Origin of the sequence: Clostridium sp. Marseille-P3244 (genome assembly GCF_900120155.1) — a bacterium.
Lineage (GTDB): Bacteria > Bacillota > Clostridia > Lachnospirales > Lachnospiraceae > Mediterraneibacter.
Map to the genome: position 1 here is coordinate 344,230 of NZ_LT635549.1, position 115,343 is coordinate 459,572.

General features: G+C 48.7%; 97 protein-coding genes, 8 tRNA genes, 3 rRNA genes and 3 pseudogenes (1 of these 111 running past the window's edge). 36 read left to right on the forward strand and 75 right to left on the reverse strand.

The genetic code is table 11. The annotated features are described in order from the left end of the window. Position 1: 1 nt before the first annotated feature. Positions 2 to 1,750: an IS1634 family transposase gene (locus BQ7367_RS03410; RefSeq protein ID WP_072524224.1), complete on the reverse strand. Its 1,749-nt coding sequence runs from the start codon at positions 1,748 to 1,750 to the stop codon at positions 2 to 4. A 580-nt stretch (positions 1,751 to 2,330) separates the two neighbouring features. On the opposite strand from BQ7367_RS03410, the gene tet(O) reads away from it, so the two are divergent. From tet(O) to BQ7367_RS03475, 11 genes and pseudogenes are all read left to right on the forward strand, one after another. Beyond that, entirely contained in the window at positions 2,331 to 4,250 is a 1,920-nt protein-coding gene (gene tet(O), locus BQ7367_RS03415; RefSeq protein WP_005357924.1) for a tetracycline resistance ribosomal protection protein Tet(O), read from the forward strand. A gap of 51 nt (positions 4,251 to 4,301) precedes the next feature. Next, positions 4,302 to 4,491, forward strand: a pseudogene (locus tag BQ7367_RS03420) (cysteine-rich KTR domain-containing protein). A gap of 471 nt (positions 4,492 to 4,962) precedes the next feature. Beyond that, positions 4,963 to 5,475 (forward strand): sigma-70 family RNA polymerase sigma factor, encoded by a 513-nt coding sequence (locus BQ7367_RS03435; protein ID WP_000241709.1) that lies wholly within the window; start codon positions 4,963 to 4,965, stop codon positions 5,473 to 5,475. Between the two features lie 94 nt (positions 5,476 to 5,569). After that, positions 5,570 to 5,995 (forward strand): RNA polymerase sigma factor, encoded by a 426-nt coding sequence (locus BQ7367_RS03440; protein ID WP_000323895.1) that lies wholly within the window; start codon positions 5,570 to 5,572, stop codon positions 5,993 to 5,995. A gap of 83 nt (positions 5,996 to 6,078) precedes the next feature. Next, positions 6,079 to 6,249, forward strand: coding sequence for a hypothetical protein (locus BQ7367_RS14985; protein ID WP_000331638.1), 171 nt, complete (start codon positions 6,079 to 6,081; stop codon positions 6,247 to 6,249). 458 nt (positions 6,250 to 6,707) lie between these two features. After that, positions 6,708 to 7,733, forward strand: coding sequence for an AAA family ATPase (locus BQ7367_RS03450; RefSeq protein WP_001170964.1), 1,026 nt, complete (start codon positions 6,708 to 6,710; stop codon positions 7,731 to 7,733). A gap of 524 nt (positions 7,734 to 8,257) precedes the next feature. Further along, the gene (gene mobV / locus BQ7367_RS03455) at positions 8,258 to 9,223 is read left to right on the forward strand and encodes a MobV family relaxase (RefSeq protein ID WP_001820668.1); all 966 of its coding nucleotides are present in this window, start codon (positions 8,258 to 8,260) and stop codon (positions 9,221 to 9,223) included. 8 nt (positions 9,224 to 9,231) lie between these two features. Next, entirely contained in the window at positions 9,232 to 10,086 is an 855-nt protein-coding gene (locus tag BQ7367_RS03460; RefSeq protein ID WP_000743700.1) for a ParB/RepB/Spo0J family partition protein, read from the forward strand. A 45-nt stretch (positions 10,087 to 10,131) separates the two neighbouring features. Next, positions 10,132 to 10,362, forward strand: a complete 231-nt coding sequence (locus tag BQ7367_RS03465; protein WP_001206986.1) for a YdbC family protein — start codon at positions 10,132 to 10,134, stop codon at positions 10,360 to 10,362. A gap of 71 nt (positions 10,363 to 10,433) precedes the next feature. Continuing rightward, on the forward strand, positions 10,434 to 10,625 hold the full coding sequence (locus BQ7367_RS03470; protein WP_001820669.1) for a hypothetical protein: 192 nt from the start codon (positions 10,434 to 10,436) through the stop codon (positions 10,623 to 10,625). A gap of 54 nt (positions 10,626 to 10,679) precedes the next feature. Next, positions 10,680 to 12,260 (forward strand): annotated as a pseudogene (locus tag BQ7367_RS03475) (recombinase family protein); the annotation flags it as partial. A gap of 35 nt (positions 12,261 to 12,295) precedes the next feature. Here BQ7367_RS03475 and BQ7367_RS03480 read toward each other — a convergent pair. Next, the gene (locus BQ7367_RS03480) at positions 12,296 to 13,219 is read right to left on the reverse strand and encodes an aldo/keto reductase (protein ID WP_442855342.1); all 924 of its coding nucleotides are present in this window, start codon (positions 13,217 to 13,219) and stop codon (positions 12,296 to 12,298) included. A 13-nt stretch (positions 13,220 to 13,232) separates the two neighbouring features. Further along, positions 13,233 to 13,601, reverse strand: coding sequence for an MGMT family protein (locus tag BQ7367_RS03485; protein ID WP_442855343.1), 369 nt, complete (start codon positions 13,599 to 13,601; stop codon positions 13,233 to 13,235). A gap of 136 nt (positions 13,602 to 13,737) precedes the next feature. On the opposite strand from BQ7367_RS03485, the gene BQ7367_RS03490 reads away from it, so the two are divergent. Both BQ7367_RS03490 and BQ7367_RS03495 read left to right on the forward strand, forming a co-directional pair. Beyond that, positions 13,738 to 14,601 (forward strand): DegV family protein, encoded by an 864-nt coding sequence (locus BQ7367_RS03490; protein WP_072524225.1) that lies wholly within the window; start codon positions 13,738 to 13,740, stop codon positions 14,599 to 14,601. Between the two features lie 47 nt (positions 14,602 to 14,648). Continuing rightward, positions 14,649 to 15,740, forward strand: a complete 1,092-nt coding sequence (locus BQ7367_RS03495) for a pyridoxal phosphate-dependent aminotransferase (protein ID WP_072524226.1) — start codon at positions 14,649 to 14,651, stop codon at positions 15,738 to 15,740. Positions 15,741 to 15,755: 15 nt separating this feature from the next. Here BQ7367_RS03495 and metG read toward each other — a convergent pair whose 3' ends face one another. Beyond that, positions 15,756 to 17,672, reverse strand: coding sequence for a methionine--tRNA ligase (gene metG, locus BQ7367_RS03500; protein ID WP_072524227.1), 1,917 nt, complete (start codon positions 17,670 to 17,672; stop codon positions 15,756 to 15,758). A 662-nt stretch (positions 17,673 to 18,334) separates the two neighbouring features. On the opposite strand from metG, the gene BQ7367_RS03505 reads away from it, so the two are divergent. Continuing rightward, on the forward strand, positions 18,335 to 19,108 hold the full coding sequence (locus BQ7367_RS03505; RefSeq protein ID WP_072526049.1) for a protein-ADP-ribose hydrolase: 774 nt from the start codon (positions 18,335 to 18,337) through the stop codon (positions 19,106 to 19,108). Continuing rightward, a complete protein-coding gene (locus BQ7367_RS03510; RefSeq protein WP_072524228.1) occupies positions 19,059 to 19,925 on the forward strand; it encodes an SIR2 family NAD-dependent protein deacylase in 867 nt (288 codons plus the stop codon). The genes BQ7367_RS03505 and BQ7367_RS03510 overlap by 50 nt, the downstream gene beginning before the upstream one ends. A 92-nt stretch (positions 19,926 to 20,017) precedes the next feature. Here the strand turns inward: BQ7367_RS03510 and BQ7367_RS03515 are convergent, their stop codons facing one another. From BQ7367_RS03515 to BQ7367_RS03540, 6 genes and pseudogenes are all read right to left on the reverse strand, one after another. Then, on the reverse strand, positions 20,018 to 21,922 hold the full coding sequence (locus BQ7367_RS03515) for an extracellular solute-binding protein (RefSeq protein ID WP_235837531.1): 1,905 nt from the start codon (positions 21,920 to 21,922) through the stop codon (positions 20,018 to 20,020). Between the two features lie 4 nt (positions 21,923 to 21,926). Next, the gene (locus BQ7367_RS03520) at positions 21,927 to 22,763 is read right to left on the reverse strand and encodes an ABC transporter permease (protein ID WP_072524229.1); all 837 of its coding nucleotides are present in this window, start codon (positions 22,761 to 22,763) and stop codon (positions 21,927 to 21,929) included. Between the two features lie 648 nt (positions 22,764 to 23,411). Then, positions 23,412 to 24,344: pseudogene (locus BQ7367_RS14725) on the reverse strand (ABC transporter ATP-binding protein); the annotation flags it as partial. A 441-nt stretch (positions 24,345 to 24,785) separates the two neighbouring features. Further along, positions 24,786 to 27,302, reverse strand: coding sequence for a sensor histidine kinase (locus BQ7367_RS03530; RefSeq protein WP_072524230.1), 2,517 nt, complete (start codon positions 27,300 to 27,302; stop codon positions 24,786 to 24,788). 21 nt (positions 27,303 to 27,323) lie between these two features. Next, positions 27,324 to 28,019: a response regulator transcription factor gene (locus BQ7367_RS03535; protein ID WP_083588861.1), complete on the reverse strand. Its 696-nt coding sequence runs from the start codon at positions 28,017 to 28,019 to the stop codon at positions 27,324 to 27,326. Between the two features lie 91 nt (positions 28,020 to 28,110). Further along, positions 28,111 to 29,010: a class C sortase gene (locus BQ7367_RS03540; protein ID WP_072524232.1), complete on the reverse strand. Its 900-nt coding sequence runs from the start codon at positions 29,008 to 29,010 to the stop codon at positions 28,111 to 28,113. A gap of 193 nt (positions 29,011 to 29,203) precedes the next feature. Between BQ7367_RS03540 and rpoN the strand changes: the two genes are divergently transcribed. Then, positions 29,204 to 30,541, forward strand: a complete 1,338-nt coding sequence (gene rpoN / locus BQ7367_RS03545; protein WP_072524233.1) for an RNA polymerase factor sigma-54 — start codon at positions 29,204 to 29,206, stop codon at positions 30,539 to 30,541. An 11-nt stretch (positions 30,542 to 30,552) separates the two neighbouring features. Further along, entirely contained in the window at positions 30,553 to 30,963 is a 411-nt protein-coding gene (locus BQ7367_RS03550; protein ID WP_072524234.1) for a PTS sugar transporter subunit IIA, read from the forward strand. On the opposite strand, the gene BQ7367_RS03555 is transcribed toward BQ7367_RS03550, so the two are convergent. From BQ7367_RS03555 to BQ7367_RS03625, 15 genes are all read right to left on the reverse strand, one after another. Next, positions 30,958 to 31,443, reverse strand: a complete 486-nt coding sequence (locus BQ7367_RS03555) for a PTS sugar transporter subunit IIB (RefSeq protein WP_072524235.1) — start codon at positions 31,441 to 31,443, stop codon at positions 30,958 to 30,960. The genes BQ7367_RS03550 and BQ7367_RS03555 overlap by 6 nt on opposite strands. Further along, positions 31,431 to 34,196, reverse strand: coding sequence for a sigma-54-dependent transcriptional regulator (locus BQ7367_RS03560; protein ID WP_072526052.1), 2,766 nt, complete (start codon positions 34,194 to 34,196; stop codon positions 31,431 to 31,433). Before BQ7367_RS03560 ends, BQ7367_RS03555 begins: the two co-directional genes overlap by 13 nt. A gap of 127 nt (positions 34,197 to 34,323) precedes the next feature. Then, complete coding sequence (locus tag BQ7367_RS03565) at positions 34,324 to 35,481, reverse strand: iron-containing alcohol dehydrogenase (RefSeq protein WP_072524236.1); 1,158 nt, start codon at positions 35,479 to 35,481, stop codon at positions 34,324 to 34,326. Positions 35,482 to 35,483: 2 nt separating this feature from the next. Beyond that, positions 35,484 to 36,782 carry an MFS transporter gene (locus BQ7367_RS03570; RefSeq protein ID WP_072524237.1) on the reverse strand — a complete coding sequence of 433 codons (1,299 nt, stop codon included), beginning with the start codon at positions 36,780 to 36,782 and terminating at the stop codon, positions 35,484 to 35,486. A gap of 55 nt (positions 36,783 to 36,837) precedes the next feature. Next, positions 36,838 to 37,488, reverse strand: coding sequence for a ribulose-phosphate 3-epimerase (locus BQ7367_RS03575; protein ID WP_072524238.1), 651 nt, complete (start codon positions 37,486 to 37,488; stop codon positions 36,838 to 36,840). A 24-nt stretch (positions 37,489 to 37,512) separates the two neighbouring features. Further along, complete coding sequence (locus BQ7367_RS03580) at positions 37,513 to 38,277, reverse strand: SDR family NAD(P)-dependent oxidoreductase (protein ID WP_072524239.1); 765 nt, start codon at positions 38,275 to 38,277, stop codon at positions 37,513 to 37,515. Positions 38,278 to 38,323: 46 nt separating this feature from the next. Next, complete coding sequence (locus BQ7367_RS03585) at positions 38,324 to 38,842, reverse strand: hypothetical protein (protein ID WP_072524240.1); 519 nt, start codon at positions 38,840 to 38,842, stop codon at positions 38,324 to 38,326. 33 nt (positions 38,843 to 38,875) lie between these two features. After that, positions 38,876 to 39,283: a PTS sugar transporter subunit IIA gene (locus BQ7367_RS03590; protein ID WP_072524241.1), complete on the reverse strand. Its 408-nt coding sequence runs from the start codon at positions 39,281 to 39,283 to the stop codon at positions 38,876 to 38,878. A gap of 72 nt (positions 39,284 to 39,355) precedes the next feature. Next, positions 39,356 to 40,981, reverse strand: coding sequence for a PTS sugar transporter subunit IIC (locus tag BQ7367_RS03595; RefSeq protein ID WP_072524242.1), 1,626 nt, complete (start codon positions 40,979 to 40,981; stop codon positions 39,356 to 39,358). A gap of 26 nt (positions 40,982 to 41,007) precedes the next feature. Then, positions 41,008 to 42,069, reverse strand: coding sequence for a 2-hydroxyacid dehydrogenase (locus tag BQ7367_RS03600; RefSeq protein WP_072524243.1), 1,062 nt, complete (start codon positions 42,067 to 42,069; stop codon positions 41,008 to 41,010). Positions 42,070 to 42,091: 22 nt separating this feature from the next. Then, positions 42,092 to 42,577: a PTS sugar transporter subunit IIB gene (locus BQ7367_RS03605; RefSeq protein ID WP_072524244.1), complete on the reverse strand. Its 486-nt coding sequence runs from the start codon at positions 42,575 to 42,577 to the stop codon at positions 42,092 to 42,094. 34 nt (positions 42,578 to 42,611) lie between these two features. After that, positions 42,612 to 43,508 (reverse strand): class II fructose-bisphosphate aldolase, encoded by an 897-nt coding sequence (locus BQ7367_RS03610; RefSeq protein WP_072524245.1) that lies wholly within the window; start codon positions 43,506 to 43,508, stop codon positions 42,612 to 42,614. 207 nt (positions 43,509 to 43,715) lie between these two features. Beyond that, entirely contained in the window at positions 43,716 to 45,425 is a 1,710-nt protein-coding gene (locus BQ7367_RS03615) for a [FeFe] hydrogenase, group A (RefSeq protein WP_072524246.1), read from the reverse strand. A 12-nt stretch (positions 45,426 to 45,437) separates the two neighbouring features. Further along, positions 45,438 to 47,351, reverse strand: coding sequence for an NADH-quinone oxidoreductase subunit NuoF (locus BQ7367_RS03620; RefSeq protein WP_072524247.1), 1,914 nt, complete (start codon positions 47,349 to 47,351; stop codon positions 45,438 to 45,440). Between the two features lie 5 nt (positions 47,352 to 47,356). After that, positions 47,357 to 47,830 (reverse strand): complex I 24 kDa subunit family protein, encoded by a 474-nt coding sequence (locus tag BQ7367_RS03625; RefSeq protein WP_072526053.1) that lies wholly within the window; start codon positions 47,828 to 47,830, stop codon positions 47,357 to 47,359. 234 nt (positions 47,831 to 48,064) lie between these two features. Between BQ7367_RS03625 and BQ7367_RS03630 the strand changes: the two genes are divergently transcribed. Together BQ7367_RS03630 and BQ7367_RS03635 are read left to right on the forward strand one after the other, a co-directional pair. Continuing rightward, positions 48,065 to 49,039: a LysM peptidoglycan-binding domain-containing protein gene (locus tag BQ7367_RS03630; RefSeq protein WP_072524248.1), complete on the forward strand. Its 975-nt coding sequence runs from the start codon at positions 48,065 to 48,067 to the stop codon at positions 49,037 to 49,039. 638 nt (positions 49,040 to 49,677) lie between these two features. Continuing rightward, positions 49,678 to 50,463, forward strand: coding sequence for an LptM family lipoprotein (locus BQ7367_RS03635; RefSeq protein ID WP_072524249.1), 786 nt, complete (start codon positions 49,678 to 49,680; stop codon positions 50,461 to 50,463). A gap of 284 nt (positions 50,464 to 50,747) precedes the next feature. Here BQ7367_RS03635 and BQ7367_RS03640 read toward each other — a convergent pair whose 3' ends face one another. The 8 genes from BQ7367_RS03640 to BQ7367_RS03675 form a co-directional block, all read right to left on the reverse strand. Further along, positions 50,748 to 51,680: an alpha/beta fold hydrolase gene (locus BQ7367_RS03640; RefSeq protein ID WP_072524250.1), complete on the reverse strand. Its 933-nt coding sequence runs from the start codon at positions 51,678 to 51,680 to the stop codon at positions 50,748 to 50,750. A 10-nt stretch (positions 51,681 to 51,690) separates the two neighbouring features. Beyond that, complete coding sequence (locus BQ7367_RS03645) at positions 51,691 to 53,061, reverse strand: citrate/2-methylcitrate synthase (RefSeq protein ID WP_072524251.1); 1,371 nt, start codon at positions 53,059 to 53,061, stop codon at positions 51,691 to 51,693. Between the two features lie 147 nt (positions 53,062 to 53,208). Next, a complete protein-coding gene (gene rsmA / locus BQ7367_RS03650; RefSeq protein ID WP_072524252.1) occupies positions 53,209 to 54,087 on the reverse strand; it encodes a 16S rRNA (adenine(1518)-N(6)/adenine(1519)-N(6))-dimethyltransferase RsmA in 879 nt (292 codons plus the stop codon). Between the two features lie 81 nt (positions 54,088 to 54,168). Next, complete coding sequence (locus BQ7367_RS03655; RefSeq protein ID WP_072524253.1) at positions 54,169 to 54,930, reverse strand: TatD family hydrolase; 762 nt, start codon at positions 54,928 to 54,930, stop codon at positions 54,169 to 54,171. A 17-nt stretch (positions 54,931 to 54,947) separates the two neighbouring features. Beyond that, a complete protein-coding gene (gene asnB, locus BQ7367_RS03660; protein ID WP_072524254.1) occupies positions 54,948 to 56,486 on the reverse strand; it encodes an asparagine synthase (glutamine-hydrolyzing) in 1,539 nt (512 codons plus the stop codon). Positions 56,487 to 56,665: 179 nt separating this feature from the next. Next, complete coding sequence (locus BQ7367_RS03665) at positions 56,666 to 58,555, reverse strand: ABC transporter ATP-binding protein (protein ID WP_072524255.1); 1,890 nt, start codon at positions 58,553 to 58,555, stop codon at positions 56,666 to 56,668. Beyond that, entirely contained in the window at positions 58,548 to 60,281 is a 1,734-nt protein-coding gene (locus BQ7367_RS03670) for an ABC transporter ATP-binding protein (protein ID WP_072524256.1), read from the reverse strand. Before BQ7367_RS03670 ends, BQ7367_RS03665 begins: the two co-directional genes overlap by 8 nt. Beyond that, positions 60,278 to 60,763: a MarR family winged helix-turn-helix transcriptional regulator gene (locus tag BQ7367_RS03675; protein ID WP_072524257.1), complete on the reverse strand. Its 486-nt coding sequence runs from the start codon at positions 60,761 to 60,763 to the stop codon at positions 60,278 to 60,280. The genes BQ7367_RS03670 and BQ7367_RS03675 overlap by 4 nt, the downstream gene beginning before the upstream one ends. Positions 60,764 to 61,020: 257 nt before the next feature. Between BQ7367_RS03675 and BQ7367_RS03680 the strand changes: the two genes are divergently transcribed. After that, positions 61,021 to 62,160 (forward strand): glucose-1-phosphate adenylyltransferase, encoded by a 1,140-nt coding sequence (locus tag BQ7367_RS03680; RefSeq protein ID WP_072524258.1) that lies wholly within the window; start codon positions 61,021 to 61,023, stop codon positions 62,158 to 62,160. A gap of 1 nt (position 62,161) precedes the next feature. Then, positions 62,162 to 63,277, forward strand: coding sequence for a glucose-1-phosphate adenylyltransferase subunit GlgD (gene glgD, locus BQ7367_RS03685; RefSeq protein ID WP_072524259.1), 1,116 nt, complete (start codon positions 62,162 to 62,164; stop codon positions 63,275 to 63,277). Positions 63,278 to 63,865: 588 nt separating this feature from the next. Here the strand turns inward: glgD and BQ7367_RS03690 are convergent. The 3 genes from BQ7367_RS03690 to coaBC form a co-directional block, all read right to left on the reverse strand. Beyond that, positions 63,866 to 64,633 (reverse strand): type III pantothenate kinase, encoded by a 768-nt coding sequence (locus tag BQ7367_RS03690; RefSeq protein WP_072524260.1) that lies wholly within the window; start codon positions 64,631 to 64,633, stop codon positions 63,866 to 63,868. A 1-nt stretch (position 64,634) separates the two neighbouring features. Next, a complete protein-coding gene (locus BQ7367_RS03695) occupies positions 64,635 to 65,345 on the reverse strand; it encodes an ECF transporter S component (RefSeq protein ID WP_083588865.1) in 711 nt (236 codons plus the stop codon). 73 nt (positions 65,346 to 65,418) lie between these two features. Next, complete coding sequence (gene coaBC, locus BQ7367_RS03700) at positions 65,419 to 66,624, reverse strand: bifunctional phosphopantothenoylcysteine decarboxylase/phosphopantothenate--cysteine ligase CoaBC (protein ID WP_072524261.1); 1,206 nt, start codon at positions 66,622 to 66,624, stop codon at positions 65,419 to 65,421. 205 nt (positions 66,625 to 66,829) lie between these two features. Between coaBC and BQ7367_RS03705 the strand changes: the two genes are divergently transcribed. From BQ7367_RS03705 to csm6, 7 genes are all read left to right on the forward strand, one after another. Next, positions 66,830 to 67,525: a 3'-5' exonuclease gene (locus BQ7367_RS03705; RefSeq protein WP_072524262.1), complete on the forward strand. Its 696-nt coding sequence runs from the start codon at positions 66,830 to 66,832 to the stop codon at positions 67,523 to 67,525. A 107-nt stretch (positions 67,526 to 67,632) separates the two neighbouring features. Continuing rightward, a complete protein-coding gene (gene cas6 / locus BQ7367_RS03710) occupies positions 67,633 to 68,373 on the forward strand; it encodes a CRISPR-associated endoribonuclease Cas6 (RefSeq protein WP_072524263.1) in 741 nt (246 codons plus the stop codon). Beyond that, a complete protein-coding gene (gene cas10, locus BQ7367_RS03715; protein ID WP_072524264.1) occupies positions 68,370 to 69,977 on the forward strand; it encodes a type III-A CRISPR-associated protein Cas10/Csm1 in 1,608 nt (535 codons plus the stop codon). The genes cas6 and cas10 overlap by 4 nt, the downstream gene beginning before the upstream one ends. Next, a complete protein-coding gene (locus tag BQ7367_RS03720; RefSeq protein ID WP_442855392.1) occupies positions 69,953 to 70,714 on the forward strand; it encodes a Cas10/Cmr2 second palm domain-containing protein in 762 nt (253 codons plus the stop codon). Before cas10 ends, BQ7367_RS03720 begins: the two co-directional genes overlap by 25 nt. Continuing rightward, positions 70,681 to 71,463, forward strand: coding sequence for a type III-A CRISPR-associated RAMP protein Csm3 (gene csm3, locus BQ7367_RS03725; RefSeq protein WP_072524266.1), 783 nt, complete (start codon positions 70,681 to 70,683; stop codon positions 71,461 to 71,463). Before BQ7367_RS03720 ends, csm3 begins: the two co-directional genes overlap by 34 nt. Positions 71,464 to 71,483: 20 nt before the next feature. Next, a complete protein-coding gene (gene csm4, locus BQ7367_RS03730) occupies positions 71,484 to 72,404 on the forward strand; it encodes a type III-A CRISPR-associated RAMP protein Csm4 (RefSeq protein ID WP_072524267.1) in 921 nt (306 codons plus the stop codon). A 130-nt stretch (positions 72,405 to 72,534) separates the two neighbouring features. Further along, the gene (gene csm6, locus BQ7367_RS03735; RefSeq protein WP_072524268.1) at positions 72,535 to 73,857 is read left to right on the forward strand and encodes a type III-A CRISPR-associated CARF protein Csm6; all 1,323 of its coding nucleotides are present in this window, start codon (positions 72,535 to 72,537) and stop codon (positions 73,855 to 73,857) included. Positions 73,858 to 73,890: 33 nt separating this feature from the next. On the opposite strand, the gene BQ7367_RS03740 is transcribed toward csm6, so the two are convergent. The 3 genes from BQ7367_RS03740 to BQ7367_RS03750 are packed head-to-tail and all read right to left on the reverse strand — an operon-like array spanning position 73,891 to position 76,907. Then, complete coding sequence (locus BQ7367_RS03740; protein ID WP_072524269.1) at positions 73,891 to 74,709, reverse strand: ATP-binding cassette domain-containing protein; 819 nt, start codon at positions 74,707 to 74,709, stop codon at positions 73,891 to 73,893. 21 nt (positions 74,710 to 74,730) lie between these two features. Further along, the gene (locus tag BQ7367_RS03745; protein WP_072524270.1) at positions 74,731 to 76,299 is read right to left on the reverse strand and encodes an ABC transporter permease/substrate-binding protein; all 1,569 of its coding nucleotides are present in this window, start codon (positions 76,297 to 76,299) and stop codon (positions 74,731 to 74,733) included. Continuing rightward, positions 76,296 to 76,907: a pyridoxamine 5'-phosphate oxidase family protein gene (locus BQ7367_RS03750; RefSeq protein WP_072524271.1), complete on the reverse strand. Its 612-nt coding sequence runs from the start codon at positions 76,905 to 76,907 to the stop codon at positions 76,296 to 76,298. The genes BQ7367_RS03745 and BQ7367_RS03750 overlap by 4 nt, the downstream gene beginning before the upstream one ends. 193 nt (positions 76,908 to 77,100) lie before the next feature. Between BQ7367_RS03750 and BQ7367_RS03755 the strand changes: the two genes are divergently transcribed. After that, positions 77,101 to 77,424: a winged helix-turn-helix transcriptional regulator gene (locus BQ7367_RS03755; protein WP_072524272.1), complete on the forward strand. Its 324-nt coding sequence runs from the start codon at positions 77,101 to 77,103 to the stop codon at positions 77,422 to 77,424. A 253-nt stretch (positions 77,425 to 77,677) separates the two neighbouring features. On the opposite strand, the gene BQ7367_RS14535 is transcribed toward BQ7367_RS03755, so the two are convergent. Beyond that, positions 77,678 to 78,598 (reverse strand): IS3 family transposase, encoded by a 921-nt coding sequence (locus BQ7367_RS14535; protein WP_328586534.1) that lies wholly within the window; start codon positions 78,596 to 78,598, stop codon positions 77,678 to 77,680. Continuing rightward, a complete protein-coding gene (locus BQ7367_RS14540; RefSeq protein ID WP_072524274.1) occupies positions 78,571 to 79,257 on the reverse strand; it encodes a helix-turn-helix domain-containing protein in 687 nt (228 codons plus the stop codon). Before BQ7367_RS14540 ends, BQ7367_RS14535 begins: the two co-directional genes overlap by 28 nt. 472 nt (positions 79,258 to 79,729) lie before the next feature. Here BQ7367_RS14540 and BQ7367_RS03770 point away from each other — a divergent pair, with 472 nt between their 5' ends. Both BQ7367_RS03770 and BQ7367_RS03775 read left to right on the forward strand, forming a co-directional pair. Continuing rightward, complete coding sequence (locus BQ7367_RS03770) at positions 79,730 to 80,062, forward strand: transposase (protein WP_072524275.1); 333 nt, start codon at positions 79,730 to 79,732, stop codon at positions 80,060 to 80,062. Further along, on the forward strand, positions 80,059 to 80,967 hold the full coding sequence (locus tag BQ7367_RS03775; RefSeq protein WP_072524276.1) for an IS3 family transposase: 909 nt from the start codon (positions 80,059 to 80,061) through the stop codon (positions 80,965 to 80,967). The genes BQ7367_RS03770 and BQ7367_RS03775 overlap by 4 nt, the downstream gene beginning before the upstream one ends. Positions 80,968 to 81,031: 64 nt before the next feature. On the opposite strand, the gene BQ7367_RS03780 is transcribed toward BQ7367_RS03775, so the two are convergent. Continuing rightward, positions 81,032 to 82,381 carry an ISNCY family transposase gene (locus BQ7367_RS03780; RefSeq protein WP_072524277.1) on the reverse strand — a complete coding sequence of 450 codons (1,350 nt, stop codon included), beginning with the start codon at positions 82,379 to 82,381 and terminating at the stop codon, positions 81,032 to 81,034. A 227-nt stretch (positions 82,382 to 82,608) separates the two neighbouring features. Beyond that, on the reverse strand, positions 82,609 to 82,716 hold the full coding sequence (locus BQ7367_RS14935; protein WP_328586519.1) for a putative holin-like toxin: 108 nt from the start codon (positions 82,714 to 82,716) through the stop codon (positions 82,609 to 82,611). A gap of 298 nt (positions 82,717 to 83,014) precedes the next feature. On the opposite strand from BQ7367_RS14935, the gene BQ7367_RS03785 reads away from it, so the two are divergent. Further along, positions 83,015 to 83,524 (forward strand): QueT transporter family protein, encoded by a 510-nt coding sequence (locus BQ7367_RS03785; RefSeq protein ID WP_072524278.1) that lies wholly within the window; start codon positions 83,015 to 83,017, stop codon positions 83,522 to 83,524. A 105-nt stretch (positions 83,525 to 83,629) separates the two neighbouring features. Here the strand turns inward: BQ7367_RS03785 and BQ7367_RS03790 are convergent, their stop codons facing one another. From BQ7367_RS03790 to BQ7367_RS03815, 6 genes are all read right to left on the reverse strand, one after another. Next, the gene (locus tag BQ7367_RS03790; protein ID WP_072524279.1) at positions 83,630 to 86,071 is read right to left on the reverse strand and encodes a C39 family peptidase; all 2,442 of its coding nucleotides are present in this window, start codon (positions 86,069 to 86,071) and stop codon (positions 83,630 to 83,632) included. Then, entirely contained in the window at positions 86,068 to 87,270 is a 1,203-nt protein-coding gene (locus BQ7367_RS03795; RefSeq protein WP_143142955.1) for a class I SAM-dependent methyltransferase, read from the reverse strand. The genes BQ7367_RS03790 and BQ7367_RS03795 overlap by 4 nt, the downstream gene beginning before the upstream one ends. A 23-nt stretch (positions 87,271 to 87,293) precedes the next feature. Beyond that, positions 87,294 to 88,277 carry an NYN domain-containing protein gene (locus BQ7367_RS03800; protein WP_072524281.1) on the reverse strand — a complete coding sequence of 328 codons (984 nt, stop codon included), beginning with the start codon at positions 88,275 to 88,277 and terminating at the stop codon, positions 87,294 to 87,296. Next, positions 88,253 to 88,846, reverse strand: a complete 594-nt coding sequence (gene yfcE / locus BQ7367_RS03805; RefSeq protein WP_072524282.1) for a phosphodiesterase — start codon at positions 88,844 to 88,846, stop codon at positions 88,253 to 88,255. The genes BQ7367_RS03800 and yfcE overlap by 25 nt, the downstream gene beginning before the upstream one ends. 202 nt (positions 88,847 to 89,048) lie before the next feature. Further along, positions 89,049 to 89,666: a nucleoside recognition domain-containing protein gene (locus BQ7367_RS03810; RefSeq protein WP_072524283.1), complete on the reverse strand. Its 618-nt coding sequence runs from the start codon at positions 89,664 to 89,666 to the stop codon at positions 89,049 to 89,051. A gap of 3 nt (positions 89,667 to 89,669) precedes the next feature. Continuing rightward, positions 89,670 to 91,361 (reverse strand): DUF885 domain-containing protein, encoded by a 1,692-nt coding sequence (locus BQ7367_RS03815; RefSeq protein WP_442855345.1) that lies wholly within the window; start codon positions 91,359 to 91,361, stop codon positions 89,670 to 89,672. A 230-nt stretch (positions 91,362 to 91,591) separates the two neighbouring features. On the opposite strand from BQ7367_RS03815, the gene BQ7367_RS03820 reads away from it, so the two are divergent. After that, positions 91,592 to 92,122, forward strand: coding sequence for a spore maturation protein (locus BQ7367_RS03820; protein ID WP_072524284.1), 531 nt, complete (start codon positions 91,592 to 91,594; stop codon positions 92,120 to 92,122). A 44-nt stretch (positions 92,123 to 92,166) separates the two neighbouring features. Continuing rightward, entirely contained in the window at positions 92,167 to 92,847 is a 681-nt protein-coding gene (locus tag BQ7367_RS03825) for an ABC transporter ATP-binding protein (RefSeq protein WP_442855346.1), read from the forward strand. Between the two features lie 12 nt (positions 92,848 to 92,859). Here BQ7367_RS03825 and rsmI read toward each other — a convergent pair whose 3' ends face one another. The 7 genes from rsmI to BQ7367_RS03860 form a co-directional block, all read right to left on the reverse strand. Then, positions 92,860 to 93,723, reverse strand: coding sequence for a 16S rRNA (cytidine(1402)-2'-O)-methyltransferase (gene rsmI / locus BQ7367_RS03830; protein WP_072524286.1), 864 nt, complete (start codon positions 93,721 to 93,723; stop codon positions 92,860 to 92,862). An 11-nt stretch (positions 93,724 to 93,734) separates the two neighbouring features. After that, the gene (locus tag BQ7367_RS03835; RefSeq protein ID WP_072524287.1) at positions 93,735 to 94,448 is read right to left on the reverse strand and encodes a tRNA1(Val) (adenine(37)-N6)-methyltransferase; all 714 of its coding nucleotides are present in this window, start codon (positions 94,446 to 94,448) and stop codon (positions 93,735 to 93,737) included. Continuing rightward, a complete protein-coding gene (locus tag BQ7367_RS03840) occupies positions 94,438 to 95,343 on the reverse strand; it encodes a PSP1 domain-containing protein (RefSeq protein WP_072524288.1) in 906 nt (301 codons plus the stop codon). The genes BQ7367_RS03835 and BQ7367_RS03840 overlap by 11 nt, the downstream gene beginning before the upstream one ends. A 33-nt stretch (positions 95,344 to 95,376) precedes the next feature. Further along, positions 95,377 to 96,372: a DNA polymerase III subunit delta' gene (holB, locus tag BQ7367_RS03845; protein ID WP_072524289.1), complete on the reverse strand. Its 996-nt coding sequence runs from the start codon at positions 96,370 to 96,372 to the stop codon at positions 95,377 to 95,379. Between the two features lie 121 nt (positions 96,373 to 96,493). Beyond that, on the reverse strand, positions 96,494 to 96,904 hold the full coding sequence (locus BQ7367_RS03850; RefSeq protein ID WP_072524290.1) for a site-specific integrase: 411 nt from the start codon (positions 96,902 to 96,904) through the stop codon (positions 96,494 to 96,496). A 158-nt stretch (positions 96,905 to 97,062) separates the two neighbouring features. Further along, the gene (locus BQ7367_RS03855; RefSeq protein WP_072524291.1) at positions 97,063 to 97,650 is read right to left on the reverse strand and encodes a nucleoside/nucleotide kinase family protein; all 588 of its coding nucleotides are present in this window, start codon (positions 97,648 to 97,650) and stop codon (positions 97,063 to 97,065) included. Continuing rightward, positions 97,643 to 99,097, reverse strand: coding sequence for an aminotransferase class I/II-fold pyridoxal phosphate-dependent enzyme (locus BQ7367_RS03860; RefSeq protein ID WP_072524292.1), 1,455 nt, complete (start codon positions 99,095 to 99,097; stop codon positions 97,643 to 97,645). The genes BQ7367_RS03855 and BQ7367_RS03860 overlap by 8 nt, the downstream gene beginning before the upstream one ends. Positions 99,098 to 99,449: 352 nt before the next feature. On the opposite strand from BQ7367_RS03860, the gene BQ7367_RS03865 reads away from it, so the two are divergent. After that, positions 99,450 to 99,629 (forward strand): hypothetical protein, encoded by a 180-nt coding sequence (locus BQ7367_RS03865; RefSeq protein ID WP_072524293.1) that lies wholly within the window; start codon positions 99,450 to 99,452, stop codon positions 99,627 to 99,629. Positions 99,630 to 99,658: 29 nt separating this feature from the next. Here the strand turns inward: BQ7367_RS03865 and BQ7367_RS03870 are convergent, their stop codons facing one another. The 19 genes from BQ7367_RS03870 to BQ7367_RS03960 form a co-directional block, all read right to left on the reverse strand. Continuing rightward, a complete protein-coding gene (locus tag BQ7367_RS03870) occupies positions 99,659 to 100,732 on the reverse strand; it encodes a serine hydrolase (RefSeq protein WP_072524294.1) in 1,074 nt (357 codons plus the stop codon). A 163-nt stretch (positions 100,733 to 100,895) separates the two neighbouring features. After that, positions 100,896 to 100,968, reverse strand: a tRNA-Lys gene (locus tag BQ7367_RS03875). A 48-nt stretch (positions 100,969 to 101,016) separates the two neighbouring features. Next, positions 101,017 to 101,089: transfer RNA gene (locus BQ7367_RS03880), tRNA-Phe, on the reverse strand. A gap of 148 nt (positions 101,090 to 101,237) precedes the next feature. Next, positions 101,238 to 101,311 (reverse strand) — tRNA-Met (locus BQ7367_RS03885). Positions 101,312 to 101,342: 31 nt separating this feature from the next. Next, positions 101,343 to 101,415: transfer RNA gene (locus BQ7367_RS03890), tRNA-Thr, on the reverse strand. A gap of 76 nt (positions 101,416 to 101,491) precedes the next feature. Next, positions 101,492 to 101,573, reverse strand: a tRNA-Tyr gene (locus tag BQ7367_RS03895). A 14-nt stretch (positions 101,574 to 101,587) separates the two neighbouring features. Continuing rightward, positions 101,588 to 101,660 (reverse strand) — tRNA-Val (locus tag BQ7367_RS03900). Positions 101,661 to 101,665: 5 nt separating this feature from the next. Next, positions 101,666 to 101,739, reverse strand: a tRNA-Asp gene (locus BQ7367_RS03905). Positions 101,740 to 101,812: 73 nt separating this feature from the next. Continuing rightward, a 23S ribosomal RNA gene (locus BQ7367_RS03910) occupies positions 101,813 to 104,702 on the reverse strand. A gap of 393 nt (positions 104,703 to 105,095) precedes the next feature. Next, positions 105,096 to 105,213 (reverse strand): 5S ribosomal RNA (gene rrf, locus BQ7367_RS03915). A 185-nt stretch (positions 105,214 to 105,398) separates the two neighbouring features. Further along, positions 105,399 to 106,931: ribosomal RNA gene (locus BQ7367_RS03920) — 16S ribosomal RNA — on the reverse strand. Together the 16S, 23S and 5S rRNA genes with 7 tRNA genes alongside form the textbook arrangement of a ribosomal RNA operon. A gap of 540 nt (positions 106,932 to 107,471) precedes the next feature. After that, positions 107,472 to 107,559 (reverse strand) — tRNA-Ser (locus tag BQ7367_RS03925). A 179-nt stretch (positions 107,560 to 107,738) separates the two neighbouring features. Beyond that, positions 107,739 to 108,464, reverse strand: a complete 726-nt coding sequence (locus BQ7367_RS03930; protein ID WP_072524295.1) for a lysophospholipid acyltransferase family protein — start codon at positions 108,462 to 108,464, stop codon at positions 107,739 to 107,741. 85 nt (positions 108,465 to 108,549) lie between these two features. Beyond that, positions 108,550 to 109,038, reverse strand: coding sequence for a deoxycytidylate deaminase (locus BQ7367_RS03935; protein ID WP_072524296.1), 489 nt, complete (start codon positions 109,036 to 109,038; stop codon positions 108,550 to 108,552). A 65-nt stretch (positions 109,039 to 109,103) separates the two neighbouring features. After that, positions 109,104 to 109,736 (reverse strand): uracil phosphoribosyltransferase, encoded by a 633-nt coding sequence (gene upp, locus BQ7367_RS03940; protein ID WP_072524297.1) that lies wholly within the window; start codon positions 109,734 to 109,736, stop codon positions 109,104 to 109,106. After that, on the reverse strand, positions 109,733 to 111,259 hold the full coding sequence (locus BQ7367_RS03945) for an L-threonylcarbamoyladenylate synthase (RefSeq protein ID WP_072524298.1): 1,527 nt from the start codon (positions 111,257 to 111,259) through the stop codon (positions 109,733 to 109,735). The genes upp and BQ7367_RS03945 overlap by 4 nt, the downstream gene beginning before the upstream one ends. Positions 111,260 to 111,300: 41 nt before the next feature. Continuing rightward, positions 111,301 to 112,035 carry an N-acetylmuramoyl-L-alanine amidase gene (locus BQ7367_RS03950; protein WP_072524299.1) on the reverse strand — a complete coding sequence of 245 codons (735 nt, stop codon included), beginning with the start codon at positions 112,033 to 112,035 and terminating at the stop codon, positions 111,301 to 111,303. A gap of 79 nt (positions 112,036 to 112,114) precedes the next feature. Beyond that, the gene (locus tag BQ7367_RS03955) at positions 112,115 to 114,148 is read right to left on the reverse strand and encodes a glycosyl hydrolase family 18 protein (RefSeq protein WP_072524300.1); all 2,034 of its coding nucleotides are present in this window, start codon (positions 114,146 to 114,148) and stop codon (positions 112,115 to 112,117) included. A gap of 100 nt (positions 114,149 to 114,248) precedes the next feature. After that, positions 114,249 to 114,503: a hypothetical protein gene (locus tag BQ7367_RS03960; RefSeq protein ID WP_235837532.1), complete on the reverse strand. Its 255-nt coding sequence runs from the start codon at positions 114,501 to 114,503 to the stop codon at positions 114,249 to 114,251. A gap of 394 nt (positions 114,504 to 114,897) precedes the next feature. On the opposite strand from BQ7367_RS03960, the gene BQ7367_RS03970 reads away from it, so the two are divergent. Then, positions 114,898 to 115,343, forward strand: partial view of an adaptor protein MecA gene (locus BQ7367_RS03970; protein WP_072524303.1) — the 5' portion only. It continues 271 nt past the right edge of the window; only the first 446 of its 717 coding nucleotides appear in the window; its start codon is at positions 114,898 to 114,900; the stop codon falls past the right edge of the window.

Sequence of the window (115,343 nt, forward strand, 5' to 3'; positions counted from 1 at the left end):
GCTATATTTTGTCTCTTTCCAAAACTTTTGTATTTTTAATGAGAGTGCGCATGGAGGTTTTGGTAATGATCTCATAATCCGTACGGAAACCAAAAACCTGGTGCAGGGTATCTGTAAGTTCTGTACGGGTGTAAGAGGGGATATAACCGCCGGCAGAAGATAAAAGGGTCATCTTCATGGAACGCAGGGTTTGGATGAGTTGATTACACGTATAGTCCTCTCCAACAGCCTTTTCCAACAGCCGATACACGGTCAGGCTGAGATAGCAGGTCATGAAATGGGCTTTGATGTGGTCTTCTGTACGGACAAAGGCTGGGCGGGAGCCGAGATCCTCTTTCATGATGCGGAAGTTTTCTTCGATCTGCCAACGCTGCCGGTTGATCCGGATGATCTCACTTACCTCTCCCTCTAGATTGGTCACTACGGCATAAAACCCATCATACATCGCTTCTTTCTCGATCTGTTCCCGGTCAAGGGCATAGATTGTTTTTTCAGCGATCTCCCCATCCGCCGTAACCGTAGTGGCTTTTATAAAACGCATAGGATCATTCGGGTTTTTGCTCTTTCGTTTCTTCCCCGCGGAGGAGAAAAGTTTTTGCGCCCGTTCAATCTGGCCTTCCCGGATCCTTCTTTGGTAAGCGGCGTATTTCGGGGAATAGGTAACGATCAGAGTCTCATCCATATCTGCTGTCACAAGAGGGTATTCCTTATAATAAACAGAGTTGTAGGTCTCTTCATCCGTTTCATCCAGTGTGCGAAGGTCAATAAACTTTTTGGAACCTATCTTGCGGAACTGCGTGGGATCCATCGCGATCCTCCGTTCATCCTCTTTCATTTTTTTCAGAGAATGTGTGATCACATAGGCTCTGTTAGCGAAACTGTTGAAGCGGCGGTTATTCAGAGAACCCAGCCCGCTATCCGAACAGAAAATAAATTCGCTGCAGTTGAAATCCCGGATGATCTTCTGCTCTAATGGCTTCAAAGTTGTCTGTTCATTCTGGTTCCCGGGGAAAATATCGAAAGACAAAGGGATCCCGTCCGCATCCATGAACAAACCCATGGTCACGATCGGATTGGGACGATGTTCCTTGCTTTTGCCGTATCTGCGCAGTTCGTCCTCCTGTTCGATCTCAAAATAAAAGTTTGTGCAGTCGTAGTACAGGATTTTTTTGTTCCTGGGAAGGACAAAGTTGGAATTCTGGTAGAGTTCACTCTGTATAAAATCGGATTCCTCAGCAAGGACGGAAAGGGCACGGTAAACATCCTGTAAGGAGTATTTTGGCGGTTCCAGCAGGGTCTTGCAGTACGCATAGCTTTCCCGCTTGCTGGAGGGATGGAGAATACGGGCATAGATCAGGTCTGTTAAAATGGCGTGGAGATCATACAGATATTTATGGCGGCCTTTGATGGAACGGCAGATCTTATCCAGGCGAAGTTGGGTAACAAGGGACTGGAGAAAGAGATATCCGATGTTAAAAAGGCGCTGCTCATTTGGGGCGATACGTGCTCCCTGAGAAAAATCTATAGAAACTTTCCCGTTTTTCTGATTATAGAGTTCTGTTTCTTTTCGTGCTTCGTTTTTAGCCCATGCCAGCATCATATCTTTGTCTCCGTCAAACTGAGCGATGAGATCGTTAAATTTTCCGAGTTTTTTATAGATACGGGAAGATGATTTTCCATCCTCTTTCCGAAACGATTGATAAATATATACATCTTTATTATTTTTACTGCCTGTAATAGCGATATACATGATAAAAAACGCCTCTCTTTTCTTTTTATTATAACACACTATTACAAACAAGTACAGAGAAAAACATAAAATTTGACAAAAAAATGCAGGCTTTATGCGGCCTGCAAGGTATTTTTGATTTATTCAACTGTAAAACTCCCGCAGCTTAATTTTACATCAAAAAGGGACAGGATTCCTTATATTTTGGCCATTTTTTGAAAGTTGTGGATAACAAAACGCAGCAGATTTGTCTGAGGGAATAATTCTGCGGAAACTCAAGTAGTTTGTCAGCTTGACAAATAAAGGGTTAAGGAATATAATTAGATTCAGTATTATACAAGGAGTTAATAAATATGCGGCAAGGTATTCTTAAATAAACTGTCAATTTGATAGTGGGAACAAAAAGTAGCAGTCCCGTTTCACTTTTAATATGGGGCTTAGTTTTTTGTACCCAGTTTAAGAATACTTTTATCATGTAATTTTATATGCCCGAAAACATATAAGTGTTTTGGGGCTATTGGAGTTATTTACCCAGTGATAGGAGTATTTATCACTGGGTATTTTTATGCCCTTTTTTGGGTGTTGATAGGAGGAAAATCACATGAAAATAATTAACTTAGGCATTCTGGCTCACGTTGACGCAGGAAAGACAACATTAACGGAAAGTTTATTGTATACCAGTGGTGCAATTGCAGAACTAGGGAGCGTAGATGAAGGCACAACAAGGACAGATACAATGAATTTGGAGCGTCAAAGGGGAATCACTATCCAGACAGCAGTGACATCTTTTCAGTGGGAGGATGTAAAAGTCAACATTATAGATACGCCAGGCCATATGGATTTTTTGGCGGAAGTATACCGTTCTTTATCCGTATTAGACGGAGCAGTATTATTAGTTTCTGCAAAGGATGGCATACAGGCACAGACCCGTATACTGTTTCATGCACTACAGATAATGAAGATTCCGACAATTTTTTTCATCAATAAAATTGACCAAGAGGGGATTGATTTGCCAATGGTATATCGGGAAATGAAAGCAAAGCTTTCTTCGGAAATTATAGTGAAGCAAAAGGTTGGGCAGCATCCCCATATAAATGTAACGGACAATGACGATATGGAACAGTGGGATGCGGTAATTATGGGAAACGATGAACTATTAGAGAAATATATGTCAGGGAAACCGTTTAAAATGTCAGAACTGGAACAGGAAGAAAACAGGAGATTCCAAAACGGAACGTTATTTCCCGTTTATCACGGAAGCGCTAAAAACAATCTGGGGATTCGGCAGCTTATAGAAGTAATTGCCAGTAAATTTTATTCATCAACGCCTGAAGGTCAATCTGAACTATGCGGGCAGGTTTTTAAGATTGAATATTCAGAGAAAAGGCGGCGTTTTGTTTATGTGCGTATATATAGCGGAACATTGCATTTGAGGGATGTTATTAGAATATCTGAAAAAGAGAAAATAAAAATCACAGAGATGTATGTTCCGACAAACGGTGAATTATATTCATCCGATACAGCCTGCTCTGGTGATATTGTAATTTTACCAAATGATGTTTTGCAGCTAAACAGTATTTTGGGGAACGAAATACTGTTGCCGCAGAGAAAATTTATTGAAAATCCTCTCCCTATGCTCCAAACAACGATTGCAGTAAAGAAATCTGAACAGCGGGAAATATTGCTTGGGGCACTTACAGAAATTTCAGATGGCGACCCTCTTTTAAAATATTATGTGGATACTACAACGCATGAGATTATACTTTCTTTTTTGGGGAATGTGCAGATGGAAGTCATTTGTGCCATCCTTGAGGAAAAATATCATGTGGAGGCAGAAATAAAAGAGCCTACTGTTATATATATGGAAAGACCGCTTAGAAAAGCAGAATATACCATCCACATAGAAGTCCCGCCAAATCCTTTCTGGGCTTCTGTCGGGTTGTCCATAGAGCCGCTCCCTATTGGAAGCGGAGTGCAGTATGAAAGCAGAGTTTCACTTGGATATTTAAATCAATCGTTCCAAAATGCGGTTATGGAGGGGGTTCTTTATGGCTGCGAGCAGGGGCTGTATGGATGGAAAGTGACAGACTGTAAAATCTGTTTTGAATATGGATTGTATTATAGTCCTGTAAGTACCCCCGCAGACTTTCGGCTGCTTTCCCCTATCGTATTGGAGCAGGCTTTAAAAAAAGCAGGGACAGAACTATTAGAGCCATATCTCCACTTTGAAATTTATGCACCGCAGGAATATCTCTCACGGGCGTATCATGATGCTCCAAGGTATTGTGCAGATATTGTAAGTACTCAGATAAAGAATGACGAGGTCATTCTGAAAGGAGAAATCCCTGCTAGATGTATTCAAGAATACAGGAACGATTTAACTTATTTCACAAATGGGCAGGGAGTCTGCTTGACAGAGTTAAAAGGATACCAGCCAGCTATTGGTAAATTTATTTGCCAACCCCGCCGCCCGAATAGCCGTATAGATAAGGTTCGGCATATGTTCCACAAGTTAGCTTAACAGCTTGCAAAAGTCATATAAAATGAGATTTGAAAGGATTAGAGACTAATTATGATGAAATGCGAATGGATATTGTGTCCTGTTTGTGGGAGCAAAACCCGTAATAAAATTAGGAAGGACACTGTTTTGGAGAATTATCCCCTTTATTGTCCAAAATGCAGACAAGAAAGATTGATTAAAGTTGACAACTTGAAGATAACTGTCATCAAAGAGCCAGACGCTTAAGACGCAGAGCCGATGAAATTGTGGAACAATTCACGAATCATCGGCTCTTTTTGTTTCGTATTTGAAAGAACAAACTCACCAAATAAAAAAAACGATATTCGGGTGGGTTATTTTGTTATACCCTAAATTACCCTCTGAATTTGTTTTTAAATTTGGAGGGATTTTTTTATGTCCTTTTTTCGGGCAGTTATCTATCTGCTCATACGAAGCAAAATTTATCAATACATAGCATATCAGAGAACGGCAGGAAACCAGTTAAAAAAATTTCTGCCAGTGCAACGGTACTTCTCACCTTGAAAGTAGAAGTACAATCTCCATACAATAGAATTACTATTTCCTATAACCGTAAAGGTCACAGAGCCTTTGCGGTTTTTCTTTTGTCGATTTTTGTTGGAAAGTGCCGTAGGGCTGTTTCTGATATGCGGTGTCGTTCTCCGCCTCTCCATCTGGATTTTTTACATTTCAAAAATTCAGATGGGAGGTATTTATGGTGAAATATGCACCAAGAAAGGTATATATCAGAGAAAGTGGCGGCTATGTGGAATTATCCTACACGGAGTTCTGCCGTTGCAGGGAATCCGACCAGACCTATATGGACAAGCTGTTTATCCCCATTCAAGGCTGTCTGCTTGAAGTCGTGAGGGAGCAATACACAGACTTCTACCGTGACAAGGAACGGTGGCGTTATCTGCAAAAATTAGATACAAAGAATAGACTGCTATCTCTCGACGGATTTACGGACAGCGAGGGGAATCCTCTGGACTTTATCACTGATGAAGCGGTGGACATTGCAGAAACCGTTGTCAATGCGGTCATGGTGGACAGGCTGAAAGCCGCCCTGCCTTTGCTGTCGGATAGTGAACAGGAGCTGATACAGGCAATCTTTTTTGACGGACTTTCCGAGCGTGAAGTCGGGGCGAGGTTGGGCATAACCCAGAGCGTTGTAAACAAACGCAAAGCCAGAATCCTAATAAAACTAAGAAAGATAATAGAAAATTAAAATTTAAGGCGTTCAGCCCCCTTGTTTTTTCCTTTGGGAAGATGAGGGGGCTTTTCTCTGCCCTCTCAATCAATTCTGATTGGAGGAAGTAAGAATGGCATACAACCACGGACGGGAGGACAGGAAATGGCGTATCTGGAAAGAAGCGGAGGAAAAGCTGCTGCGTGAGTGCGGCGTTGATGAAGCGACCATTGAGCAGATACGCATGGCGGACAGGGCAGACTTCAATTCCAACAGGCGGTTTTACCGATGGACGAATGACGTTGCGGAATATCTTGAGGACATGGCAGGCAGGGAGCGGCAGGCGGAAGTGGGTACGGTTGCGGAGTTACTGGAAGAGATTGAGAGCGAAAATCTCTATCAAGTATTAGTCACGGTGGACGGGCGTACCTTGAAAATCGTCCTGCTGAAAATGCAGGGGTATTCCACAAAGGAGATTGCCCCGCTTGTGCATTTGACGACTGGTGCCATCTATGCGAGGTTAGACCATCTGCGGAAGAAGCTGCGGAAAATTTTATAGCTTCTAAAACAGCCTGCCATCCTGCGGGCTACTGGGTGAGGGATGGAAATCCCCTCACTCATTTTTTGCAGGAGGACAACAGGATGGCATACAGGGTTAAGGCATACACGCTTCGGGAGGAATCCACGGAAAGCGGCACAAGGTATTTTATCAGCTTTAAGGACGGGCAGGGCAAATCCCACGAGTTGGAAGTGTCGGAACAGTTCTTTATGGAGTTTCGGCAGATGGAGCGCAGGAACAGGAATCTTTTCTAATGGGACGAGCGGCACAGGGAGTTTAACGAGGTATGGGACGAAACCCTTTACAGACGGGCGTTGCGTGTGCCTAAGAGCCTTGATGAACGCATGGTTGAGGAAGAACGGAATGAAACGCTCTATAAGGCGGTTGGGAGCCTTCCAGAGATACAAAGGCGGCGTTTCCTGCTCTACTACGAGTATGAGTTCAATTTTTACCAAATCGCCGCTATGGAGCATTGCACCGCTTCGGCAATACAGAAATCTGTTGCGATTGCAAAGGAGAAAGTAAAGGCGGAAATTGAAGAAATATCTCCAACCGTGACCGACACCGCCCGAAAAAGAAATCTGTTTTTTATTTGTGTGGGATTGGCGGCATTACATACTCTCACTTTTTTCCGTGGGAGTAAATCTATTTTTAAGGAGGTCAACGCCTATGTGCAACGAAAACAAAGACACCGCCCGAAAGGAGGAAAGCCATGCAGAAGTTACAGACAGTCAACGCCGAAACGCTCCTTTATGAACCGCTTGAGAAACCATCCTTTGTGGTGGACAGCCTTATCCCGACAGGCTTATCGCTGTTCTGCGGCTCACAGAAGATAGGCAAAAGCTGGCTCATGCTGAAGCTATGCTTATGCGTGTCGCAGGGAATCCCTTTATGGGATATGCCGACAATGGAGGGCGATGTGCTTTACCTCTGCCTTGAGGACACGTTCTGCCGCATACAGGACAGGTTATTTCGTTTGACGGACGAAGCAAGCGGGCGGCTCCACTTTGCCGTGGCAAGCTGCAAGCTGTCAGACGGTCTTATCGTGCAGCTTGAAGATTATCTGAAAGATTACCCAGACAGCAGGCTCATTGTCATTGATACCTTGCAGAAAGTCCGTACAGCTTCAAAAGACAATGCCTATGCAAGCGACTATGGGGACATCTCCCTCATCAAAGACTTTGCCGACAGGCACTCTCTGGCGGTCATTGTCGTACACCACATCCGAAAGCAGAATGACAGCGACGTGTTCAACAAGGTGTCTGGGACGACAGGATTAACGGGGAGTGCGGACGCTACCTTTGTTCTGGAAAAGGAGAAACGTGCGTCTGACACCGCCAAGCTGTATGTGACGGGCAGGGACACGCCTTATCAGGAATACACGCTGCGTTTCCGTGATTGCCGTTGGGAGCTTGTGGAGCGGAAAACGCAGGAGCAGCTTGCGAAAGAAACGATACCAGATGTCCTTTTTCGGTTGGTGGATTTTATGAGGGATAAGGAAGAATGGATAGGCACGGCAACGGAACTGTTAGCCGCTATGGGGGAAACGGAAACCATACCCACGGTGATTACGAAATGGCTGAATGAATACCGCACCACATTTTTAAGCGAGAACCGTATCTGCTACCAGTACAGCCGCAGGAAAGACGGCAGGCGGATTGCCCTTGCAAGGAGGGCGGGTGACAGCGGTGATGGTGGTGACAGCGATATTAGGATACCCCCCTGTTACTGTCATTGACGCTTAAAGCCATGTAAAGCTGGCGGCTCTGCCCTGCGGGTGACAGCAGTGACGGTGGTGACAGTGATTTTAGGATACCCTGCCGCTGTCATCCCTACGGGAGAACACCCCGTAAACGCAAAATGCAGGCGTGAGATTTACTCGCCCTTTTCGGTCGTGTAAAACCACCCCTGCGGTCAGAAAAATCATTCCGATTTTTCCGACTGCGTTTACAGGGTGTAACACACTACACTTTGCCCTGCAAAGTCGTGTGCCAGACGTTCCCTCTGGACTCCCTTAAGGCAGGGCTGTGCCCTGCTATCCTACGCCTTACGGCTTCGGATAAAAGAATGGCGGCATGACGGTGACGGCTCTTGCGAGGGGGGTATCCCAAAAACACCGTCATCATCGACATGACCGTCATGCAGGGGGTGAGGGTGACAGTTGCGGCAGTCGGCAGGGGGTATCCCAAAACTGCTGTCACCACCGTCACCGCTGTCACCCCAAAGGACGGTCACCCGCCGAAAGAAAGGAGGAATCCGCCTATGCCTTATGCAATCCTGCGTTTCCAGAAACGAAAAGCGGGCGGCGTTGCGGCTTGTGAACGCCACAACGAGCGGAAGAAAGAAGCCTACAAAAGCAACCCAGATATAGATATGGAACGCTCTAAAAACAATTACCATCTCATAGCACCACCAAAGTACACCTACAAGAAAGAGATTAACCGCATGGTAGCCGAAGCGGGGTGCAGGACAAGGAAAGACAGCGTGATGATGGTGGAAACGCTCATCACAGCTTCACCAGAATTTATGAACCAGTTACCGCCCGAAGAACAAAAAGCGTATTTCCAGACGGCTCTTGACTTCATTTCGGAGCGTGTTGGAAAGCAGAATATCCTCTCCGCTGTCGTCCATATGGACGAGAGAACGCCCCATATGCACCTCTGCTTTGTGCCGATTACGCCAGACAATAAGCTGTCAGCGAAAGCTATCTTAGGCAACCAGAAATCATTATCCGAGTGGCAGACCGCCTACCATGAGCGGATGTCCTCACGGTGGAATCAGCTTGAACGGGGGCAGTCCTCAATGGAAACCAAGCGGAAACACGTCCCCACATGGCTCTATAAATTAGGCGGCAGGCTTGATAAACAGTATGAAGAAATCGTGTCTGCCCTATCCGACATCAACGCCTTTAACGCAGGGAAGAAAAGGGATAAAGCGTTAGATTTACTCTCTGCATGGCTGCCAGACGTGGAGAAATTCTCTAAGGAAATCGGGAAACAGCAGGCGTATATCGACAGTTTGAAAGAGAGAATTGGGCAGGAATCAGACTATGCGGGGCGTATGCGTGATGAAAAGTACGAGCAGGAACTAAAGGTGCAGAAAGCGAATCAGAAGATATTTGAATTGCAGAGAACCAACGAGCAGATGGGGCGGCTGCTGTCAAAAATACCGCCCGAAGTGTTGGAAGAATTGCAGAAAAATCATAGAAGCAGAGCGAAAGAAAGGTAGATATGTGAATGAAGAAACAGGATTTTAAGGTGTTAAAGACCAAAGACTTGTACCCGTTCCCCGACAATCCGTTTCATGTGGCAGAAGATGAAACACTGTCAGAGTTAGCGGAAAGCATCAAGGAATTTGGCATTGTCACGCCGATAATCACACGCCCGAAAGAGGACGGGGACGGTTATGAAGTGATTGCAGGACAGCGGCGTGTCCGTGCTTCTGAACTTGCAGGGATAAATACCGTGCCTGCGTTTGTCCTGCCCTTAGACCGTGACCGAGCCATCATCACCCTTGTAGACAGCAATTTGCAGCGTGAGAATATCCTGCCATCGGAGCGGGCGTTTGCTTACAAGATGAAATCCGAAGCCATGAAGCGGCAGGGTTTCCGCACAGACTTAACCTCGTCACAAGTTGTGACGAAGTTGCGGACGGACGACAAGGTGGCACAGGGCTTCGGCGTGGGCAGGATGACCGTGCAGCGTTTTATCCGCCTGACGGAACTGATACCGCCGATTTTGCAGATGGTGGACGAGGGGAAAATCGCCCTCACGCCTGCGGTGGAACTGTCCTTCTTGAAGAAAGACGAGCAGGAAAACCTCTTTGCCACGATGGAGAGCGAAGAAGCAACGCCCTCACTCTCACAGGCACAGCGGATGAAACAGTTAAGCCAGAGCGGGCGGCTTGACATGGATACGATATTTGCGATTATGACGGAGGAAAAGGGCAACCAGAAAGAAACCTTGAAAATCAACACAAGCAAGCTGAAAAAATACTTTCCGAAGAACACAACGCCGAAGCAGATGGAGGAAACCATCATCAAACTTTTGGAGCGTGAGTTGCAGAGGAAACGCAACCGTGACAGCCGCTAATCTTCTTTTTTCGGGAAGTAAATACAGAGAGTTGAGGTATGGAGAATGAGAGAAATCCAGTATGAAATCGTAAAGGAAATCGCAGTATTGTCTACGGGCGACAGTGGCTACACAAAGGAAATCAATCTCATTTCATGGAATGGGAAAGAGCCGAAGTATGACATCCGCAGCTTTTCCCCGAACCGTGAAAAGTGCGGCAAGGGAATCACGCTGAACGCTGATGAAGCGGCGGCACTCCTTAAAGCATTACAGAAAGAATTAAACAGCGAGGATTAATGGTATCTGATTGGCAGGGCGGGGACATTTCCAAACTCTTCCCTGCCCTGTCTGGAAAGGAAGATTTAAGTATGGGCGAGGATAAGAAAGCAGATAAAAAGAGAAAGCGTATCGTGCCAAAAGCACCAGTGCAGATGATAATCAGCCGTGAATATGTCGGCACACAGACCGTTACAGAAGCGTTTGTCCCGATTATCTCCGAGGATATTCGGAAGAAGATTGCCGAGGGCGACACCTTCGACAATGAGGGGCTGTCCGCTTAGAATGTACGCAATGGGACATGAAAACAGATAGGACAGATACGGAGGTTTTACAGTATGGCAGGAATCAAAGAAGAAAAGAAAATCTATTTAGTCGGCATTTATTGCCGCTTATCTAAAGACGATGGTACGGATAACGAGAGTGCGAGCATTGCGACACAGAAATCCATCCTCACGGATTATGTGAAAAAGCAGGGATGGCACATAGCAAAAACGTATGTGGACGATGGTTATTCTGGTACAAATTTCCAAAGACCAAGTTTCCAGAATATGATAAAAGACATTGAAAGCGGTCTGATAAACTGCGTGATTACGAAAGATTTATCCCGTCTGGGGAGAAACTATCTTGATTGTGGGTTATATCTGGAAGTTTTCTTCCCAGAGCATAACGTGAGGTATATAGCGGTCAATGACGGCGTAGATACCTTGAATAAATCTGCTATGGACATCACGCCTTTCCGCAACATTTTAAACGAAATGTATGCCGCTGACATATCTGTTAAGATAAAATCGGCATATCGGGCGAGGTTTCAACAGGGGAAATTCATGGGAACTACCGCCCCTTATGGCTATATCAAAGACCCTGCCGACCACAACCATCTGCTGATAGATGATAAAGTGGCACATGTTGTAAAAGAGATATTCGACCTTGCATTAAAAGGGAATGGAGTTGCCAAAATTTGCAGACATCTTAATAAACAGCATATCCTACGCCCTGCCGCTTATGCGGCGGAGCGTGGCGAAACAGGCTTTGAACGTCATTTTGAGGGGAACGAGGACAAACGCTATATTTGGAGTGGGAACAGCGTGAGGAGCATTTTAAGAAGCCCGATATATGCGGGAAATCTTGTAGGCTACAAACGGATTGCCGCCAATATGAAAAGCAAGAAACGCCCCTCTAAGCTGCCCGAAGAATGGGAAGTGATACCCAATACCCATGAGGGAATAGTCACGCAGGAGGAATTTGATATTGTCCAACAGCTTATTACAAGTCGTAGGCTTCCACAGAACAAGGGAGGATTTGTAAATATTTTTGCAGGCGTTATCAAGTGTGTGGACTGCGGATGTGCTCTGCGGGCAATGAACGTACACAGGAGGAAACGCCCAGAGATTATCGACTGTGTACAGTATTCATGTAATAATTATGCAAGAAACGGAAGAAGCGAGTGTAGTGCCCACAATATAGAAGCAAGGGATTTATTCAATGCCGTTCTTGCCGACATCAACTGTTTTGCGGATATGGCAGTGAATGATGAAAAGGCGGTCAGGGCCATAGAAAAGCGGCTCACGGAAACAGACCAGAGCAGGGCGAAAGCATTAGAGAAAGAACGTAAGAAGCTGAACAAACGCCTTGCGGAACTGGACAGGCTGTTTTCCTCTCTCTACGAGGATAAGGTCATGGAGCGTATTACCGAGCGGAATTTTGAGATGATGTCGGGGAAATACCAGAAAGAGCAGCTTGAAATTGAAGCAAGGCTGAAAGAGGTGACGGAAACTCTTAATGAAAGCTACGAGAAATCACGGGGAATCCGTGACTTCCTCGCCCTTATCCGAAATTATCAAGGCTTAAAAGAACTGGATGCAACAGTTATAAACGCACTCATAGACAAGATACTTGTTTCGGAGCGTGAGAAGATGGCAGACGGAACAGTGAAGCAGGAAATCAAGATTTACTATAAATTCATCGGCTTTGTCGATGAATTACATATCATACCTACAAAACGGTGGGCAGCAATGCCCGCTAAAAATTGTACGGTGTGCGGCGTTGAATATGTCCCGGGCTCTGGTGCATCAAGGTATTGTCCTGCTTGTGCCAAGAAGATACGGAGGGAGAAATCAAACGAGAGCAAACGCAGGAGCAGAGAACAGAAAAGGATAGCATGTATGAACTGTCCGCAAAAAATGACCGACTGAAGTCCCTGGGCCAGAGGACTGAACGCGATGATTCCTCTTCCCGTATCAGCCGCTGCCTGTTTCAGCCCGTTTTTCTCAATGGTTCTGTCGAAGATGGAATACCGGTTCTGATCAATGATAAACGGGCAGCCCATCTCTTCCAGGATCTTGGCGGCTCTTCGCATGGTCTCTCCGTCATAGTTGGAGAGACCGGCGTAGAGTGCCTTTCCGGAAGAGACAGCCTGTGCCAGAGCCCCCATGGTCTCCTCCAGGGGCGTCTCGGGATCCATCCTGTGATGATAGAAGATATCTACATATTCCAGCCCCATCCGCTGAAGGCTCTGGTCCAGGCTGGCCAGCAGATATTTCCTGCTGCCCCAGTTTCCATACGGTCCCGGCCACATGTCATAACCTGCTTTTGTGCTGATGATCAGCTCGTCTCTGTACGCTCCCAGATCTTCTTTCAATATTCTCCCGAAATTCTTCTCCGCGCTGCCGGGCGCCGGCCCATAATTATTCGCAAGATCAAAATGACAGATTCCGTTGTCAAAGGCAGTAAAACAAAGTTCCTTCATGGTTTCAAAGTTTCCGGTATCTCCAAAATTGTGCCAGAGTCCCAATGACACTGCCGGAAGTTTCAGACCGCTCCTGCCACAGCGGTTATAGATCATATCTTCATATCTGTCTCCTGATGCTCTGTACATAGGTCTTCTCCTTTCATATCCCCTGTTTTTCAAATATTTTCCTGAGCCGAAGGGCGTCTTCCATTGTATTCTTCCATCCGTAATTTCTCAGATTAACGCTCCACCCATCTTTCTCCCGGGTGACCGGAATTCCTTCCTTCTCAAGAAGTGTTTTCTGCATGTCTTCTGTCTCAAACGCAGCGGCCCCGCTCAGGATTCCCCTGGAATTTACGACCCGGTGGGCGGGGATCCCTCCTCCCAGACGTCCTTTATTCAAAGCGTATCCCACCTGACGCGCATTCTTCGGGACGCCGCAGAGCAATGCAATTTGACCATACGTCGCCGCGCGTCCATATGGAATAGAGAGACACACGACCCGCGCTCTTTTATAAAAATCAATCATTCCCGCCATTCTCCTTCTTCCCCTTTCCTATTGTAATTTCTTTTCGTCTTTTTTGCAAATCGTGTTATACTATCTCTCAGGACAAGTTTTTCAAAACCAATCCATCTGACATGATATCGGAAAAGGGGGTCATAATATGTCAGAATTAAAACCAAAAATCATCCTGAGCGCAGACAGCACCTGCGATCTGGACGAAGAATTAAAAGAACGTTTCCATGTGAATTATTTCCCTCTGCACATCATTCTGAACGGGAAAGATTACAGAGACAATGTAGACATCACGCCGGAAGAGATCTATCGGGAGTACCGGGAACACAAGGTACTTCCAAAGACCGCCGCCGTGAATGTGCAGGAATACATCGATCATTTCCGCCCGTGGGTGGACGCCGGATATGAGATCATCCACATCAATCTGGGGCACGCGCTCTCCAGTGTATACCAGAACTGCTGCCTGGCGGCGGAGGAACTGGGGCACGTCCACGTTGTGGACAGCTGCAGCCTCTCCACAGGGACCGGGCTTTTGGTAGTGGCTGCGGGCCGTATGATAGAGAAAGGAATGTCGGCAAAGGACATCGCACAGGCACTCCGGGAACGAACTTCCAAATGCCATGCCAGTTTCATCCTGGATACTCTGGAGTTCCTCCACGCAGGCGGCCGCTGTTCCTCAGTCGCCGCTCTGGGCGCCAACGTGCTGAAGCTAAAGCCGTGTATCCAGGTGGACAACCGTGACGGCAGCATGGGAGTCGGAAGAAAATACAGAGGGACTCTGGATAAAGTACTTGTGAAATATGTAAAGGATGAACTTGGCAGATATCAGGACATCAACACGGATCTGCTGTTTATCACTCACTCCGGCATTTCCCGGGAATACATTGACCTGGTCAGACAAACAGTGAAAGAAACCATGAAATTTGATGAGATCCACGTCACAAAAGCCAGCTGCACGATCTCCGCGCACTGTGGTCCCAATACTCTGGGCATCCTGTTTGAGACAAAATGAGACAATATAAGAAGCGAAGATAGAAGATACAAGAAGGAAGCGGCATCATGAACACAAAATCTGTCTTTCACGGAAGCGATATTGAGAAGATCTGTGAATATTATCATCTGAAAAAAGAAGAGATTACCAACTTCGGCGCCAATGTCAACCCGCTGGGCCTTCCGGACTCTGTCCGAAAGGCCGCGGCTGACCACATTGATGTACTGTCATCCTATCCGGACCGTGCGTACACTTCTCTGCGGAACGTGATCTCCGGATACTGCGGCGCCGTCCCGGATTCGATCCTGCCGGGCAACGGAACCAGTGAACTGATCGCGCTCCTGATCGAATCGAGAAAACCAAAGCGGGCTCTGATCCTGGGCCCCACCTACTCCGAATATTCCCGGGAGCTTGCCTTTACGGAAAGCACACAGGAATGTTATTATCTGCGGGAAACTGACGATTTTGTCCTGGATACCGATGATCTTTGCCGGACTCTGGCCCGGGGAGACTTTGATCTTCTTATCCTGTGTAATCCAAACAACCCCACATCTTCCGCCATCTGCAGGGAAAACATGGAGCAGCTTCTCACATTTTGCCAGAACCAGGATATCTTCGTCATGATCGATGAAACATATGTAGAATTTGCTCCTGACGTCTCCCGGATCACAGCGGTCCCGTTTACAGAACGATTCCCGGATCTCTGTGTCCTCCGGGGAGTGTCCAAGTTCTTCGCGGCTCCCGGCATGCGGCTGGGATACGCGGTCTCAGGAAACCGGGATCTTCTCCGACAAATGAAAGCAAAACAGATCCCCTGGTCTTTAAACAGCATGGGAGCCTTCGCCGGGGAACTTTTGTTCCAGGATACCGGTTACATTGCCCGGACGAGACGCCTGATCCTGACGGAACGGGACAGAATGTACAACGCCCTTTCCCGATCTGGGAAATATAAAGTCTATACGCCCTATGCCAATTTCATCCTGGCAAAGATCCTGGAACAGGAAAAGACCGCCTTTGATGTGTTTGAAACATGCATCAAAAACGGTCTCATGATCCGGGACTGCTCCTCCTTCCAGAGTCTGGAAGGAGAATTCATCCGCTTCTGCGTCATGATGCCGGAAGACAATTCCCGGCTTCTTGACACCCTTCTTTCCTTCTGAAGGTTTTGCCGCGGGTCAGCAGATCTCCGCTCCCGCCGGCATCTCTTTCTCCGGCACTACCAGAGACAGCCTGCCGTCAGCATCCTCCGCGCACAGAAGCATTCCCTCAGACAGGACTCCGGCCAGGCGCGCCGGCTTCAGGTTCACCAGCACCATGACTTTCTTTCCCACCATTTCTTCCGGTGTATAGTATGCCTTGATACCCGACACAATCTGCTTTACCTGGCTTCCGATCCTGACCTGGGAACAGAGGAGCTTCTTGGACTTCTTTACTTCTTCGCAGGCAATGATCTCTCCGACCTGGAACTGCATCGCACCGAACTGTTCAAAGGTGATCTCTTCCTTTGGCTCGATATCGATCACCGCTTCCTCGGCGCTTTCTTCCTCTTTATCTTCTCCGTCTGATGACGGGTGCAGCTCTTCTACTTTCTTCATGACTTCTTCCAGGTCCAGTCTCTGGAACAGGATCTCCGGTTTTTCCGTCACATGGCCGCCGCCCAGCTGTTCCAGGATCTTCCGGCTGGTGGACGGCATGAAGGGCTCAAGGAGCTCTGCCCCTGCAGAAATACTCTGGATCAGATTCCACAGCACTGTCTCCAGACGGTCTTTCTTTGCCTCGTCCTTGGCAAGGATCCAGGGCGTTGTCTCATCAATATATTTATTACAGCGTTTGAACAGGTTAAAAATCTCTGTGATGGCGTCCGCCACTCTCAGATCATTCATCTTATCTTCCACAGCCCCGGGAGTCCTTTGTGTCACGGATCTTAAGTCCGCGTCCACTTCCTCCGCGGCTCCTTTGTCTGATACCGTTCCGCCGAAATATTTGTTCGTCATAGAAACCGTACGGTTCACCAGATTTCCAAGAGTATTGGCCAGATCCGAGTTGAGGCGCTCGACCATCAGCTCCCAGGTGATCACACCATCATTTTCAAAGGGCATCTCATGAAGTACGAAATAGCGCACCGCGTCCACCCCGAAGAAATCCACCAGTTCATCCGCGTACAGTACATTTCCTTTGGACTTGCTCATTTTGCCGTCCCCCTGAAGAAGCCAGGGATGACCAAATACCTGTTTCGGCAGCGGCAGTCCAAGAGCCATCAGGAAGATGGGCCAGTAGATCGTATGGAAACGGATGATATCCTTGCCGATCAGATGCAGATCTGCCGGCCACAGTTTCTGAAACTGCTCGGTACTGTTTCCATCCGCGTCATATCCGATCCCCGTGATATAGTTCGTTAACGCGTCCAGCCATACATACACCACATGTTTGCCGTCAAAATCCACCGGGATTCCCCATTTAAACGAAGTCCTGGACACACACAGATCCTGCAGCCCCGGAAGAAGGAAGTTGTTCATCATCTCATTCTTCCTGGACACCGGCTGGATAAATTCCGGATGGCTGTTGATGTGCTCGATCAGACGGTCCGCGTACTTGCTCATCTTAAAGAAATATGCCTCTTCCCGGGCCGGCTGCACTTCCCGGCCGCAGTCCGGACACTTCCCGTCCACCAGCTGAGATTCTGTAAAGAAGGACTCACACGGGGTACAGTACATCCCCTCATAATACCCTTTGTAGATATCTCCCTGCTCGTAAAGCTTCTTGAAGATCTTCTGGACCTGCCGCTCATGGTCCGCGTCCGTCGTCCGGATAAACTTATCATAGGACGTGTCCATCAGATCCCAGATCCGCCGGATCTCAGCGGATACGCCGTCCACGAATTCCTTTGGAGAAACCCCCGCCTCCTGCGCCTTCAGCTCGATCTTCTGTCCGTGTTCATCAGTGCCGGTCTGGAAGAACACATCATATCCCTGACTCCTCTTGTACCGGGCGATGGCGTCTGCCAGTACGATTTCATAGGTGTTTCCAATGTGCGGCTTGCCCGAAGTATAAGCAATCGCTGTCGTAATGTAATACTTCTGTTTCTCTGACATAAATGTCTGCCTCCTTCTTCTTTATCCGGGACGTAGTAAAATTCGATTTTACTACGTCCCGAATCGACTTTTGCCCTGTCCCTTTTTGACTAGTACCTGCAAAAAACCCCGTCTTCTTAATCTCTTAAGAAGACGGGGGAACCCGTGTTACCACTTCTCTTCGCCCTTTCCTCACGAAAAGGACCTCCGTGGGTGCCTGCGACACCCTTCCGCTTTAACGGGCGGACCCGTCGCATGCTCGCTGTGAGCGTCCGTCGCCTGTCTTCTCGGCGCTGACGCAAATGCATAGCACCGCTGTCCGGATGCTTTGCTCTTCAGTTTGCATACGCTGCTCGGAAGCCATGTTCACCTGCTTTCGCTTCATCCCTCTCAGCGCCGGACATTCTCTGCAGCATCAGGCATGCCCTCCGGGACTTCTCTGTAAAAACTCTGTCAGGTTACTCTCTTCGTCACTGCTTTTTCTTTGATCTCTGTTGATTCCAGTCTGCAGACTGGCTTGTTAAAAAGGTTAGCACAGGCGGCCCGGAATGTCAAGGGATGGGGCTGCCCGCATTGTTTCCTCCGGGTAACTAACCCACAATAAAGTGCTTACTTTACCTTTCCGGCACATGGAGATATGATAGTTACAGATTTTATGTTTATCACTCAAGGAGGTAAATACTATGACCCAGGATGAACGCAGGCTCTGCCTGATAAAATATTTGTTAAAAGAAAGAGCCGGAGAAAAAATTTCTGACATTCCGGCGGATGAGCTCTCACAGAAACGTCTGCTGCGCTCTCTTATGAACATACGACCCGCAAAACCGGTCTCCCAGGAATTTATCCGGATGCAGGACGCCTATCTGCAGGAAGAAATGAAAGAAAAGGGAATTATCCGGCTTTCCCAGCTCTCTCCGGCCCGGAAAGGATTTCGCCTGTGGCAGGGAGACATCACCCGTCTGGCCGTGGATGCCATCGTAAACGCCGCAAACAGCGCTCTGCTGGGATGTTTTATCCCATGCCACGGCTGTATCGACAATGCCATCCACTCTGCCGCCGGAGTGCAGCTGCGCCTGGAATGTGCCCGCCTGATGAATCAACAGGGTACACCGGAGCCCACAGGACAGGCAAAGATCACAAAAGCATACAATCTTCCCTGTCGTTATGTACTGCATACTGTGGGGCCCATCGTACGCGGGCCGGTAACGGAAGAAGACCGGCGTCTTCTGGCCGGCTGCTACCTCTCCTGCCTGAAGCTGGCAGAATCTTATGGTCTGAAAAGCGTAGCATTCTGCTGCATCTCTACAGGAGAATTTCATTTCCCCAACGAAGAAGCTGCCAGGATTGCAATTCAGACGGCAGAGGCTTATCAGAAAGAACATCAGAACAGTCCGGAGGTGATATTCAATGTTTTCAAAGACAACGATCTTGAGATCTACCGAAAACTGCTCGGATAAAATTGAAAAGCTCAGAACAGCGCTCCATGAAGCAGATGCTGTAGTAATCGGGGCAGGGGCAGGGCTGTCTACATCTGCTGGATTTACTTATTCCGGAAGACGATTTGAAGAAAATTTCAGGGATTTTATAGAGGAATATGGATTTCAGGACATGTACTCCGGGGGCTTCTATCCTTTTGACACACTTGAGGAACACTGGGCCTACTGGAGCCGGTATATCTGGATCAACCGGTATACAGATCCTCCAAAGCCTGTGTACCGCCGGCTGCTTGATCTGGTAAAAGACCGGGACTATTTTGTACTTACGACAAACGTGGATCACTGTTTCCAGAAAGCAGGCTTTGATAAGAACCGGCTGTTTTACACCCAGGGTGATTACGGTCTGTTCCAGTGCTCACAGCCCTGCTGCCAGAAGACTTATGACAATGAAGATGCCGTACGGCAGATGCTGGAGCTCCAAAAAGACAGGAAGATCCCGGAAGAACTAATCCCCCGCTGTCCGGTATGCGGCAGCCCCATGTCCATGAATCTGCGGTCAGATGACACATTTGTGGAAGATGAAGGCTGGCACAGGGCAGCAGACCGCTATACCGGATTCCTCCGCAGTCATAAAGGGCAGAAACTGTTATTCCTAGAGCTGGGAGTCGGATTCAACACCCCTGTCATCATCAAGTATCCCTTCTGGCAGATGACGGCACAGAACCCAAAAGCGGTTTATGCCTGCTTGAATTACGGGGATGCCGCGGCACCGCAGGAGATCAGAGAGCAGTCGATCTGTATCGATGGTGATATTGGAGAGGTGCTGCAAAAAATGTAACTCTCGAAAAATATAAACCCTGGAGAAACAAAGAGGAGGCTCACAGCCTCCCCTTTATTGTCTTTTTCTGTATTTCTCATCTGTATTTTTCATCAGCCTGCGTTGCTTGCGGCGATCTTCACTTTGCTCCAGAGTTCACTGATGATCTTCTTTGTGTTCTCGTTATATACAAACACTTCATCGTTGGGATTGTCCGACCGGGGAATGTAGGCGTTGATCCCTTCATAGTCTCCGCCTTCTCCGGACAGATCTTCCATTACTTCCTCATTGGCCGATGTATATCCCACATAGCTGGAGTTGTCATACGCTCCGTCATAACTTGTAGCATAGTTGATGAACGCGTGGGCCAGATCCGGATTCTCGGCGTTCTTCGGGATAACCATTGCGTCAGACCAGAGATTGGTCCCGGTCTCCGGCATATAATATCCCATATTTTCATTTTCTGCCATCACATACGTTGCGTCACCGGAATAGATCAGTCCCAGCGCCTTCCTTCCCTGTGCCATGTTGTCGATGATCTCATCGGTCACGATCTCCGTGTCCATTGTCTCCACACACTGTACCAGCCATTCATAGGCCTCCTGGAGCTCCTGTTCATTTTCCGTGTTCATTGAATATCCCAGCGCTTTCAGGGCCATCATAAAGGAATCTCTCTCCGAATCATACAGATAGACGTCTCCTTTATATTTCTCATCCAGGAAAATATTAAATCCCTCCCGCTCCAGATCCTCGATATCCACTTTGGTCTTATCATAGACGATCCCCACGGTGCCCCAGAAATACGGAACTGAATAATCGTTATCCGGATCATAGGGCAGCCCTTTCACCGCGTCGGTCAGCTCGTCCATGCAGTCCAGTTTTGACTTGTCAAGCTTCTGGAGCAGATCTTCCTCGATCAGCCGCTGGATCATATAGTCACTGGGCACCAGCAGATCATACGGTTCCTGGTTGGCTACTTTGATGTACATCTGTTCGTTGGAGTCAAAGTTGTCCATGACCACCGTCGCTCCTGTCTCCTCCTCAAAGTCGCCGATAATGTTCTCACCGGTATATTCTCCCCAGTTATAGATATGCAGCGTCTGTCCCTCGAAAGGCCTGTCTCCGCCTCCGCCCCGCAGGTTCACCGCGCAAACAAGCAGCGCCAGGGCTGCCACTCCCGCCACTGCCGGCACCCATCTTCTCCGCCGGCCGATGACGTCCTTTTTCTTCCGCTTTGCCGCGATGAGCGGCGCCACATTAATAATGACAAGGGCGATGGTAATGATCACCACCACCAGAGTGGAAATGGCGTTGATACTGGGATTGACCCGCTTGCTCATGGTATAGACCACGATGCTTAAGTTCTTCACGCCGCCTCCCGTCACAAAGTAGGAGATGATAAAGTCGTCCACGGACATGGTAAACGCGATCAGGCCGCCGGATACGATGCCCGGGGTGATCTGAGGCACGATCACCTTCCGCAGCGCCTGCCACGGCGTCGCCCCCAGGTCCATCGCGGCGTCCGCCAGATTCGGGTCCAGAAGGCGGAGCCTTGGCATGACAGACAGCATGACATAGGGGATACAGAAGGCAATATGAGCCAGCAGCATCGTCACGTACCCTTTTTCTATTTTAAATGTAATAAACAGCAGCATGAACCCGATGGCGGTCACGATCTCCGGATTCATCATGGGCAGGTTATTTACCTGATTCACCACATCCCGGACGATCTTTCTGGACTTGCTCAGCCCGATGGCCGAAATGGTGCCGACAACTGTAGAAACCGCCGTGGCGATCAGCGCTACGCTGAAAGTGGTATACAGCGCGTCCATCATGTCCTGTGACTCCAGCATGTGCCGGTACCATCTAAGGGAAAACCCTTCAAAGCTGGTCAGAGATTTCCCGTCGTTAAAGGAGAATATGATCATATAGATGATCGGCACATAAAAGAACAGGATCATCAGCGCCATCAGAATCTTCCCGGCGGGACGGTTTTTCTTTTTCATTTGCTCTTCCATACGGTCACTCCTCCTTTCCGCCCCGGTTGCGGAGCTCAACTTTCCTCACCGCCATCATCAGGAGCATCATGATCACGGCCATGATCATGGAGATCGCGCTTCCGAAATTCCATTCACCGACAGTGATAAACTGATTCTCGATCATATTTCCGATCAGGAAATACTGTCCGCCGCCCAGCAGTTTTGGAATGAAGAAGGAACTGACTGCCGGCAGGAATACCAGCGTAATCCCGTTGATCACGCCCGGGATGGACAGCGGAAAGGTTACTCTCCGGAAGGTCTGTACCGGGCTGGCGCCCAGATCCGCGCTGGCTTCCAGAAGAGAGTGATCCATCTTGCTCAGTGACGTCTGGATCTGCAGGATCATAAACGGAAGGAAATTGTACACCATTCCCAGAAGCACCGCCCCTTCCGTGTAAAGAAGCTCCATATCCCCCAGTCCGACCAGGCCCAGGATCTGCTGGATGATCCCGTCCTCACTCAGAAGGCCGATCCACGCATAGGTCCGCACCAGCATGTTGATCCACATGGGGATCGTGACGCAGAGGATCAGCGCGTTCTGCACTTTCTCCCCGCTCCGGGCGATAAAATAGGCCGCCGGATACCCCAGGATCAGACAGATCACCGTCGTCTTCACGGCGATCAAAAGCGACCGCCAGAGGATCAGGAGGAAATCCGGATCCGTAAAAAACTTGATGTAGTGCTCCAGCGTAAAGGAAAAGGAAATAATGCTGTTCCCCTGTTCCATAAAGGAATACGCGGCGATCAGCGCCATGGGGAGCACGAGCATGAGCGCCGCCCACACGATGTAGGGCAGGGCAAGCTGTGAAAAACGCTTCATCTCTTAGTACACCTCCCTGGACATCACGTGGATATCTTCCGGGAAGAAGGTCAGGCCGACCTCTTTCCCCTCCTCCGAATAATCCGTCGTATGGATCTTGAACTCCCGGCCTGTCGTGGAGAAGGTGATCCGGTACACCCCTTCCTTCACGTCCTCCGGCTCAAAGTCATAGTCCACGCCGAGATCTACACTCTGGTCCTCATCGCTCAACTTCCATCCCTGGGCTCCGGCCCAGGTCTTCAGGTCTGTGTCCAGAGCCTGTGACTCGGTGATCTCATCCACGGTCTTAAAGAAATTAAACGCCATAACGCCTTCGTTTGCCTTTTCATTCTTCACAAAGGGCTGGTCCACCACAAAGATGGTCCGCTCCACGCTGGTCCCGCCGGATGTAGTAAATCTCACCGGATACTGGCCTTCCTCCGGACGCAGTTCATATTCGATCTTGGCGATGGAGATATATTCGTCGGTGGCCGGATCCCATGCCTGGGCATTTGCCAGCGCGATGATCTCCTTGTCGTCAAGACCCGCCACATCATCGATATCCACATAGAAATCGCTGGCGCTGATCATTTCTTTTCCGTCCGGGCTGGCCACATCCTGGTTCTGGATCACCCGCATGTTGACCGTAACGCTTGTCCCGGGAACTGTCTCTACCATGATCTCATAGTGCACTCCCTTGAACAAAACGCTCTTCACTTCCCCGGTCATCTTGCCCTCGCTCACATCCACAATATCGATATCCTCAGGCCGGATGACCACATCCACCGGTTCATTCTCCCGGAAGCCGAGATCCACACAGTCAAACGTAATGTCGTCAAACCGGACTTTGTAATCCTCCAGCATCACGCCGGGAATGATATTGCTCTCGCCGATGAAATTCGCCACGAACCGGTTGGCCGGCTCATTGTAGATATCTTCCGGCGCCCCGACCTGCTGGATCTCTCCGTTCTTCATGACCACGATCTTATCAGACATGGTAAGCGCCTCCTCCTGATCATGGGTGACGAAGATGAAGGTGATCCCCACCTCCTGCTGTATGCGTTTCAGCTCATACTGCATCTCCTTCCTCAGTTTCAGATCCAGAGCTGCCAGCGGCTCGTCCAAAAGCAGCACCTTTGGTTCATTGACAAGAGCTCTGGCAATGGCGACTCTCTGCTGCTGCCCGCCGGACAGAAGCGTCGTATTCTTGTCCTCATAGCCTTCCAGTCCAATCAGCTTGAGCATCTTCATGACTTTCTGATCGATCACGTCCTTGCTCATTTTTTTGATCTTCAGCCCGAAAGCAATGTTCTCATACACGCTCAGATGAGGGAACAGGGCATATTTCTGGAAAACCGTATTCAATTCTCTCTCATAAGGCGGCTTCCTGCTGATCTCCTCCCCGTCAAAGATGACCTGTCCCTCGTCCGCGTCCAGGAATCCCCCCAGGATCCTGAGCAGCGTTGTTTTCCCGCATCCGCTGGGCCCCAGCAAAGTCACGAACTCATTTTCATAAATATCAAGATTGATCCCCTTCAGGACGATCTGCCCGTCAAAGTTTTTCACGATATTTCTGAATTCTATCAGCTTTTTCTCTTCCATCTCCACTTACTTTCTCCTTTCCTGCAGCTTCCTTCGCCCCGGCCCTGTAAGAAATCTCTCTGAGAATTCACTGTCCAGCACAAAAAACAGGGCCAGATGCACTCGTGCATCCGCCCTGTGGTACTGTCGTCATAAATCCTGTCTCGTTATCATCTGACCTGTCTGCCAGGCCTCATACTTCCGTGTATATTCAGATCAAACAGATATTGGACGTAGAGTCTATATAGCAAATATTTTTACTTTTACTACTCTTATTGACCGTTTCACAAGTTGCGTATGCTTGACATGCATACCTGGGTTATAAAGTAACCAACTTATAAAATTTGAGCTTCTAACTCAATCAATAATGCAGCTTTTGGCCGCGTAAAATATTTGCATGGAGAACGTACCAACTATCTGCTTTCCATACGTAAGGCATAATAACACAGAATGACAGATAATTCAAGAAAAATCTCTTTTCCCGGGAAACCGGATATCTACCCGGAAGAGATCTCCGTCCAGATAGAGTTGAAATTCCCCGCCCTGCATAGCCGTCAGGCTTTTGGCAATGGACAGACCCAAACCGCTTCCTTCTGTACTTCTGGAAATGTCTCCCCGGATAAATCGCTCGGTCAGCTCATCCGCCGAAATATTCAAAGGCTGCTCTGACACATTCTTCAAAGAAAAGCTGACAGTGCCGTCTTTCACAGACAGATCCGCGTAGACCCTTGTGCCCGGCATGGCGTACTTTGCCGCGTTCCCGAAAATATTTTCCAGCACGCGCCACATCCTGCGCCCGTCCACATGGATCACGGCCGGCTCTTCCGGCATGTTCAGCACCATAGTCAGATTCCGGGCAGAGAATTTCTCCGCCATCTCTCCCTCAGTCTGCTGGACCAGCTCTCTAAGGTCCACATCCATATACTCCAGTACGATATTGCCGCTGCTCACCTTGGACGCTTCTACCACGTCTTCTGTCAGAGTCTTCAGCCGCTGGGCCTTGGCCTCCAAGATATCCAGATATCCCCGTATCTTCTCATCTTTAATATCTGAACGTTTCAGAATATCCACATAATTAATAATAGATGTAAGCGGAGTTTTGATATCGTGGGAAACATTCGTGATCAGGTCCGTCTTGAGCCGCTCATTTCTCATGGCCTCATCCACCGCCTTGTTCAGCCCCTTGCCAATATCATTCACATTTTCCGCCATGTCCCTCTCTTCTCCTCTCAGTCCGTCAAGAGGGATCCCGTATTCCAAATTGCCTGACGCGATTTCTTCGATCCCTTTCTTCAGTCTGCCCTTCGCCAGCGCGCTGGAGAGCAGCCGCCACGCTGCGGCTGCGTCCACCACCAGGATCAGGAATAGCATCGGCAGCGTCCGGATCAAAATAGCCAGCCAGTGCAGGAACAGAAATACAAGAACCGCGATAGCTGTCTTCGCTGTGGAAGACCGGGCTTTTACGATTTCCGAACCAAATACAAGCACTGCCCGAAGAAGGCTTCCGTTCCACAAAGCCTTTGCCTTGATCCGCCGGATCAGACTGACATAGCCGGTGAAAAAGCACAGGAACGTAAATACCGCGTACAGAAACGCGACTGCCAGATTCGGGTAACCCGGATACTGACTGGAATCCATTATCCAGAAAAGGAGTACCGTAGGAACCGCCCATACCGCCGCCACGATCATGGCGGCGATCTCCGTCTTGCACCGGTCGAATACAGTCAAATACAGTTTATCATCCGCCACCCGTCTTCCCGCTGCCATAGCCAGCCATACAGCCGAGGTCAGAAACAGGATCCCGCCGGTTACTGACAGAAACAGTGAATTTCTCAGCAGAGGCATACTGTCTTCGTAGTTCTGCTTCTGCTCGTAAAACCAGTCATGAATGGGATAATCTGTATCGATCACCACCGCGAAAATGCTCTCAAAATCCCTGTTTCGATCGTAGGCTTTCACAGCTTCCCACTCGCCTGTCGGCGAAAGATTCATATTCGTCTCAAAATCCCTGAGCTTCGGATACACAAACATATATTTTGCGGACGGATCTGACCTCATTTCCTCGATATTCTTCTCCACATCCGCGTAATTGCTGTATTCGCTTCGATTTGTCATCACCTTCTTTGTCGTCTCATCGACATACAGATAAGTGAAATTTGTATTCCCTTCCTGCAGATAATCCCATCCCTCCTGGTAGGTCACAGAATCCACATAGATCGTATTGAGCAGCTCTGCGATATTATTATAAATCGTTGTCAGCTGCCCGTTTAATTCCTGTGAGCTGTTGACTACCTCCAGAAGATCATCTGCCCCCTGCGGCGGATATTTTTCTCTCAACGACTGTCCAAAATTCCAGCAGTCCGTATATATTACGTTTCCTTCCGGGTCGCAGATCGAAAAATCCGTTCCGCTGGCGGATGTAAACGCCCCTTCTGTCAGTTCTTTTAAAAATCCTGCCTGGCTCTGATAAGGGTCCTGAAATTCCATGATCAGACTGCCATTGTTGAACAGTCCGAGGAAATCCTCCAGGTAGTAATAATAATAACTCCCGTCCGGCTCCTGACATACGATAACTTGATTATCGTCGTAAATATCGCCTCCCCGGGAATAATCTTCTCCCCAGTCCACCAGCTCCTCCAGCGTATATGCCACGCCGGATATATTCCCGCCGCCGGGTGTCCGTCCCGCAGCGTACTCCATTACATCGATCACTTTTCCGGAGTTATACGCGCCGTCTGTCTCAAACAGCTCCTCCAGGCGGAACTGCTCAAATACCTGACGCATATATTCCTCTACAGAGGACTGGAATCCCGGGGAGTCCTCATAGGACTCATCCGCCAGTCTGACGATCTCCAGCGGGTTCAGTCTTCCGGCCAGCATTGCCGCCATAACGAACGACGTGGCAAAAAGAGCGCCGCTGAGCACGCCAATGAGGAGTACCGTTACCTTTACCGCAGTTTTTCTGTACCAATGCTTCATAAATGATCCTCTCTGCTGCCCCTATATCTTCTCGATCTTATACCCGACGCCCCACACTACTTTCAGATAGCGCGGCTCTTTCGGATTGATCTCAATCTTCTCGCGAATATGGCGGATATGCACAGCCACCGTATTGTCGGCGCCGATGGCCTCCTCATTCCAGATTGATTCATAGATCTGGTTGATAGAAAAGACCCGCCCCTGATTCTTCATAAGAAGAAGCAGAATATTGTACTCGATGGGCGTCAGTCTTACAGGCTCGCCGTCCACTGTCACCTCTTTCAGATCATCGTTGATCCTTAAGCCCCCGGTCTCATAGATCTTATCCGGCTGCCCCTGCACGGTCCCGCCCAGCTGAGTATATCTGCGAAGCTGGGATTTCACCCGGGCTGTCAGTTCCAGTGGGCTGAACGGCTTCGTCACATAATCGTCTGCCCCTACATTCAGTCCCAGTATTTTATCCGCATCCTCCGATTTTGCTGAAAGTATAATAATCGGAATGGCGTTTTTCTCCCGGATCTTCAACGTGGCCCGGATCCCGTCCAGACGCGGCATCATTACATCCAGGATAAGCAGATCCACTTTTTCCTTCTCCAGGATACTCAGCGCCTCTATGCCGTCATAAGCTTTTAAAATACGGTAGCCCTCCTGGGACAGATAGATCTCGATCGCTTCCACGATTTCTTTATCGTCGTCACATACAAGTATCGTGCACATCTTCATCACCTCTTTTATACTTATCTATCATACAGGGGATTCTTTAACAGCAGATATCTAAAATCATTAGGATTTTCTTAATATCTCAAAACTATTTTCTATTATATCTCCAAAGCATAATGCACATAACCGCTATGAGCACAAGAGAAACCGGGATCCAGCCCCAGTCCTGTAAAAACAGCCACAGCCTGGAGCTCTCTGCCTGAGCCGCCGCCTCCTGCAGGACCTCCTCAGTGTATGGGATCCTGTAGCCTTCCACGCACAGCCGGTGCGTATTAATTCCATAAGGTGTGCATGTGATCAGTGTCACCAGGTCTTTTCCGCTCTCAATTACCAGTTCCTCTGTATCCTCCGGGAGGACCGTGGTGATCTCCCCGACCCGGTAGCACAGAGTCTCCCCCAGAACATGAAGAAAGAATATATCTCCTTCTTCCATTTCGTCCAGGCTGGTGAACAGTTTCTTTCCCGGCAGTCCTCTGTGAGCGGACAGACACACATGAGTCCCCTCTCCACCTACAGGGAGAGAAGATCCCTCTAAATGCCCCGCGCCTTTCTGAAGCTCCTCATCCGCTGTCCCATGATAGATCAGCAGGTCCACTCCGATCTTGGGGATTTCCAGACGTCCCATTACCCCGTCTCCCTGACTGTTCAGCAGAGATTCATATTCATCGTGGAGCTGTTTCTCCTCGGAATCCTCGGATTCGGCCAGCTCCTCCCCGCTTCCTCCGAATGCAGCTTCCAGCGACATTCCCGTCCCGGATGCCAGTCTTGCGTTATAGTCTCTGGCCGCCTGAATCATTTGTTCTTTCTCTGTGTCAGGGACCGCGGTCTCTCCTTCCTGAAAAGAAACTGCCGCCCCATCCTGTCTGCTCTCATTGTAAAGACGGGCTACAAAAGGATAGTCGAGCACTGAAAGAAAAGCAAGAAAAAGCAGGACAAAAACTACCGTCATCCTGCGTTTTCTGTTTTGTGTTCTACCGGCTTTTTTCATCTCCCCGTCTCTCCTTTCCCAGGTAAACCATAGGCTCTTGCCAATGTAGCCATTTTAGCATTCCCGTATGTGATTTTCAAGCCGCCCAGCCTTCAATACCTTAATCAGGAATTTCGGCAGTTCCAAAGTTATGCTTGTCATATCTCCCGCTTTCCCGTACACTAATAACAGGAGTAAAACAGGTGGTGTTTTTATGGATACAGATCTGATCTTCCGGCAGCGTCATCAGCTGTCACAGGCGCAGATCCAGGCTCTGGAACTACTGTCCATGGACAGCATGGAGCTGAATCAGTTTTTAAAAGATGAATATCTGGAAAATCCTCTCCTGGATTATGAGGAACGGGCATATGCCCATGGGATTGACAGTCCCGAAGGTTCCCTGCGGGGCCCTGCCCCTGCACGGGATCCCGATCCTTACCATTCAGAAAAAAGGGAATCTCTGAAGGCTGTGGATCCTGCCCTCCAGAAGGAAGACCTGCTGCCGGACTATCTGCTGTCACAGCTGGACTCCAGATTGTATTCAAAACAGGAATGGGAGCTTTTCTATTATCTGACGGGATGTCTGGATGATAACGGGTTTTTCACCGTTCCGATAAAAGAAGTGGCACAGAAAAAGCACGTGTCCGAATCTCTCGTGGCACGTTCCCTGGAAATATTAAAAACACTGGAACCCTATGGGATTTTTTCTTCCGGGCTGCAGGAATGTCTGATCCGTCAGCTGGATGCGTCTGACTTAAACACAGAAACTCTCACAAGGATGATCCAATGCCATCTGCAGGACATTGCCGACGGAAAGATCGGCGCGATCTCCAGGAGCATGCATTTATCAACCGTTGAGGTCCGCAAAAATATTGCGGTCATCTCGCGGCTGAATCCCCGTCCTCTCTCCGGTTTTTCTTCGGGAAGCACATGCTATATCATTCCTGATATTATTTTCAGGAAAGAGAGAGAAAACTGGGAGATCATTCTAAATGATTCCTGGGTGGAGAATTATCATATCAATGATTATTATCTGCAGATGATGCGTTCTTCCTCTGATGAGAATCTGATTTCTTATTTTAAAGACAAGCTTGACCGCATCAATTTCATCTTCCAGAATATCGAGCACCGCAGGAAAACGATACATGATATATGCAGTATTATCCTTGATATACAGAACGGTTATCTGGACGGGAAGGCTCCTCTTATACCGATGACAATGTCCGATGTTGCCCGGCGGGCAGGAATCCATCCTTCCACCGTCAGCAGAGCCGTCAGAGGAAAATATCTGCAGTATCCCAACGGGACGGTCTTTATCAGAAAGCTCTTCACATCTCCGGCCGCTGCAGACGGACCTGAAAGTGTTACGCCAATGGCTGTAAAACAATCTGTAAAAGAATTAATTGAATCAGAAGACAGGGCTCACCCGTACAGCGACCAGGAGCTTTCCCGTCTGCTCGGCCGCCGGAACATCAAAATCTCCCGGCGCACTGTCGCGAAATACCGGGAGGAACTGGGGATCAAAGGCAGCTTTGACCGCCGTGTTTTCTGAAAGGAGGTTCTATGAGTTCCACTTATATTTTTATCCTTACCCACGGACGCTGGGGAGAGGAATTGCTCAAAAGTACAGAAATGGTAACCGGAGGAACGATTCCCGACATACGTTCCTTTTCTCTGATGCCGGAAATGCCCCTTAAAACCTATCAGGAATCTATTGAATCAGCAATGGAATCCCTCCCCGGATATGATTTTTTGTTTTTGGCTGATATTCCCGGGGGAACTCCTTATAATATCGCGGCCTGCTATACACAGACACATAATGTGGAGGCCGTCTGCGGTCTCAGCATGGAGCTTCTCCTCGCAGCACTGGATCTGCGTGAAAAACTGCCGTGCCCGCAGCTCCCGTCACATCTGATATCCCATTTTCAGGATATTGGAAATTATATAACAGACCTGAAGAAATTGTTCTCATAACTGAAATCCCGGCAGGTCTTTCATCAGAACTCTCTCGCTGTCAGGTACCATCTGGATATATACACTGCTTCCTTCTGACAGGAAATGGCGGATCAGTTCTTTTTCATAACTGTTCATATAAACTTTGTCGCATATCTTTTCCTTCCCTGCCAGATAAGGCATCCGGGCCACATTGATTTCCTGAAACCGGATCCCGGCTTTTTCCAGACGCATAACATCTCCAATATCCCTGGCCAGTATAAAAGGTTCTCTCTCCGGAAGCAGGTCTTTCAAATACTCTGCTCCTTCTTCATTCCTAAATGTTTCCATCCGGCAGTTTTCCGGCAGTGACTTCTCCATTACGCGTTTCAGTATCGGATTCTCCCGGAGCATATCATCTATGACCACGATCTCTCTGCTCTCCTTCTCATTCAGCCACTTGATCAGTACCTGACCGTGGATCAGCCTTTCATCAATCCTGATATAATTCAGACACTGCATTCTCTGTCCTCCTGCAACAATTCTACAACATACGCTTTCTCCGTATCCGGCACTTTCAGCTGGAACATTTCCTCTATCGGACTCAGAGCTCCGCTGACAATCCGGAATTCTTCCGGCCTTTCCTCTCTGAGCCTTTCTGTATCCTGGTAAGGCAGGACATCCTTTTTCAGAAGCCTTTCCACCATGCAGGCTACATGAATCATATATCGTACCGCTTTGCCCGAACGGTCACGGATCTCAAGTTTATCCGCACACTCGCGAAAACTTTCCAGTATCGCCGGAGCGATCTTTTCTGCATCCAGAAATTCAAGAAGTTCTTTCATAGCAGTCACCAGAACACGCTCATCGACCCCGCGGTCATCATTATTCCGAATGCTTCTGCCAAAGTCACTTCCATTAACAATTTTTTCCAGCTGCTCGATCCCATTCCCGATCACGATATCATCTACTGAAATATAAGGGACGGACTCCAGCTGAAGATCTGCTGTCCCCGCCACTGCCAGTATGTCCTGCTCCTGATAGCCGGCAAGCCATTTCCCTTCTTCGTCCCTGCCGTCGATCCCCACACATCTGATCTGGACAGGAGTGTCTTTCTCTACCCCGGTGATCACTTTTACCATCTCCGCGATCTTCTTGGCTGCTCCCATTCCCGACAGACAGGAGACCAGAATCGCTGACCTAGTCATCATTTTTTTCTCCGCGCTCTGCTGTTTCCGTTCCTCCAGCATATGTCCCATCATCTGCTCCAGATAATCCGCCACCTCTCCTACCGGCGTCGTTCCCACTGTGCATTTTCTGATCGCCTCAAGCACCGGAAGCGTAGAGACCAGCCCTACAGACCGGACTTCAATCCCGGTCTCTTCCGATATCCGTTCCCCAAACATATTCAGAGATCCCATATCTACCATCAGGAGGACGCCCCTGCCTTCATTGATCTCAACAGACATCTCCAGCGCTTTCCTGTACACTGCCTCCACTTCTTCATTCAACGGCATGTTGATCGCCCTGCAGTGATCCGTATCCAAAAGCCTGTTTGCCGCGTCTGCAATGCTGGTTGCCGTATGATCCCCATGGGCGAGAACGATCAGGCCTATTTTTTTCACCTCCTGTTCTTCTTCGTCAGCACACAGAAACATCGTCGTATATCCGACCTCATTGGCATTCACCGTTATATTCAGCTCGTCCTCCAAGATCCTTAAGATCAGCTTTGCGACTTTTGCTTCACGGGGATGTGCGTCTATGATTTCTGTAAGCTTTTCCTCCCTGATATCCTGTCTCTTGTCCACTCCTTCAACAAGAGCGTTGATGTGAAGAGCAAACCCGATCTTGATGTTATTGGACAGCTGCTTTTTCAGCCTCATCTGTGCAAACTCGACCGCCTCTTCTACAGCATAATAAACCTTCCCGGCTATTACTTTATTCAAGGCGTCCTGGCTGAATGTGCGCCCTTCGTTTTCCCGGCTGATCATGGAAGAAATATAGTCTCTGAACGGAAGCTCCTGCTCAGTATCTTTTTTGTCCGAATAGAATTTATGGAAGATCAGATATTTTTTGCTGATGCTGCTCTGCTTTATCTCCATAGGATCGGCGAAAGAAGAGATGATATATTCCTCTTCCCCGTACAGCAGAAATTCAACCAGGCTGTCTCTTGACTCCTCCGCCTTGTAGTATCCCTGTTCAATATAGAACGGCAGCATCTGACGGTTCAATTCTACCCTGCGTGTACTTCCCACCTTGTATTCCCAGAATGCCCTTGCACACAAAAGCTGAATATCCGCCTTAATCTGCCCGATATTCCCGGGGCAGTCGTACAGCAGAAGGCTTAAAAGCACTTCCCGGGAAACCCTTACAGAAACTGAGATTTTTTTCTGCTCCTGTGCCAGGAACAATTCGATCATCTCAAGCCGTTCCAGCAGAGGGCGATCCTTGAGAAGCGGGAGATGGATGACGACCGGCATCCGCCGCAGAAACGTTTTCAAAAGCACTGCGTCCAGATTTTCCGTAGTCGCCCCGACGATCAGCACATCTGCTTTCCGGCTCTGTTCAGTCTCGCCCAGACGGCGGTATTTCCCATAATCCATCAGGCCAAACAGCATCTCCTGCCCCTCCGGAGGGAATCTGTGGATTTCATCCAGGAACAGGATCCCGCCGTCGGCCCGCTCTACCAGCCCGGGCTTATCCCTGTCTGCCCCGGTAAAGGAACCTTTCCTGTGCCCGAAAATCTGCGACATGATCAGCTGGGGATTATCCGCATATTCCGCGCAGTTAAAAGTAACGAACTCTGCATCCTGCTTCAGCATGTTCATCTGTTTCGCATATTCAAACATTTCCCGGGCAAACATGGTCTTTCCGGTACCGGTCGGTCCGTTCAGCAGCGTATGCAGCCCATGGGGAGGATAGAGCATGGCCGCCTTGGCCTGCTTTATCTGCATCTTCAGGGATCCTTCCTGTCCGATCACATCGCGGAAAGCCCCTGTTCCGTCCATATGGAGATCTGTATGAAGCGCTTCTTCCGGCTTTTGTTCCCATTCTTCTCTGGCAGCTCTATCCGCAAATTTCACAGGCCTGCCTGTATATTTCACCAGAAGTCCGTCCGATGCAAGAAGGTTCATCTCTTTACTGACATTTCCCCGGTCCATCTGCAGACTTTCAGCTACATCAGAAGCTGTCACCCCCGGATCCTGTCCCTTATGCACTGCTTCTCTGGATAACTCTTTCACTTTTTCATATATGATGTCCCGCCTTTTTGCCATGCATGACTCCCTTCTTTTCTTTATTCTGACCGGCAGGATACTCAGATACTCCGGTCCGCAGACTACTGTATCAGTATAGCATACCGTATTTTCCTTTACGATATACATTCACGGTTTATCGGACGGTCTATTGTATCATCTGGAAGATCCTGCGGATGTCAGCCTTGTAAAGCGTAAAACACAGCCCGACGCTGCCTCGTTTCGCAGCATGTTCTGTCAGTGCGTCAATGTCCGGTTCGATGCCCAGTTCACTGAATTTTACAGGAATCCCTGTATTTCTGATGAAATCTTCTGTCCTCTGTATCCCCTGCAGCGCAGTTCCTTCCAGATCAGAGGGATCATATTCTACTCCCCAGACACGTACTGCATACTGTGCGAACCGTTCCAGATCCATCTTATAAATCGCCCTCAGCCAAGCCGGCATTACCATGGCAATAGTCGCACCGTGTGTCAGATCATAAAGTTCACTGACAGCCTGTGCCAGCCAGTGTCCTCCCACATCCGGCTGCCCGCCCATATGCAGCAGATCATTGTGGACGATATCCGCGGTCAGCATGATCTCCGCACGCGCCGCATAATTTGCCGGATCTCTTGCAAGAATTCCCGCGTTCCTTATGATTGAACGCATGGCGCCCTCACAGAGATGGTCTACAAAATCCATATCTTTCACTGTCGTACAGTACCGTTCCAGTACATGGGAGAAAATATCAATGATCCCACAGAACGTCTGATAATGCGGCAGTGTGACCGTCAGTTCGGGATCCAGTATGGCAAATTTCGGGCGGACGATGTCTTCCAGAAATTCAATTTTCTCTCCATCCCTGTAAAGGCAGGTACAGTTGCTGGACTCACTGCCCGAAGCGGCGATCGTCACGATACTTCCCATAGGAAGCGTTTTTTCCGGGACTTTTTCCTGCAGATAGAATGGCAGAATATCTTCCCCGCAGGCGGCTCCCACCGCAATGCCTTTCGCAGAGTCTATCACACTGCCGCCTCCCACCGCCAGCACAGTTTCAATCTTGTTCTCTCTGCACAGCTCTATTCCTTCATACACTTTGTCTATAGTCGGGTTCGGCTTGATCCCGTCCAGCTCCATACATCTGATGCCGGCGTCTTCGAGATACCCCCGTACACGCTCGATCAGACCGGTAGAGCGGATAAATTCATCACCATAGTGGACGATCAGCACGCTGGATCCGTATTCTTTTATGATATTTCCTACCTGCTCTTCCGCTCCCCTGCCGAAAATAATCTTTGTCGGACTTAAAAATGTAAAATTTCGCATGATTAAACTCCTTTCTCCTGCTCCGTATTCTGCAATGATCCTTTCCGATTCCCCGCTCCCGCCGGCCGCGTTCCGGGATAGATCAGCACCAGTCCGATCACTGCCAGTATGATATATACCCGGAATCCCGGGCTGTAAGACCTGGTGATATCATAAAAAAGCTGCAGAAGAGGATTTCCGAGGGACACACCCACAAACATAAATCCAAGTATAACCGGCATCTTTTTATTGAACTCCCTTGTGCCCAGCCCTTCTTCCACCGAAACAGACGCCGGTCCGTTTGTCCCCACATAGGCGATCCCGGCCAGCGCCGCGGCGATGTACACCATAAAATCTGGCATATCGTCCTGCATCAGGATGAATAAAGCCAGAATAAGAGCGGCAAAACAGACTGACATCGTGACTCTCGTACCCAGCCTGTCCGATATCATCCCGGCCGGCACCATAGTCGCAGCCGTAGCCGCAAACATAACTGACAGCACCGTGCCCTGCGCCACCGGAGCAAACCCGTGATCCGCTGAAAAAATAGCCATATTGCTCATTACCGAATATATAACCACACCGGCAATCAAATACGAACCGCACAGACAGTAAAACTGTCTTGTCCGGAACATCCCCCGGAAAGTAACTCCTGTCTCTTTTCTCTTTGTCCGGGCATCTTCTTCCCCGCTCTTTTCCTGTTCTTCTCCGTAAAATACAGGCAGCTCCCCCACTTGTCCGGGACTGTCCCGGTACAGTGCGGCTACCAGTAGCGAACCCGCAGCGGTCACTGCCAGGGCAATGTAAAACGATGTCCGCCATCCCGCCGTCTCGATCCAGCCTCCTGCCATGGGAGAGAAGACGATGCCGGACACAAACCCGCACGCGATGGGAATGGACAGCATGGTCGCCCTCTTTCCGGCAAACCATTCGTTTATACCCACACTGGCCGCTCCCGCAGCGCCGAATGTAATTCCAAATCCCAGGAGCAGGCCTCCCAGATACATTTGTGTCAGCCCTCTGATATTCGCAAATAAAAGAAGCGCCGCACAGACAGAGACCGCCCCAAGTATAATACATTTTTTCAGTTTCAGCCGTTCCACCATCGGCCCGAATACAAACAGGCTTAAGACCGCGTTCGCGCCTCCTGCCAGAGTGATGATCATTGCAAACTGGGTCCTGGTTATATCCGGGAATTCCCGAATGATCGGATCCATATATAATGTGATCGTATTAAAGACTATCCCTGTATAGACCCCGCACATGATGCAGAGTGCCGCAAGGGACATAAAGGCATGCCTGTGTCCCGTGCCAGCTCTCATTTTGGCATTCCTCCTTTTCCTCCTGTCTTTGTCTGCTTTTTTGTTTTTCTCCTCTTTACAGACTTCTCAGCTTCCGGAATACTTCTGCATAGCTCTCTTTCTCTTTAAAAAGGCATCCACTCCCCAGGGCAAATCCGTCGATTCCCATAGCAGACATCCTCTTGATGACATCGAATGAGATCGCCCCGTCCAGCAGTATTTTGTATCCGTATTCTTCCTTATAATCTGTAAGGCGCCGCAGTTTTGGCACACATGATTCCATAAAAGCGCCCTCTTTCCCGGCAAGGTCTGCTGTATTGACCATGATATAATCTACGAGAGGAAGCAGCTCCGACACCGCTTCCACAGACATCCCCCAGCCCATTGCCAGGCCGGGATGCTTCCCCAGTTTTCTGATCCTGCACAGGGATTCCGCGATCAGCGGCTCCGACTCGGGAAATACGTAGATGATATCAGCGCCTTCCCCCGCGAACAGATCAATAAATCTTGAAGGATGGCTGATGTACAAATGCACGTCTACCAGCTTGTTCGTATTGCGGCGCACACACTGGAAATCACGATATCCCATGGAGAGCTGTGGAAAGATCGTCCCGTCCGATATATCGATATGGAAAATATCCGCTCCCGCCCTGTCAAGAGAAACCACTTCCTCCTTCAGCGCGTCAAAATCCGCGCAGTTCATACTTGGGCATAATATCTTATCCATTGTTCCCTTTCTTCCATTCATCTCTCAGAATCCAAGCATCATTCCGCCTGTGTAATCCACCGGAGCTCCTACTGACAGCTGGTTCTGCTCACTGGCAAGAAATGCCACCATTTTCCCGAATTCATACGGAGTGCCCAGTCGTCCGGTGGGACACCTTTTAATCCTGGCCTGGATCTCTTCGTCCGACATCTTAGCGTAGATAGAATTCCATACGCTTCCCGGCATGATCCCATTGACAATGATCCCCTTATCTATCAAATCCACTGCCAGCTGTTTTGTCAGTCCCATCTCGGCGGCTTTGTTCGTGACATAGCAGCTCCTTCCCTTCGTTGTGGTTGTAAGAGACGCTTTGCTCAGCACGTTGACAATATAGCCTTTTTGTTCCTTTGCGATCATCCTCCTGGCGAACTCTTTGCACATCATGAACATTCCTGTCACATTGTTGTCCAGGCAGTCTTTCCATTCCTCCAGGGATATATCCCAGATCATTGTTGTCAGTGCTCCTCCGGCATTGTTGATCAGGACATCCAGCCTCCCGAACTTCTCTTCGGCGACATCAAAGATCCGGATTACATCGTCCGGTTTGCTGACATCGGCCTGAACTCCGTAAACCTGAGCATGATACTTTTCCCGCAGCCCCTGTATGAACTTTTCACAGTATTCCGGGTCCGACCTGTAATCCACGATCACATTGGCTCCTTCCTCGGCAAATACCTCTGATATTCCGCTGCCCACTCCTTTGGCGCCTGCAGTCACAATGACCGTTTTCCCTTTAAATTTTAAATCCATAAATAGCTTCCTTTCTTTCCGTGTGTCATGTCAGTATTTCAGCATATTATTTCAGTTTGCATTTTGAGGACAATATTTTTTTCACCCTTTCCGCATCTTTGTACCTGACATAAAAATAGCTGGCTCTGCTCAGATAATAATTCGTCGGTACAAACGCAAACATATACTCATTCTTCCGGTCACCATAACTGTAATATCTGATTTCCCGGAACAATTTTGTCCCCCGCAGAGTTACAACTCCGTTCTCGTAAATCCCGCAGGGAGATTTCAGAAAAGTCAGCGGTATAAGCGGAAAGAACGCCTTGCTCGCCAGAGCCCCCATGAGGATCGCAAAAATCAGAAGATTCATCTTAAATTCCATCCCGCCTCTCGCGATAAAATAAACTCCGACAAGCATACATCCCGCAAACCTGAAAAAATATAGGATTAGTTCCGATGTTTTTATCTCTCTTCCCACCAGAAACAGGCTTTTCCCCAGCAGCCCTGTATTCCTCCTGTCGATAAACACCTGAACTGCCGTAAATACCGCAAACACTGCAAAAAAAGTGATCAATACCGTCCTCATATTTTCCCTCCGTCCTCTTATCGGCTGAATGCCCTATTCTTCACAATTCTTAATAAATTCATTGACATTCATGAATGTATCTGTACTTATCTCTTCAATATGGGCCTTCAGTTCTTCCGCGTTCATGCTGTCCTTAAGCGTCAGGCACTCCAGGAGCACCGGCATGCTGATCCCTGTATAATGATAGACATCATATGTTTTCATCAGGCGCACCATCGTATTAAAAGGAGTCCCAAAAAACATGTCCGAGAAGACAAACACTTCCTCGCCTTTTTCCTTTGCCTCGCGCAGCACTGTCTCGATCTTCTCGTCGAACAGCTCCAGCTTTTCTCCGGATACGATCCCGAATGCATATACATCCTGCACTTCTCCTACGATCATCCGGGCAGTGTCTTTCATGGCCTGCGCGAAAGTTCCATGTGATACTATTATGATCTTCATCCTGTTTCTCCCTTAATATTATTTAAGTATTCCTGAAGCGCCTTCTGCCTGGCCGTTTCAGGATGCCGGACCCTATACGATCCCGATCAGGGAACCAAGGATACCAAATACACAGACTCCCAGCACAAGTTTAATAAACGATACACCTCTGCGGAGCAGTGAGTAAGAGAGTCCCATATAGCCGATTACAAGGCATCCCGGGATCAGGCCGTTGAGAACATCGTTGAGATTTGTTGTTCCCATATCTGTCGTCCACTGAATTCCCAGGTTCAGAGATACATATCCGGCGGAAAGAGCTCCCATCATGATAATCCCCAGAACTCCCGCGCCTACAAGAAGCTTCTTCAGCAGCGGGCTGTTGATGATCCTCAGGATTCCATGTTTTCCGTAAGTATATCCGATCCGCCCTGCAATGATCGCTGCAACCAGCATCTCCGCAAACCAGTATGAGAACGGGAATGCGCCGATGATATTTCCTGTCAGCGCCAGCGGATAACAGAATGCTTTGAACAGCGGCATTACAATGGATCCCTGAAGTCCGTCACCAAGTCCGGCCAGAGGTCCCATGAGACCTGTCTTCATACTTACGATCGCTTCGGCTTTCGTTCCGTCCGGATCGCCGTTTTTCGCAATGTCTTCCTCCATTGCCAGGGAACCTGAGATCAGCGGGAATCCCCATACCGGATTTGTGATAAACGGCTGCAGATGTCTCTTCATGGCAGCCTTCAGTCCCGCGTCATTTCCCTTGTAGATCTTCTGCAGAGGCTTCAGCATGATATAGCCGATACCTGTACCGTAGAAATATTCAAGACACTGAGATATCCTGAAGAAAAAGAAATATTTAAAGCTCCATCTGTCGCACTCCGAGGGTTTGCTGAATGCGCCTTCCGGCGACCACACCTTCCCCTTGTCCACAGGCTCCAGTTCTTCGTCGTCTTCGTCTTCCTCATACTGGCTGGCTGTCAGTGTCAGGTGGATAAACGCGATCGCAACTCCGATGAGCGCCACAAATACTACGTTAAATCCTCCCAGATATACTGCATAGAATCCTACCAGGAAGTATGGGAGCAGCTCTCTTCTTCCCATAAAGTTGACGCACAGCGCAAGTCCAAGCCCCGGAAGCATTCCGCCGATCACTGTAAATGCGTTATTCAGCCATGCCGGCATCTGTGCTACCAGTTCTCCTGCCGCAGATCCGAAGAAATACAGCAGCAGCGTCAGCGGTATGATACGGATCGCCGCAGATACGAGGGATGGTCCAATGACCGCATCGAAAAAGATCTTGTTATACTCCCCGGTATCCACATGATGGTTTGCCCGCCTGTTCCAGTGTCCGTTGATCAGTCGTCTGGCGTTGTCCACGAACGTTCCGAGCACACTGAAGGGGATTGCAAAGGCGACTGCCGTCTCTGTTGATATCCCCGATTTAATCGCGATCGGCACTGAAATACACGCAGCCAGGATCGCATCCGACGGCAGGTTTCCGCCAACTGTCATGTTGGAAATATACAGCATGCCAATCGAAGCGCCCACGATCAGTCCGGTTGTAGGATCTCCATAGACAAGTCCGATCAGAAGCCCGATCGTCGCCGGATCCTGAAGGCCCTGCCCGATAAACGGCATACAGATCTCCGCGTATGCCAGATAATAAAACAGTCCTACCATAAAAGCTTCGTACAAACTAAATGTTATCTCCATTCCCTTTCCTCCTTTTTGTAAAACTTTTAATTTCTTCTGTTCCTCAGCGGTTCTCCCGAAAGATACCGGTCGATCTCCTCACACATGATCTCTGCGGAGATAACAGGCGTATTCCCTGCCCGTCCGGCCAGATGCCCGGTTACGATACAATTCTCAAGTGTCCGGAATTCACTGTCATCCGGCAGAGGTTCTGTCTGGAAAACATCCAGGGCCGCGCCGCAGATCTTCTTCTCTTTCAGCGCTTTGAGAAGTGCCTTTTCATCCACCAGTCCCGCTCTCGCAGTATTGACAAAATATGCGCTTTTTTTCATCAGAGAAAGTTCGCGCTCTCCGATCATTTCCCGGGTCTCCGGCAGCAGTCTCGCATGGATGGACACTGTATCGGATTCCGACATCAGCTGATCCAGCGGCACCATAGTTACCCCGTATTCATCCGCTTCCTCCTGCGTGACAAACGGATCATATGCGATCACCCGACTTCCGAATCCTCTCAGTCTCTGGGCAACCTTTTTCCCGATGATGCCAAACCCTACCAGTCCGATCGTCATTTCTCTGAACAGCTTCGGATATGCATACGGCAGGAATTCATCTTTTAAGCCTGGTTTCCAATATTGATTGCAGTATGTGATCCCCCTGTTCACATCCGTTATCATCGCCAGCGTATAATCTGCTACCGGTTCAGATACACGGCCCGGCGCGTTGCAGACAATCACGCCCCGTTCGCTGCAAAGCGGTACATTGACATTCTCAATACCTCCTCTCATTACCGCTGCCATTTCCAGTTTTTCTGCAGCATCCAGCAACTGTCTGTCCACCCCGGAAAATGTCACCACAATAATATTGGCGTCTTTTATCTTATCCAGAAATTCCTGTGAATGCCTGATCCACCCCGGCCCGTTCGTCTCAACTTTCATGACTGACTCTATGTAACTGTCGCCCTCACATGCCAGGCCGTTATCATATTCAACGCTGATTTCTGCCCCGTGCTTCTCTTCCAGCCTGTGGAAGACAGCCTGGACATCCTCTCTGTTCATGATCTCTTTGTTATCATCCCCGTCGGCAACAATCACGATCTTCTTTTTTCCCATCTTCTGTCCCTTCTTTCCAGATTTATTTCATAGCTTTCAGGATTGTCTCATAACTGTTCTTGGCGTCATTGATCGTCTGGTGATTATAAACTTCGACGCCGTCATCATGCAGTTTTGTCAGGATTCCCATCTCCTCATCGCTCAGGCAGATCGTGGCGACCGCGCGGCGGCGCCCTTCTTCCATCGGCACCTGTGCCACATTCAGATGTTTGAATTTAAAACCTTTTTCATAGGCCTCATAAGCATTGTGTATATTGCGGAAGATCACAATGATATTACCCGGTCCGAACTTATTCTTTTCGTATTCTTTCACGCCGTCATCGATCGTATATGCCGCGACTTTCGTTCCCATCATGCCCGCCTGCATGATCTGCAGTGACAGTTTGTCCTTTACTACCTCCTCATCGAGAATGACGATCTTTTTTGCATTCAATGCCTTAACCCACGTAAATGCCACCTGTCCGTGAGCCAGACGGTAATCCACTCTGCAGAGTGCTATTTTCCCCATATCTTGACCTCCTTTGTCTTATATCTGCGCTTTTCTAAGCATGCTCTCTTAATGTAGTGTCTTTATTTCCGATTCCCCTGGACTCCGGAATCCATGCTTTCCCTTCGCATCCGTACAGCTTCATCTTTTCGATCAGTTTTTCTTTAGCCGCATCCCGCGCGATATTGTAAACGTTATATACATTGTTCCCCGAAAAATCTGCGGCCTGTACGGCCTGCGCAGCTGCCTGGCATAATTCTCCGTTAATGTTGATCTTATTGATCCCCATTCTGCACGCCCTGGCCATGGACTCGTCGTCTGTTCCGGAAGAGCCGTGAAGAACCAGCGGGAAATTACCGGTCGCTTTTTTGATCTCTTCGAGTCTCTCAAAATCCAGATATGGAACAAAACCTTCCGGATAGATCCCGTGAGCGGTCCCTATCGCAACCGCCAGACAATCTACACCGGTGTACTCAATAAACTTTACTGCATCTTCCACACTGGTCAGTGCCGCGTCTCTGTCAGCAGCATACTGGTCCGCCTGTCCCACATGCCCCAGTTCCGCCTCCACGGATACTCCGGCGGCATGGGCGATCTTCACTACCTCTTTGACCTGTTCTGCATTTTCCTCAAAAGGTGAACTGGACCTGTCAAACATGACAGAGGTGAATCCCGCCTGAATTGCCTGGACTACGGACTCCAGATCTGCTCCGTGGTCCAGGTTGATTGCTACAGGCACATTCGCCTGCTGTGCCAGAGCCCGCACCGCATGCCCCAGGAAAAACATATCCTTGCAGGCCGGCTCTGCGATATCAATAATAACCGGAGCTCTCATTTCTTCAGCGGCTTCGATGAATGCCCTGGCATCCAGTTCACATGTAACATTCGGAGCGGCAACGCCATAATTTTCTGCGCTGGCCCGTTCCAGTATTTCTTTCATGGTGACTAACATTCGTGATACCTCCTTTTTTTGATAACTCACTCTACCTGTTTATATCGCAAAACTCGTGCCAGGTTAGTGAGTCAATTTATATCCTTTCATTTTTCAGGCCACTTTTCTGGTAATTTCATCCTGAAAAGAAATTAAATTTGTACAAAGAATAAGAGCCGGACGTCAAATGCCCGACTCTTTGGCAATACAGTTTCCTGAGATATTTTATTATTCCACAGTTTCATTGTGCAGCAGCTTTTGTTCTTTCCCTTTCAGGATCCCTCCATAAACCGCGGAAACGATCGGATTTTCATTGGACAGTTTGATCTGTGCCATGCTGTCGATCTTATAGATCCCTTCCAGTCTGGCCTTCTTGGTCCTGGGCCCGATGGGTACCGGCTGCCCGCCTCCGGCGATACAGCCTCTCTTGCAGGCCATGACCTCCACAAAATCATAATATGCTTCCCCTGCCTTTATTTTATCCAGAAGTTCTCCTGCGCTGTGGAGACCGTTCACAACAGCTATCTTCACTTCACGTTCTCCCAGTTTCACTGTCGCTTCCTTGATGCCTGCCACGCCCCGGATGCCGGAAAAACTGATCTCCTCCAGATCTTCTGCATGGTTGCTGTTTATAAGCCGACGCAGCACAGCCTCCGTAACGCCTCCGGTCACGCCGAAAATGGCTCCGGCTCCGGACGACAGTCCAAAAGGCATATCCAGCGCTTCCGGCTGTACCTGTGCCAGGTCGATCCCGGCCTCCTGGAGCATACGGGTGATCTCAGTTGTGGTAAGTACATAGTCCACATTCTGCTCTCCGTCCGTATAGTGTTCCGGGCGGGTGATCTCCGCTTTCTTTGCCGTACAGGGCATGATGGACACCACCATAGTCTTCCTGGCTTCTCTGCCTTCTTCTGCCGCTTTCACCGCTTCCATCCTGGCCTCTTCTTTTAACAGAGCCCCAAACATCTCCTGGGGAGACCGGCAGGTAGAAATATTTTTCCGGAACTCAGGATAGCGGTTCTCGCAGAACTTCACCCACGCCGGACAGCAGGATGTGAACAGCGGGAGGTTTTCTCCGGATTCCAGCCGTTCTACCAGCTCTTTTGACTCTTCCATGACTGTCAGATCCGCGCCGAAATTCGTATCATACACCTGATCAAATCCGATCCGTCTCAGGCCCGCCACCAGCCGGCCCAGCGTATTCTCGCCTTTCTTGATGCCGAATTTATCTCCCACCGCCACACGCACAGCGGGAGCGATCTGCGCCACTACCCGGATATTCGGATCTGCAAGAGCCTCCCAAACAGGTTCTACATTCTGTTTGATGCTGATGGCTCCTGTAGGACATACGGCACGGCACTGCCCGCACCCCACACAGTCTGTCTGCGCCAGGTCTTTATTAAACGCCGGCATAACCTGCATCTTGGAACCTCTGAACGCAAAATCCAGAATACCCAGCCCCTGGATCTCATCACATGTCCGCACACAGTCACCGCACAGGATGCACTTATTGGGATCCCGGATCACGCACTCCGATGACAGATCTTTCGGAAGCTGTTTTTTATTATTTTCAAACCGCACATCCGTGATACCCAGCTGTCGGGACAGTTTCTGCAGCGTGCAGACGCCGTTTTTCGCGCACGTCGTACAGTCCCTGCAGTGGGCGGCAAGCAGCAGCTCGATGATCATCTTTCTGTGATGTTGAAGTCTCGGTGTATTTGTATAGATCACCATTCCATCTCTGGGAACCTCTGAACAGGAAGCAAAGATCTTTCCCCTGTCATCCTCTACCACACACATACGGCAGGCTCCGTAGGTTGACAGTTCAGAATGATAGCAGAACGTAGGCAGATCGATTCCTGATTTGCGGATTACAGAGAGGACATTTCTCTCATTCGTAAACGTTACGCGCCTGTTGTTTATCATCATATAGCTCATGCTCGTCTCCTCCTACCATTCAATATGTATCGCGCCAAATGCGCAGGCGCTCTCACAGGCCCCGCACTTGATACATTTCTCGGTGTCTATCACAAATGGCTCTTTGATCCTTCCGCTGATGGCGCCTGCCGGACAGTTTCTCGCGCACTTGGAACATCCCTTACACCGCTCGGGACTGATGATGTACCGTTTCATGGCCGTACAGGTGTGAGACACGCACTTCTTATCCACCACATGCTCCATATATTCATCCCGGAACAGCTTGAGGGTACTCATGACCGGAAGCGCCGCGCTTTTCCCAAGACCACACAGAGCAGTCTCCGTGATCGTATTGGCAAGCTCTTCCAGAAGATCCAGATCTTCCACCTTTCCATTTCCCGCCACGATCCGTTCCAGGATCTCCAGCATCCGCTTCGTCCCTTCCCGGCAGGGCACACATTTCCCGCAGCTCTCGTTCTGAGTAAAGTTCATGAAGAATCTGGCCACTTCTACCATACAGGTATGGTCGTCCATTACCACAAGCCCTCCGGAACCGATCATGGCGCCCATCTTCTTCAGAGAGTCAAAATCCAGATTTACATCCAGATGAGGCGTGATCAGACAACCGCCTGACGGTCCTCCGATCTGCACTGCCTTGAACTTTCCGTCACCCTTGATCCCGCCGCCGATATCATAGATAACTTCACGCAGCGTCGTCCCCATCGGGACCTCGATCAGTCCGGTGTGCTTCACGCTTCCGGTCAGGGCAAAAGCCTTGGTGCCCGGGCTGTTCTCCGGGCCGATACTCTTGAGCCACTGTGCCCCTTCCATGATGATCATAGGCACATTCGCGAATGTTTCCACATTGTTCAGCACCGTCGGTTTCCCGAACAGTCCCTGTTCCACTGTCCGCGGCGGCTTCACCCGCGGCATGCCCCGGTTCCCCTCTATGGACGCGGTAAGGGCGCTTCCCTCTCCGCAGACAAAAGCTCCCGCGCCCCGGTTGATATGGAGCCGGAAGGAAAAATCTGTCCCCAGGATGTAATCACCGAGAAGCCCGCATTCCTCCGCCTGGGCGATAGCCAGCTTCAAACGGCTGATCGCCAGCGGATACTCGGCCCTTACATAGATGTAGCCTTCTTTGGCTCCCACCGCGTAAGCTCCGATCATCATCCCTTCGATCATCTTGTGGGGATCTCCCTCCATAATACTGCGGTCCATGAACGCGCCCGGATCTCCCTCATCTCCGTTGCAGACGACATAGCGTTCTTTCTCTGCCTGGCGCGCCACCTGCGACCACTTGTATCCTGTCGGGAATCCGCCGCCTCCGCGGCCCCTTAAGTTTGAGTCGGAGATCTCTTTGATCACTTCCTCCGGCGTCATCTCAAACAGGGCTTTCTCCAGTGCCTGATAGCCGCCCGTGGATATGTACTCCTGGATATGCTCCGCGTCGATATGTCCGCAATTTTTCAGCACATTCCGGGTCTGCTTTTTATAAAAGGGGATCTCTTCCTGTTTCTTATATTCGATCCCGTCCTGTTTGAACAGGAGATGCCGGATGATGTCCCCTTTCTCGATTGTCCTGTGGAAGATCTCATCACAGTCCTCTTCCTTTACTTTCGTATAAAGGATTCCCTGGGGCTCGATCCTCATCAGAGGACCCATCTCGCAGAACCCGTGGCATCCGCTTTTCTTAATGCCAATCTCCCCGGTCCTTTCTGTCTGGGGCTGCTCTTCATTGCCATGAGCGATCTCCGGGCCAAAATGCACTTCCACATCCGGATTGTTCTTCACCAGTTCGCACATTCTCTCATAGATCTTTCCTGAACCGCCTGCCAGACACCCGGTCCCGGCACAGATCAGGATCCTACATCTGCTGTTCTCGATCTTTTTCTTAGAAGTCTCACGGACACATCCGAGCGCTTCTCTGTTTTCTATTCTTTCCATACGCGTCAGGCTCCTCTCAACTCTCGAATCAGTTCCGCCGCGGCATCCGGAGTCATACCCGGGTATACCTTGTCATTCACCGTCAGTACCGGCGCAAGTCCGCATGCCCCAAGACAGGAAACTGTCTCCAGGGTGAACATCATATCATCTGTAGTAGCCTTTTCAACGGACAGCCCCAGTTCACTGTACAGCCGCTCCAGAATAGGAATGGACTTACGGACATGACACGCTGTCCCGTCGCACACCTTAATAATATATTTCCCTTTTGGTTCAAAAGAAAAATTTTCATAAAATGTAGCAACGCTGTACGCCTTTGCCTCATTGATCTCCAGCTTCCGCGCCACATAAGTCAGTAACTCGGGCGGGAGATAGCGGTACTCGCTCTGGATGTCCTGGATGATCGGAATCAGCGAAGCCTGATGATTCCCATGCTCTGCTATGATCTCATCCGCCTTGTCATAGTAGGTCTGGTCTAACATAAATACCTCCTTTTTAATGCCGGGAACACGGCTGTTTTCCGGCATCATGATCGTGTTATCTTGATAAAAATTCTTAATAATAATTATTATAAATGCAATCTGGATAACAGACAAGAATAAATCTCTGCACTTTTTCCCTTAACTGTTCATATACTGAATCAAATGCGACGGTCCGGCAGACAGAGTTTTCTCTGCGGCTTCCGGATTCCGCGCGCTTTTGGAAAGGATGATTTTATGAGTATAAAAGGTCTTGATGTAAGTGAATTTCAGGGTGAAGTAGACTGGGAACGGGTAAAAGCCGCGGGTTATCAGTTTGCCATGCTTAGAGCGGGCTACGGTTTCGGCACTGTAGATAAGCAGTTCCACAGAAATGCTTCTGAATGCAACCGGATCGGGCTCCCCATCGGTGTCTACTGGTTCTGTTACGCCGTCAACCCGCAGACAGCGGTACAGGAAGCAGACGGCTGTATCAGCACGATTTCGGGTTACCGCCTGGACTATCCGGTCTGCTATGATATTGAGCAGGCTTCCGTGACATATGCCGCAGGAGAAGGTGTCAGCATGACCGCTTCCCTGGCCCGCCAGCTGGTAGAAAACTTCTGCAACCGGATTGAAGAAAAAGGCTATTATGCCATGTTCTATACAAACCGTAATTTTCTGGATACCTATCTCGGCAGTTCCCTGCCGGAACGTTATGCCTTCTGGTATGCCAGATACGCAGACTCATTCGACGGGACCAATTGTGGGATGTGGCAGTACACAAGCCAGGGAAGCGTCCCCGGCATCGGAGGCAATGTAGATCTGGACTGGGGCTATGTGGACTATCCTTCCGCGATCAGAGCCGCCGGGCTGAACCATCTGGACGGAAGCTCTCCCGCGCCCTCTCCGTCCCCCTCTCCGTCTACAGACTATGTAACCTATGTTATCCAGCCCGGAGACACTCTCAGCGGTATTGCTCAGCGTTACGGCACTACAGTCAACGCTCTTGCCTCTCTGAACGGAATCGCCGATCCGGATCTCATCTATGCGGGAAATACCATTCGCGTACCGGAAAATGGCGGCAATGCACAGTACTATACCATCCAGCCCGGGGACACTCTCAGCGGTATCGCTCAGCGTTACGGCACTACAGTCAGCGCTCTTGCCTCTCTGAACGGCATCTCTGATCCGGATCTAATCTACGCGGGAAATACCATACGGATCAGATGAAATTTATAAATTCATAATTAATTTTCGATTTCTTTTATAATTTGAACATAATTTGTACACATTTTCTGTTTATACTAAACACAGATAGTTGATAAACAACTATCTCCCCCCTCATAAAGTATTGACATCCCGGTATACCGGGATGTCACACTTTACTCTCATTCCTTTAGATAATTTATAAAAACGACGAAAACCCGTTAGCCGGAAGGTTAACGGGTTTTCGCTGTCTCCAGAGGCTTCTTTGTTCATATATATACACCATACACACATATGAAACAGACTTTTATATTTTCTTTATTGACAGTTAAGCTTTTTCCCTGTTCTTTTATAATTTCATCACAGTTTTGTCATATTTTCCTTTTATACTTTAAGACAGATAGTTGATAAACAACTATCTTCCCCCCTCATAAAGTTTAGGCACCCAATGGTGTCGCACTTTACTCTCATTCCTTTAGATAACTTATAAAACGACGAAAACCCGTTAGCCGGAAGGTTAACGGGTTTTCGCTGTTTTTTCTTTCAATATTTAAAGAGTTCTTTAAATCTTCTTTAAAAGCTGAAATTTTATAGATATTAACAGAAAAATATGGTAAAATATGCAAAATTAATATCACACTCAGATAAAGGGGGTACATTTTATGAAAAAATTTTTGTCTCTGATGCTCGCTCTGTTGACAGTGTTTGCCTTTACCGCATGCGGCGGCAGTAATACAGCGGCTGAGTCAGAAGAAAACCAGGAGGCTGCTGAAGCTGAAACCGAAGACAAAACTGAAGAATCTAAAAAAGAGGAAGAACCGGAAGAAACAGCTCCGGAAACCTCAGCGGACATAGATATTTCTTCTGCCATAGATGCCAGCACGACCTCGGATACAGAGCCTATTCCTCTTGGACAGTGGGGCAAAACAGCAAGATACGCTACAGAAGATGAAACCTACCACACCGTTTATGTCCGTGTCACAAAAGTCACAACATCCACGGATGACGCAGAATATGTCCAGTCTGCCATTGATCAGCACAACGAAAACAGCTATGAATTTTCCCAGATTGATTCTGCCGCTCTGGAACTTCCCGATGATGTGGAGCTGTGCGTTCTGGATTATGAGGTATTTATTCCGGAAGAATTTCCCAGCCCTGAATACGGTCTTACAGAACCCACTATGATGTTTTCTGAAAGTAATATTGGCGGCGGCGGGATCCCGGCCGCAGACGGAGCCAGTACATATATCGGCCTGGGCACCAACAATGAGGATCTCGCCACACAGGCAGATGCCACTTATCAGCCCGGCAGCACTTACTCCTTCCGAAATCTCTACACAATGGTCAAGGGATATCAGGATTATGTATTTGAGATCACCTCTTATCCGGACGGAACCCAAGAGACTTCGGCAGATGTGATGTATTATGCTTACTTTGCGAATAAATAGTGAGGTTAATTAAAAAGAGGGGTTAAGAAATTTTTTAGTGACAGTTTAGAGAGTTTCTTTATCTTTTATATTCCTATCATAATTTTGTCACAATTTCCTTTTATACTTTAAAATAGATAGTTGATAAACAACTATCTTCCCCCTCATAAAGTTTAGGCACCCAATGGTGTCGCACTTTACTCTCATTCCTTTAGATAACTTATAAAACGGCAAAACCCCGTCAGTTAAATGACTGACGGGGTTTTGCCGTGGCAGGCTCTTTACTTTTGCTGTTTTCCGGGATGTTACTTCCCGCAATGTTCATCGAACCATTGAAGCAGGTCTTCATATACCTCTTTCCGATCGGTCTCATTCAGTATCTCGTGCCGGTCTCCTGTATAAAGTCTCAGTGAAATATCATGGATCCCGGCCGCTTTATATTTCTCATAAATTCTGCGGACACCTTTTCCATAATTCCCTACCGGATCTTCCGCTCCGGATACAAACAGGATCGGAAGCCCTTTGGGTATCATATATACGCCCTCTTTTCTCTGCATACGCAGCATTCCGGTAAACATACTATAATAGGCATTTACTGTAAACATAAAGGAACACATAGGATCTGCCACATAGGTGTCCAGCAGCTCCCTATCACTTGTGATCCAGTCCGCTCTTGTATGAGCCGGCTTAAATTTTTTATTATAAGAACCGATCGCCAGGCTGTCCACAAGTTTACTCCGGTAATGCCACCCCCTGAAAGCTGCCATCAGCCTGCAGAGTCTTTTGCCAAAAAGCAGTTCGGATTTTCTGTGATCCGCGACTGTTCCCATCAGCACAGCTCCGCTCAGACCGTTCCCATACATCTGGATATACTGCCGCAGCAAAGAGGAACCCATACTGTGTCCCAGCATAAAATACGGCACATCCGGATACTTTTTCACTGTACGCTGCCGCAGGGTATGTATATCCCCTAGGACACACGCATTGCCGTATTTCTCATGGAAAAATCCATACTCTGACTTTGCCTGCACTGACTTCCCATGCCCGAGATGATCATTTCCCACGACATAATATCCCTGTTCGCACAGAAATTGTGCGAATTCATCATATCGTCTGATATATTCCACCATGCCATGGCAGATCTGCAGGACGGCTTTTACCTCTGTGTCAGGCTTCCACTCCATTGTGTGGATCTCTGTGTTTCCGTCCTTTGATGGGAAATAAAACTCGTCTCTCATGTTACTTCACTTACCTGTCATCTAAATTTATGTATTCGCGGTATGGTGCGAGAGGTTTATATGCCGGACGTATGATCTTGTCTACATTCTCGAGTTCTTCCAGCCGGTGGGCGCTCCACCCTACGATACGGGCAGCGGCGAATATCGGTGTGTACAATGCCGGAGGAAGATCCAGCATACCGTAGACCAGGCCGCTGTAGAAATCGACATTCGCGTTAACTCCTTTATACATTCTGCGCTTCTCTCCGATTATCTCCGGAGCCATATGCTCTACCTTCTCGTAAAGCGCATATTCTGCTTCATGTCCCTTTTCTTTGGCGAGCTGTTTTACAAAACGCTTAAATATATCCGCCCGGGGATCTGAAATCGAATATACCGCATGGCCCATTCCGTAGATCAGTCCTTTTTTGTCAAACGCTTTCTTGTCCAGAAGAGCTTCCAGATATGCGCGGATCTGGTCATCATCATTCCAGTCTGTAAGATTTGCTTTCATATCCTCGAACATCTGCGTTACCTTGACATTGGCTCCCCCATGCTTCGGCCCTTTCAGGGACGCCATAGCCGCCGCGATCGTAGAATAGGTATCTGTGCCGGAGGATGTGACAACATGCGTGGTAAATGTTGAATTATTTCCGCCGCCATGATCCATGTGGAGTACCAGCGCCATATCCAGGATCTTCGCTTCGAGTTTCGTATATTTCCTGTCTTCTCTCAGCATCATGAGAATATTCTCCGCGGCGGAAAGTTCCGGTTTCGGCGCATAAATATACAGATCTTCGCCCCTGCGGTAGTTATAAGCGTGATAGCCATATACCATAAGCATCGGGAACTGGCTGATCAGATTCAGGCACTGCCGGAGCACATTGGGAATGCTCGTATCATCCGCTTTTTCATCATAAGAATACAACTGAAGGATACTCCTTGTTATACTGTTCATCATATCATGGCTTGGCGCTTTCATAATGACATCCCGCACAAAATTGGGCGGAAGCATCCGGCGTTCCGCCAGCATGCTCTGGAAATGTTTCAGCTGTTCTCTTGTGGGCAGTTCTCCGAAAAGAAGCAGATATGTCGTCTCCTCAAATCCCGGGTGCTTTGCCGCCAGGAATCCTTTTACCAGATCTTTGATATTATATCCCCGGTAATAGAGATTCCCTTCGCATGGCACGCTTTTCCCGTCAACTATCTTGGAAGCGCAGACATCGGAAATATTGGTAAGACCCGCAAGGACCCCTTTTCCGTTCAGGTCACGCAGCCCTCTCTTCACCTCATACTTTGTGTACAGTTCCTTATCGATCGCATTATTTTTCTCACATTTGAGAGCCAGTTCTTCAATCTCGGGCGTAATATCAAAAAAAATGCTGTCAATATCTTTTGCCATGTGACCTTCCTCCTTCTCTCTTTTTGCCGTTTTATCTTTTTATTATACTAAACAATGTAAAATCATACAATAAACTGTCTATAAAATATTTATGAACACACTCCTCGCGCCCTTCCCCGGATCCAATATCAATGTTCCCGCTTTCGCTCAGCTTTCGGGCAGTCCGGACAGGATATCTGACAATGCGGCAAATTCATCAAGAGTCAGTTCCTCGCCCCGGACGGATCCGCCTTTTCCAAGGGTCCGGACTGCGTCTTCGAGCTGCCCCTTTGAATAATGGAGTTCCGGAGAATTCCAAAGTCCGTTAACCAAAGTCTTTCTTCTCTGATTAAAGGATGCCCGTATGATCCGAAACATCAGTTTTTCGTCCTTCGCCTGCACCGATGTCTTTCCATGGCAATCCAGCCGGATGACCGCCGAGCCCACTTTCGGCCTGGGCATGAAACAGTTTGGCGGAACATTCGCTACGATATACGGATCCGCATAGTACTGGACAGCAAGAGACAGCGCCCCGTAATCTTTTGTTCCCGGTCCTGCCTGCATCCGGGCGGCCACCTCTTTCTGCACCATCACCGTAATCTTCTTAACCGGAACATGGTTCTCTAGAAGTCCCATGATGATTGGGGTCGTAATATAATACGGAAGATTTGCCACGATCTGCAGCGGTTTCCCTTCATTTTCTTCCTCCGCAAGCGCCGCGATATCCACTTTCAGAACATCCTCATTCATGACCCGTACATTATCATATCCGCTCAGCGTATCCTCCAGGATCGGGATCAGAGCGCGGTCGATCTCCACCGCAATGACCTTCCGCGCGGCACAGGCCAGATATTGTGTCATCGTTCCGATCCCCGGTCCGATCTCCAGCACAACATCATCCGGTCCGATCCCGGCCGCTCCGATGATCTTTTCCAGAACATGTGTATCTATAAGAAAGTTCTGGCCGAATTTCTTCTGGAACACAAAATTATATTTCTGCAGCACCGCAATCGTATTCCGCGGATTGCCAAGAGTAGGCTGTTTCATAATATCTCCTCTGACACATAAATTATCTGATAATTTCAGAAAAAAGGGACAGGCCCCTTTTTTCACTGTTTTCTGACTATTTTATAAATTGTACAATCTCCGCCCATTCTTTTCAGTCTGCTCTTCGACTTCTTCCACACTCACACCTTTGATCTTGGCAACTGTCTCTGCCACATAGGGCAGATACCGGGAACAATTTCTCTTTCCCCGGAAGGGGACCGGCGCAAGATACGGACAGTCTGTCTCAAGGACGATCGATTCCAGCGGTATCTCTTCGACGACCTGTTTCAGCTTCTTTGCGTTTTTAAATGTGACCACACCGCCCACGCCGATATAACAGCCCATCTTCACATATTCTCTGGCCATCTCGGCAGAATAGGAATAGCAGTGGATGACTGCCTTCATCCCATCCGCGTACTTTTGCATAATGTCAAATGTATCCGCCGCAGCTTCCCGGCTGTGTATCATGACAGGCATGTCTTTCCGGCGGGCAAGTTCCAGCTGCCGGACAAACCATTCCTTCTGGATATCATGCCTTTCTTTGTCCCAATAATAGTCCAGACCGATCTCTCCCACAGCCACGATTTTTTCCAGGTCCAGCAGCTCTTCCATTCTCCGGAACTGTATTTCGTCCAGCGCGCCCACCTCATCCGGATGCACTCCGACGGATCCGTATATTAAAGGATACTCTTCTGTCAAAAGCCTGATCTTTTCCCAGGATTCAACAGTAGACGCGGCATTGACAATGAGTCCTATGCCTTCTGCCTCCATACCGTTCAAAAGCTCCTCCCTGTCCGGGTCAAACTGCTTATCGTCATAATGAGCATGTGTGTCAAACAGCATAAACTATAGTTCCTTTCTCAGCGCTTTACAAAATACTCTTCATACCAGACAAGAAATGTATAAATTGTCCACACTTTTCTCCAGTTGTCCGAATTTCCTCCCACATATTCCTCAAAAATCCCGTTGATCTCATCCACGTTGAAGAACTTCTCTGCCATATTGCTGTTAAACTTCGCGCGCACGTCCTGATTGTACCTGTCATCCGCCATCCAGATGCGGATCGGCACGATGAATCCCAGTTTCTTCCGAAACGCGATGTCTTCCGGCAGCACCTTTGCCGCTGCGGTTCTCAGCGCTACTTTGTTCTGCTCTTCATTTACTTTATATCTGGAGGGCATCCTGGAAGCAATGTCAAAGATCCTCAAGTCCGTCAGCGGCATACGGATCTCAAGTCCCGCCGCCAGACTCATCTTGTCCACATTCAGATAAATATCCCCCTCCAGCCAGATCTGGATATCCACATCCGACATCTTTGTAAGAGGATCCAGTCCTTCCGTCTCTTCATAAATGCTCCGCGCCACCTCGATGGGCAGGACATCCGGATCGTATTTCTTGAGGATACGCTTCTTCTCGTCCTCCTTCATAATATTCGTATTGCCCACATAGAAGGTTTTCAGATTGTCTCCATACCGCTCGGCGTTGCGGTACATATTATACCCGCCGAAAAATTCATCTGCGCCCTCCCCGGAATAGCACAGCTTTGTATGTTCTGCCGTAGCTCTGCACGCGATGGCAAAGGCGATGGCCGACGCGTCCCCCAGAGGCTGCTCCATGTGATACATTACATAGGGAACAATCCGGAAATATTCCTCCGGCGTGATCAGACATCTGGAATTCTTTCTCCCCAGGATATCCGCTGTCTGTTTTGCCAGTCCGGACTCATCGAAACGCTCCTCTTCATATCCGCAGGAATCCGTCATCTCTGCGTCAGACATAGCCAGCACATAGGAAGAATCCACACCTCCCGAGAGAAACGACTCCGCCGTCTCATCCGGATCCTTTACTTCCGGCATGATCTCTTTCAGTGTTGTGTGGATCTCGTCAGCCCAGTCCTCCAGAGTCCTGCTCTCATCCGGGTGGAAGGTGGGCGTCCAGTACCGTGTGATCTTCAGTCTGCCATCCTTCCAGGTCAGATATCTGCCCGGCATAAGTTTTTTAAGCCCCCGGAAAAATGTATCCTCCCCGGCCACATAAGTCAGAGTCAGGTACAGCTGCAGCATTTCCTCGTTCAGCTCTTTCACAAAACCCGGCTGCTCCATGATCCCCCGGATCGTAGTTCCATACAGAAGCCGCCCGTCTGCGGTTTCGTAATAATAGAACGGCTTGGTACCGAACTGATCCCTCAGACAGAACAGTTCTTCTTCCTCTTCATCCCACAGGGCAAACGCGAACATCCCATACATATGATCTGCCATCTCATGCCCCCATGTCTCATAGGCCCGGACAAGGATCTGTTCCTCCCTTTCCCTGCGCGTCAGATCCAGGGGCAACCCCAGCCTTTCGCACAGCTCCTCCCAGTTGCGGATATGTCCTCTGTATTCTTTTACTTTTATCATAGGTTCCTCTCTCCTGATCATTTTTCTCTGTAATGACTATTATAATGGAAAACAAGCCCGATGTATAGTGTGGGAAAATACAGCTGTACAAATAAACAGGGCCGCCTTGGTACTGTAAATGGAGATCACAGTTTCCAGGTCGGCCCCGGTATCATTTGCTGCAGCAGTCATTCGGTTTATTACGACAACTCCAGTTTCCCTGTATAAAGCTGATAGTACGTACCCTTCTGGGCCAGCAGCTCTTCATGCGTACCCCGCTCGATGATGCGTCCATGCTCAAGCACCATGATCGCATCACTGTTGCGGATGGTGGACAGTCTGTGGGCAATGACAAACACGGTTCTGCCCTTCATCAGATTATCCATCCCTTTCTGGACAATGCTCTCAGTCCTGGTATCGATGGAGGATGTCGCCTCATCCAGGATAAGCACCGGCGGATCTGCGATGGCCGCTCTGGCGATGGCCAGCAGCTGCCGCTGTCCCTGGGAGAGTTCCTCTCCGTCTCCGCTTAAATGGGTGTCATACCCTTTTGGCAGCATTTTGATAAATCCGTCCGCATGGGCCAGCTTCGCCGCCTTGTAGACTTCCTCGTCTGTGGCGTCCAGCTTGCCGTAACGGATATTCTCCATGATCGTCCCTGTAAACAGGTGGGTGTCCTGGAGCACAATACCCAGAGACCGGCGCAGATCGGCCTTTTTGATCTTATTGATGTTGATACCGTCATAGCGGATCTTTCCGTCGTCCACATCGTAGAAACGGTTGATCAGATTCGTTATGGTCGTTTTCCCGGCTCCGGTAGACCCGACAAAGGCCAGCTTCTGCCCCGGCTTCGCGTACAGTGTCAGGTCATGGAGCACCATGTGGTCCGGCGAGTAGCCGAAGGTCATGTCAAAGAACCTTACGTCTCCCTTCAATTCTGTATAAGTCACACTTCCATCGGCCTGGTGCGGATGTTTCCACGCCCACATGCCGGTGCGCTCTTCACACTCGGTAATCTTGCCATCCGCGCCCTTCTTCGCGTTGACCAAAGTCACATATCCCTCATCAACCTCGGATTCTTCATCCATCATATTAAAGATACGCTCCGCTCCCGCAAGCGCCATAATGATGGAGTTAAACTGCTGGGCGATCTGCATGAATGGCTGAGTAAAGCTTTTGGTAAACTGCAGGTAGGACGCCATAACGCCCAGGGTGATATTCCCGATTCCCAGAACGGATAACAATCCGCCGAAGATCGCTACAAGCACGAACTGCAGATTTCCCATATTTCCGATAATGGGCCCCATCATGCTGGCAAACGTATGAGCGCTGGAAGCGCTCGTAAACAGCTTTTCATTGAGTTTGTCAAACTCTTCTTCTGAATTTTTCTCATGATTGAACACTTTGACCACACGCTGGCCGTTCATCCGTTCTTCTACGAAACCGGTCACATCCGCCAGATCGATCTGCTGCCGGATAAAATACTTTCCGCTGTTTCCGCCGATAAACCTGGCAATCAGTGTCATAAGACCGATCATGATCACTGCCAGAACCGTCAGGATCGGACTTAGGACCAGCATGGCGATGAATGTCACCACAATCGTCAGAGACGCCATAAGCACCTGCGGGATCGACTGATTGATCATCTGCCGCAGCGTATCCGTATCATTGGTGTAAAGGCTCATAATGGATCCGTTGGTATTCTGGTCAAAATACCGGATCGGCAGAGTCTGCATGTGCTCAAACATTTCGTCTCGCACCCGCTTTAACACGCCCTGGCCGATAACCACCATCATCCTGCTGTACACGAATGTAGCAATAACACCGCACGCGAAGATCGTGGCCAGAACCCCAAGAGCCATGTACAGTTCGCTAAAATCCGGACTCTTCTGTCCAATAAGCGGGATGATAAAATCATCCAGCAAAAATTTCAATGAAAGAGACACAGATATAGACGCGATCGAACTCACCAGGATACAGAATATCACGACGATAAACTGTATTTTATACGTGGAAGTCACATATCCCAACAGACGCTTTGCCGTTTTGATCGTTCCCTTATTTACGGTAACTCTTTCCGGTCTACTCATTCTCCGCGCCTCCTTTCACCTGTGATTCGTATACTTCTCTGTAAATCTCATTTGTCTTCAGGAGTTCTTCGGATGTTCCGATCCCGTTGATCTCCCCATTATCCATCACGATGATCAGGTCCGCGTCTTCAACAGACGAGATCCTCTGCGCGATGATCAGCTTCGTAGTATCCGGGATCTCTTCCCGGAAAGCCTGACGTATAAGAGCGTCTGTCCTTGTATCCACCGCGCTGGTGGAATCATCCAGGATCAGTATTTTCGGTTTTTTGAGCAGCGCTCGCGCGATACACAGCCTCTGCTTTTGTCCGCCGGATACATTGTTTCCTCCCTCTACGATCATCGTGTCGTAGCCACCCGGGAATTCCCGGATAAAACCATCTGCCTGGGCAAGCCTGCAGACTCTCTCCACTTCTTCGTCAGTGGCGTCTTCATCTCCCCAGCGGATATTATCGCTGATGGTCCCGGTAAACAGCACATTTTTCTGAAGCACCATGGACACCTGATCTCTCAGTGCTGTCAGACTGTAGTCACGGACATCTATTCCGCCCACCTTAACAGCCCCTTTTGTCACATCATAAAGCCTGGGGATCAGCTGCACCAGCGTAGATTTCGCGCTGCCGGTGCCTCCGATGATTCCGATCACCTGCCCGCTTTTAATATGAAGGTTCACATCTTTCAGAGACAGATTTCCTCCCTCGCCCGCATAGCTGAAATCCACATGTTCAAAATCAATGTCTCCATTAGGCACTTCCGTCACCGCATCTGAATGGTCCTCCATCTCCGGCACCTCTTCCAGCACCTGAAGAATACGGTCCGAAGACGCTTCCGCGATCATGATCATAACAAATACAAATGATACCATCATCAGTGACATCAGAATCTGGATCGCGTATACGATCACGCTGGTCAGCTCTCCTGTCTGCATTGTGCCAAACACAATGTCTTCTCCTCCGATATACACCATCACAAGAATGACGGTATACATGGTAAACATCATGATCGGGTTGTTCCACGCAACCATCTTTTCCGCCTTTGTAAACAGGTTAAATACATGCGTGGAGATTTTCCCGAATTTTTTATCCTCATGCTCTTCCCGCACATAGGCCTTAACCACCCGGGCAGCGTTTACATTCTCCTGAACCGTGTTGTTCAGAACATCATATTCATCAAATACCTGCACAAAATGAGGGTGCGCCTTTTTTGCGATAAAGATCAGCGCTCCTCCCAGAATCGGGATCGTAATCAGCATCATGACAGCGATCTTTGTGTTAATCGTTAATGTCATGATCAGAGACAGAACGATCATTATCGGAGCTCTTACCAGAAGGCGGATGGTAAACATATACGCCATCTGTACGTTCGTGATGTCTGTTGTAAGCCTGGTCACCAGCCCGGAAGTTGAAAAATGATCAATATTCCCAAATGAAAATTCCTGTATCTTATAAAAAATATCATGTCTTAAGTTCTTCGCATAACCGGACGATGCCACAGCGCCCAAATGTCCTGCCTCTGCGCCAAAAAGCAGCGCCAGAACGGCCAGCCCCACGAGCAGAAGTCCGGTCCTGATGATGTACCCCATATCTCCTTTCACGATCCCGATATCTATGATATTTGCCATCAGCAGCGGGATCAGGACTTCCATAAAGACTTCCAGCACAACAAGAAGAGGGGTAAGTACTGATTCTCGTTTATATTCCCGGACAGAACGAAGTAGTTTTCTGTTCATGCTTCATTGTCTCCTTTCCGCTTTTCTCTCTCATTACCCAACAAATTTTCGGACATCTTTTCCAGTACCTGAACACAGATCTTCATATCCTCGTCAGACACGCCCTTCCGCAGCAGCGCCTCCATATCACGGATATTTTTCAGGATACGCTTTCTGAGTCCAGTGGCTTTGTCTGTCGGAACAATCTTTTTCAGTCTGGCATCCTGCTTTACCGGTTCCCGCACCACAAAACCGTTTTTCTCAAGAAGCTGCAGGATCCCTGTCGCCGTGGACCGCCTGATACGAAATTCTTTTTCAAGATCTTTCTGATACACATCCCTTGTAAGCGACTCAAACATTATATGATGAAGGACGATCTTCTGCATGTTTGTCAGTCCGTCTTCATCACCGTCTATACACATCTGACGCTTGAGCTGATGCGAGATCATATTGATCAGTTTTCCCACGTCATGTCCCGGATCCTGTAATCTCTGTTTTTCCATCAATAAAACCTTCTTTTTTTATTTGTTCGGCAGCTAACAATAATATAGTATATGCACTTAAAATTTTATTGTCAATGCCTAAAATGTACATTTTCCCGGACAAATTTATGACAAATTTATGAGCAATCTCTGTTTCGCGATTTTTTTATGCCCTTTTAACGAAAATCTTTCAATTCCCACTTATAAAGTGTGGAAATGTAACAAAAAACAATGTATAATTACATAGAACACTAAGAAATGAAAGCGAGGGTTCTTTTATGAAGCAAAATAACATGTTAGCTATGATCCTGGCTGGCGGCAGGGGCTCCCGTCTCCATGACCTGACGAAAAAGGTGGCCAAGCCGGCCGTTTCATATGGCGGAAAATACCGTATCATTGATTTTCCCCTCAGCAACTGTGCCAACAGCGGAATCGATATTGTAGGCGTCCTGACTCAGTATGAGTCTATCCTGCTGAACAGCTATGTGGCCGCGGGGCGACGCTGGGGCCTGGACGCCAAAGACAGCGGTGTCTTTGTCCTTCCTCCACGTGAGAAATCTGATGCCAATCTGGATGTCTACAGAGGAACGGCGGATGCCATCTCGCAGAATATTGACTTTATCGATACATACTCACCGGAATATCTGCTTATCCTCTCCGGCGACCATATCTACAAAATGAACTACGCGAAAATGCTTGCCTACCATAAGGAGTGCAAAGCTGATGCTACTATAGCGGTCATCGAAGTTCCCATGAAAGAGGCAAGCCGTTTTGGCATCATGAACACCAACGACACCGGCCGGATCGTGGAGTTTGAAGAAAAACCGGAACATCCGAAGAGCAATCTGGCTTCCATGGGCATCTATATCTTTAACTGGAAGCTCCTTCGCAGACTTCTCCTGGCGGATATGAAGAATCCGGATTCCAGCCACGATTTTGGCAAAGACATTATTCCTGCCCTTCTTGAGGACGGCAAAAATCTGTATGCATATAAATACAAGGGCTACTGGAAAGACGTGGGTACCATCGATTCTCTCTGGGAGGCAAATATGGATCTTCTGGACAAAAATAATGAACTGGATCTTAATGATCCTTCCTGGAAGATCTACACAGAAGATGTGACCGCGCTTCCCCAGTATATCGGACCTGACGCCATAATCGACAGAGCTTTCATCACCCAGGGATGCGTGGTAGACGGTGAAGTCCGCAATTCCGTCCTGTTTACCGGAGTTAAAGTGGCGGAAGGAGCCAAGATCATCGATACTGTCCTGATGCCGGGAGCAGAAGTGGAAGAGGGCGCAGTCGTCACCCGCGCTCTTGTGGCTGACGGGATCAAGATCGGGAAAAACGCGGTTGTCGGTTCGGCCGACAGCGAAAATATCGAGCTTGTCGCAAAACGTGTAAAGGGGGATGAGTAATATGAGCAAAGCATTCGGAATTGTAAATTTTGCCGGAAATCACATCCGTGTAAACGGGCTTCAAGATTACCGACCGGTAGGCGCATTTTCTTTCCTGGGCCGATATCGGATCATCGATTTTCCAATTTCCAATATGAGCAACAGCGGGATTGATAATATACAGGTATATATTCGCAGAAAACCCCGTTCTCTTACAGAGCATCTGGGAACCGGCCGACACTATAACATCAACTCCAAGCGTGGCAAACTGAACATCCTGTATGCGGAGTCCAGCCAGACAAATGATATTTATAACACAGATATCGCGGCTTATATTGAAAATATGGACTGCATCGAACGTATCCCGCTTCCATATGTCGTGATAGCGCCCAGCTATATGGTCTACGCCGCGGATTACAGCGTATTCTTAAGCGAACACATCGAATCCGGAGCTGATATCTCCCTGATGTATCACTCAGTCGACAACGCGAAGGAGTCTTTCCTGAATTGTGATACACTCAATATCAACAGGCAGAAAGGCGTACTGTCCATAGAACCCAACCATGGGAACGCCAAGAACAGAAATATTTTCATGGATACTTATGTAATGAAAAAGGATCTCTTCCTCGAACTGGTGAATAAAGCGCATAAGATGTCTTCCATGTACACCTTCGCCGATATCATCAATGAGGAATGCCAGAATCTTGACATCCGTGCCATCCCCCATCGGGGATACTTCTCGGCGATCATGGATTTTGACAGTTACTATCAGGCAAATATGTCCCTGATCGATCTGAAGAATGCGTCCAGCCTGTTTGACGAAGAATGGCCCATCTACACACGAACCAATGATTCCTGTCCCACCCAGTATTTTGAGGGCAGCGTAGTTTCCTCTTCTGTCATCTCCAACGGATGTCTCATCGAGGGGTCTGTGGAAAATTCCATCATCGGAAGAGGCTGCGAGATCAAGCCCGGAGCTGTCGTAAAGAACTGTGTTGTATCCGCTGACGTGGTCATCGGAAAAGATGTCCATGTGGAAAACATGGTGGTTGATAAACATGTAAAGCTGATCCGGGGAAAAGAAATCATTGCGTCTCCGGAGAAACCCGGATATATACGGCGGGGCGATACGCTGTAAATCTGAGTTTGTTGTGGGGCATGGGCATGTCCGCCGGGAAAGGAAGAGGATATCCATCTCGGGCACACTTTCGCTCGGGGCTGCAACGCAGCGGCACATAAGGGCGCAAAGAACGCGCCCCAAATGCCGGCGTTGCTGCACGGCCCTCGATGGACACCTTTTCCTTTCCCGGCTTGGCATCCTCTCCCCTCAACAATCTCGCGATTTAGAAGTAATATGAAGGCGTAACGTTATCGACTATATAGTCTGCCTTCAAGAAAACCAGAAAATATATGCCAGAGATCCGTAAATCTTTGGCATAATGTACACCAGGCGGAGTAAGCAGCATCCTGCTGCTTACTCCGCCATAATAACATCTGGCGTCTGAATGTTTCTTTTTCCAACAAAGTTCCCTTCTCATATTACTTTCAAAGCGCAGGAAAAGGAAAGAGTGGCAATCGGAAGAACCTTTCTGCGGCGCCAGATGGGTGGACCGGCGACTTTGGAGGAATCCGATGGAAAAACTTAAGGGACTAAGCTGCACCGTTAGGCAGGCTGATGGGATTGTCTGAACGAAGTGAGTTGCCCATCGGCCTGACAAGCTCAGATTTATCGCCGATTTTTGCCGTAGATCACAGCCAGCCCTTTCAGCAGCAGATTATCATCCACAATGATCTCTCTCCTGCAGTGAGGAACAATACTTTTCGCCAGACCTCCCGTAGCCACCGCGGTTACGGCTCCGCCAAGCTCCTCTGACAGCCGGTCGATGATCCCGTCGATAGCTGCCGCGGAGCTGTAAATAATCCCACTCTTCATACACTCCGTCGTATTTTTCCCGATTATATGCTCCGGCGCTTCCAGACTGATCCCGCCCAGCTGTGCGGCTCTGGAGACCAGTGAATCCAAAGATACAACAATACCCGGGTAGATCATTCCGCCCACATAGTTCCGGTCCCGGTCAATAACGCAGACAGTATTTGCCGTTCCAAGATCAAAGATTACCAGCGGCGCCGGGTATTCTGAGAGAGCGCCCACCGAATCTGCCACCAGATCGCTGCCAAGCTGCGCGGGATGATCCATCCTGATGTTCAGTCCGGTCTTGATTCCGGCTCCTACTACTAAAGGTTCTTTTTTGATGATCTTCTCCACCGCAAGTTTGACAGCCGCAGTGATCTGGGGGACCACTGAAGATATGATCCCGCCGGCCAGATCCGACTTTTTGATATGATAAATATCGAGAACATTTTTAATGTCAATGGCATATTCAAGTTCTGTCTTTGTCCGGACCGTGGACAGCCTTTCGATAAAAATGCATTTTTTCTCTTCCATGCACCCGATCACAATATTTGTATTTCCAATGTCTATTGCCAATATCATTTTAAAAACCCAGCCTTTCTCTGACCGTTTTCTTTAAAAGAACTTTCCCGATAAACAACGTGAGGACCCCTGCCACAATGGCCTCAGGTACTCCGTTGATCCCGATCACGGATAAAATGAATGTATAAACCGCCGATACTGCCACATCATTTGCCGCTGCATAGGCCTCCCGGAAAAATACAAAGATCAGGTTCATCACCAGCAGGGTGTTCACCAGCGCTCCGGACACACCCGCAAGTACAAGTCCCACATTGGATACGCCTTTTCTTCTTGTCTCCTCATTTGAAAATCTGAGTACAAGTTTATAAACATAGAAAGGCAGAATGCCGACCAGGATCCGGGGGATGAAACAGATGATCACGCTTCCGATCCCTCCGCTTACATCACCAATACTGTAAAACGGTGTAAAGACAAAGGATGTAGGAGTGGGATTCATCGTGTTATTGATAAAGCTGGTCAATCCGAAGAGGAATCCCAGCGCGCCGCCTTTCTTCGGCCCCATAAGCAGCGAGGCGATGATAACCGGCACGTGGATAATGGTCGCTCTTGTAAATCCAAGTGGTATATAGCCAAGAAAGGGGGTAAAAGCCATGACGCATATAATCGCGCCGAATATCGCCACCTGTACCATGCTCACCGTGCTGATTCTGCCGCCTCCCGGACTTCCGGTCTGTTGATTGGTTCCTGATTTGTAATTTTCTGATTGATTCATAATTGCCTCCTTGTTATCATTCCCCTGAGGGATACAATACGTTTTGGCACAGCAAAGAACCCTGTCCCTGTGTTCAGTTGTTACGATCTTTTCTCATGTCAAGAATCCTGTTCATGATCTGTGAGGCTGTCTCCTCTTTTGACATTTTCCCGAGTGAGATTTCCTCTTTTTCTGTCAATATGGTCACAACGTTGGTATCGCCTCCAAATCCGGCTCCCTCCACGTTCAGGCTGTTGGCCACGATCATATCCAGATTCTTTCTTTCCAGTTTTTTCCTGGCATTCTCCAGCAGATCTTCCGTCTCCATGGCAAATCCGCACAGGAACTGTCCGGGGCGTTTATTTTCTCCCAGACAGGACAGGATATCCTCTGTCCGCTCCAGTTCAAGGGTAAGCTCTTTCCTCCCCTTCTTCATCTTCCTGCCGCTTGCATATTTGGGCCGGTAATCCGCCACCGCAGCCGCTTTTATGATAATGTCCTGCTCTCCGGCACATCCCGTCACCGCTTCGTACATTTCCTGTGCGGATCTTATCGGTACCATCTTTACAAACTCTGGCGCCTTCAGTGCCCCGGGGCCGCTCACCAGCGTCACCTCCGCGCCTCTTTGGGCACATACTCTCGCAATCGCATACCCCATTTTCCCGGTAGAATGATTTGTAATATAACGGACCGGGTCTAACGCCTCCTGGGTCGGGCCGGCCGTTACAAGGACTTTCAGCCCCCGCATGTCTTTTTCATATTGGATCTCATGCAGAATATACTCCAGCAGCAGCTCCGGTTCCGACATCTTCCCGGCTCCTGTATCCCCACAGGCCAGATAGCCCACGGCCGGACGGATGATTTCATAATCATAGTTTTCGAGAATCTTCAGATTGTCCTGCACAATGGGATTCTCAAACATATTTGTATTCATAGCCGGCGCGATCATTTTTTTACATCTGCACGCCATCACCGTGGTCGTGAGCATATCATCGGCAATGCCATGGGCGATCTTCCCGATCACATTGGCACTGGCAGGCGCGATCATAACCACATCTGCCTTTTTCGCGAGAGCTACATGTTCTACTTTGTATTCAAAGTTCCGGTCAAAGGTATCCACCAGGCATTTATTACCTGTAAGACTCTCAAAGGTAATCGGATTGATAAAATTTACCGCGTTCCGGGTCATCAATACATGAACATCTGCGTGCATCTTCTTCAGAGCACTGGCCAGATATGCCGCTTTGTATGCGGCAATGCTGCCTGAGACCCCGAGCAGGACCGTTTTCCCTTCCAGCATAGATTTCCCCCTTTCTCTGGTCTGTCTTTGTTATACGCGTAAGCATCCATAAAATTGCAGGATTGCTCCGGTTGTGCTTCATTATATGATATCGCCCTGAAAAAATCAATTGTAAAACAGGCGCAAAACCCTGTCCGGACGCTGACAATTGCAATTTCTTCTGATTATGTTTTATAATGATCTGAGAAAAGGAGCCATTTACAGTATGCTGAAATCATATATTGCATTTGATATTGAAACAACAGGGCTGAATCCCCTGGAAGATGAAATACTGGAGATCGGGGCGCTGAAGGTCCGGGAGGGGAGAGTCGCCGAGCGGTTCATGGAGTTTATCCGGCCCACCCTTTCCGTTCCTCCGGCTATTACCGCCCTTACCGGGATCACGGATGAGATGGTAGCCGGCGCCAGATCAAGACGCCAGGTGGTTGCTGATTTTCTCGATTTCTGCGGAGACGATATCCTGATCGGCCACAACGTGTCCTTTGACTACAGCTTCATGAAATGCAGCGCCGCCGCTGACGGCCTGCCGTTCGAAAAGATGGGGATCGACACCCTGAAGATCGCCCAGAAAGTCCACCGTGACCTGGAGTCCAAAAGCCTGGGCAGCCTGTGTGACTATTATCATATTGAAAACAGATCCGCCCACCGGGCTTACCATGATGCTCTGGCCACAGCCAAGCTGTATCAGACCCTCGCCCACTATTTTGAGACGGATGAGCCAAAACTTTTTAAACCGGTACAGCTTACATATAAAATCAGGAAGCCGCAGCCGGCTACGCAGAAGCAGCTGGCCCTCCTGGAGAATCTCGTCCGGAAAAAACGGATCAAACCGGACTGGGACACCAGGACACTGACCAAAAGCGAAGCGTCACGGATCATTGACAAGCTGCTTAAAGGATAAACAGCTGCTGATTTGTCCTCTGCAAAGCTGTATTTTCTGTGCTTTTCAAGACCTGTCGTCTTATGGTATACTTTGACTGTAATCATACCAAACACAGGAGTCCTGTCATGTATGCTGAATTAGAACTGGAAATCAGCAGTGATCTGCTGACTTACCGAAACTCTTCCAATCTCCAGGGCGTCATCATGGAGACGATCCCTGAGGAATACGCGGCCCTGCTGCATCAGGGGCACATGAATCCCTACAGTCAGTTCCTTCTGACGGAGCAGGAACGAAAACGATGGTTTATCCGTACGCTGAATAAAGAAGCCTATGAAAACCTCCTGCTGCCAATGAAAAAATTGGACGAGTTTTCTCTGAAAAGTGGACAGATCTCTGCGAGGATCACTGAAAGAACGGAGCGCTTTTCTTCAGAAGATGATCTGGTAAAAGAATTTTTCGATGACGACGGTCCGCATAACCTGGAGATCCGTTTTCTGTCCCCGACTGCTTTTAAAAAGGATGGGAGATATGTCATTTATCCGGATCTGAAACTGATCTACGGGAGCCTGACACGCAGGTTTAATACTGTTTCAGAAGCCTTTGACATGACGGATCCTGAGATGCTGGAACAGCTGGTCAGCCACAGCCAGATTACACGGTATTATCTCCGGACAGTGCGTTTCCCGCTGGAGGGCGTCTCTGTCGCCGGTTTTACAGGAACCCTGGGCTTATACATACATGGGGCGGACGCACTGGCCCGCTATGCCCGCATGCTCTTCCGTTTCGGTCAGTTTTCCGGCGTGGGGATCAAAACAGGCATGGGGATGGGAGCCATTCAGCTTGCAGAACAGGGGGATTCAAAGTGAGGGAAGAAGAAGCAAGACTCATTATCGGCAGCCTGCTCCATAACAGAGTCGGGCAGGATGTCTGGCAGGAAGAGCGCGAACTTCTTGTCAATCTCATGGATATAGCGGATGAGCTGGCCTGCCTGGTCAACAATGTACAGAAAGACACGGATCTGGCGGAACCGGACCCTTCTGTCCCTCTGCAGAGTATTTTCAATATCCTGAACGGGAACCATCAGAAGATGCACTACCGGCCGAGGACAATCTCTCCCGACGGCAAGCCCAATTATCCGACAGAAGATGCCGTGACCCTATCGGATTCTTTTTACAGAAATATCAGAAAGAAACTTTCGGAACATCTGGAAAATGTCCAGTGGACCGCCGGGTATATCAATTCCCTTCTGTCCCTGATGGAAACGGAGCTGAGCTATATTCCCGCGTACAGGACCGCGGACGGGATGGCGGACATTTCCCTGTATGACCATGCTCGGATGAGCGCCGCCATCGTCTCCTGCCTTTATGCATCCCGTGGCGTACAGGGCCCTTGGATCTACTATCTGTATCATCCCGAAAAAGAGCCTGAATTTAATGATAAGAAGCTGTTTCTCTTCTGCACGATGGACATCTCCGGTATCCAGGAATTCATATACACCATCTCTTCCCGAAGGACGCTGGACGCCCTGCGGGCCCGCTCTTTCTACATTGAGATCATCATGGAGCATACCATGGACTGTCTGCTGGAATGTCTGGGACTGTCCAGAGTCAATGTGATCTATTCCGGGGGCGGACGGTGTTATCTCCTGATACCAGATATGCCTGAGTCGGCTGAGCGCATCGATAAATTTAAGATGCACATTACCCGGTCGTTTCTCACAAATTACGGAACCACGCTTTATCTTTCCCTGGCCTATATCCCCTGCAGCCTGAATATGCTCAGGGATGTCCCTGAAGGAAGCTACGCCGCTCTGTTCCGGGATCTTGGAAATCAGATATCCGGGAAAAAGACCCACCGTTATTCTTATAGGGATATTACATACCTGAATCATACAAGGGGCCGGAAAAAAGGCTTTGAGGAATGTTTTATCTGCCATACGAGAGCTGCTCTGGATGAAAGCGGCCTCTGCCTTCTCTGCCGCCAGCTGGAGCGGCTGTCCCGTGATATCCGGGACAAAAAATATTATGCCGTAATGCCAATGCCGGACCAGGGGCGAGACGGGCTTCCCCTTCCGGGCGGAAGCGTCATGACTGCCACAGACAGACGGGAACTGAAGCGGCAGATACTGAAAAATCCTTCTGTACTTCATATCTATTCAAAAAATCTGGCTTCCGCCGGGAGATCCATTACCACAAACCTGTGGACGGGAGACTACTCGGCAGGGGATGATCTGAAAATGTTCGCGGAGATCTCCAAAGGCGGTCTGCGGCTCGGAGCGCTGCGAATGGATGTAGACAATCTGGGACAGACATTTGTCTCAGGGTTTCATGATCCCGCAGATCATAACCGATACGTTACTCTGTCAAGAACAGCCGCGCTGTCAAGGCAGATCTCGCTTTTTTTAAATATCATATCAACTATCTGCTGCGAAATGGAAAATATGATATCACCGGCAGAAGCAAAAAAATAAAGCGCAGAAAAATCTCCATTATTTATTGCGGAGGCGACGATATGTTCCTCATCGGGGCCTGGGACGACATCATTGAGTTCGCCATAGACATGAACCGGGCTCTTCGGACGTATTCCCAGGGAACCCTTACCCTCTCCGGCGGGATCCATATCTATCCTTATGAGTCCCAGCGCACCATCGCTCTGGTCGCCGAAGAGACCGGAGAAATGGAAGAAAATTCCAAAAGCCTTCCCGGGAAAAACAGTGTCACTCTGCTGGAAGACGGAAATTCCCATCCGATTCCGGGAACGGACCGGCCCATCAGCAACGGGACCTTCCCATGGGACGAATTTGAACGGAACGTGATCGAAGAAAAATTCCAGACGCTGTATACGTTTTTCGAGGATTCGGATCAGCAGAAAGAAAACGCACTTTTCCTGTACCGCTGTCTGAAGTCCGTCCTGGAAAGCGGCGGGAAGATCCGTTTCCCCCAATTTGTCTCCCTCCTGTCTGAGCTGGAGTCTTTTCAGAAGGGAGAGAGCGTCGCAGCTTACGACTTCGCGGTTCTTCTGTACCGATGGATCCGGTCGGAGAAAGACCGCCGGGAACTGAAGACTGCGCTGACGCTGTATTCCTTCCTGCAGACAGAACGGGGGAAGGAACCCCGCCGGGAACAAAAACGGGCAGAACAGCGTGAAAGCATACAGAAACAAGAGGATCAGCCATGTTTGCAAAAATCAGGATCACGGGAGACGTAGAGCTCCTCACAGGGATGCATATCGGCGGGAACGCAGAATATATGGTCATCGGCTCTGTGGATTCTCCGGTTATAAAAGACGGCCGCACCGGCCTTCCTTTCATTCCGGGAACCTCGTTTAAGGGCCGGATGCGGACACTCCTGGCGGAAAAATACCCCGGCTCTTCCGAAAAGCCTGAGGATGACTCCCCGCGGGTAGCAAGACTTTTCGGCGTCTCGAAACTGCTGATCGAAGAGTATCTTTCCAAATCTGCCCGCAAAAAAATAAGAAAGAAAAAGGTCCATATAGAGCCAACCTTAATAAAGACAAGGCAGTTGACGGAAAGCCGCCTCCAGATCTACGATCTGTTTCTCGCCGGCGGTCTCGATCCCGGCGGAAAGAGCTTCCATTCTGGCGGAGCGTCTCCCGGCAGCGCGACGGAGATCACTGCCCAGATCTTTACCGTCACAGACGGGATCCCCGATGCGCCAAAACTTGTAGAGGCGGCGGTTCCCGGCTCGGTCTTCCGGATGGAAATGATCTACGAAGCCTGCGAGGAAGATACCTTCCTGGAAGATATGGAAACTCTTACCCAGGGCCTGCGCCTGCTCCGGGAAAACCGCCTTGGCGGATGCAAGGCCAGAGGGTTTGGGGAAATCCGTTTTTCCCATATCTGCGCGGAACCCGTCATCGGATCTGTCCCGGATGATCTGATGACGAAATGTCGGCGTATCCTCGGGCAGGGAGCTGAAGAAGAATCCAGAATATAGAGATTTACACAGGAGGAATTATGGAATATCAGATTTACAAACTGACATTTGCGGGCGGAGCCCGCTTCGGGACCGGAGCCTCCGGACGGGATGCCGCCATCGCCTTTCCCGCGGATACGCTCTTTTCTGCCCTGTGCCTGGAAGCGGTGAAGCTGGAATGTCTGGATGAACTGTATCAGTACGTTTCAGACGGACTGCTTATCTTCTCCGACGCCTTTCCTTACATGCAAGATACCTGTTTTCTTCCGAAGCCTTATCACTATATTGATTTCGGAGAAGAACAGGGGGATTCCGCAGAGAAAAAACTTTTCAAGCAGATGAAATATCTCAGCGCGGACGATCTGGAATCTTATCTGAGCGGCAGGTTTTCAGCCCGTCAGGCGGAGGCGCTGAATGATCTGGGATTCTTTACTGAAAAAATCTCCGTTTCCATCCGCGGTCTGAAGCGACCGAAGCCCTACCGGATCAAATATTACAACTTCTACGAGGGAAACGGGCTGTATTTCATCGCAGGGGCGGAGGACCGTCAGTATTTTGGACTTCTCGATACCCTGATGACCAGCCTGTCCTACAGCGGAATCGGAGGCAGACGTCATTCCGGTCTCGGCCGTTTCTCTTACACGACCGCGGATGTGCCGGATCCCATCCTGGAAAAGCTGATGCCCGACAGCGGCCGGGTCATGCTCCTCTCCTGTGCCTTCCCGAAGCAGGGCTCCCTCGGAACGATTCTGAAGGGCGCAGAGTACCAGCTGCTCCATCGGGGCGGGTTTGTCCAGTCCGCATCCTATAAGGAACCCGGAATGAGAAAACGGGATCTGTACGTATTCGGAGCCGGCTCCTGTTTCATCCATCAATTTCAGGGCACCATACAGAACGTGGCCGCAATGGGGACGATCCCTGTATGGAGATACGCCAAGGCGATGTTCCTTAGTATTGAGTAAATTTTTTATCCCCTGAAAGGGGACGGATGCTAAAAATAAAATCCAAAAATCTACTATCATAAAACCCCCGCAAGGGGACGGCGGATGCCAGAATACAAAAAATTATATCAGGCCTCAGGAGGGGTGGAAAATGAAAAAAACGTATCTGTTTTCACCGGTCGGCTACACCGATCCCATCAAATATTTCCGGGATGGTTCCCTTTTACATATCTGCAGGGTCTATCGCCCTGATGTGGTCTATCTCTATCTTTCCAGCGAGATGATGGAAAATCACCGGAAGGATGACCGTTATGTAAAAACGCTCCGGCTTCTGGGCGATAAACTGGGCCATACCTTTGATATCCGGCTGATCGAACGGGAGGATCTGGTAGATGTACATCACTATGATGTTTTTTACTGGGAATTTCGGGAATATATTTCACGTATCATGAATGAGATGGGGCCGGAAGATCAGCTCCTTCTCAACATGGCTTCGGGAACTCCGGCCATGAAGAGTGCTCTGCTCATACTGTCTACACTGGCTGAATACAGCTTTCAGCCTATTCAGGTCGCCTCGCCAAAAAAAGCAGGAAATATAGAACTGGAAGAACGAAAAGAATATGATGTTATAGAGAACTGGGAACTGGATGAAGACAATGAAGAGGATTTTCAGAACAGGAGCTATCCGGTCCGGTGCATGAATCTTATGAAACTCCTCAAGATCGATATGATCAAAAAGCATCTGAAAGCCTACGACTATTATGCTGCTGAAAATGTCGCCCGGGAGCTGAAAAATGATATTTCTCCGAAGGCGCTGCAGCTGATCGAAGCCGCCGGAAACCGCCTTCTTTTGAACTGGAACGGATATCGTGGAAATATCGCAGGTTATGAAGACGTCTTCCGGCCGGTAAAAGCCGGCGATAAACAGAAGTATTTTGAGTACGCGCTCACTCTGGATATCAAGCTGCGAAAAGGCGAATATGTGGATTTTATCCGGGGACTCACGCCTTTGGTCGTGGATCTGGGGGAAATCATTCTGAAGCAGCTCTGCGGGGTCAATGTCAGCGATTACTGCCGTCAGATCCGGAAAGGGCTTGAATGGGACAGGGAAAAGCTCGCCGGGACAGAACTGCTCAGTATCTTAAACAAAACCTTTTCCCCTTTCCGGTACGGTAACATATACTCCATCCATCTCAATGCGCTGATCCAGGAAAAATGTCCGGACAGGGCGGTCGCCGACCGGATGGACACCCTGATCCATGTGGAACAGAGTGTCCGCAATCTGGCTGCCCATGAGATCGTGTCTGTCACCCGGGAATGGGTGCAGCAGAGGTCCGGGAAAACACCGGCAGAGATCATGGAACTGATCCGTTTTCTCTTTAAACGCCTCCAGCTCAATAAAAATGAAGAAAACTGGAATTCCTATGATGCAATGAACGACTGTATCATAGAACTGCTGGAGGAAGGGGAGTAGTGAACTCCATTTTCTTGTAGCTGAGCTGCTCCTTTACAGCTTCTGCCCGCACCGGTTCTCCGCGTAACCTGCTCCGCTGTACTCGCAGTCGCCCAGCTGGTCTTCCGGCAGATGGCAGACGCGCCGCTGCTGATCCGTCAGCTTTTCCACAAATTCTGTGGCAGGATGGCGCAGAAGTTCTTCCGGCGGCGCATACTGCTGGATCTCCCCCTGGTCCATGACCAGCACTTTTGTTCCCAGCTTCAGCGCCTCTGAAATATCGTGTGTTACAAACAATACCGTAATACCCGTCTGCTGATAAATCCGGCGCAGCTCTGTCTGCAGCTGGCCCCGGGTAATCTCATCTACCGCTCCGAAAGGCTCATCCATCAGAAGGATCTCCGGGGAAGCCGCCAGCGCCCGGGCGATCCCGACCCGCTGCTGCTGTCCTCCGGACAGCTCCGCGGGATAACGTTCTTTCAGCTCTTCGTCCAGTCCGACGATCTCCATCCACTTGTTTACCGCCTCTTTTGTTTTTTTCTTGTTCTTCTTATTCAGAAGATTCGGGACATAGGAGATATTCTGTTCTACCGTCATATGCGGAAACAGTACGCTTCCCTGGATCGAATAGCCGATATTCCGCCGCAGCTGCGTCTGATCTTTCCCGCGGATGTCCTCCCCATTGACCAAAATGTCTCCCGCGTCAGGAGTGAGAAGTCCGTTGACCATCTTCAGGACTGTCGTCTTGCCGCAGCCGGAAGATCCGATGATGGTCACAAACTCTCCTTTGTCTACGGACAGGCTGAAATCTTTCAGAACCACTTTGTCTCCGTATGCTTTGTGTATATTGCGAAATTCAATTACTGTCTGCATCTTACATCCCTCCTGTATCGCTTATTGCAGAAGCCCGTTGGACCGCAGGTATTCTTCTGCCACATCCCGGGGTTCCCTGCCTTCCGATTCTACCGCGTAATTCATCGCTGCCATATCGCTGTCTGTGATCAGACCGGTCAGTTTGTCGAAAACAGCATTCAGTTCCGGATGCTCTTCCAGCACTTCGCTTCGGATCACATTGCCGCACAGGTAAGAAGGATAGAACTGCTGATCATCCTCCAGCACCACGACATCTGAAGAAGACAGCTGCCCGTCCGTGGTGAACACGACCATGACGTCGATCTGCTCCTGATCCAGCGCCTGATATTTCAGTCCGATATCCAGATCCATGGTCCTGGCAAAATTCAGCCCGTAAGTTTCACAGAGCGCGTCATATCCGTCTTCCCGCTCGAAGAAATCATACTCCGCTCCGAAGACCAGCTGATCAGAAACCGGCGCCAGGTCGGAATAAGTCTTAAGGTCATACTGCTCCGCGATCTCCCGGCGTACCACCAGGCCGTAAGTATTGTTAAATCCATACATCCCCACCCATTCCATGGAGTAATCTTCTTCATATTCCTTCTGCAGTTCACCAAACAGATCTTCCGTATACAGCCCCTCATTTTTCAGCACCATATTCCAGGCGGTGCCGGTATACTCCGGATAAAGGTCGAATTCACCGCTCTCCATGGCCGGCTGGATATTGGAAGTCCCGCCGCCGACTCCCTGGGTCAGTTCCACGTTCAGATCCGTATCCTGCTCGATCAGGATATCCAGCATCTCACCCATTACATACTGTTCTGTCATGGGTTTTGTGGCAATGTGTATGGTTTCTGTGGAGCTTCGCTGAAAAAGAGCGGCTCCTACAACGGCAACACACAGGACCAGCGCGGCTGCCACCGTGATCCTTTTGGCAAATCGATGCTTTTTCTTTATTCTTCCTCCGGTGGAACCGGGTCCTTTTTTCATATGTCCCTCTATGAGACCCAGCAGGAAATCCATTACCAGCGCAAGAACCGCGATCAGCAGGCTGCCGGCGAATGTCATTGCGGCATTATTGGTTGTAATCCCTCTGTAAATCGCGACACCCAGCCCGCCCGCGCCGATGAAAGAAGCGATTCCGGCCAGGGCAATCGTCATGGTCACCATATTGCGTATGCCCGACATGATCACGGGCATGGCCAGCGGCAGTTTGATCTTGAAAAGGATCTGCGGCCGTGTGCTCCCCATTCCCCTTGCCGCTTCCAATATGGCCGGATCCACGCCCGTTATCCCCGTGTGCGTATTCCGTACCATCGGGAGCAGTGCGTAAATTGTCAGCGCGATCACAGCTGTCGCGTTCCCCACTCCGGAGAAAGGAATCAGAAATCCCAGCATGGATATGGAAGGGATTGTATAGAGAAAATTGATCACTCCCAGAGTCGGCCTTGCCGCCCTCTGAAATTCACTGATCAGGACTCCTGCCAGCCCGCCGATCAGAACAGCGATCAAGATCGCAAACAGGGAAATCCCGATATGTTCCAGAAGCAGTTCGCCGAAAAAGGCCGGCCGGTTCGTAAATAATTCCCATATCTCCTGTATCATTTTCATACACCTCTTTTCTCAACCGCCTGTACCGGACAGTTCTCATAGCACAATCCACAATGCAGACAATGCTCCTGCCGTATCACGTAGGGTTCTCCACTGACGATACATTGCTGAGGACAGCCTGCCGCACATGTTCCACATCCGATACAGGAATCCGTGATCCGGAAGCCTTTCTCCCCGGCTTTTGAATTCCCCATAGAAAACCTTCCCCGGACAATAGGAGTTTTACCCAGATCAAAAAATTCTATCACTCCATTATCAATGCAGAAAGGTTCCAGAATATACCTGCTTTCTCCCGGATAAACTCCTTTCATCGAAGGATTTTCTTCAAAGATCCGGTCGATCCATTTTTTCTGTTCCGGAAGTTTTTGCGCCTTTCCTGACAGACGCACCATCTGGTAATCTCTGTTCATTCCCGTGACTGCCACCTGTCCGGATGTAGTCAGCTGACGATAAAAGTCTTTTCCCCGCGCAGTACAGAAATAAAGTTTTCCCTCTTCTACGAGCATAACGTCGATCATCCGTATCTGAGGCATTCCTTTCTCATCTACAGTCGCGAAAGCGACATCTTTTATGCTGCGAAGCAAGTTCAAACAGTCCTGTGTTGTCATGGCAATTCCTCCTTGTTTTTTACCACCGTGTCTTTTTATCGACGGGTGTCTTTCTTTGATTTGCCGGTATGGCTGTATTGACATCATTTCTCTGTAATGCTATTATGGATGGGTAAAGAGATAATGTAAAGTAAGCACAATAATGTGCTATAGTTACCAAAAAGATACTATTGCGTAAAAGAAAGGGATTTTTATGGAAAAAGTTTTACCTGCCTGCCCTGTGGAGACCACCTTAATGCTGATCAGTGACCGCTGGAAAGTACTCATTCTCCGGGATCTGCTGACAGGCACAAAACGATTTGGTGAACTGAAAAAATCTGTTGGAAACATATCTCAGAAAGTGCTGACATCCAATCTGCGCTCCATGGAAGAAAGCGGCCTTCTCACCCGCAAAGTTTATGCGGAAGTGCCTCCCCGGGTGGAATATACACTCACCGGGACCGGGTACAGCCTGAAGCCTGTTCTGGATGCTATGGTTGAATGGGGAACACAGTACAAGGCACAGCAGAATCTGTAACACATGAATTGCAATCCTGCAAAAGAATGGAACGCAAATCCGAAGAGAAATCTGAAGAATCCCTTGTGCGTCCTGGCCAAATATGCTATATTAAAAACACAAAAGGAACAACCGCCAAAGTGGTTGACCTCACAAAATGGTAAATAGAACTGCCACCCTGCTACCGGCCAAAGTTTGGTGTGCTACCCGTCAAGAGGACAATGAAAAATAATAAATTTTTCTCCGTCAGCCTATTAACCGGCTGGCGGTATTTTTATGCTGCCTTCAATGTAAGTTCATGAAAGGCCATTGGTGTCATTATATGTAACTTGCGCTGCAGGCGTCGGTTGTTATAGTATTCAATATAGTCTTGGATGCTTTGGATCAATTCTTCTCTTGATGTAAAGCGTTTTCCATAATACATTTCCCGTTTTATGATTCCCCAAAATCCTTCCATTGGTCCATTGTCAATACAGTGTGCAACTCTGGACATGCTTTGTTTCATATGACGTTTCTTCAGCCGACTATAAAATGCCTGACTGGTATATTGGAATCCCCGGTCCGAATGAAAAAGCGGATGCGCATCAGGCTCTGCTTTTATCGCCTGATCAAAGGTATCCATAACAAGAGCAGTATCATTGTGAGCACTGATCTTATACGAGACAATCCTGCGATCGCACAGATCAAGGATTGCACTTAAATAAATTTTGTGTACTTCTACCCCTATATAATATTTGAACTCTGTTACATCTGTCAGCCATTTTTCATTCGGTCTGTCCGCATGAAATTCCCGATGAAGAAAGTTTTTCGCAATATGGGCAGGATTCCGGTCTGCTTTCGTACAGCTCTTCGGCTTCCATTTGATAGATGACTGTATTCCGATTTTGCGGCAGATTCTCAAGATTCTCTTATCATTGGCAGGAATTCCATAATATACAGCCAGTTCATCTCGGATCCGTCGATAGCCCATATCTGGATGCAGCCGGTGTATTTCCCTGATCATATCGGCAATCTGTTCATTCCTGATCTCATTGTCGCTTTTGGGATGTCTCAGCCAGCGATAATAGGCAGAACGAGTGATTCCAAGGTATCGACACATTTGTTTGACTGGATATCCTTTTGATTCGGACAGTTCCCTGATTGCCTGATATTCACATAATTTATGTATTAAAGAAAGCGATCCCTCCTTTCTAATTCCCTTACTTTTTTTAACAGGTCATTCTCCATCTGTAAGTCTTTATTTTTACGTTCCAGCTCTGCGATACGGTCTCGTAATTCTTCTTCCGGAGTGCGGCTTGGCTTAGAGCCGATGCGCCTGCCTCTCCTGTCTTCCAAACCGGCACTTCCCATCTTTTCATACCGCTCCACCCAATTTCGGACCTGCTGATAGGAGCAATCATACTTCAAGGCCATTGCTCCATAATTCCGGTCATGGTCAAGACAGTCTTTTACAATGCAGATCCGTTCCTCCAGTGTTGTTTTTCTTGCTTTCTTCATAGCGCTACCTCCGGTAAGTTCTTTTAATTCCTTACCTTCATTATACGCCTTGATCCAACTTAATAGTTGAGGATGCTGTCGGATTCTGAACCTTGCACATATTTCATCTAACGATCCCTCTCCGGAGAGGTACGCATGAACTGCCTGCAATTTCAATTCTTTTGAGTACCGTTTATTTGTTTGAAGGGCCAGGAAACCTTCTGGTCCTTCTGTCTTATAGATTCTGATCCAATCCTGAACACTCCGCTTATTTACACCGCACATTTTTGCAGCGCCTTTTTGGCTAAGTTCTCCGTTCAGGTACTGTTCTACGATTTCTACCTTTTTTGCTGCATCAATTTTACTTTTTCTGGACATAAAATACCCCCAAGTAGGTTTTTTTATTTTTGTGTCCTACTTGAGGGTATCATATCAGTTTCGGGGTGGTCTTTCTATGCTTAAAACATTATCTGATAAACGCAAAAACGAATGTCAGCAATGCCAGTATGAACATTCCAAAAGCCATAAGATCTTTAAAGTCAAACGGTTTTTTGTCCATCAGCACCACCCCCATTCTATGTAGAATAGAGGTCGCCACCCTGTAACACGGTTGTCCTTGTCTCATATTTTACCACATTGGCAACAGGCATACAACCGAGCGATCCCGCCCTTTACAATTTTCGGTAAATACCTATAGCACCTGTCAATAACTTTTGAAAATGTCACTTTTTAATATTAAGTTTCACTTGAGATAATGTCACTTTCGTAAAAGTGGTGTGGTATAAAAAAAGTTGACAGCTTATTCTCAAGGATTTCATAATAAAACCAAGAGAATAAGGAGGTATTCAAAGTGGCACGTAAATATGACCATGAATACAAAGTACAGGCAGTGAAACTTGCCAAAGAAATCGGCGGCGCTAAGGCTGCTAAAGAATTAGGAATCCCTGAAGGAACCATCCATACATGGCTGAAAGCTGTAAGAGCTGGTAAGCTGGATGTTGGGGAAGGTTCCCATACCCCTGCCAGTGCAATGAGCCTGTCAGAAGAAATTACCATGCTGCGTAAGCGGGTGAAGGAGCAGGATAAAGAAATCCGCCGCCTGAAGGAAGAAAATGAATTTCTGGAGGAAGCCAGCGCTTTTTTCGCCGCCAGCCGTCGGAAGTCAGCAAAAACCAGAGAATGATCTTTCTCGCTTTGAAAACAGAGGACGGCAGGATTACCGGAAAAATTTCATTTTATTGCCGGATGCTTGGTATCAGCCGGCAGGGCTTCTATAAATATCTCGCAAACAAAGACCGTCCATGGAAGTACCAGGATCTGGCGGATGCCATGAAAGAAATCATCAGCGAGGATGAATGTAACGATACTTATGGACGGATCCGGATGTATCAGGCGCTGTTGCTGAAGCAGCCGGAAGGCGTACATATCCCCAGTGAACGGACCGTATACCGGGTTATGGATCAGATCGGCCTGAGCCATCGGCCAAAGAGAAAGCCGAATGGACTTACAAAGGCAGACCGGGAAGCCATGAAATCGGATGATCTGTTGAAGCGGGATTTCCATTCAGATGCCCCATTAGAAAAATGTATTACAGATATCACGGAGATCCCGGCGCGCAATGGGAAACTGTATGTATCTGCGATTTTCGACTGCTTTGATCTTAGCGTCCTCGGTCTGTCAATGGGGACAAACATGAAAGCAGATCTGTGTATCCAAACACTGGAAAATGCCCTGACTGCATATCCCGCATTGGAAGGAGCGATCATCCACAGTGACCGTGGGACACAGTATACCAGTGAGTCTTACCGCCAGACCATCCGGGAGCACCACATCCACCAAAGCATGAACAGTGCAGGAGGACGCTGCCATGATAATGCACGCTGTGAGAGTATGTGGGCCAGAATGAAGACAGAGCTCCTTTATGACCGCTATGACACAAGGCAGATGACGGTAGAGGAATTAAAGGCGCTCATTTGGAGATACTTCCTCAGCTACTGGAATAACCGGAGGATCTGCTCTGCCAATGGCGGGCTTCCTCCCATGATAAAACGCAGACAGTATTATGAGGATTTGGAACTGGTAGCATAGTCAGTGATATCCTTGAAATAAATGTGTCAACTAATCTTGACAATATCAAAGGGCAAATGCCCTTTTACGAAGCAGACTGTTGTTTCTCAAAAAACAATTCGTACAAAAATTTAAGTGACAGGTTATAATCTTCCAGCCACCAAATGGCTTTCCATTCTTCGCTGCTGTGCCGTAACTGCAAATGTGGTTCTACAGTTGTCCGTACCTTTTTAGGTACCTTTAAGCTGGCATTTTTGTTTTGCGGTTTCAGGTACCGGATCGTGTTGTAAATCCGGCCTCCGTACTCTATGCGGATACCGAAACGGGGATTTATCAATACGGTGATCTCACGGCGGGCATTGATAATGGGGAACCCTTTGTCTAAAATCTGAAAACAGCGGTTTTTAAAAGAAAAAGTTCCGGCTGCATCTGTTTTTCTCGTGTGTTTTACACAGAGAATGGAATCCAGATCGATTCCTTTTGCTGGGGGGATAAAAATGGACTCCGCTTCCGGTGTGACAGAGAATTTTTGGTTGAAGAGTTCCCGATACTCCATTTCCAGGAAACGGTTTGCTTCCGTCAGGGTCCTGATCCCCCGCCTTGCGAATTCAACAGGAAGCCTGCTCTGAAGAGTTGCCCATAAGCGTTCAATACGCCCTTTTGCCTGAGGTGTTTTTGCAAAGATGAGATCAACTCCCAGTTCATGCATAGAACGTCCGAATTGGGTCAGATGAACGGTCTTACCTACGACCAGCTCATCTACAGTAAGTTTCCCGGTTTTGGGGGAGCGGAAGATTGTGTGATTGTCGGAATAAACCGTTTGCGGGATGCCAAAGTCCATGCAGCACTGACGCATGGTTTCCAGGTAACCGTAAAGGCATTCGTTGTGGGTAAGGAACAGGCCGACCACGTTGCCGGTGGCATCATCAATGGCTCCATGCAGAGCATACTTGGTATTACCGCCAAACCATTCGTAAGGCGTAGCGTCAATCTGTATCAGTTGTCCGGGATGAGGCTTTCTTTTCCGTCGATGGGTACGGTGACGGATTTTTTTCTTTTTGGGGCTTTCAAAACCTGCATTTTTTAGTATACTGGAAAGGGCAGAATAGGAAAGGGTGATTCCGAAATCTGCTACGAGTATATCTTTGAAATGGAGGAAGTTGACCCCAGAAAATTCCGGGCGGGAATAAATCTGAAGGACGGCTTCCTTCAATTCATCTGGAACAGCGTGAGCAGGCTTTCTGCCGGTATTTTTGTGAATGAGGGATTCTGCGCCAGAAGTAAGGACTCCTTTCTTTAAACGTGAGATCTGGCGTGGAGAAAGACCTAGAAGCTCAGCAGCCTGTTGTCTGGAAATGGATTTGTCAATAAAACGGTTGATGACAGTAAGAGTTTTCAGTTGTTTTTGTGACAATGTAATTTTACCTTCTTTCATAACTTTAATAGGATACCAAAAAGAGACAAAATCTCAAGTGAATCCTAAGGTGACATTATCACAAGTGAATAACAGTAAATACCTATAGCACCTTGCACACTCCGGACAGATATGCTATATTAAAGACACAAAAGGAACAACCGCCAAAGTGGTTGACCTCGTAAGTTAAGTTTTAAAACCGCCCTTACTCGCCAAAGTACAAGGGCGGTTTTACTATGCTTTAAACACTACTTCAAATTCACGAATACGAATGTCAGCAATGCCAGTATGAACATTCCAAAAGCCATTAGATCTTCAAAGTCAAACGGTTTTTTGTCCATCAGCACCACCCCCATTCTATGTAGAATAGAGGTCAGCCACCCTGTAACACGGTTGTCCTTGTCTCATATTTTACCACATTGGCAACAGGCATACAACCGAATGGTCCCCTCTGTTGTGTAGAGTGCTTTTTATTTCATTGTGGGTAAATTGTGGGTACGGCTTGAATTTCAGCGCTCTCTATGTTATACTATCCCACGTTGCAAAGCCCATAAAAATAAGGTCTTTTCGGGCTTGCCGCCGATTCCCGGCGTTAAATGAATCGAGTGTTCGAGACCTTCCACTCGTAAAACAAAACTAAAGGAGAATCAGAAAATGAAGACAATTCAACAGAACAAAGTGCTTTTCATGGCACAGGCGGCTATGATCGCCGCTATCTATGTTGTGCTGACCATGCTCGGCGCATCTTTTGCTTTCGGAGAAGTTCAGCTGCGTTTTTCGGAAGCACTGACCATTCTTCCGGCATTCACTCCCGCCGCTGTTCCGGGCGTATTCCTCGGATGCCTCATCAGCAATATCCTTGCCGGAGCGATTCTTCCCGATATTATCTTCGGGAGCCTTGCCACCCTGATCGGAGCAGTTTTTACGTGGCTGCTGCGTAACAGAAGTAAATATCTGGCCCCACTGCCCCCCATAATCGCAAATATGCTGATCGTGCCGTTTGTACTAAAATATGGATATATGGCACCATTCTCAATCCCATTTATGATGCTGACCGTAGGGATCGGTGAAATCTTGTCCTGTGGTGTGCTTGGCCTGCTCCTGTACACAGCTCTGGACAGATACAGATATGTGCTCTTTCCCCGGAAGATCCGTCAGCAGTAAAAATCTTACAGAACAGTACAAAAAATAAAACTTGTTAACAGAGATCAAGGGCGCTGCCAGTCCAGTTCTGCTAAACGCAGTCTGTTTGGCACCGCCCTTTCATTTTCACCGGATATATCCGATAAAAGTATTTCCCCCATTTTGTACCATATTTTCCATCTCATTGATTCCGACTGTATATTCTCCTCCCTCATCCGGATCGATATAAGTAATGTCCGTCAGCGTATATCCGGTCAGAAGTACCGCATGATCCGTATCCGTCAGGGCGATCAGCGGACAGCCTTTGTTGATAACGTACAGCACCTGATCAAGAGTGCATCCTGTAAGATCAATCCTCTGAGCTTCATACTGCTCCATATACCGCTCACAGGCTTCCAGGGAGGTTTCTCCGTCTTCTTTTGTAAATGCCGCCGCCCCAGTCGCATACACAAGATCCCGGTTTCCTTTTTCCCAGACATATGCCTGATCTGAGGAGACCACTACTCCGGAAACCTGTTCCGCTCTCTGAACAGCATATCCCGCCTGGTCATAAATCCCTTTTAATTCTCCCAGGCCATATACATAAAACTTCTCTGTACTGTCATTTCCGCTGATAGAAACTGTCGCCGGCTCTCTGTCTGTGATCTGCTCCGCTCTTAAGACTTCAGGTTCCAGAGACTCTAACCCGTCTGCAAATGTAAGCCTTACCTGCGTCTCCTGTACATCCGTAGTGTATGTGTCAAGAGTGACTGCTGTCTCACTGCGCTCTTTATTGTTGGTAATATATTCCTGTGCAGCCGCGCTGTAACTGTTTCCGTTCTTTGTCACACGGTTAAGGGTAAGAAGATTTCCCTCGATCAAAATATCTGTTGTATATATATTCTGGTCCACAAAAGTATATTTCGCCTGCTCTTTGTTCTCCATACTTCGTATTTCGACCTCATACATGGGCGTGATTTCTTCACCCAGAGCAGTTGTTCCTGCGTCCTGTGGATCGATCTTCCCATATACAAAGTCACCGTTTACAAATCCCAGTGGACGCACGCTTTCTCCCTCTGCCGCTTCCACGGTATAACCCTCGCCGCTTTCCAGATCGATGACCCGGATCGCAGAAGAAGTATCTGCGTCAGCATCTGTCTGATATGCCATCAGCTGTCCGTCTTCTGACACCGCGTACTGCCCGTCCTCAAGACCTTCCGCCAGAACCGTCTGTTCTTCTCTGTCCAGATCGATCTGATACAGAGAACCGTCCGCAAGAACATAAAGGATGGACTGATTCTGGTCATAATAAACCATCTGTCCCAGTTCTCTTTCCGCGATTTCTGCCGCTTGTGTGCTGGGAATGAAAGCCTTCTCTTCGGTCAGTCCGCTGTCCGCGTCATAATAATAAATACACGCTCCTACCCGGCCTTCATGTATCCCCCGATTCATATATCCACAGACCAGAAACGACAGGTTTCCTGCATTGTCCATCCGAATGATACGCACTGAATGTTCGTCGTTCAGGCTCCGCTCATCTCTGCCCTCCCCGGAGGCAAAGCTGAATACCTGGGACAGCTCACTGTCTTCCCTGTTATAAAGCCACAGTTCACGCTCCTGCACAAAGGCCACCAGGGTCCCGTCTTTATTTGTCTCATACTGCAGATCATCTGAAGCAATCCCAAGACGTATCCCTTCTTCGTCAAACAACCGGCTCTCTCCGCTGAAGATCTGCTGCATATCCCGGTCATAATCCAGGAGATAGATCGTGCCTTCTATATAGCGCACGCGGAAAAATTCTTTGATATGAAAGAGCTCTGTCTCTTCGCTGTCCCCCTGGCATACTGCCAGATATTCTGCCAGTATGGATGTATATACTGTATTGGTCTCCTTAAGACTCCACTTTACCTCCCCGTCTATCTGCGGATTTAAGTCTCCCCACTGGATATGGTTGATATCCGAATGGATATTTACCGTCTGGTACGTCGTATTATCACTCTCTTCTCCCGGTTCCAGATATGCCTCCAACTCTGCCGGAGCACTTTTTTCCAGTGCCTTCGTGTGAAAATCCTGCGCGAAAGAAAGGCACTCTGAGGCCGTGATCTCACCGGGCCTGACGATCCGGGTATAAAAACTGACCCGTCTGTCTTCCGTAGGAAGGATCACTTTCAAAACTGCCTCCTGCACCTGGTCAGACAGGATATTTCCCAGTTTCAGAACCGCGGTTCCCTCTTCCTCTGAGATCTCTGCTGCCCCGTTTTTATAAGTTTCTTTTCCGTCCAGAGAATATACCTCGTATTCTACCTGGCTGATCTGGTTGCCATTTTTGTCTACAGCCACTGTCAGTTCACCGGCATTTCCAATCGGCGTGACTGTATCCCGCATTGCGGTAATATCCATATCATCCACATAGCCGTAAAGCGGATTGATCTTTTTCCCATCCATAAGGAAGGAAAGTTCCGGAAGCGTGGGCGCTCCCATATCCGCGATCTTATCATCCGTGCCCCTGTTTATTACCAGGCTGCTGATCACGATCGCAATGATAAAGATTCCCGCCAGTATTCCTGCTTTTGTGATCCTTCCTTTCATTCGCCTTCATTCTCCCCTTCATACGCAAGCAGCCCCCTTAATGTAGGAGTCACCTGCAGAAACTGTTCACATTTTTTTATTTCTTCCAATGCTTTTTTGTTTCTTTTTTTCTTCTTTACCGCTCTGATCAAAATGTTCTTCGGTGTATGTTCCATATCTATAAACTCCAGCACCTGCGTCTCATATCCCTCGCTTTCCAGATATTTCGCCCTCAGGCCGTCTGTCACAAGTGCCGCGAACCTTTCCTTCAGCAGGCCGTAATCCATCACCGGGGCCAGATACTCCGCTCCTTTTGATATGTCCCCGGAGGATGTGCTTCCTCCTGAAGTCATCTGGCCGTTCAGCTCGTGCTGGCAGCACGGCACAGAAAGGATTACCTGCGCGTTCCATCTTACGGCTTTTGCCAGCGCATAGTCCGTGGCCGTATCACAGGCATGGAGTGTGACCACCATATCCACCTGCTCCACCCCGTCATACTGAGCGATGTCTCCTACAAGGAACTTCAGTTTTTTATATCCGTATTTCTCCGCCAGTTCCCCGCAGTGTAAAATCACGTCTTTCTTCAGATCCAGTCCTATGACGCGTATGTCATATCCTTTCAGCTCATGAAGATAATAATACATGGCAAATGTCAGGTAGGACTTGCCGCATCCAAAATCAAGGATCGTAAGTTCCCGGTCTCTGTCGAGCCGGGGCAGAATATCTTCTATAAATTCAAGAAACCGGTTGATCTGGCGGAATTTGTCTGCCTTTGCGGGAACGATCCTTCCCTCTCCTGTCATAACCCCCAGATCTTCCAGAAACGGCACCGGTATTCCTTCTTCCAGGATATGCCGTTTCTTGCGGTCATGGGACCGGTCGGCTGTTTTCACCTGCGCCTGACGTTTCTTTGTTTTCACCGTGATCTTTCCTTTTTTGCTGACAAGCACTACGGACTCTTCCCCCGTAGTCTCAATCTGCATTTGCCGAAACTGCTCCATATATTTCAGGATCTTCAAAGCGGCAGTCGGTCCCTCCAGATTTTCATGGAATGCCTGTGTCCGGGTGAAAGATTCCAGCTGAAATTCCAGCTTTCCCTTTCTCTCCACCGGTCTTATCTTTACCTTAACAATCCCGTCCCTGTTCCGCGGGCCGCTGATGACCGCGCGGATAAAATCTATATTCAGGCTGTCCTGAAGCAACCGTAAAATTTCATTCAAATGAAAAATTTCCTCCATATCCACTAATTTCTGATCTGGTCCTTCACATACAGGGCCCTTGTACGCTCCCCGTCATCTACGATTTCTACGCCCGGAAAACTCTGGATATACTGCTTAAACTGAGAAAAGCCATAGTCACGCACTTTAAAATCCCCGAATTTTACCCGGATCCGGTTTCCAAGAGAACTAAGGGAGATCCCGTATTTTCCACTGTTTTCTATCAGCTGAAGGATGTACTCTTCCAGCCTTTCTTTCCTGCTGCTGTCCTCATAGAGAGTCACCGATACTTTCGTTCCTTCCTGGATCAGCCTTAACTTTGGCAGTGTCTCCAGAAATTTAGAGAGAAGACTGTACCCGTAACGCCGCACATCAAAATCCGGATAAAGCTTGACCAGACGGCTTCCCACTTCACCCAGACCGGTTTCCCTGTCATCGTTCTGATTCTCCGTGATGATCTTGACAACCGCCTCTTCGATCTGTTCCTTGGATGGCGCGGTCCTGGTCTTTTTCTGCTCTTTCCCCTGCCCCTGTAAATGGAGTTCCTTCTCCTCTCTCTCATCTTTATCCATCGTATTGTCTTCCAGCAGAAGCTCCAGCTCCGTAAAAATATCGCAGGCCTTGCGGAACGGCGACGGAGTCTTGTCCTCCCCCATGCCGATCACCGTCTTGCCGCTTTCTCTGAGCCGGCTGGCCAGCCTTGTGAAATCGCTGTCGCTGGATACGAGACAGAATCCCTCCAGCTGACTCGTATAGAGCATATCCATGGCATCTATGATCATGGCCGAGTCTGTCGCGTTCTTCCCATAAGTATAGCTGAACTGCTGGATCGGAGTGATGGAATTATCCAGAAGTTCTTCTTTCCAGCTGGCATTGTTGTTCCTGGTCCAGTCCCCATAGATCCTTTTGTATGTCACGTTCCCGTATTTGGACAGTTCATCCAGTATAGGCTGTATATATTTGGCGGATACGTTGTCCGCATCGATCAAAAGCGCGAATCTGTCTTCCATGTCATGTACTCCTCTCCTTCAAGGCTTTTCCAGATAAATGTTCCGCTTTCATAAATCATATAACTGTGCTTGGATCCCTCCTTCGGGATCGACACCGATCCGGGATTCAGATAGTGATACTCACATCCTTCTCCATCTCTCATCTGTTCACACGCCGGAATATGCGTGTGTCCGTTCAGAAGGATGTCCGTGCCCTTCATCGGCGGACTTGTCTTCGGATTGACCGTATGTCCGTGAGATGCCATAACTGTGAGCATCCTGCTGCCGCTGTCCGCTGACACCGGCAGTTCCAGAAAACAGTACTCCGCCATAATGGGAAACTTCAGCACCATCTGATCCACTTCCGTATCACAGTTTCCCCGGATGCAAAGCAGCTTATCCCTGAGCGGGTTGAGCATACCAATGACTTCCTTCGGAGCGTATCCCTCCGGCAGATCATTTCGCGGCCCGTGGTATAAAATATCGCCCAGCAGCAGAAGCCGCCCGGCCTTCTCCCGGGCAAAAGCGTCCAGCATCTGCTCACAGTACAGGGCAGAGCCATGTATGTCAGACGCGATCATCAGTTTCATATCCATTAACCTCCGTAACATTTTCTAACATTTATCTCATCGTTGTTATGAACCCTCTATCACAAAAAAAGGATGACCGCAGCCATCCTTTCTGATTTTTAGCAGTTTACTCTGCCGGTGTTTTGAGTATACACCAATTAGTGCCGAAACTCAAGGAATTATTGGCATTTTATCGGATAAATCCGATAATAACTTTCCTGATTTATTCCCTCTTCTTTCGATCCATCATCTTACAGAAGATCACCGCTGCCCCTGTACTCACCGCTGTAGCCACGATCCCCGCTCCGATAATTCCCGCAGGATTTACGCTGCCGTACTGGCTCCGGTAGGCGATCACATTCACCGGGATCAGCTGCAGTGATGAAATATTGATGATGAGAAAGGTACACATTTCATTCCCCGCGATTCCCCTGCGCCTGACCGGGCCGGGCGCCCGGCCCGCTCTTCTGTCTTCTTCCAGGTTCTTAAGTTCCGCCATGGCCCGCAGCCCGGCGGGCGTAGCCGCCCAGCCCAGCCCGAGGATATTGGCGATAAAATTTGTGGCGATATGCTCATTGGCCTTATGCTCTTCCGGGAGTCTCGGAAAAAGGAAGCGAAGCAGCGGGCGCATTTTTCTTGACGCCATCTGTATAATGCCTGCCCTTGAGGCGATTTCCATAATCCCCGTCCAGAAAGCCATCACACCGATCATCGTGATACACAATGTTACCGCATCTTTTGATGAGTCAAGCGCCGCGTTTGTAATATCCTGCATTCTGCCGTTAAACGCGCCGAATACTATCCCGATCAGGATCATCCCGGCCCACAGATAATTCAGCACTGCTCAGTCCTCCTCTATGATCTCCCACATATGATCCTCTACCACGTCAAACGGCGCAGGCCCTACATTCAGCACCGCTTCATGGAACTCTTTCTGAGAAAATTCTTCTCCCTTTTCTTCTATCCAGTCTTTCTTCAGTTCCAGGAATTCCACATAACCGATATAATATTTGAGATAATTGGCAGGAGAACCGATGATCAATTCGTAGATCCTATCCACAGCCTCTGCGTCTGTGATCCCATAATTGGCGAAAAAAGCCACCGTATCCATCCGGCTCCACCCCTCATAGTGGATCCCCATATCAGCCAGAGCATACAGGCCCAAAATAATGGAGCTGTTTTTCTGAAGAAGTGTGGCCTGTTCTTTGGAAAGAGGCGTAAGATAGTAGCTTCCCATCTCGGCGTAAGTCGCCCATCCTTCCACATAGCCGCCAAAATCCAGGATACTTCTTATAGGATCCGGATCCATACTCTCATAGTATACTGTCTGATAGAGATGGCCCGGATACCCCTCGTGCGCCAGCGTTGTAAAAAGGGTCAGATCATTTCCCATATGGGCCCGGTTGATATAGATCACATTTTCTTCTGTGTTGTCAATAGCGGGTATCATATAGAAAGCAGGACTCAAATGTTCTTCCATCTCTTCCTGGACATATTTTACTTCCAGTGAAGTATCCGGAGCTTCAGGAAACGTTTCTGTAATCCCCTCTTTCAGGATACGTAAGATCCGCTCCGCGTTTTCCTCTCCCATAGATGCCGCGGCCTCCTGCGCCTCCCCGGCTGTGATTCCCAGGACCTGCTCCATTGCCTCCAGATCTTCTGTCATCTGTCTGCGGGTCAGATCTTCCATTTCCTCTACAGACCGGTCAGATCCGGTAGACTGCCTCACCAGAAGTTCATAATACTCTTTTCCTTCCGGCAGATATACAAGCCCCTTTTCATTCCTCCCTCTTCCTTTCATATCCCCAATCGCTGAGAGAAGTTTCTCATACGCCGGGAAAATATAATTATTTACAGCAAGCGCATTATCCTGTATATAGTCACTTTTTTCTTTCTCCGTTAATCCTTCTACATCTTTGATCCGATCCGTAAATGTAGAATAGAGATAATTTCCGTCTCCCATATCAAGAAAGGCCTGGCACTGTTCTATTACTGTATCTGCGGCGAAATCTGCCATAAACAGTCCCGCATCTGCTTTCTTTTGCTCAAATTCTATCAGGCTGTCAAAATACTCTCCGACTGTCTCAAGAAGTTTCAGATAAATGTCCACGTCTTCCCTGTCATAAAACTGAAATTCAGACAGTACGACCGGCAGCTGGGTCTGCACTCCGCTTACCAGCCCAAGCGGTTCCTCATAAAGAATATAATCTGCTGCCTTGCTTATCATTTTCTGCTGATGATCCAGGATATCATAGGTGATCTGATTCCGGACATCCAGTTTCTCATACGAAAAATCCTCAAGAGCTTCCGACATATTTTCAGAAGACGCCAGAATCTCGTCGGCATTTATATCAAAAGTGCCGAAAGTAGGATCTCCATCCTGGATCCCATAGTCCTCCGGTGACCTGAGCGTATAATGAAGACTGACAGTATTTGCAGAAACTTCCCGACAAAACAGCTCCTCTGTATACTTCTCAAACTTTTTATTTTCTCCGGTGGAAGAATTGGCCCCACACCCCGCTGTCAGTGTAGTCACTGCCAGCAACAGTGCCGCAAGAAAGAAATTTATATATTTCTTTTGAAATTTATGTATGATATTTTTATGCTCAGAAAAAGAGAACCGCATAAAAGCTCCTGAAATGTCTTTACTGTATCTTATGATAGGCTGTTCTGCGATATTCTCACATCCCATACGCATCCCGGCGTATTACGCAAAGCCCGCGCATATAAATTAGAAGACCTGCATATTTTAACCAGGAGGATTCCATGCATATTTTACTTTATATTTCTGACTTTATTGTTCCTTTTATTGTACTGAGCATTGTCGTATACGGATTATTGTCCGGAATCAATGTGTACGAAAGCTTTATCAAGGGCGCGAAAAGCGGTTTCCTGACCGTTCTTCGCATCATGCCTACTCTGATCGGGCTCATGGCCGCGGTAGGGATCCTGCGGGCCTCCGGTTTCCTGGATTTCCTGTCAGCTCTGATCGGTCAGTTTTCCTCCCGGATCGGTTTCCCCGGAGAACTTGTTCCCCTCACAGTAGTAAAGATGTTTTCCTCCTCCGCCGCCACCGGACTTTTGCTGGATATTTTCAAAGAATTCGGAACAGATTCCCGTCTCGGGCTGATCGCGTCGATCACTATGTGCTGTACAGAAACCATCTTTTATACTATGAGCGTATACTTTATGACCGCGGGCGTCAAACGCTCCCGGTACACTCTGGCCGGCGCTCTGATCGCCACATTTGCCGGGCTGGCCGCCAGCGTGTTTCTGGCACAGTCCCTCATGCCCTGATCCCGGCATTGCCCGCAGACTTGCTTTGTGTTAAAATAAAATATATGGAAAAAGATGGAGGTATCCTGATGTCCAGCGTTACGTTAGAACACCTGACAAAGACTTATCCGAATGGCTTCATCTCAGTAAATGATGTAAGCCTTCACATAGAAGACGGAGAATTCGTGACTTTCCATGGACCCAGCGGCTGCGGAAAATCCACCATCCTGCGTATGATCGGAGGGCTGGAGGACATTACCTCGGGCCGCATTTATCTTGGGAAAGAGCTGCTGAATGACATTCTGCCCCGGGACCGCCACCTTGCGATGGCTTTTCAGAATTATACTCTTTACAGACATTTCAACGCATATGACAATATCGCTCTAGGACTCCGCCTGCGCAACCTTCCCCGTACCGTGATCGACAGCCGGGTAAAGGAAGCCGCCAGATTCTTTGGAATTACTGATGTTTTGAATAAAAAAATCCGGGCTCTGTCCGCAGCGGACCGACAGCGGGTTGCCCTTAGCCGGGCAGTGGTATGTCATCCCAAAGTCCTTCTTGTGGATGAGGATTTCGCCCGTCAGGATGAACAGCGCCGTCTTGAAATGCTGGGCGATATCCTGGAAATAAATGAAGAGCTTGGGATTACTGTGCTGTATGTGACAAACAGTCAAAAAGAAGCCATAGGACTGAAAAAGAAGATCATTTATATGAAGGATGGAAAGATCACACATATTTCAGAGTGATCCCGTATTTTCTTATCCCTCTGTTCTGCTGTGCTTTTTCTGTTCCAGATAATTATAAATATCCCGTTTCTGAACGCCGCGGTCCTTTGCGGCATTTTTCATGGCCGTTTTCCGGTCCAGCCCCTGAGAAATATAGTAATCTACATGCTCCTCTACAGACAAGTTCTCCCATTTTTCTTTCTCTTCCTGTCTGATTGTTTCCCGGCTCATTCCCTCGATCACGATCACACACTCGCCTCTCGGAACATTGTTTTCATAGTAGTCTGCCGCTTCCGGAAGAGACGCCCGGTATATGGTCTCATGCTTTTTTGTCAGTTCCCTGCACACAGATACCTGCCTGTCTCCCAGCCGCTCTGCCAGCAGCCGCAGTGTTTTTACAAGACGGTGGGGCGCTTCATAGAGAACGATGGTCCTCTGTTCCCGGACAAGCGTTTCCAGTATCTCCTCCCTCTCTTTTTTCTCCGAAGGCAGAAATGCCTCAAAGGCAAATCGTCTTGTGGGGAGTCCGGAAACCGTCAGCGCAGTAACGCATGCCGCCGCTCCCGGCACTGCCGTAACACAGATGCCCGCCGCATAACACATGCGTACCAGTTCCTCCCCCGGGTCAGAAATCCCCGGCGTCCCGGCATCTGTAATAAGGGCAATATTTTTACCCTCCAGAAGATTCTCTACCAGTTTCCTCCCCTTGTCGAATTTATTATATTCATGATAGCTCGTCATGGGGGTGTGGATATCGAAATGATTCAAAAGCTTCCTGCTGTTCCTCGTGTCTTCCGCCGCGATCAGGTCCGCCTCCCTCAGTACACGCACTGCCCGGAAGGTCATATCTTCCAGATTTCCGATCGGTGTCGCGCACAGATATAATGTCCCCGGCATAGTTCCTCCTTTTAATGATAAATGATAATCGGCGGCTCTACTGTCACTCTGGACTTTCCGCTCCGCACACCTTCGATCAGCACCAGCACCGGCTCTCTGTCGATATACGGATGGATAAACTTGAGCCGCTTCGGCTCTATTTTATAATGGTTCATCTTGATCATGATCTCCGCCAGCCTGAACGGTCTGTGGACCATATAGAATCTCCCCTTATCCTGCAAAAGCCGCATGCTCTCCCGGAGAATATCATCCAGCGAGCACAGCACTTCGTGGCGTGCTACGGCCTTCGCGTCATCCGGATTTCGGAGCCCGTGCCGGGAGATCATATACGGTGGATTCACAGTGATCACATCAAAAAAGGCCGGCCTGAAAATCTCTGCCGCCTCTTTGATATCACCCGTCACGATCTGGATCCGGTCTTCCAGATGGTTATACGCTACGCTGCGCCTCGCCATATCCGCAGTCTCAGTCTGTATCTCCAGCCCGGTAAATTTCTTTCCCTGCGTTTTCCCTGCCAGGAGGACAGGTATGATCCCGTTTCCGGTCCCCATATCCAGTACAGTCTCTCCCGGCCTGACCCTGACGAAATCTGACAAAAATACCGCATCTACTCCAAAACAGAATTTCTCCGGATCCTGTATAAGATAAAGCCCGCCAAGCTGAAGATCATCCAGCCGTTCGCCCGGCTTGATCAGGCTGCGTCTTTTACTTTCATCATTTGTCATCTAACTTTGACGCTCCTTCTTCTTTTTCCAGCGCTGCCAGTTTCTTCATCTCTTCTTTCGAAACTTTCTGTTTTTTCTTTCGGGGTCTGAACTTCAGATCCTCTGCACGGTATTCCCGGATCTCCTTCTCATCATCTTCCAGATTTACCACAACTTTTACCAGCTTGCGCAGTACGCTCAGAGAATGGACCACCCCGGTCAGCCCGTCCTTGGTGGTAACAGAGTCTCCTACCGACGGCAGCTGACTGTTCAGCATCTCATAGGTCTCCTCCTCGTTGGTCAGGCAGCACATGAGTCGTCCGCACACACCTGATATCTTTGTCGGATTCAGAGAAAGATTCTGTTCTTTCGCCATACGGATGGACACCGCGGAAAATTCGGTCAGATAAGTGCTGCAGCACAGTGGTCTGCCGCAGATGCCGATTCCGCCCCGTATCTTTGTCTCATCTCTGACTCCGATCTGACGAAGCTCGATCCTTGTCCGGAACACTGCCGCCAGATCTTTCACCAGCTCACGGAAATCGATTCTTCCGTCTGCTGTAAAGTAAAACAGGATCTTATTCCCGTCGAAAGTATACTCCACACTGATCAGCTTCATTTCCAGCTTGTGCTTTCGGATCTTTTCCAGACAGATCTTAAATGCCTCTTTTTCTTTCTGGTGGTTTTTCTCCACCGTCTTTCTGTCCTGATCTGTGGCAATCCGGATCACAGGTTTCAGCGGCTGAACGACCTCCTCATCCTTCACTTCCCGGGGACTGCTCACAACCCGCCCGAATTCTACGCCCCGGGCAGTCTCGACGATCACATTGTCGCCCTGTTTTATATCAAATTTCCCCGGCGCAAAGAAGTAGATCTTCCCTGCCTGCCGGAATCTCACACCGATTACTTTCGTCATTTTGTCACTTCTCCTTTATATCAGCAGGATCTGTCAGTTTTCCTTGATGGTCAGCAGCAAAAGCTCCATCGTCAGCTCAAAGTTCACGTTGGCTTTCATTCTTGCTTTGGCTTTTTCCAGAGCATCCAGAATATTCTCTATGCCTTCATATGAACTCTTTCTCGCCCGCTCACGGATATATTTCATCTGATCTGAAAACACGACCCGGTCCACACTCTTTGTTGCTTTATAGATCAGCACATCCCTGTACCAGATGGCAATAATATCCAGGTAATCATTGATCTCCAGCTTGTACGTCATACAGCGCTTCACCGCTTCCATCAACTCAGGAACAGTCATCTCGTCGATATTTCTCAGAAGATGCACCGCCTCTTCCTTGATCTCATTAAAGTACTCCGAGTTCGCCAGCATGATCGCCTTGCCCATATTCCCCTGAGCAAACGCCACGCAGACATCCGCTTTGTAATCCGGGATCTCCATCTGCTCCATAAGGTACTTCTTCACCAGCTGATCCTTGATGTTGCGGAGTTTCATCATAACACACCGGGACCGTATTGTGGCAAGCAGCGTCTCCGCGTTCTCCGTAAGCAGCATGATAACCGCATACTCCGGAGGTTCTTCAATCGTCTTCAGCAGCGCGTTCTGAGCCTGTACACTCAGCAGATCCGCGTCCGCAATGATATACACCTTATATCTGCTGCTGTAAGGCCGTATTACTACATCATCATTGACCTGCTGCCGGATGTCATCTACACTGATGGTTCCCGGCTTCTCATGAGTCACATGGATGATATCGGGCTGATTTCCATTCATCGCCTGCCTGCATGACTGACATTTTCCGCAGGCATCCCCGTCCTCATCCCGGTCCTGGCACTGCAGGCTCATGGCAAAAAGATTCGCCAGCAGCTTCTTCCCTGACCCTCTCTCTCCGTTCAGGATATAGGCATGGGAAACCGCGTCCGCCCTTACCGCATTCTGGATATATTTAATTATATTCTTGTGGCCTACCACATCTTTAAACCCACTCATATCTTCACCTGTTATCTATGGTTTTTCAGTGGTCTTCCGCCTCTGGATCCACTATTTTTTCGTTCTCACAGAACATGAGTTACCTATTAAGTATAACACAATATTTATCTAAGTTATACCCCTAAAGTTTTCCTTCCGGATTTTGAACGATATAGATCTGATCGTCCATCTCTTCCGACGTCACTTCCAGCAGTCTTTTATATTCCTCCTGCGTCAGCTCCCGGGCCTCTTCCGCGAAAATCTTCCGCTGCACCCGCTGATACTTTAACCGCTCCGCAGGCATTCCGATAAAATCAAGAAACGCATTGACTGCCGCCAGCTTTCCGTTCACTGTCTGCGGTCTGTTTCCTTCCTGAAGATATTCGCTGTATTCCAACAGGTTCCCTTTTGTAATTTCCCTCCCATGCAGAAACTCTTCCAAAAATTCGATCTCCCGGATATATTTTCGGATCGTCGCCGGAGACTTTTCTTTCTCTCGCAGCGAAATCCGGAATCCTTCGATCATTCCTGTGTCAATCCTGTACTCTGTCATTTTGCGTCCTCCTTAATTTTGCCTGATTTTTGATCTGCAGACTTATTTCTTCTATAAATACAAAAAAGAAAAGAACACCTCGTATCCTTTTCTTTTTTACTATTCGCACTATTCACATTACAGACTTCCGCGCTCCGCCCTCACGGCCGGAGTTATTTTTAAAATGTCTCCTGTCTGATATACTGCTCGATCTCGTTCAGACAATCCTCCAGTTGAATATTTTCAAACCGTTTCTTTATTCCGGCTTTTTTCAGATTCTCCTCTGAGAAATCCTCCTCGTCTGCCAGAAAACGTCTGCACATCTCCGCGTACAAAGGCTTTTCCTGACATTTTTCCCGATCCAGCGCGCGGGTAAGCCGGATTCCATCCTCCACCTCGATGTAGACCGGTACCAGCCGTTCCGTCCCGAAATACTCCTTAAGCGCCTGATAGGAGACCAGCGTGCCAATCACCAGATAATCATATTTCCCCAGATCGATCTGCCCGTCATCCGCGGTAAAATACGTCCATATCCCGCATTTTGTGTTATAAGAACGTGTCTCAATGACTTTCTCTTCCTCCCGCATTTCCCGAAACCGCTCCTTATCCACAAAGAAGTATTCTACGCCGTCCCTCTCCCCTTCCCTGATCGGTCTGGTTGTATAAGGCACGATAGTACGGAAGCGGGGGTGCCGCTTCATCAGATGTTTATATATTGTGTCTTTTCCCGAAGAGCTCTTTCCCATCACATAATAAATTTTACCCATTCATCAACACCCCGATCCTTTTCTTCTCTTTTGTTCCTTCTATCTGAAAACCCGCATCTTCATACGCTCTGACTTGCCCGACGACCGCGCCTGATATCTCCTCACCGGGCACTGTCAGCGGAATCCCCGGAGGATAGACATAAGCATATTCCAACGCGACTCTGCCCGCACATCTTTCCCAGGAAATATACTCTCTGTCCATCTGTGCCGCCTCACAGGGCAGAAAAACCTGTCTGTTCCTTTCTGTATCCGGCGGAAAACTTGCAGAATCCTGCGGATATTTCTCGTTCTTTTCTTCAGATTTCACAAATTTTGCAAGTTTCCTGTCAATATTCAGCAATACTCCGGCCAGCTGTTCCATCCCCTCCGACGTATCGGCAATGGATGTCATTGCAAGGGCATATCCCGGAGCCGCCATTTCCAATTGTAAATAATTTTCTTTCATAGTAAAATATAAATCTTTTCCAGAAAACTTTTTAATTTCTTTATTTTCTTCTCTGTATACGTCCTTCACAGAGATAAGTATTTTGGAACGATCGTAATGTTCCATTTCCAGTATGCTGAGATTTTCCAGAAGCTTCATTCTCTGTCTCGCGTGTTCCAGGTTTTCCGTATACCGGTTAAACAGTTCTCTTCCATTTTCCGCAAGAACCCGGACACATTCATCTATTCCTGCCATCAGTACATAGGAAGGGCTGCTGGACTGCAGCATATGCAGACAGGCACGGATCCGGTCTCTGTCCGCCCTCTCCCCATTCATGTGAAGAAGTCCGGTCTGCGTCAGCGCGGGAAGTGTTTTATGCAGGCTGTGGATGACCACGTCTGCCCCCAGCTCGTTACCGTTCTTTGGAAAATACGGGTGAAATCCAAAATGTGCTCCGTGGGCTTCGTCCACGATCAGAGGGATACCATACCGGTGCGTGATCTCTGCGATCTTCCCCACGTCAGAAACTACACCGTCATACGTAGGAGAAGTAATAACGACAGCCCGGATATCTGCGTCTCTTTCCAGAAACCGCTCCACTTCATCCGGACAGATCTCCCCGGAAGTTCCTGCCTCTTTCCATGTTGATGGATAAAGATAGATGGGCCACAGTCCGTTTAAAAGTACACTGTTGTATACAGATTTATGGCAGTTTCTTGCCATAAGTATCTTGTCTCCTCTGCGCGTACATCCCATTATAGCGCTGAGGATCCCTGCCGTGCTCCCATTGATAAGATAATGTGTCTCTTCTGCGTGAAAAAGTTCTGCCGACCTCTCCTGCGCTTCTTTTAGTACCCCATTCGCATGATGGAGATCATCGAAGCCATCAATCTCCGTAATGTCAATATCATAGGGAAGGTCTGCTCCTGTTACCGCTCCATTTCGCTTATGACCGGGCATATGAAATCCGTAAAATTCTGATGACACGTATTCCTTTAGTTTTCTATATAAATAGTCTGTCATAAACTGCCTCTTTGCACACTCATCCGTCTTCTAAACTCTTTTTCATTTTATCACAGTGCACCAGAATTTGCTGTTTTATTTTATAATTTTTAACTTTGTTTTTATACAGACAACACATATTCCTCACATTTCGCGGTTATATTATAGTCAAATAAAGCAGAAATGCTTTTTCACATATATATTTCTCTTTTCTCAGCCGGTGATCCTCATCCCGGCTTTTTTTGCTGCTCTTACATGTCGCCGCAGATTTCCTCTGTATATTTCTTTCTGCGCAGGACATACTATTCTCACATAACAGCACGCTGAATCTATGACAGATTCTGTATTTTGAAAAATCAAGGAGGCGTAAATCATGAAAGAACTCAATTACGGCCCGCCCCAGTGGGTACCGGGCACTGTGTATCCTGACAGAAAAGAGAAAGATAATAACGGACAGTCCAAAACGCCGGAGATCATCCTGCCGCCGGCTTCAGACGCCACAAATGTAATTCCTGACGAAGTTCCCCGCCGGGACGGACCGGGCGGGGAATAGATAATAAAATATTGCTTCAAAAGCTCTGTTTATTCTGTACTTTCAATATTCAGGAGAGACGTATGCGCCGAATCCAGAACTGCTACCAGATGATCCAGCAGGTCTGTTCGGCCATACGCATCACTCAAAACGACGATCACATAGGGATCATCTCCCTTCATTACGATTCCCGCATCATTCTGTACATTATAATATGTCCCCAGACCTTCCCCGATCCATCCGGTTTTTGAATAGACAGTATACCATGGGCTAAGTGTTTCATATATGGCTGACTCAAGAGTTCCGGTATAAAGATCCCGGATATAATCAGGAACTGAACCCGAAAGAAAACTGTCATAAACAAAGTTCCACAAAACAGCAAAATCCCGGGCATTGATGTCAGGATACCACTCTCCTGAAAGAGCTATGTTTTTACAGCCCAGCCCCGCTATCCAGCTGTCGAATTCTGAAGAACCATATGTACTGATGAGCATCTCATAATCATCATTGCTGGACCAGGCTATCGTATTCTCGATCGTATCATAAAGTCTGTCCGCGGTCTGCGGGTACGCCTGTACAAGCCAGGCCACATACGGTCCCTTGATCGTGCTGGCACTGTAATAACTTTCATCAGCCCGATAGCTGATGCCGCCCTCTGTATTAATATCATAAAGAAGAAAACCTGTTGAATATCCTTCAGCAGAGAAAGCATCAATTGCCGACTGAATCTCTGTTTTCAGCACTTCCGTCTCACTCAGATCTTCTTCCGACAATCCCTCCCAAGTAATCGTCAACTCCGTGCTGTCTGCCTCCAGAATCGGGACAAATAAACTCTCTTCTTCCTGTTGTCCGGCAGGGGTACCTCCTGTGCTGTCTACCGCTTCTGAAGAAATCTCTCCCAGGGCATCCTCCATATTGCCAACAGCTCCCAGCAGATATCCTTCTTCTGTTTCCTTCATTCGTTCTTCCCCAAAGACAGCACTCACAGCTACCAGAAGCAGTATCAGAAAACCGGCGCAGGAAAACAGCACTATCCTAACTATTTTCCCAAACCTTCCGCCATATGTCCGGTTCTGATATTTTTCCTTCTTCTGTTTGTGGCTTCCGCTTCCATATGTATCCATGTACGTCACTCATCTCTTAATTCTTTCTTAATTTTGATAATGTTAGCACAGCCCTTCTCCGGGCACAATACATTACACTGATCCTTAACACTTCCGACACATATTCTTCACTAAAATAAAAGACAGCGTAAACTTCATATCTTCAGTCTACACTGCCTGCCAGTGAGCGTGCGGGGATTCGAACCCCGGACAACTTGATTAAAAGTCAAGTGCTCTACCACCTGAGCTACACGCCCCTATTCAATTAACTTCTCCGCAAATTACTTTATTTATTACAGAGAAAATGCCCAGAGCCGGAATCGAACCAGCGACACGAGGATTTTCAGTCCTCTGCTCTACCAACTGAGCTATCTGGGCAAATACCACGAATTTCACTCTCAGCCTGATCAAGCCGTCCTTTCATCAAGAAAACAGACGCTTATATCCACATATGCCTTTGCAACTCCAGGTGAACCTGAAATCCAAAGACATCTGTTTCTGTACGCTTACCATGATATCGTGTAAGTTGCGGGAGCAGGATTTGAACCTGCGACCTTCGGGTTATGAGCCCGACGAGCTTCCAGACTGCTCCACCCCGCGCTATGAAATTATAATGTCTCATCTGAGACAAAGCCGATGATCGGACTTGAACCGATAACCTGCTGATTACAAATCAGCTGCTCTGCCAATTGAGCCACATCGGCTTATAATAGATGAAGAAAGATTCGAACCGTTTTGGTTTTAGCAAACCGATTGCTTTACTAAATCATTCAACATCAGTGGATGGAGAAGGATTCGAACCTTCGAAGGCGTTGCCAACAGATTTACAGTCTGCCCCCTTTGGCCACTCGGGAATCCATCCATAAATGCTCTAAATGGGGCCTATAGGGCTCGAACCTATGACCCTCTGCTTGTAAGGCAGATGCTCTCCCAGCTGAGCTAAGACCCCACAAACGACCCAGAAGAGACTCGAACTCTCGACCTCCGCCGTGACAGGGCGGCGCTCTAACCAACTGAGCCACTGGGCCACTTTCTATTTATCAAAAAAGTGTACTTTCAAAACTACATACAAAGAAAACTCATCCAATACCTATTCCCGCTCTGGTTATGCCCTCGACCTATTAGTAACAGTCAGCTCCGTACATTACTGCACTTCCACCTCTGCCCTATCTACCTCGTCGTCTTCAAGGGGTCTTACTAACTTGACGTTATGGGATATCTCATCTCGAGGGGGGCTTCACGCTTAGATGCCTTCAGCGTTTATCCCGTCCCGGCTTGGCTACTCTGCTATGCTCTTGGTAAAACAACAGATCCACCAGCGGCCAGTCCATCCCGGTCCTCTCGTACTAAGGACAGCTCCTCTCAAATATCCTACGCCCACGCCGGATAGGGACCGAACTGTCTCACGACGTTCTGAACCCAGCTCGCGTACCGCTTTAATGGGCGAACAGCCCAACCCTTGGGACCGACTACAGCCCCAGGATGCGATGAGCCGACATCGAGGTGCCAAACCACTCCGTCGATGTGAACTCTTGGGAGTGATAAGCCTGTTATCCCCAGGGTAGCTTTTATCCGTTGAGCGATGGCAATCCCACTTTATACCACCGGATCACTAAGTCCTACTTTCGTACCTGCTCCACCCGTCGGTGTCGCAGTCAAGCTCCCTTCTGCCTTTGCACTCTTCGAATGGTTTCCGACCATTCTGAGGGAACCTTTGAGCGCCTCCGATACCCTTTCGGAGGCGACCGCCCCAGTCAAACTCCCCACCTGACATTGTCCCCCAGCCGGATCACGGCTGCTGGTTAGAAACCCAATACTGCAAGGGTGGTATCCCAACAGTGACTCCATGAGGACTGGCGTCCTCACTTCCTAGTCTCCCACCTATCCTGTACATGCAATATCGAATCCCAGTATCAAGCTGGAGTAAAGCTCCATGGGGTCTTTCCGTCCTGGCGCAGGTAACCAGCATCTTCACTGGTATTTCAATTTCACCGGGTGCATTGTTGAGACAGTGCCCAAATCATTACGCCTTTCGTGCGGGTCGGAACTTACCCGACAAGGAATTTCGCTACCTTAGGACCGTTATAGTTACGGCCGCCGTTTACTGGGGCTTAAGTTCAAAGCTTCGCTTGCGCTAACCTCTCCCCTTAACCTTCCAGCACCGGGCAGGCGTCAGCCCATATACCTCACCTTTCGGTTTCGCATAGACCTGTGTTTTTGCTAAACAGTTGCTTGGGCCAATTCTCTGCGGCCTCTCTCGAGGCACTCCTTCTCCCGAAGTTACGGAGTCATTTTGCCGAGTTCCTTAACAATGCTTCTCCCGTCGGCCTTAGGATTCTCTCCTCATCCACCTGTGTCGGTTTACGGTACGGGTATCCTGCAAACAATAGCGGCTTTTCTCGGCAGCTAGCTCACGTGCTTCCCTACTTGTTTTCGGTCCGCGTCACGTCTTCGGATTGCCGCACGGATTTGCCTATGCGACTCCTACCTCGCTTGCACCGGTCTTTCCATTCCCGGCTCACGCTCTCTCTCTGCGTCCCCACAGTTCTGTTACAGGATAGTACAGGAATTTCAACCTGTTGTCCATCGACTACGCCTCTCGGCCTCGCCTTAGGTCCCGACTTACCCAGGGCAGATCAGCTTTACCCTGGAAACCTTAGATATTCGGCCGGAAGGATTCTCACCTTCCTCTCGCTACTCATTCCGGCATTCTCTCTTCTTAACAGTCCACGGCTCCTTCCGGTACCGCTTCGTCCCGTTAAGAATGCTCCTCTACCGATCTACATTCGTAGATCCCTGAGCTTCGGCAGTGTGTTTCAGCCCCGGACATTTTCGGCGCAGGACCTCTCGACTAGTGAGCTATTACGCACTCTTTTAATGGATGGCTGCTTCTAAGCCAACATCCTAGTTGTCTTCGAAATCCCACATCCTTTTCCACTTAACACACATTTTGGGGCCTTAGCTGCAGGTCTGGGCTCTTTCCCTTTTGACTACCCAACTTATCTCGGACAGTCTGACTCCCATACACCATCTACACGGCATTCGGAGTTTGATATCCCTTGGTAAGCTTTGACGCCCCCGCAGGAATTCAGTGCTCTACCTCCGCAAGACTTGTATGAGGCTAGCCCTAAAGCTATTTCGAGGAGAACCAGCTATCTCCGGGTTCGATTGGAATTTCTCCCCTACCCACACCTCATCCCCACCCTTTTCAACGGATGTGGGTTCGGTCCTCCATTGCCTTTTACGGCAACTTCAACCTGGACATGGGTAGATCACCCGGTTTCGGGTCTGCTCCGACTGACTGTGGCCCTATTAAGACTTGGTTTCCCTTCGGCTCCGGACCTGAAGTCCTTAACCTCGCCAGCCAGCGCAACTCGCCGGACCGTTCTACAAAAAGTACGCGGTTCATCCTATAAAGATGTTCCACAGCTTGTAAACATATGGTTTCAGGTTCTTTTTCACTCCCCTCCCGGGGTCCTTTTCACCTTTCCTTCACAGTACTATGCGCTATCGGTCACTAAGGAGTATTTAGCCTTACGGGGTGGTCCCCGCGTGTTCAGTCAAGGTTCCACGTGTCTCGACCTACTCTGGATACCGCCTTGTCAACTCGCTTTTCGCTTACGGGGCTTTCACCCTCTCTGGCCGGCTTTCCCAAAACCGTTCTGCTAAGCTCATTGAATCAATTCCGCGGTCCGAACCCCAGCATGCACGCACACTGGTTTGGGCTCTTCCGATTTCGCTCGCCGCTACTTTCGGAATCACTGTTGTTTTCTCTTCCTCCGGCTACTTAGATGTTTCAGTTCACCGGGTTCCCCTCCTGACGTTATGGATTGGCGTCAGGATACTTGAGGTTTCCTCAAGCAGGTTTCCCCATTCGGAGATCTCCGGATCAATGGGTATTTGCCCCTCCCCGAAGCTTTTCGCAGCTTATCACGTCCTTCATCGGCTCTTAGTGCCAAGGCATCCACCATACGCTCTTATCAGCATAACCAAACGATAAGTTCTCACGGGAATGAGTTCTTATCCACACGTGTATAGCGTTACACGCGTTGGCAATAGGCCAATTTTTTTACTTCGTTTTCTTCGAAGGATTCTATCGAATCAGTTCATGTTGTTAATAACATTTCCTCGGATGTCTTGATATATAAGATATTCTTATCATCAATTGTTTTTCTCTGTATGCAGTTTTCAAGGTACACATCTGACTGACTTTTCATCAGTCATTAGAAACTTGAATCTTTTCAAATCTCTAATCACTGGTGAAACCAGCTTTTTAACAGCACTGCCCTGCTGATGGGGTTGGCGGTGATAAGTTGTTGCTCATCTTTGCCTGTATTTATTTTTAACTTCGGCAGCGGATCTGCCTTAGTTCTTTTCTTTTTAAATTTGGCGGCCACCTACTCTCCCACACCGTCTCCAGTGCAGTACCATCGGCCGTCCGGGGCTTAACCATCGTGTTCGGGATGGGTACGGGTGTTTCCCCCGGGCGCATCGCCACCAAAAAAGCCTGAGTTCTTAGCGAGGTCCTTTCGAGCTTAGAACTAGGCTTGTTCGCCGCGCTTGGTGAGGTCCTTTCGAACCTAGCAAGGCGAACTTGTTCCCTTTTCATATGCGTCCTTTGCTCATTTTCCTCTCCCTGACAACTCAACAATAGACAACAGCTCTCTACTTAATATTTCTTCCTTAGAAAGGAGGTGATCCAGCCGCACCTTCCGATACGGCTACCTTGTTACGACTTCACCCCAGTTATCGGTCCCGCCTTCGGCAGCTCCCTCCTTACGGTTGGGTCACTGACTTCGGGCGTTACTGACTCCCATGGTGTGACGGGCGGTGTGTACAAGACCCGGGAACGTATTCACCGCGACATTCTGATTCGCGATTACTAGCGATTCCAGCTTCATGTAGTCGAGTTGCAGACTACAATCCGAACTGAGACGTTATTTTTGAGATTTGCTTATCCTCACAGACTCGCTTCCCTTTGTTTACGCCATTGTAGCACGTGTGTAGCCCTGCCCATAAGGGGCATGATGATTTGACGTCATCCCCACCTTCCTCCAGGTTATCCCTGGCAGTCTCTCTAGAGTGCCCATCCTGAATGCTGGCTACTAAAGATAAGGGTTGCGCTCGTTGCGGGACTTAACCCAACATCTCACGACACGAGCTGACGACAACCATGCACCACCTGTCTCGGATGCTCCGAAGAGAGGGTGGCATTACCCACCGGTCATCCGGATGTCAAGGGCAGGTAAGGTTCTTCGCGTTGCTTCGAATTAAACCACATGCTCCACCGCTTGTGCGGGTCCCCGTCAATTCCTTTGAGTTTCATTCTTGCGAACGTACTCCCCAGGTGGACTACTTATTGCGTTTGCTGCGGCACCGAATGGCTTTGCCACCCGACACCTAGTAGTCATCGTTTACGGCGTGGACTACCAGGGTATCTAATCCTGTTTGCTCCCCACGCTTTCGAGCCTCAACGTCAGTTACTGTCCAGTAAGCCGCCTTCGCCACTGGTGTTCCTCCTAATATCTACGCATTTCACCGCTACACTAGGAATTCCACTTACCTCTCCAGCACTCTAGATAAACAGTTTCCAAAGCAGTCCCGGGGTTGAGCCCCGGGCTTTCACTCCAGACTTGCCTATCCGTCTACGCTCCCTTTACACCCAGTAAATCCGGATAACGCTTGCACCATACGTATTACCGCGGCTGCTGGCACGTATTTAGCCGGTGCTTCTTAGTCAGGTACCGTCAGTTTCTTCCCTGCTGATAGAGCTTTACATACCGAAATACTTCTTCACTCACGCGGCGTCGCTGCATCAGGGTTTCCCCCATTGTGCAATATTCCCCACTGCTGCCTCCCGTAGGAGTTTGGGCCGTGTCTCAGTCCCAATGTGGCCGGTCACCCTCTCAGGTCGGCTACTGATCGTCGCCTTGGTAAGCCGTTACCTTACCAACTAGCTAATCAGACGCGGGTCCATCTCATACCACCGGAGTTTTTACCACCGCTCCATGCGAAGCTGTGGTCTTATGCGGTATTAGCAGTCATTTCTAACTGTTATCCCCCTGTATGAGGCAGGTTACCCACGCGTTACTCACCCGTCCGCCGCTCAGTCACTAAACTCGTCATTCCGAAGAAATCTAAGTAAAGTGCTTCGCTCGACTTGCATGTGTTAGGCACGCCGCCAGCGTTCATCCTGAGCCAGGATCAAACTCTCGTTAAAAGTGTTTGTTCCGAGTCCAGAATTAACTACTAGCTAATTCTTTCCCTCTTTACTGTTGTTGGCATTGAACACTTGATGAGGTCTTTCACGAATCTAGTGTGAAAGCCGTTCGGCACAGCCGAACCTCATTGTTCAATGACGTTCTTTGAATTTTTCTCTTTAAGAAATTTTCAAGGGTTGTTGTCTATTGTTCAGTTATCAAGGTCCTCTGTCCTCTCTTTCGCGACAGCTCTGCTATTCTATCAGACTCTCCCGCGCTTGTCAAGAACTTTTTTTCTCTTTTTTGCTGTCCCTCACGGGTCAGCTTAAACATAGTACCACTTACCTTAGCCCTTTGTCAACTCTTTTTTTTAACTTTTTCTAACTCTTTTCTTTTTCTGCTCTCAGCTACTATATCTGGTACTTTTTCCCCGGTATCTCCCACTATTCCTCCCGCTCTCTTCCTGCCTCCGGGCTCCGCCGCCAGGCCTGCCCTCCCGGTCCTTTGGGGACAAATAAAAACTACCGGATGCTTCCAGTAGTTTTTCGGTTGATACCGAACGGAGAAAGAGGGATTTGAACCCTCGCGCCGGTTTCCCGACCTACACCCTTAGCAGGGGCGCCTCTTCAGCCTCTTGAGTATTTCTCCTGATCCTGAATCTGTCCACGGCTCATCCGCCGCGGCGATCTATCCTTTTCGCACCAATAGTGCGAAATTTATTATACTAAACAGAATTTCCAATGTCAACGGGATTTTTCAAAAAACATACAACTTTCTTCGCCGTGCCTGCCGGATGCTATGACTGCTCCGTAGCTGCCGTCCGTGCCTCAATGGCCGGAACGGTCCGCGTTCTCATCTATGACAGCCTGGATCCGCTTCTGAACAAGTGATGCGATCTCGGTTGTCTTCATCTCCTTATACTCTTCATATTGAAGAGGTTTCAGAAAATGCACCTGGACCGTCACCGGTTTTATCGTATTCGTGTCAAAGGGCCTGAAGGAGTCTATCAACGCAACGGGAACAATCGGGCACTGCGCTTTTGTTGCGGCTTTAAAGCTGCCGCCCTTAAAGCCGCCTGCGCGATTGCCTGCCTTTGAACGTGTCCCTTCCGCAAAGATCAGATAATTTCTTCCCTTTTTTACTTCTTTTGCCACGTTAATAATGACCTGCATTGACTGCCGGATATCGTCACGATCGATCATATATGCTTTCATACAGGCAAAAACCTGTTTCAGAAACGGAATCTTCGCCACTTCTTTTTTCGCCACGACCGAAAAGGGCCGTGGACTTGCTTCTATAATAGCAAGTACATCATATAATCCCTGATGATTTGGGAAAAACATAAATCCGTCTCTGTCAGGAATGTTCTCCTGCCCGTGAGCGTCAATGTGCACATTTCCTCCTCTGTTTGCGCGGAGATCGATCCACTGAAGGAAAGCGTACATGTCTTCCTCTGTATATTTGTCCACATGGGCCGCCCGATAACACAGACGTATCCATCCATAGGGGACTATATAAAGATTTCTCAGTACCATCATCAATATTCGTTTCATGCCGTCGTAAAATCCTTTCTGTCAGAATATTCTGATAACATTGGAAAAAGGGGCCTGACCCCTTTTAAAAAGTACCTGTCCCCTTTCATACTTCGATCTCGATCTTTCTGTTTGTTCTATGATATTGATGATATCTGACCCCCGCCGCGTCCATCATCCTTTTGGAAGCTATAACACCCGGTGTATCCGCGTATTTGTCACAGTCATAGATCACTTCCCTGATCCCTGCCTGTATGATCGCCTTCGCGCATTCATTGCAGGGAAAGAGAGAAACATAAAGTTTCGCTCCTGCCAGACTCCCGCCGCTGTAATTGAGTATGGCGTTCAGTTCGCTGTGAGTAGAATATACGTATTTTGTCTGCAGAGGATCCTGTCCGTCCCTCGTCCACGGGAATTCATCATCCGAGCATCCGATGGGGAATCCGTTATATCCCATTGACAGGATCTTGTTGTCCTGGCTTACGATACAGCAGCCCACCTGAGTGTTGGGATCTTTTGACCGCATTCCGGAAAGCATGGCCACTCCCATGAAATACTCATCCCAGGATAAATAATCTTTTCTTTTTTCTGTCATTCTCTGCATCTCCTTTGTATATAGTTTATCCGAAGATTTCGTCCCTATTATATTGCAGCCGGATTTTATTTCGTTCCGAAGATCCTGTCTCCCGCGTCTCCCAGGCCGGGCACGATATATCCGTGATCGTTGAGCCGCTCATCCAGTGCCCCAATATAAATATCTACATCCGGATGTTCCTCCTGCATCCGCTTTATCCCTTCCGGAGCGGCAATTATGCACAAAAAGCGGATGTGTTTTACTCCTTTTTCTTTCAGCATCCGGATCGCCGCGGTACTGGAGCCGCCTGTAGCCAGCATGGGATCTACTACAAACACCTCTCTGTCTCCACAGTCCGCAGGCAGCTTGCAGTAATATTCTACCGGTTCCAGCGTCTGCGGATCCCGGTACAGACCGATATGACCCACCTTGGCTGTCGGTATCAATGACAGCATTCCATCCACCATTCCAAGGCCGGCTCTCAGGATAGGAACAATGGCCAGTTTTTTCCCTGCAAGCTCTTTTCCTGTCATCTCCGCGATAGGTGTCTTGATCCTGACATCCTGAAGCTTCAGATCCCGGGTGGCTTCATAGCACATAAGCTGAGCGATCTCACCGATCACTTCACGGAATTCTTTGGTACCTACACTCTCCTGTCTGATATAGCTGATCTTATGCGCGATCAGCGGGTGCTCCATTACAAATATTCTTCCTGTCATCTTCTGTCCTCCACTAATGAATTCAGTTTGTCTGCAAGTTCCCCTATCAGTCTGTCCAGCACCTCAAAGCATTCTCCGTAAGCTGTCAGCGGCTTGCCGTAAGGCTCCGGTATCTGTATGTCATCCCCCACAAACTCGTTTAATGTATAGATGTTTCCTTTCTGCCCGTATTCAGAAAGCAGTCTGGCCTTCTGACTCTCGTCGATGGTAAGGACCAGTGTATCATCCTGAAGATTTTCCTCGTCGAACTGGCGGGTCACATGACTTTCCAAAGTCATCTGGGCGCTCTTCATGATGGCCTCTGCCTTCTGATTCGCCGGTTCCGGAAAGAGCACTACAGTCCCTCTGGAATCTATCACATATTCCTGTTTCAGCTCCTGTCTGCGAAGCAGCTCCGCAGCCATGGGACCTCTGGCCGTATCACTTCCACTGACAAAGGTGATCCGCCGGTACTTCTGCTCTTTAACGATCGCCGCGGCAGAGAGTCTCAGATGCCCTGCGGCTTTTTCCAGCCGGTTCATGATCGCTTTTCCCATACCCTGCACAGCAAAAGACTCACTGTAGATCGTCTCAACATCTTCCCCGTCAAATTCCCGCAGCACCTTGTATAGGTTCCGCGCGATCGTCTTCTCATTTTCCCTTGTTCCTATATTTTTGACAATCCCATAATTATAGAAAGGAAGGGTCTCGCCTGTGGCAATGATCCCAACGGTTCGTCCTTCCCGGTGAGCCTCATAGGAAAGCTGTCGTATGGCCAGTATCTCTTTCCGAAGATCTCCTTCTATAATAATAAGTTTTGCTCTGGGAGCATAATGTCTGTATTTCATCCCCGGAGCCTTGGGCGCTTTATCGCTCTCATCGCCAAGAAGGGTCTCATCCACGCTTACCGGTCCGATCACTTCTTCAAACATCTCTGCGGTAATGGCTCCCGGCCGCAGGATCATGGGGGGTGTTACTGTCATGTCCAGGATGGTTGATTCCAGTCCGATGTCTACTTCCCCTCCATCCAGGATCATATCGATCTTTCCGCCAAGATCTTCCCTCACATGATCTGCCGTTGTGGGGCTGGGCCGCCCCGAGATATTCGCGCTGGGCGCGGACACAAACCCGCCTGCCGCCCGGATCAGCGCCTGCGCCACCGGATCTTCCGGCATCCGTACCGCTACCGTGTCCAGACCTCCCGTGGTGCCGTACGGCACAGCGTCACTTTTTTCAAAGATCATGGTCAGCGGTCCCGGCCAGAAATGAGCGGCCAGTATGGCCGTTTCCGCAGGAATATGAACAGCGATCTTCCTCAGGTCTTCATAATCCGCGATATGCACGATCAGTGGATTATCTGAGGGGCGTCCCTTTGCCTCATAGGTCTTCCTGGCCGCCTCTTCCTGAAGCGCGTCCGCCCCCAGTCCGTAGACAGTTTCTGTCGGAAACGCCACCAGCTTTCCCTCTTTCAGGAGCGCTCCGGCCTCCCGGATGATTTCTTCATCTATCTGATTTTTATCGATTTTTCTTATTTTTGTCTCCATGAGTTCAATTATACCATTATTTGTATTAAAAAAAAACTCTTTTATCTTTCGTTTATATACTGCCGGATCCCGTTTGACACGGCTTCGGCCAGCTTCTTCTGATACTCTTCATCGGTCAGATTTTCCGCCTCCTCATAATTGCTGAGAAAACCACATTCTACGATAACCACAGGGACCTCCGTCTTTTTCAGGATATAGTATGTACTGTTTGCTTTGGCCTGCTTCGTATTTTCCGGGTCAATCTCTTTTAATGCCGACTGGATGATCTCTGCCGCTTTCTTTCCCTCCTGCGAATCCGTGTAGTAAAACGTCTGTGCTCCATGCACACTTTCTTCATGATAGCTGTTCTGATGTATGCTCACAGACAGCACAGGCTTTTTACTGTTCATAATGTTGACCCTTTCTTTGAGATCCTCCACCTGTGTTGTCCCAAGTCTTTCATCTTCTGTTCTTGTCATAAGAACAGGAATATTTTCCTGCTCCAGCAGTTCTTTAAGGATTAGAGATATCTGCAGATTTACATCTTTCTCCTCTGCCCCGTTTGTTCCGACCTTTCCTCCATCGATCCCTCCGTGGCCGGGATCCAGCAGAACAATCTGTCCATCAGCTCCGGAGTTTCCGTTTCCCTTAGAATCTCCGGCAACTCCGGCAGCTGTATCTTTAGCGTTCTGTCCTTCCTCCATTTTTTCCAGTAAAAATGTTCCCGCCGCGCGGCACGCGAGGATCAGCGCCAGAAGTCCTGCTGCCGCCACTGCTGCCCCGATCTTTTTCCTCATAAAAATATCCTCCTTCCACATCTGATTATATGCAAAAAGAGGATATTTCTTTCAGTTTTCTACAGTCCGATCCAACGGATCAGTTTACATATTGAAGGATCAGATCCCAGACACCGGAACCTTCCATTCCAAGGCACCACTCAGCAACGCCTGCCAGGTTGTTGGCCTTGATCACTTTCAGCTTCTCTTCCAGTGACTGGCTGTCCTCCAGCCAGATTTTATATGTTCCCCCGTCGGCCTCCCATTCAGCATAATTCTGCTTTGTCGTGTCATCCCACTGTGCCTGAACTCCTAAGGAGGACAGCAGATCCGCTGCCTCTGTCATGCCATAGGCCCAGCTTGAAACATTATTGGGATAGGACGCCGCTTCCGTGCCCTCCTGCTCAGCCAGTTCAGCCTCTGTCTTCGGCGTCTCAAACCATAACCGCGTAAAGAACGGAACTCCGGCAATCAGCTTGTCCGCGGAAACAGAATCTAACGCGTCCGCGATCCCGTTTTCCAGGTAACCGATAGAGGCCACCGAACCCGCTTCATAGGAACCGTCCGTGTGTTCATCATATCCCATGATCACCACATAATCTGCCACATTCCCCTGTTCCTCAATGTCGTAATGCTCGTTATATGGCTGGGGCACATAATTATCTACCGAGAACACGAGCCCGTTCTGCCTGCATTTCACCGACAGCTCCCGGACAAACTGGATATAATGTTCCCCGCAGTCCGTGGACACCAGCTCAAAATCCAGATTAATGCCGTCCACTCCGGTTTCCAGTGCTCCGGCGATCACCTGATTAATCACCTTCGTACGTTTTGATGTATAGCTGAGCACCTGGTAAGTCTCGTCATAGGAGTTGATCCCTCCATGGAAATCCCGGAGTACGGCCCACACTTCCAGGTTAGACTGATGGGCATAGTTCACATAATCCGCATCCGCGATAGAGCTTACATTGCCTTCTGTATCCGCAAGGCTGAACCATGTGGGTGCGATGGTCGTCAGGCCCTTGGTGCTGGCGATGGTCGTCAGGACATAATTGTTGGCATCTGTATTGGTCACGTTATGCCATGCCATGTTAATAGTATAGTCTTTTGTAATATTGGTGTATACCGGTTCTTCAAATTCTCTCGATGTCGTCTCCGTAGCAATATCTTTCAGACTATTGGTCTTGACATATCCGATAAACCCGTCTTCCGTCCCGACTTTCATCCAGTCATCCTCGTCTTCAAGCACTGTGACTTTATCCGACTTCTTCACTTCCGTAAGGATCGGGCTTTTAACTCCGCCCTGATAACGGACCTGGGTATCCCGTCTGAGTACCGCGGTCTCTGTCTCTCCCCACTGGGACGTGATCACAGCTTTTGCCGGATCATCATAAACCGTGTACTCCATATTTGTATACGCCTGGATAAATGGAAGGGCAATATACGCGGTTTTGCCTTCCGTTTTGAGTATTACATAATCCTCGCTCTTCTTCTCCGATATATCTGTATATTCACTGCTGCCCACTTCTACCGAAACACTGCCTTCCGGCAGGGTATACAGCAGGACATTCTCGTTTGAGTCCCAGTAGAACCTTTTATTGATCCGGTCTCTTACAACAGAATATTCAATGTAATACTGTCCATCATATATCTTTCCCGGAGCCGGCGCATCTTCAGTCTGTCCGTCCTCTGCCCCGTCACTTCTTCTGACAACCTCATTGTTGATCACCACAGCGATATCGTTTTCCGCTTCCAGCTCATAATATTGTTCCAGGTCGGCTTTCTCATTTGATGAACCGTACCGCTGCCAGATCAGGAATCCTCCGGCCGCCGCTATGATCAGCACAATGAGGAGCAGCCACCGTATTACTGTATTGCGTCTCCTTCTCCGTGCTCTGCTGCTTCTTCTGGCCAGGGATTGTCTGTTCGGGTCCGAACCCCGGCCGCCCGGTCTCTTTCTGTTTGAAGCAGAGTATCTTGTTCCCGGTCTTTGCCTGCCTGTTCCATAACCGCCTTCCGGTCTCTGTCCGCTTCTGCCTTCCGGCCTCTGGGCGCTTCCGTCAGGACGCCTTCTGCGCGTTCCGGAACTTCCGGTCCGCCTGGAAACCGCGTCCCTTCTTTCTCTTTCGTCCATGCCGCACCTCCTATCAGGCATTATTATAACATATTTTTATTATACGTCATTAATAATTTGCCTGTTTCTCGATTTTTTAAGCGGCATCAGGAAAATACAGTTATAATTTCAGTCCGGCTTTCGAAAGGGGCATCTCTTCCTGCCTGCATTCATTGATATCAGTAAATGTGAGCGCCTCTATGTTTCCCTCCCTGCTTATAATATAGTCGCGCATATATGACCCTTCTTCTTTCATCATGCATGCTGTCACGATCTGGAGCGCGCTGGCCCGGTATCCGTCCAGAGACATATAAATACCCTTTCTTTCATAGCTCTCCAGTTCCGTAAATAAATCTCTGTAATTTTTTTCTTCCACTCGGCGTATTACTCCTTTCCCCGCGGATCATGATAAATAGCTGTTCCCGCCGCATACCATAAGGAAACCTTCGTGACATACTTCGGACCTGTGGCGGGACAAAAGGCAGCAAATCCGCGGCGGATTCTTTCTATCGGGTTTCTATAAAAAATATCTTTCCTCCCTTCTCTCTTTGATTTATTTATCAGTGGATACTGTCTTTTGTAAGTGCCATTATATGGATACGCCGGAGTCTTTGCAATGTGTTTTTTGTTCATAAAGGCTGTAGATTTGTTGATAAGTTATCCCGTTTTTCTTTACATCCAATTATTTTTTGTTTATACTAATGTTGAGAATGTGTATCTAATTTTAAATGATACGCATATTATCTTATAGAGTATAAGGATGTGATTATATGAAGATTGAGAAACTCAATGAAAATCAGATTCGTTGTACGTTGACACATGCCGATCTGGCAGCCCGCCATCTGAAACTGAGCGAGCTGGCTTATGGCACTGAGAAAGCAAAATCTTTATTTCGTGATATGATGCAGCAGGCTTCTTTTGATTTCGGATTTGAAGCGGAAAATATTCCTCTGATGATCGAGGCTATCCCCTCTTCCGCGGATTCTATCGTCCTTATCATAACAAAAGTCGAAGATCCGGAAGAGCTGGATACACGGTTTTCAAAATTCACTCCCGAAAATGATACAGAGCCCGTTAATATGGACTCTGTAGAGAAACTCCAGGGAGCGGATGAATTCCTGAATCTGTTAAATAAGGTAAAAGAAGCAGCGGCAGGTACCAATACAGCCGGAAAAGAGACCGCCGCGCCCGAGTTTACTGTCCGCCTTTTCTCTTT

Bases quoted from the DNA above. Each gene is read 5' to 3' on its own strand.
- BQ7367_RS03590 (WP_072524241.1), bottom strand. From the start codon at position 39,283: ATGAAGATCATAATAGTATCACATGGAACTTTCGCGCAGGCCATGAAA.
- BQ7367_RS03620 (WP_072524247.1), bottom strand. From the start codon at position 47,351: ATGGAAAGAATAGAAAACAGAGAAGCGCTCGGATGTGTCCGTGAGACT.
- BQ7367_RS03515 (WP_235837531.1), bottom strand. From the start codon at position 21,922: ATGGAAGAGCAAATGAAAAAGAAAAACCGTCCCGCCGGGAAGATTCTG.
- BQ7367_RS03745 (WP_072524270.1), bottom strand. From the start codon at position 76,299: ATGAAAATGATACAGGAGATATGGGAATTATTTACGAACCGGCCGGCC.
- BQ7367_RS03570 (WP_072524237.1), bottom strand. From the start codon at position 36,782: ATGAGAGCTGGCACGGGACACAGGCATGCCTTTATGTCCCTTGCGGCA.
- BQ7367_RS03440 (WP_000323895.1), top strand. From the start codon at position 5,570: ATGGCATACAACCACGGACGGGAGGACAGGAAATGGCGTATCTGGAAA.
- BQ7367_RS03460 (WP_000743700.1), top strand. From the start codon at position 9,232: ATGAAGAAACAGGATTTTAAGGTGTTAAAGACCAAAGACTTGTACCCG.
- BQ7367_RS03705 (WP_072524262.1), top strand. From the start codon at position 66,830: ATGCTGAAATCATATATTGCATTTGATATTGAAACAACAGGGCTGAAT.
- rsmA (WP_072524252.1), bottom strand. From the start codon at position 54,087: ATGAAACAGCCTACTCTTGGCAATCCGCGGAATACGATTGCGGTGCTG.
- BQ7367_RS03955 (WP_072524300.1), bottom strand. From the start codon at position 114,148: ATGGACGAAAGAGAAAGAAGGGACGCGGTTTCCAGGCGGACCGGAAGT.
- cas6 (WP_072524263.1), top strand. From the start codon at position 67,633: ATGTATGCTGAATTAGAACTGGAAATCAGCAGTGATCTGCTGACTTAC.
- BQ7367_RS03645 (WP_072524251.1), bottom strand. From the start codon at position 53,061: ATGGCAAAAGATATTGACAGCATTTTTTTTGATATTACGCCCGAGATT.
- BQ7367_RS03655 (WP_072524253.1), bottom strand. From the start codon at position 54,930: ATGCTGTTTGACACACATGCTCATTATGACGATAAGCAGTTTGACCCG.
- BQ7367_RS03550 (WP_072524234.1), top strand. From the start codon at position 30,553: ATGAGTTCCACTTATATTTTTATCCTTACCCACGGACGCTGGGGAGAG.
- csm3 (WP_072524266.1), top strand. From the start codon at position 70,681: ATGTTTGCAAAAATCAGGATCACGGGAGACGTAGAGCTCCTCACAGGG.
- metG (WP_072524227.1), bottom strand. From the start codon at position 17,672: ATGTCAGAGAAACAGAAGTATTACATTACGACAGCGATTGCTTATACT.
- BQ7367_RS03825 (WP_442855346.1), top strand. From the start codon at position 92,167: ATGGAAAAAGATGGAGGTATCCTGATGTCCAGCGTTACGTTAGAACAC.
- BQ7367_RS03510 (WP_072524228.1), top strand. From the start codon at position 19,059: ATGTTTTCAAAGACAACGATCTTGAGATCTACCGAAAACTGCTCGGAT.
- BQ7367_RS03640 (WP_072524250.1), bottom strand. From the start codon at position 51,680: ATGAGAGACGAGTTTTATTTCCCATCAAAGGACGGAAACACAGAGATC.
- BQ7367_RS03945 (WP_072524298.1), bottom strand. From the start codon at position 111,259: ATGGAGACAAAAATAAGAAAAATCGATAAAAATCAGATAGATGAAGAA.
- BQ7367_RS03625 (WP_072526053.1), bottom strand. From the start codon at position 47,830: ATGTTAGACCAGACCTACTATGACAAGGCGGATGAGATCATAGCAGAG.
- BQ7367_RS03435 (WP_000241709.1), top strand. From the start codon at position 4,963: ATGGTGAAATATGCACCAAGAAAGGTATATATCAGAGAAAGTGGCGGC.
- BQ7367_RS03665 (WP_072524255.1), bottom strand. From the start codon at position 58,555: ATGAGTAGACCGGAAAGAGTTACCGTAAATAAGGGAACGATCAAAACG.
- BQ7367_RS03535 (WP_083588861.1), bottom strand. From the start codon at position 28,019: ATGTGCACGATACTTGTATGTGACGACGATAAAGAAATCGTGGAAGCG.
- BQ7367_RS03410 (WP_072524224.1), bottom strand. From the start codon at position 1,750: ATGTATATCGCTATTACAGGCAGTAAAAATAATAAAGATGTATATATT.
- BQ7367_RS14935 (WP_328586519.1), bottom strand. From the start codon at position 82,716: ATGGGGGTGGTGCTGATGGACAAAAAACCGTTTGACTTTGAAGATCTA.
- BQ7367_RS03450 (WP_001170964.1), top strand. From the start codon at position 6,708: ATGCAGAAGTTACAGACAGTCAACGCCGAAACGCTCCTTTATGAACCG.
- BQ7367_RS03680 (WP_072524258.1), top strand. From the start codon at position 61,021: ATGAAGCAAAATAACATGTTAGCTATGATCCTGGCTGGCGGCAGGGGC.
- BQ7367_RS03630 (WP_072524248.1), top strand. From the start codon at position 48,065: ATGAGTATAAAAGGTCTTGATGTAAGTGAATTTCAGGGTGAAGTAGAC.
- BQ7367_RS03540 (WP_072524232.1), bottom strand. From the start codon at position 29,010: ATGAAAAAAGCCGGTAGAACACAAAACAGAAAACGCAGGATGACGGTA.
- BQ7367_RS03565 (WP_072524236.1), bottom strand. From the start codon at position 35,481: ATGCGAAATTTTACATTTTTAAGTCCGACAAAGATTATTTTCGGCAGG.
- BQ7367_RS03740 (WP_072524269.1), bottom strand. From the start codon at position 74,709: ATGCAGACAGTAATTGAATTTCGCAATATACACAAAGCATACGGAGAC.
- rsmI (WP_072524286.1), bottom strand. From the start codon at position 93,723: ATGCCGGGGACATTATATCTGTGCGCGACACCGATCGGAAATCTGGAA.
- BQ7367_RS03615 (WP_072524246.1), bottom strand. From the start codon at position 45,425: ATGAGCTATATGATGATAAACAACAGGCGCGTAACGTTTACGAATGAG.
- BQ7367_RS03930 (WP_072524295.1), bottom strand. From the start codon at position 108,464: ATGAAACGAATATTGATGATGGTACTGAGAAATCTTTATATAGTCCCC.
- BQ7367_RS03850 (WP_072524290.1), bottom strand. From the start codon at position 96,904: ATGACAGAGTACAGGATTGACACAGGAATGATCGAAGGATTCCGGATT.
- BQ7367_RS03560 (WP_072526052.1), bottom strand. From the start codon at position 34,196: ATGGCAAAAAGGCGGGACATCATATATGAAAAAGTGAAAGAGTTATCC.
- yfcE (WP_072524282.1), bottom strand. From the start codon at position 88,846: ATGAAACTGATGATCGCGTCTGACATACATGGCTCTGCCCTGTACTGT.
- BQ7367_RS03520 (WP_072524229.1), bottom strand. From the start codon at position 22,763: ATGAAGCGTTTTTCACAGCTTGCCCTGCCCTACATCGTGTGGGCGGCG.
- BQ7367_RS03690 (WP_072524260.1), bottom strand. From the start codon at position 64,633: ATGATATTGGCAATAGACATTGGAAATACAAATATTGTGATCGGGTGC.
- BQ7367_RS03775 (WP_072524276.1), top strand. From the start codon at position 80,059: ATGATCTTTCTCGCTTTGAAAACAGAGGACGGCAGGATTACCGGAAAA.
- BQ7367_RS03495 (WP_072524226.1), top strand. From the start codon at position 14,649: ATGAACACAAAATCTGTCTTTCACGGAAGCGATATTGAGAAGATCTGT.
- BQ7367_RS03465 (WP_001206986.1), top strand. From the start codon at position 10,132: ATGAGAGAAATCCAGTATGAAATCGTAAAGGAAATCGCAGTATTGTCT.
- BQ7367_RS03835 (WP_072524287.1), bottom strand. From the start codon at position 94,448: ATGACAAATGATGAAAGTAAAAGACGCAGCCTGATCAAGCCGGGCGAA.
- BQ7367_RS03600 (WP_072524243.1), bottom strand. From the start codon at position 42,069: ATGGGAAAAAAGAAGATCGTGATTGTTGCCGACGGGGATGATAACAAA.
- BQ7367_RS03585 (WP_072524240.1), bottom strand. From the start codon at position 38,842: ATGAGGACGGTATTGATCACTTTTTTTGCAGTGTTTGCGGTATTTACG.
- BQ7367_RS03575 (WP_072524238.1), bottom strand. From the start codon at position 37,488: ATGGATAAGATATTATGCCCAAGTATGAACTGCGCGGATTTTGACGCG.
- BQ7367_RS03670 (WP_072524256.1), bottom strand. From the start codon at position 60,281: ATGAACAGAAAACTACTTCGTTCTGTCCGGGAATATAAACGAGAATCA.
- BQ7367_RS03675 (WP_072524257.1), bottom strand. From the start codon at position 60,763: ATGGAAAAACAGAGATTACAGGATCCGGGACATGACGTGGGAAAACTG.
- BQ7367_RS03635 (WP_072524249.1), top strand. From the start codon at position 49,678: ATGAAAAAATTTTTGTCTCTGATGCTCGCTCTGTTGACAGTGTTTGCC.
- BQ7367_RS03860 (WP_072524292.1), bottom strand. From the start codon at position 99,097: ATGACAGACTATTTATATAGAAAACTAAAGGAATACGTGTCATCAGAA.
- holB (WP_072524289.1), bottom strand. From the start codon at position 96,372: ATGAGTGGGTTTAAAGATGTGGTAGGCCACAAGAATATAATTAAATAT.
- BQ7367_RS03780 (WP_072524277.1), bottom strand. From the start codon at position 82,381: ATGAAAGAAGGTAAAATTACATTGTCACAAAAACAACTGAAAACTCTT.
- BQ7367_RS03595 (WP_072524242.1), bottom strand. From the start codon at position 40,981: ATGGAGATAACATTTAGTTTGTACGAAGCTTTTATGGTAGGACTGTTT.
- BQ7367_RS03750 (WP_072524271.1), bottom strand. From the start codon at position 76,907: ATGACAACACAGGACTGTTTGAACTTGCTTCGCAGCATAAAAGATGTC.
- BQ7367_RS03785 (WP_072524278.1), top strand. From the start codon at position 83,015: ATGAAGACAATTCAACAGAACAAAGTGCTTTTCATGGCACAGGCGGCT.
- upp (WP_072524297.1), bottom strand. From the start codon at position 109,736: ATGACAGGAAGAATATTTGTAATGGAGCACCCGCTGATCGCGCATAAG.
- BQ7367_RS03935 (WP_072524296.1), bottom strand. From the start codon at position 109,038: ATGACAGAAAAAAGAAAAGATTATTTATCCTGGGATGAGTATTTCATG.
- BQ7367_RS03610 (WP_072524245.1), bottom strand. From the start codon at position 43,508: ATGTTAGTCACCATGAAAGAAATACTGGAACGGGCCAGCGCAGAAAAT.
- BQ7367_RS03555 (WP_072524235.1), bottom strand. From the start codon at position 31,443: ATGCAGTGTCTGAATTATATCAGGATTGATGAAAGGCTGATCCACGGT.
- asnB (WP_072524254.1), bottom strand. From the start codon at position 56,486: ATGATAAAAGTAAAAGAATACAGAGGACATATCCGCAACTGGGAGGAG.
- BQ7367_RS03695 (WP_083588865.1), bottom strand. From the start codon at position 65,345: ATGAATCAATCAGAAAATTACAAATCAGGAACCAATCAACAGACCGGA.
- BQ7367_RS03840 (WP_072524288.1), bottom strand. From the start codon at position 95,343: ATGACGAAAGTAATCGGTGTGAGATTCCGGCAGGCAGGGAAGATCTAC.
- BQ7367_RS03480 (WP_442855342.1), bottom strand. From the start codon at position 13,219: ATGTACAGAGCATCAGGAGACAGATATGAAGATATGATCTATAACCGC.
- rpoN (WP_072524233.1), top strand. From the start codon at position 29,204: ATGGATACAGATCTGATCTTCCGGCAGCGTCATCAGCTGTCACAGGCG.
- BQ7367_RS03870 (WP_072524294.1), bottom strand. From the start codon at position 100,732: ATGGATACATATGGAAGCGGAAGCCACAAACAGAAGAAGGAAAAATAT.
- BQ7367_RS14985 (WP_000331638.1), top strand. From the start codon at position 6,079: ATGGCATACAGGGTTAAGGCATACACGCTTCGGGAGGAATCCACGGAA.
- BQ7367_RS03470 (WP_001820669.1), top strand. From the start codon at position 10,434: ATGGGCGAGGATAAGAAAGCAGATAAAAAGAGAAAGCGTATCGTGCCA.
- BQ7367_RS03865 (WP_072524293.1), top strand. From the start codon at position 99,450: ATGAAAGAACTCAATTACGGCCCGCCCCAGTGGGTACCGGGCACTGTG.
- BQ7367_RS03490 (WP_072524225.1), top strand. From the start codon at position 13,738: ATGTCAGAATTAAAACCAAAAATCATCCTGAGCGCAGACAGCACCTGC.
- BQ7367_RS03530 (WP_072524230.1), bottom strand. From the start codon at position 27,302: ATGAAGCATTGGTACAGAAAAACTGCGGTAAAGGTAACGGTACTCCTC.
- BQ7367_RS03855 (WP_072524291.1), bottom strand. From the start codon at position 97,650: ATGGGTAAAATTTATTATGTGATGGGAAAGAGCTCTTCGGGAAAAGAC.
- csm4 (WP_072524267.1), top strand. From the start codon at position 71,484: ATGGAATATCAGATTTACAAACTGACATTTGCGGGCGGAGCCCGCTTC.
- BQ7367_RS14540 (WP_072524274.1), bottom strand. From the start codon at position 79,257: ATGTCCAGAAAAAGTAAAATTGATGCAGCAAAAAAGGTAGAAATCGTA.
- BQ7367_RS03950 (WP_072524299.1), bottom strand. From the start codon at position 112,035: ATGAGGAAAAAGATCGGGGCAGCAGTGGCGGCAGCAGGACTTCTGGCG.
- mobV (WP_001820668.1), top strand. From the start codon at position 8,258: ATGCCTTATGCAATCCTGCGTTTCCAGAAACGAAAAGCGGGCGGCGTT.
- BQ7367_RS03820 (WP_072524284.1), top strand. From the start codon at position 91,592: ATGCATATTTTACTTTATATTTCTGACTTTATTGTTCCTTTTATTGTA.
- BQ7367_RS03485 (WP_442855343.1), bottom strand. From the start codon at position 13,601: ATGATTGATTTTTATAAAAGAGCGCGGGTCGTGTGTCTCTCTATTCCA.
- BQ7367_RS03755 (WP_072524272.1), top strand. From the start codon at position 77,101: ATGGAAAAAGTTTTACCTGCCTGCCCTGTGGAGACCACCTTAATGCTG.
- coaBC (WP_072524261.1), bottom strand. From the start codon at position 66,624: ATGCTGGAAGGGAAAACGGTCCTGCTCGGGGTCTCAGGCAGCATTGCC.
- BQ7367_RS03605 (WP_072524244.1), bottom strand. From the start codon at position 42,577: ATGGGGAAAATAGCACTCTGCAGAGTGGATTACCGTCTGGCTCACGGA.
- glgD (WP_072524259.1), top strand. From the start codon at position 62,162: ATGAGCAAAGCATTCGGAATTGTAAATTTTGCCGGAAATCACATCCGT.
- BQ7367_RS03790 (WP_072524279.1), bottom strand. From the start codon at position 86,071: ATGAAAGGAAGGATCACAAAAGCAGGAATACTGGCGGGAATCTTTATC.
- BQ7367_RS03505 (WP_072526049.1), top strand. From the start codon at position 18,335: ATGACCCAGGATGAACGCAGGCTCTGCCTGATAAAATATTTGTTAAAA.
- BQ7367_RS03800 (WP_072524281.1), bottom strand. From the start codon at position 88,277: ATGGAAGACAGATTCGCGCTTTTGATCGATGCGGACAACGTATCCGCC.
- csm6 (WP_072524268.1), top strand. From the start codon at position 72,535: ATGAAAAAAACGTATCTGTTTTCACCGGTCGGCTACACCGATCCCATC.
- BQ7367_RS03580 (WP_072524239.1), bottom strand. From the start codon at position 38,277: ATGGATTTAAAATTTAAAGGGAAAACGGTCATTGTGACTGCAGGCGCC.